The 106,804-nt window shown below is 71.8% G+C and carries 106 protein-coding genes, 5 pseudogenes and 1 riboswitch (1 of these 112 only partly in view); of the genes and pseudogenes, 48 read left to right on the forward strand and 63 right to left on the reverse strand.

Annotation, left to right across the window (positions count from 1 at the left end; all coding sequences use genetic code 11):
- The 4 genes from P3T27_RS16705 to P3T27_RS16720 form a co-directional block, all read left to right on the forward strand.
- On the forward strand, window positions 1–427 hold the 3' portion of the coding sequence (locus P3T27_RS16705; RefSeq protein ID WP_280679099.1) for an acyl-CoA dehydrogenase family protein. It extends 860 nt beyond the left edge of the window; the window shows 427 of its 1,287 coding nt (coding positions 861–1,287); its start codon lies beyond the left edge, outside the window; its stop codon occupies window positions 425–427.
- Window positions 428–499: 72 nt separating this feature from the next.
- A complete protein-coding gene (locus tag P3T27_RS16710) occupies window positions 500–1,720 on the forward strand; it encodes a CoA transferase (protein WP_280679101.1) in 1,221 nt (406 codons plus the stop codon).
- 124 nt (window positions 1,721–1,844) lie between these two features.
- Window positions 1,845–2,630, forward strand: a complete 786-nt coding sequence (locus tag P3T27_RS16715) for a crotonase/enoyl-CoA hydratase family protein (RefSeq protein WP_280679107.1) — start codon at window positions 1,845–1,847, stop codon at window positions 2,628–2,630.
- 146 nt (window positions 2,631–2,776) lie between these two features.
- Window positions 2,777–3,514: an acetoacetate decarboxylase gene (locus P3T27_RS16720; RefSeq protein WP_280679109.1), complete on the forward strand. Its 738-nt coding sequence runs from the start codon at window positions 2,777–2,779 to the stop codon at window positions 3,512–3,514.
- Between the two features lie 179 nt (window positions 3,515–3,693).
- Here the strand turns inward: P3T27_RS16720 and P3T27_RS16725 are convergent, their stop codons facing one another.
- Window positions 3,694–4,683, reverse strand: coding sequence for a helix-turn-helix domain-containing protein (locus P3T27_RS16725; RefSeq protein ID WP_280679111.1), 990 nt, complete (start codon window positions 4,681–4,683; stop codon window positions 3,694–3,696).
- Between the two features lie 195 nt (window positions 4,684–4,878).
- Between P3T27_RS16725 and P3T27_RS16730 the strand changes: the two genes are divergently transcribed.
- The 6 genes from P3T27_RS16730 to P3T27_RS16755 all read left to right on the forward strand — a co-directional run bounded on the left by P3T27_RS16730 (window position 4,879) and on the right by P3T27_RS16755 (window position 9,580).
- Entirely contained in the window at window positions 4,879–5,640 is a 762-nt protein-coding gene (locus P3T27_RS16730) for an SDR family oxidoreductase (RefSeq protein ID WP_280679113.1), read from the forward strand.
- Window positions 5,633–5,926, forward strand: coding sequence for an ester cyclase (locus P3T27_RS16735; RefSeq protein ID WP_280679115.1), 294 nt, complete (start codon window positions 5,633–5,635; stop codon window positions 5,924–5,926). The genes P3T27_RS16730 and P3T27_RS16735 overlap by 8 nt, the downstream gene beginning before the upstream one ends.
- Before the next feature lie 298 nt (window positions 5,927–6,224).
- Complete coding sequence (locus P3T27_RS16740; protein WP_280679117.1) at window positions 6,225–6,683, forward strand: cupin domain-containing protein; 459 nt, start codon at window positions 6,225–6,227, stop codon at window positions 6,681–6,683.
- Between the two features lie 102 nt (window positions 6,684–6,785).
- Entirely contained in the window at window positions 6,786–7,166 is a 381-nt protein-coding gene (locus tag P3T27_RS16745; protein WP_280679119.1) for an antibiotic biosynthesis monooxygenase, read from the forward strand.
- Window positions 7,163–7,984 carry an alpha/beta hydrolase gene (locus P3T27_RS16750; RefSeq protein WP_280679121.1) on the forward strand — a complete coding sequence of 274 codons (822 nt, stop codon included), beginning with the start codon at window positions 7,163–7,165 and terminating at the stop codon, window positions 7,982–7,984. Before P3T27_RS16745 ends, P3T27_RS16750 begins: the two co-directional genes overlap by 4 nt.
- Before the next feature lie 102 nt (window positions 7,985–8,086).
- Window positions 8,087–9,580 carry an MFS transporter gene (locus P3T27_RS16755; protein ID WP_280679122.1) on the forward strand — a complete coding sequence of 498 codons (1,494 nt, stop codon included), beginning with the start codon at window positions 8,087–8,089 and terminating at the stop codon, window positions 9,578–9,580.
- A 7-nt stretch (window positions 9,581–9,587) separates the two neighbouring features.
- Here the strand turns inward: P3T27_RS16755 and P3T27_RS16760 are convergent, their stop codons facing one another.
- Window positions 9,588–10,241 carry a TetR/AcrR family transcriptional regulator gene (locus P3T27_RS16760; RefSeq protein ID WP_280679124.1) on the reverse strand — a complete coding sequence of 218 codons (654 nt, stop codon included), beginning with the start codon at window positions 10,239–10,241 and terminating at the stop codon, window positions 9,588–9,590.
- Window positions 10,242–10,289: 48 nt separating this feature from the next.
- On the opposite strand from P3T27_RS16760, the gene P3T27_RS16765 reads away from it, so the two are divergent.
- The 3 genes and pseudogenes from P3T27_RS16765 to P3T27_RS16775 all read left to right on the forward strand — a co-directional run bounded on the left by P3T27_RS16765 (window position 10,290) and on the right by P3T27_RS16775 (window position 12,241).
- On the forward strand, window positions 10,290–11,015 hold the full coding sequence (locus P3T27_RS16765; protein ID WP_280679126.1) for an FAD-dependent oxidoreductase: 726 nt from the start codon (window positions 10,290–10,292) through the stop codon (window positions 11,013–11,015).
- Between the two features lie 516 nt (window positions 11,016–11,531).
- Window positions 11,532–11,678: pseudogene (locus P3T27_RS16770) on the forward strand (transposase); the annotation flags it as partial.
- A gap of 14 nt (window positions 11,679–11,692) precedes the next feature.
- Window positions 11,693–12,241, forward strand: a complete 549-nt coding sequence (locus tag P3T27_RS16775) for an amino acid permease (protein WP_280679128.1) — start codon at window positions 11,693–11,695, stop codon at window positions 12,239–12,241.
- Window positions 12,242–12,486: 245 nt separating this feature from the next.
- Here P3T27_RS16775 and P3T27_RS16780 read toward each other — a convergent pair whose 3' ends face one another.
- Window positions 12,487–13,044: a TetR/AcrR family transcriptional regulator gene (locus tag P3T27_RS16780; RefSeq protein WP_280679130.1), complete on the reverse strand. Its 558-nt coding sequence runs from the start codon at window positions 13,042–13,044 to the stop codon at window positions 12,487–12,489.
- 312 nt (window positions 13,045–13,356) lie between these two features.
- Between P3T27_RS16780 and P3T27_RS16785 the strand changes: the two genes are divergently transcribed.
- Window positions 13,357–15,093, forward strand: a complete 1,737-nt coding sequence (locus tag P3T27_RS16785) for an amidase (RefSeq protein WP_280679132.1) — start codon at window positions 13,357–13,359, stop codon at window positions 15,091–15,093.
- Window positions 15,094–15,520: 427 nt separating this feature from the next.
- Entirely contained in the window at window positions 15,521–16,597 is a 1,077-nt protein-coding gene (locus P3T27_RS16790) for a PP2C family protein-serine/threonine phosphatase (protein ID WP_280679134.1), read from the forward strand.
- Between the two features lie 113 nt (window positions 16,598–16,710).
- On the opposite strand, the gene P3T27_RS16795 is transcribed toward P3T27_RS16790, so the two are convergent.
- Window positions 16,711–17,844, reverse strand: coding sequence for a peptidoglycan recognition protein (locus tag P3T27_RS16795; RefSeq protein WP_280679137.1), 1,134 nt, complete (start codon window positions 17,842–17,844; stop codon window positions 16,711–16,713).
- A gap of 377 nt (window positions 17,845–18,221) precedes the next feature.
- On the opposite strand from P3T27_RS16795, the gene P3T27_RS16800 reads away from it, so the two are divergent.
- Entirely contained in the window at window positions 18,222–19,577 is a 1,356-nt protein-coding gene (locus P3T27_RS16800) for a hypothetical protein (RefSeq protein WP_280679139.1), read from the forward strand.
- A gap of 496 nt (window positions 19,578–20,073) precedes the next feature.
- Window positions 20,074–20,212: pseudogene (locus tag P3T27_RS16805) on the forward strand (IS5/IS1182 family transposase); the annotation flags it as partial.
- Window positions 20,213–20,398: 186 nt separating this feature from the next.
- On the opposite strand, the pseudogene P3T27_RS16810 reads toward P3T27_RS16805, so the two are convergent.
- The 4 genes and pseudogenes from P3T27_RS16810 to P3T27_RS16825 form a co-directional block, all read right to left on the reverse strand.
- Window positions 20,399–20,533 (reverse strand): annotated as a pseudogene (locus P3T27_RS16810) (SDR family oxidoreductase); the annotation flags it as partial.
- Between the two features lie 21 nt (window positions 20,534–20,554).
- Window positions 20,555–20,914, reverse strand: a pseudogene (locus P3T27_RS16815) (DUF6114 domain-containing protein); the annotation flags it as partial.
- 119 nt (window positions 20,915–21,033) lie between these two features.
- On the reverse strand, window positions 21,034–21,654 hold the full coding sequence (locus P3T27_RS16820; RefSeq protein WP_280679141.1) for a DUF6230 family protein: 621 nt from the start codon (window positions 21,652–21,654) through the stop codon (window positions 21,034–21,036).
- Between the two features lie 698 nt (window positions 21,655–22,352).
- Complete coding sequence (locus P3T27_RS16825; RefSeq protein ID WP_280679142.1) at window positions 22,353–22,730, reverse strand: VOC family protein; 378 nt, start codon at window positions 22,728–22,730, stop codon at window positions 22,353–22,355.
- Between the two features lie 527 nt (window positions 22,731–23,257).
- Between P3T27_RS16825 and P3T27_RS41005 the strand changes: the two genes are divergently transcribed.
- From P3T27_RS41005 to P3T27_RS16840, 3 genes are all read left to right on the forward strand, one after another.
- Window positions 23,258–23,500 carry a hypothetical protein gene (locus tag P3T27_RS41005; RefSeq protein WP_348534106.1) on the forward strand — a complete coding sequence of 81 codons (243 nt, stop codon included), beginning with the start codon at window positions 23,258–23,260 and terminating at the stop codon, window positions 23,498–23,500.
- A gap of 432 nt (window positions 23,501–23,932) precedes the next feature.
- The gene (locus P3T27_RS16835) at window positions 23,933–25,855 is read left to right on the forward strand and encodes a putative Ig domain-containing protein (RefSeq protein ID WP_280679304.1); all 1,923 of its coding nucleotides are present in this window, start codon (window positions 23,933–23,935) and stop codon (window positions 25,853–25,855) included.
- Window positions 25,856–26,154: 299 nt separating this feature from the next.
- On the forward strand, window positions 26,155–27,087 hold the full coding sequence (locus tag P3T27_RS16840; RefSeq protein ID WP_280679144.1) for a hypothetical protein: 933 nt from the start codon (window positions 26,155–26,157) through the stop codon (window positions 27,085–27,087).
- A gap of 253 nt (window positions 27,088–27,340) precedes the next feature.
- Here the strand turns inward: P3T27_RS16840 and P3T27_RS16845 are convergent, their stop codons facing one another.
- From P3T27_RS16845 to P3T27_RS16865, 5 genes are all read right to left on the reverse strand, one after another.
- Complete coding sequence (locus P3T27_RS16845; RefSeq protein WP_280679146.1) at window positions 27,341–27,979, reverse strand: hypothetical protein; 639 nt, start codon at window positions 27,977–27,979, stop codon at window positions 27,341–27,343.
- Window positions 27,980–27,984: 5 nt separating this feature from the next.
- Window positions 27,985–28,554: a hypothetical protein gene (locus P3T27_RS16850; protein ID WP_280679148.1), complete on the reverse strand. Its 570-nt coding sequence runs from the start codon at window positions 28,552–28,554 to the stop codon at window positions 27,985–27,987.
- Between the two features lie 134 nt (window positions 28,555–28,688).
- Window positions 28,689–28,895, reverse strand: a complete 207-nt coding sequence (locus P3T27_RS16855; RefSeq protein ID WP_280679151.1) for a hypothetical protein — start codon at window positions 28,893–28,895, stop codon at window positions 28,689–28,691.
- 156 nt (window positions 28,896–29,051) lie between these two features.
- Entirely contained in the window at window positions 29,052–29,948 is an 897-nt protein-coding gene (locus tag P3T27_RS16860; protein WP_280679153.1) for a SigB/SigF/SigG family RNA polymerase sigma factor, read from the reverse strand.
- A 59-nt stretch (window positions 29,949–30,007) separates the two neighbouring features.
- Window positions 30,008–30,394: a winged helix-turn-helix domain-containing protein gene (locus P3T27_RS16865; protein ID WP_280679154.1), complete on the reverse strand. Its 387-nt coding sequence runs from the start codon at window positions 30,392–30,394 to the stop codon at window positions 30,008–30,010.
- 131 nt (window positions 30,395–30,525) lie between these two features.
- Here P3T27_RS16865 and P3T27_RS16870 point away from each other — a divergent pair, with 131 nt between their 5' ends.
- Together P3T27_RS16870 and P3T27_RS16875 are read left to right on the forward strand one after the other, a co-directional pair.
- On the forward strand, window positions 30,526–30,945 hold the full coding sequence (locus P3T27_RS16870) for an STAS domain-containing protein (protein ID WP_280679156.1): 420 nt from the start codon (window positions 30,526–30,528) through the stop codon (window positions 30,943–30,945).
- 268 nt (window positions 30,946–31,213) lie between these two features.
- Complete coding sequence (locus P3T27_RS16875; RefSeq protein ID WP_280679306.1) at window positions 31,214–32,581, forward strand: SpoIIE family protein phosphatase; 1,368 nt, start codon at window positions 31,214–31,216, stop codon at window positions 32,579–32,581.
- 37 nt (window positions 32,582–32,618) lie between these two features.
- Here P3T27_RS16875 and P3T27_RS16880 read toward each other — a convergent pair whose 3' ends face one another.
- The 3 genes from P3T27_RS16880 to P3T27_RS16890 form a co-directional block, all read right to left on the reverse strand.
- Complete coding sequence (locus P3T27_RS16880) at window positions 32,619–33,119, reverse strand: hemerythrin domain-containing protein (protein WP_280679158.1); 501 nt, start codon at window positions 33,117–33,119, stop codon at window positions 32,619–32,621.
- Window positions 33,120–33,300: 181 nt separating this feature from the next.
- Window positions 33,301–33,624: a plasmid stabilization protein gene (locus P3T27_RS16885; protein ID WP_280679308.1), complete on the reverse strand. Its 324-nt coding sequence runs from the start codon at window positions 33,622–33,624 to the stop codon at window positions 33,301–33,303.
- 111 nt (window positions 33,625–33,735) lie between these two features.
- Window positions 33,736–34,092 (reverse strand): ATP-binding protein, encoded by a 357-nt coding sequence (locus tag P3T27_RS16890; RefSeq protein ID WP_280679160.1) that lies wholly within the window; start codon window positions 34,090–34,092, stop codon window positions 33,736–33,738.
- Window positions 34,093–34,505: 413 nt separating this feature from the next.
- Here P3T27_RS16890 and P3T27_RS16895 point away from each other — a divergent pair, with 413 nt between their 5' ends.
- Window positions 34,506–34,847, forward strand: a complete 342-nt coding sequence (locus tag P3T27_RS16895) for a hypothetical protein (protein WP_280679162.1) — start codon at window positions 34,506–34,508, stop codon at window positions 34,845–34,847.
- Between the two features lie 264 nt (window positions 34,848–35,111).
- Here the strand turns inward: P3T27_RS16895 and P3T27_RS16900 are convergent, their stop codons facing one another.
- The 5 genes from P3T27_RS16900 to P3T27_RS16920 all read right to left on the reverse strand — a co-directional run bounded on the left by P3T27_RS16900 (window position 35,112) and on the right by P3T27_RS16920 (window position 39,243).
- Complete coding sequence (locus P3T27_RS16900; protein WP_280679164.1) at window positions 35,112–35,267, reverse strand: DUF6131 family protein; 156 nt, start codon at window positions 35,265–35,267, stop codon at window positions 35,112–35,114.
- A gap of 312 nt (window positions 35,268–35,579) precedes the next feature.
- Entirely contained in the window at window positions 35,580–36,122 is a 543-nt protein-coding gene (locus tag P3T27_RS16905; RefSeq protein WP_280679166.1) for a DUF5133 domain-containing protein, read from the reverse strand.
- Window positions 36,119–37,150 (reverse strand): zinc-binding alcohol dehydrogenase family protein, encoded by a 1,032-nt coding sequence (locus P3T27_RS16910; RefSeq protein WP_280679168.1) that lies wholly within the window; start codon window positions 37,148–37,150, stop codon window positions 36,119–36,121. Before P3T27_RS16910 ends, P3T27_RS16905 begins: the two co-directional genes overlap by 4 nt.
- A 341-nt stretch (window positions 37,151–37,491) precedes the next feature.
- A complete protein-coding gene (locus P3T27_RS16915; RefSeq protein WP_280679169.1) occupies window positions 37,492–38,166 on the reverse strand; it encodes a pyridoxamine 5'-phosphate oxidase family protein in 675 nt (224 codons plus the stop codon).
- Between the two features lie 33 nt (window positions 38,167–38,199).
- The gene (locus P3T27_RS16920) at window positions 38,200–39,243 is read right to left on the reverse strand and encodes an alcohol dehydrogenase catalytic domain-containing protein (protein ID WP_280679170.1); all 1,044 of its coding nucleotides are present in this window, start codon (window positions 39,241–39,243) and stop codon (window positions 38,200–38,202) included.
- A gap of 194 nt (window positions 39,244–39,437) precedes the next feature.
- On the opposite strand from P3T27_RS16920, the gene P3T27_RS16925 reads away from it, so the two are divergent.
- On the forward strand, window positions 39,438–41,153 hold the full coding sequence (locus P3T27_RS16925; protein WP_280679172.1) for a GAF domain-containing protein: 1,716 nt from the start codon (window positions 39,438–39,440) through the stop codon (window positions 41,151–41,153).
- Here P3T27_RS16925 and P3T27_RS16930 read toward each other — a convergent pair.
- The 5 genes from P3T27_RS16930 to P3T27_RS16950 all read right to left on the reverse strand — a co-directional run bounded on the left by P3T27_RS16930 (window position 41,140) and on the right by P3T27_RS16950 (window position 46,513).
- A complete protein-coding gene (locus tag P3T27_RS16930) occupies window positions 41,140–42,132 on the reverse strand; it encodes a nitroreductase family protein (protein WP_280679174.1) in 993 nt (330 codons plus the stop codon). The two genes, P3T27_RS16925 and P3T27_RS16930, sit on opposite strands and share 14 nt — an antisense overlap.
- A 109-nt stretch (window positions 42,133–42,241) precedes the next feature.
- On the reverse strand, window positions 42,242–42,919 hold the full coding sequence (locus P3T27_RS16935) for a response regulator transcription factor (protein WP_280679176.1): 678 nt from the start codon (window positions 42,917–42,919) through the stop codon (window positions 42,242–42,244).
- A 107-nt stretch (window positions 42,920–43,026) separates the two neighbouring features.
- A complete protein-coding gene (locus P3T27_RS16940; RefSeq protein WP_280679178.1) occupies window positions 43,027–43,428 on the reverse strand; it encodes a CBS domain-containing protein in 402 nt (133 codons plus the stop codon).
- Window positions 43,425–43,772 (reverse strand): hypothetical protein, encoded by a 348-nt coding sequence (locus tag P3T27_RS16945; RefSeq protein ID WP_280679180.1) that lies wholly within the window; start codon window positions 43,770–43,772, stop codon window positions 43,425–43,427. Before P3T27_RS16945 ends, P3T27_RS16940 begins: the two co-directional genes overlap by 4 nt.
- Window positions 43,773–43,777: 5 nt before the next feature.
- A complete protein-coding gene (locus P3T27_RS16950; protein WP_280679182.1) occupies window positions 43,778–46,513 on the reverse strand; it encodes a GNAT family N-acetyltransferase in 2,736 nt (911 codons plus the stop codon).
- A gap of 166 nt (window positions 46,514–46,679) precedes the next feature.
- Here P3T27_RS16950 and P3T27_RS16955 point away from each other — a divergent pair, with 166 nt between their 5' ends.
- From P3T27_RS16955 to P3T27_RS16965, 3 genes are all read left to right on the forward strand, one after another.
- Window positions 46,680–46,925 (forward strand): DUF1918 domain-containing protein, encoded by a 246-nt coding sequence (locus P3T27_RS16955; RefSeq protein ID WP_280679183.1) that lies wholly within the window; start codon window positions 46,680–46,682, stop codon window positions 46,923–46,925.
- 342 nt (window positions 46,926–47,267) lie between these two features.
- The gene (locus P3T27_RS16960) at window positions 47,268–47,801 is read left to right on the forward strand and encodes a flavodoxin domain-containing protein (RefSeq protein WP_280679185.1); all 534 of its coding nucleotides are present in this window, start codon (window positions 47,268–47,270) and stop codon (window positions 47,799–47,801) included.
- A 216-nt stretch (window positions 47,802–48,017) separates the two neighbouring features.
- A complete protein-coding gene (locus tag P3T27_RS16965; protein ID WP_280679186.1) occupies window positions 48,018–48,641 on the forward strand; it encodes a hypothetical protein in 624 nt (207 codons plus the stop codon).
- A 2-nt stretch (window positions 48,642–48,643) separates the two neighbouring features.
- Here the strand turns inward: P3T27_RS16965 and P3T27_RS16970 are convergent, their stop codons facing one another.
- Window positions 48,644–49,798 carry an NAD(P) transhydrogenase subunit alpha gene (locus tag P3T27_RS16970; RefSeq protein WP_280679187.1) on the reverse strand — a complete coding sequence of 385 codons (1,155 nt, stop codon included), beginning with the start codon at window positions 49,796–49,798 and terminating at the stop codon, window positions 48,644–48,646.
- A 128-nt stretch (window positions 49,799–49,926) separates the two neighbouring features.
- Here P3T27_RS16970 and P3T27_RS16975 point away from each other — a divergent pair, with 128 nt between their 5' ends.
- Together P3T27_RS16975 and P3T27_RS16980 are read left to right on the forward strand one after the other, a co-directional pair.
- On the forward strand, window positions 49,927–53,478 hold the full coding sequence (locus tag P3T27_RS16975) for a hydantoinase B/oxoprolinase family protein (protein WP_280679188.1): 3,552 nt from the start codon (window positions 49,927–49,929) through the stop codon (window positions 53,476–53,478).
- A gap of 99 nt (window positions 53,479–53,577) precedes the next feature.
- Window positions 53,578–54,060 carry a nucleoside deaminase gene (locus P3T27_RS16980; protein WP_280679189.1) on the forward strand — a complete coding sequence of 161 codons (483 nt, stop codon included), beginning with the start codon at window positions 53,578–53,580 and terminating at the stop codon, window positions 54,058–54,060.
- A gap of 87 nt (window positions 54,061–54,147) precedes the next feature.
- Here the strand turns inward: P3T27_RS16980 and P3T27_RS16985 are convergent.
- Window positions 54,148–54,291 (reverse strand): annotated as a pseudogene (locus P3T27_RS16985) (amino acid permease); the annotation flags it as partial.
- Between the two features lie 232 nt (window positions 54,292–54,523).
- On the reverse strand, window positions 54,524–54,727 hold the full coding sequence (locus tag P3T27_RS16990) for a cold-shock protein (RefSeq protein ID WP_280679190.1): 204 nt from the start codon (window positions 54,725–54,727) through the stop codon (window positions 54,524–54,526).
- 205 nt (window positions 54,728–54,932) lie between these two features.
- A riboswitch (TPP riboswitch) is annotated at window positions 54,933–55,055 on the reverse strand.
- Between the two features lie 228 nt (window positions 55,056–55,283).
- Here P3T27_RS16990 and P3T27_RS16995 point away from each other — a divergent pair.
- The 6 genes from P3T27_RS16995 (at window position 55,284) to P3T27_RS17020 (ending at window position 58,219) form a co-directional block, all read left to right on the forward strand.
- The gene (locus P3T27_RS16995; RefSeq protein ID WP_280679191.1) at window positions 55,284–55,631 is read left to right on the forward strand and encodes a hypothetical protein; all 348 of its coding nucleotides are present in this window, start codon (window positions 55,284–55,286) and stop codon (window positions 55,629–55,631) included.
- A complete protein-coding gene (locus P3T27_RS17000; protein WP_280679192.1) occupies window positions 55,628–56,128 on the forward strand; it encodes an SPFH domain-containing protein in 501 nt (166 codons plus the stop codon). The genes P3T27_RS16995 and P3T27_RS17000 overlap by 4 nt, the downstream gene beginning before the upstream one ends.
- Entirely contained in the window at window positions 56,125–56,619 is a 495-nt protein-coding gene (locus P3T27_RS17005) for a universal stress protein (RefSeq protein ID WP_280679193.1), read from the forward strand. The genes P3T27_RS17000 and P3T27_RS17005 overlap by 4 nt, the downstream gene beginning before the upstream one ends.
- Before the next feature lie 41 nt (window positions 56,620–56,660).
- A complete protein-coding gene (locus P3T27_RS17010) occupies window positions 56,661–56,957 on the forward strand; it encodes a CBS domain-containing protein (RefSeq protein WP_280679194.1) in 297 nt (98 codons plus the stop codon).
- 150 nt (window positions 56,958–57,107) lie between these two features.
- Window positions 57,108–57,527: a CBS domain-containing protein gene (locus tag P3T27_RS17015; protein ID WP_280679195.1), complete on the forward strand. Its 420-nt coding sequence runs from the start codon at window positions 57,108–57,110 to the stop codon at window positions 57,525–57,527.
- 287 nt (window positions 57,528–57,814) lie between these two features.
- Window positions 57,815–58,219, forward strand: coding sequence for a hypothetical protein (locus tag P3T27_RS17020; protein ID WP_280679196.1), 405 nt, complete (start codon window positions 57,815–57,817; stop codon window positions 58,217–58,219).
- Here P3T27_RS17020 and P3T27_RS17025 read toward each other — a convergent pair.
- A complete protein-coding gene (locus tag P3T27_RS17025) occupies window positions 58,183–58,578 on the reverse strand; it encodes a hypothetical protein (RefSeq protein WP_280679197.1) in 396 nt (131 codons plus the stop codon). The two genes, P3T27_RS17020 and P3T27_RS17025, sit on opposite strands and share 37 nt — an antisense overlap.
- 219 nt (window positions 58,579–58,797) lie before the next feature.
- Between P3T27_RS17025 and P3T27_RS17030 the strand changes: the two genes are divergently transcribed.
- Window positions 58,798–60,510, forward strand: a complete 1,713-nt coding sequence (locus P3T27_RS17030) for an LCP family protein (RefSeq protein ID WP_280679198.1) — start codon at window positions 58,798–58,800, stop codon at window positions 60,508–60,510.
- Between the two features lie 80 nt (window positions 60,511–60,590).
- On the opposite strand, the gene P3T27_RS17035 is transcribed toward P3T27_RS17030, so the two are convergent.
- From P3T27_RS17035 to P3T27_RS17065, 7 genes are all read right to left on the reverse strand, one after another.
- Window positions 60,591–61,250 (reverse strand): zinc ribbon domain-containing protein, encoded by a 660-nt coding sequence (locus tag P3T27_RS17035; protein WP_280679199.1) that lies wholly within the window; start codon window positions 61,248–61,250, stop codon window positions 60,591–60,593.
- Between the two features lie 222 nt (window positions 61,251–61,472).
- Window positions 61,473–61,721, reverse strand: a complete 249-nt coding sequence (locus P3T27_RS17040) for a hypothetical protein (RefSeq protein ID WP_280679200.1) — start codon at window positions 61,719–61,721, stop codon at window positions 61,473–61,475.
- A 139-nt stretch (window positions 61,722–61,860) separates the two neighbouring features.
- Window positions 61,861–62,889 (reverse strand): signal peptidase I, encoded by a 1,029-nt coding sequence (gene lepB / locus P3T27_RS17045; RefSeq protein WP_280679201.1) that lies wholly within the window; start codon window positions 62,887–62,889, stop codon window positions 61,861–61,863.
- Window positions 62,890–62,956: 67 nt separating this feature from the next.
- Window positions 62,957–63,553 carry a helix-turn-helix transcriptional regulator gene (locus P3T27_RS17050; RefSeq protein WP_280679202.1) on the reverse strand — a complete coding sequence of 199 codons (597 nt, stop codon included), beginning with the start codon at window positions 63,551–63,553 and terminating at the stop codon, window positions 62,957–62,959.
- A gap of 210 nt (window positions 63,554–63,763) precedes the next feature.
- Entirely contained in the window at window positions 63,764–65,341 is a 1,578-nt protein-coding gene (locus P3T27_RS17055; RefSeq protein WP_280679203.1) for a hypothetical protein, read from the reverse strand.
- Between the two features lie 400 nt (window positions 65,342–65,741).
- Entirely contained in the window at window positions 65,742–66,563 is an 822-nt protein-coding gene (locus P3T27_RS17060) for an SDR family NAD(P)-dependent oxidoreductase (RefSeq protein WP_280679204.1), read from the reverse strand.
- Window positions 66,564–67,001: 438 nt separating this feature from the next.
- On the reverse strand, window positions 67,002–68,171 hold the full coding sequence (locus tag P3T27_RS17065; RefSeq protein ID WP_280679205.1) for a magnesium and cobalt transport protein CorA: 1,170 nt from the start codon (window positions 68,169–68,171) through the stop codon (window positions 67,002–67,004).
- Window positions 68,172–68,627: 456 nt separating this feature from the next.
- On the opposite strand from P3T27_RS17065, the gene P3T27_RS17070 reads away from it, so the two are divergent.
- The gene (locus tag P3T27_RS17070; protein ID WP_280679206.1) at window positions 68,628–69,965 is read left to right on the forward strand and encodes an FAD-dependent monooxygenase; all 1,338 of its coding nucleotides are present in this window, start codon (window positions 68,628–68,630) and stop codon (window positions 69,963–69,965) included.
- 84 nt (window positions 69,966–70,049) lie between these two features.
- Here the strand turns inward: P3T27_RS17070 and P3T27_RS17075 are convergent, their stop codons facing one another.
- On the reverse strand, window positions 70,050–70,970 hold the full coding sequence (locus P3T27_RS17075) for an alpha-L-glutamate ligase (protein ID WP_280679207.1): 921 nt from the start codon (window positions 70,968–70,970) through the stop codon (window positions 70,050–70,052).
- A 336-nt stretch (window positions 70,971–71,306) separates the two neighbouring features.
- On the opposite strand from P3T27_RS17075, the gene P3T27_RS17080 reads away from it, so the two are divergent.
- Window positions 71,307–72,908 carry an ABC-F family ATP-binding cassette domain-containing protein gene (locus tag P3T27_RS17080; RefSeq protein WP_280679208.1) on the forward strand — a complete coding sequence of 534 codons (1,602 nt, stop codon included), beginning with the start codon at window positions 71,307–71,309 and terminating at the stop codon, window positions 72,906–72,908.
- Window positions 72,909–73,018: 110 nt separating this feature from the next.
- Here P3T27_RS17080 and P3T27_RS17085 read toward each other — a convergent pair whose 3' ends face one another.
- Entirely contained in the window at window positions 73,019–73,501 is a 483-nt protein-coding gene (locus P3T27_RS17085; protein ID WP_280679209.1) for a MarR family transcriptional regulator, read from the reverse strand.
- A 43-nt stretch (window positions 73,502–73,544) separates the two neighbouring features.
- Between P3T27_RS17085 and P3T27_RS17090 the strand changes: the two genes are divergently transcribed.
- The gene (locus tag P3T27_RS17090) at window positions 73,545–74,489 is read left to right on the forward strand and encodes an alpha/beta hydrolase (RefSeq protein ID WP_280679210.1); all 945 of its coding nucleotides are present in this window, start codon (window positions 73,545–73,547) and stop codon (window positions 74,487–74,489) included.
- Between the two features lie 284 nt (window positions 74,490–74,773).
- On the opposite strand, the gene P3T27_RS17095 is transcribed toward P3T27_RS17090, so the two are convergent.
- Window positions 74,774–74,917, reverse strand: coding sequence for an LPXTG cell wall anchor domain-containing protein (locus P3T27_RS17095; protein WP_280679211.1), 144 nt, complete (start codon window positions 74,915–74,917; stop codon window positions 74,774–74,776).
- Window positions 74,918–75,438: 521 nt separating this feature from the next.
- Window positions 75,439–76,032, reverse strand: a complete 594-nt coding sequence (locus P3T27_RS17100) for a DinB family protein (RefSeq protein ID WP_280679212.1) — start codon at window positions 76,030–76,032, stop codon at window positions 75,439–75,441.
- 323 nt (window positions 76,033–76,355) lie between these two features.
- Here P3T27_RS17100 and P3T27_RS17105 point away from each other — a divergent pair, with 323 nt between their 5' ends.
- Entirely contained in the window at window positions 76,356–76,736 is a 381-nt protein-coding gene (locus tag P3T27_RS17105; protein WP_280679313.1) for a DNA cytosine methyltransferase, read from the forward strand.
- A gap of 223 nt (window positions 76,737–76,959) precedes the next feature.
- On the opposite strand, the gene P3T27_RS17110 is transcribed toward P3T27_RS17105, so the two are convergent.
- The 6 genes from P3T27_RS17110 to P3T27_RS17135 form a co-directional block, all read right to left on the reverse strand.
- Window positions 76,960–77,736 carry an aminoglycoside phosphotransferase family protein gene (locus tag P3T27_RS17110; RefSeq protein WP_280679214.1) on the reverse strand — a complete coding sequence of 259 codons (777 nt, stop codon included), beginning with the start codon at window positions 77,734–77,736 and terminating at the stop codon, window positions 76,960–76,962.
- A gap of 42 nt (window positions 77,737–77,778) precedes the next feature.
- A complete protein-coding gene (locus P3T27_RS17115) occupies window positions 77,779–78,792 on the reverse strand; it encodes a hypothetical protein (RefSeq protein WP_280679216.1) in 1,014 nt (337 codons plus the stop codon).
- Window positions 78,793–78,857: 65 nt separating this feature from the next.
- The gene (locus P3T27_RS17120; RefSeq protein ID WP_280679218.1) at window positions 78,858–79,364 is read right to left on the reverse strand and encodes a hypothetical protein; all 507 of its coding nucleotides are present in this window, start codon (window positions 79,362–79,364) and stop codon (window positions 78,858–78,860) included.
- Window positions 79,361–80,080 (reverse strand): site-specific integrase, encoded by a 720-nt coding sequence (locus P3T27_RS17125; protein WP_280679220.1) that lies wholly within the window; start codon window positions 80,078–80,080, stop codon window positions 79,361–79,363. The genes P3T27_RS17120 and P3T27_RS17125 overlap by 4 nt, the downstream gene beginning before the upstream one ends.
- 211 nt (window positions 80,081–80,291) lie before the next feature.
- Window positions 80,292–80,705 carry a hypothetical protein gene (locus P3T27_RS17130; RefSeq protein WP_280679222.1) on the reverse strand — a complete coding sequence of 138 codons (414 nt, stop codon included), beginning with the start codon at window positions 80,703–80,705 and terminating at the stop codon, window positions 80,292–80,294.
- 156 nt (window positions 80,706–80,861) lie between these two features.
- Window positions 80,862–82,022: a transposase gene (locus tag P3T27_RS17135; RefSeq protein WP_280679224.1), complete on the reverse strand. Its 1,161-nt coding sequence runs from the start codon at window positions 82,020–82,022 to the stop codon at window positions 80,862–80,864.
- Window positions 82,023–82,048: 26 nt separating this feature from the next.
- On the opposite strand from P3T27_RS17135, the gene tnpA reads away from it, so the two are divergent.
- Window positions 82,049–82,477 (forward strand): IS200/IS605 family transposase, encoded by a 429-nt coding sequence (tnpA, locus tag P3T27_RS17140; protein WP_280679226.1) that lies wholly within the window; start codon window positions 82,049–82,051, stop codon window positions 82,475–82,477.
- A gap of 223 nt (window positions 82,478–82,700) precedes the next feature.
- On the opposite strand, the gene P3T27_RS17145 is transcribed toward tnpA, so the two are convergent.
- From P3T27_RS17145 to P3T27_RS17215, 15 genes are all read right to left on the reverse strand, one after another.
- Window positions 82,701–83,288 (reverse strand): SRPBCC family protein, encoded by a 588-nt coding sequence (locus tag P3T27_RS17145; protein ID WP_280679228.1) that lies wholly within the window; start codon window positions 83,286–83,288, stop codon window positions 82,701–82,703.
- A gap of 91 nt (window positions 83,289–83,379) precedes the next feature.
- On the reverse strand, window positions 83,380–84,741 hold the full coding sequence (locus P3T27_RS17150; protein WP_280679230.1) for a carotenoid oxygenase family protein: 1,362 nt from the start codon (window positions 84,739–84,741) through the stop codon (window positions 83,380–83,382).
- A 102-nt stretch (window positions 84,742–84,843) separates the two neighbouring features.
- The gene (locus P3T27_RS17155; RefSeq protein ID WP_280679231.1) at window positions 84,844–85,317 is read right to left on the reverse strand and encodes an SRPBCC family protein; all 474 of its coding nucleotides are present in this window, start codon (window positions 85,315–85,317) and stop codon (window positions 84,844–84,846) included.
- Between the two features lie 92 nt (window positions 85,318–85,409).
- Window positions 85,410–86,876: an MFS transporter gene (locus tag P3T27_RS17160; protein WP_280679232.1), complete on the reverse strand. Its 1,467-nt coding sequence runs from the start codon at window positions 86,874–86,876 to the stop codon at window positions 85,410–85,412.
- Between the two features lie 146 nt (window positions 86,877–87,022).
- Window positions 87,023–87,589 (reverse strand): TetR/AcrR family transcriptional regulator, encoded by a 567-nt coding sequence (locus P3T27_RS17165; RefSeq protein ID WP_280679235.1) that lies wholly within the window; start codon window positions 87,587–87,589, stop codon window positions 87,023–87,025.
- Window positions 87,590–87,722: 133 nt separating this feature from the next.
- Window positions 87,723–88,418 (reverse strand): FadR/GntR family transcriptional regulator, encoded by a 696-nt coding sequence (locus P3T27_RS17170; RefSeq protein WP_280679236.1) that lies wholly within the window; start codon window positions 88,416–88,418, stop codon window positions 87,723–87,725.
- Window positions 88,419–88,557: 139 nt separating this feature from the next.
- The gene (locus P3T27_RS17175) at window positions 88,558–89,475 is read right to left on the reverse strand and encodes an amidohydrolase family protein (protein ID WP_280679238.1); all 918 of its coding nucleotides are present in this window, start codon (window positions 89,473–89,475) and stop codon (window positions 88,558–88,560) included.
- The gene (locus tag P3T27_RS17180; protein ID WP_280679240.1) at window positions 89,472–89,783 is read right to left on the reverse strand and encodes an L-rhamnose mutarotase; all 312 of its coding nucleotides are present in this window, start codon (window positions 89,781–89,783) and stop codon (window positions 89,472–89,474) included. Before P3T27_RS17180 ends, P3T27_RS17175 begins: the two co-directional genes overlap by 4 nt.
- Window positions 89,780–90,433 carry an LUD domain-containing protein gene (locus P3T27_RS17185; RefSeq protein ID WP_280679241.1) on the reverse strand — a complete coding sequence of 218 codons (654 nt, stop codon included), beginning with the start codon at window positions 90,431–90,433 and terminating at the stop codon, window positions 89,780–89,782. Before P3T27_RS17185 ends, P3T27_RS17180 begins: the two co-directional genes overlap by 4 nt.
- Complete coding sequence (locus P3T27_RS17190; RefSeq protein WP_280679243.1) at window positions 90,430–91,881, reverse strand: LutB/LldF family L-lactate oxidation iron-sulfur protein; 1,452 nt, start codon at window positions 91,879–91,881, stop codon at window positions 90,430–90,432. Before P3T27_RS17190 ends, P3T27_RS17185 begins: the two co-directional genes overlap by 4 nt.
- Window positions 91,878–92,618: a (Fe-S)-binding protein gene (locus tag P3T27_RS17195; RefSeq protein WP_280679245.1), complete on the reverse strand. Its 741-nt coding sequence runs from the start codon at window positions 92,616–92,618 to the stop codon at window positions 91,878–91,880. Before P3T27_RS17195 ends, P3T27_RS17190 begins: the two co-directional genes overlap by 4 nt.
- Complete coding sequence (locus P3T27_RS17200) at window positions 92,618–93,616, reverse strand: aldo/keto reductase (protein WP_280679247.1); 999 nt, start codon at window positions 93,614–93,616, stop codon at window positions 92,618–92,620. Before P3T27_RS17200 ends, P3T27_RS17195 begins: the two co-directional genes overlap by 1 nt.
- The gene (locus P3T27_RS17205) at window positions 93,613–94,374 is read right to left on the reverse strand and encodes an SDR family oxidoreductase (RefSeq protein WP_280679249.1); all 762 of its coding nucleotides are present in this window, start codon (window positions 94,372–94,374) and stop codon (window positions 93,613–93,615) included. The genes P3T27_RS17200 and P3T27_RS17205 overlap by 4 nt, the downstream gene beginning before the upstream one ends.
- Window positions 94,371–95,711, reverse strand: coding sequence for an L-fuconate dehydratase (locus P3T27_RS17210; RefSeq protein ID WP_280679250.1), 1,341 nt, complete (start codon window positions 95,709–95,711; stop codon window positions 94,371–94,373). Before P3T27_RS17210 ends, P3T27_RS17205 begins: the two co-directional genes overlap by 4 nt.
- Window positions 95,712–95,722: 11 nt before the next feature.
- Entirely contained in the window at window positions 95,723–96,574 is an 852-nt protein-coding gene (locus tag P3T27_RS17215) for a fumarylacetoacetate hydrolase family protein (protein ID WP_280679251.1), read from the reverse strand.
- A gap of 515 nt (window positions 96,575–97,089) precedes the next feature.
- Between P3T27_RS17215 and P3T27_RS17220 the strand changes: the two genes are divergently transcribed.
- From P3T27_RS17220 to P3T27_RS17245, 6 genes are all read left to right on the forward strand, one after another.
- The gene (locus tag P3T27_RS17220; protein WP_280679253.1) at window positions 97,090–98,136 is read left to right on the forward strand and encodes a sugar ABC transporter substrate-binding protein; all 1,047 of its coding nucleotides are present in this window, start codon (window positions 97,090–97,092) and stop codon (window positions 98,134–98,136) included.
- A gap of 83 nt (window positions 98,137–98,219) precedes the next feature.
- Complete coding sequence (locus tag P3T27_RS17225; protein WP_280679255.1) at window positions 98,220–99,776, forward strand: sugar ABC transporter ATP-binding protein; 1,557 nt, start codon at window positions 98,220–98,222, stop codon at window positions 99,774–99,776.
- On the forward strand, window positions 99,760–100,791 hold the full coding sequence (locus P3T27_RS17230) for an ABC transporter permease (protein ID WP_280679277.1): 1,032 nt from the start codon (window positions 99,760–99,762) through the stop codon (window positions 100,789–100,791). Before P3T27_RS17225 ends, P3T27_RS17230 begins: the two co-directional genes overlap by 17 nt.
- A 128-nt stretch (window positions 100,792–100,919) precedes the next feature.
- Window positions 100,920–101,618, forward strand: a complete 699-nt coding sequence (locus P3T27_RS17235) for a FadR/GntR family transcriptional regulator (protein ID WP_280679279.1) — start codon at window positions 100,920–100,922, stop codon at window positions 101,616–101,618.
- A gap of 80 nt (window positions 101,619–101,698) precedes the next feature.
- Window positions 101,699–102,736, forward strand: coding sequence for a sugar ABC transporter substrate-binding protein (locus P3T27_RS17240; protein ID WP_280679281.1), 1,038 nt, complete (start codon window positions 101,699–101,701; stop codon window positions 102,734–102,736).
- 567 nt (window positions 102,737–103,303) lie between these two features.
- Window positions 103,304–104,551: a DUF2254 domain-containing protein gene (locus P3T27_RS17245; RefSeq protein ID WP_280679283.1), complete on the forward strand. Its 1,248-nt coding sequence runs from the start codon at window positions 103,304–103,306 to the stop codon at window positions 104,549–104,551.
- 31 nt (window positions 104,552–104,582) lie between these two features.
- On the opposite strand, the gene P3T27_RS17250 is transcribed toward P3T27_RS17245, so the two are convergent.
- A complete protein-coding gene (locus P3T27_RS17250) occupies window positions 104,583–106,385 on the reverse strand; it encodes an APC family permease (RefSeq protein WP_280679285.1) in 1,803 nt (600 codons plus the stop codon).
- A gap of 200 nt (window positions 106,386–106,585) precedes the next feature.
- Between P3T27_RS17250 and P3T27_RS17255 the strand changes: the two genes are divergently transcribed.
- Window positions 106,586–106,804: hypothetical protein (locus P3T27_RS17255; protein WP_280679287.1), on the forward strand; the 219-nt coding region annotated here is incomplete at its 3' end.

Genomic DNA, 106,804 nt, shown 5'->3' on the forward strand with positions numbered 1-106,804 from the left:
GTCCGTCGGCGCCGCGATCGCCGGCTACGAGACCGCCCTGGCCTACGCGAAGCAGCGGCACCAGTTCGGCCTGCCGCTGGCCGCCTTCCAGCTCATCCAGTACCGGCTGGCGCGGATGCTGGCGGACATCACCGACATGGTGTGCATGCAGTACCGGCTCAGCCAGCTGATGGACGAGGGCAAGTTCTCGATGCCGCAGGTCGCGCTGGCCAAGATGCACTACACGGAACGCGCGCGGGCCATCCTCGCCGACGCCCGGGACATGCTCGGCGGCAACGGCATCCTGCTCGACTACCACGTGGCACGGCATCTGTGCGACATCGAGGCCATCGACACCTACGAGGGCACCGACACCGTGCAGGCACTGATCGTCGGCCGCGACATCACCGGACTCAACGCCTTCGTGCCCACGCTCCCCGGCCACTAGGGCAGCGCCGCAGACCAGGACGCCGACACCCAGCCGGGACACCCGGGACACCCGGCGGAAGAGGAACCAGCCATGGAGAACACGCCCTTGCTGGAGGGACTGCACGTCGTCGATCTCGCCAGCTTCATCGCCGGACCAGCCGCAGCCACGGTGCTCGGTGACTTCGGCGCGGACGTCGTCAAGGTCGAACCACCACACACCGGTGACAGCTACCGTGCCCTCAGCCGAGTCCCCCCCAACCCCCACGTCGAAGGGGTCAACTACCCCTGGCAACTGGACAACCGCAACAAGCGCAGCATCGAGCTCAACCTGAAATCGCCCGGCGCCCGGCCCGTACTCGAGCGGCTGGTGCGGTGGGCCGACGTCCTGATCACCAACTTCCCGCCCCGCACCCGGGCCAAGTTCGGCCTGGAATACGACGATCTGGCCTCCCTCAATCCCCGGCTGATCTACGCCGACGTCACCGGCTTCGGCGAGCAAGGCCCCGACGCACACCTGCCCGGCTTCGACGTCACCGCATTCTGGGCACGCAGCGGCCTGATGGACCTCACCCGCCAACGCGGCGCACCCCCGACCATGAACGCGTTCGGCTCCGGCGACCACCCCACCGCCATCAGTCTGTTCGCCGGAATCATGACCGCCCTGTACCGGCGCGAGAAGACCGGCCAGGGCGCACGGGTCACCGCGTCCCTGATCGCCGAAGGCGCCTGGGCGGCCGGCATGTGGCTGCAGGCCGTCCTGCTCGGCGCGAAAAACCCCCGCCCCGTCGACCGCTGCGACCCACCCAACGCCCTGGCCAACACCTACCGCACCGCGGACGACCGCTGGATCCTGCTCGCCTTCGCCAACGAGGACAAACAAGTCCCCCTCTTCCTCCAGGCCATCGGCCACCCCGAGGCCGCCGAGGACCCCCGCTTCCACGACACCCCCAGCCGCCGTACCCACACCGCCGTGATCGTCGACCTGCTGGACAAGACGTTCGCCACCCGCCCCCTGGCCGAATGGCGCGAGGTACTCGACGCCGCCGGCCTCACCTACGGAGTCGTCCAGACACTCGAGGAGTGCGCCCACGACCCCCAACTCCTGGCCAACCGGGTCCTCGTGCCGATCGACGACGGCAGCAGAGAACCACACCTGACCGTCAACAGCCCCGTGCACCTGGACCAGGAACAGAAGGTCACCCCACGCCCGGCCCCCGACCTGGGGGAACACACCGAAGCGGTCCTCACCGAACTCGGCTTCGACGCCAACGACATCGAAACCCTGCGAACCGCCGAAGCGATCCCGCGCTAGCAGTGAACCGAGACCGACAGCACCCGCCACCACGCGACGAGCACCTCGGCACCGCGGACGAGGCGCCCTTCGCCGTCAGCGGTCAACGTCCCATCCCGCACGAGGAAGACAAGGAACCACCACCATGACACCCACACCCACCTCCGATGCCCCCACGGTGCGTACCGAAGAACACGACGGCGTCCTCGTGATCACCATCGACCGGCCGAAGGTGCGCAATGCCGTCGACGGCGCCACCGCGCGGGCGTTGGCCGACGCGTTCGACCGACTGGACGCCCGCGGCGACCTGGTGGTCGGCGTGCTCACCGGCGCCGGCGGCATCTTCAGCGCGGGGATGGACCTCAAGGCGTACGCAGCCGGAGACACTCCCGTCATACCCGGGCGGGGCTTCGCGGGACTGACCCGCTCCCAGCCCCACACCCCGCTCATCGCGGCTGTCGAGGGCTGGGCCCTGGGCGGCGGCACCGAGATGGCACTCGCCTGCGACCTGATCGTGGCCGCCCAGAACGCCACCTTCGGCCTCACCGAGGTCACCTTCGGCCTCGTCCCCCCTGAAGGGGGCATCGTGCGCCTACCCGAACGCATCCCCCGCAACATCGCCCTGGAAATCCTCCTCACCGGCGACCCCCTGTCCGCCGCACGAGCCGAACAGCTCGGCCTCGTCAACCACCTCACCCTGCCCGGCGAGGCACTGGACAAGGCCCTGGAACTGGCCCACCGCATCGCGCGCAACGCTCCGCTGTCCATCGCCGCCGTCAAACGCGCGGTCAACGAGCGGACCGCGTACGGCGACCAGGACGCCTTCCGTCAACAGGACCAGCTCGTCGCACCGGTCCTCGCCTCCCACGACGCACAGGAAGGAGCGCACGCCTTCGCCGAGAAGCGCCCGCCCCACTGGGAAGGCCGCTGACCGCGGCCCCACGACAGGCCCTCGTGGCGCGCCCACCGCAGCTCGCCCAGCCGGTCCGCCCCACAACCGGTCCGCCCCACGGCCAGGCAGCACCACGGCCAGGCAGCACCACTGATTCGCACACCACGCAGAACCCAGGTCCGACCATGCGTATCCAAGACGTGCGACAACAGCTCACCACCCCGCTGAACGCCCCAGCCTTCCCTCCCGGCCCCTACCGCTTCACCGACCGGGAGTACTTCACCATCACCTACCGCACCGATCCCCAGACACTGGACCGCCTGGTCCCCGAACCCCTTCACGTCGACGAACCGACCGTGCGCTTCGAGGTCATGCGGATGCCCGACACCACCGGGCTGGGCGACTACACCGAGGCCGGACAGGTGCTCTCCGTCGACTACGAAGGCGAGCGCGGCGAGTACAACCTCGCAATGTACGTGGACAACTTCCCCGCCATCGCAAGCGGCCGCGAGATCAGCGCCTTCCCCAAGAAACTCGGCACCCCGAGACTCACCGTCGACTCCGACACCCTGGTCGGCACCCTCGACTACGGCTCACTGCGGGTGGCCACCGCCACCATGGGCTACAAACACGCCACGCAGGACACGAACCAAGCACGCAAGGAGCTCTGTGCCCCGACCTTCATGCTGAAACTCCTGCCCGGATACGACGGCAGACCACGCATCTGCGAACTCGTCCGCACCCAGATCACCGACATCACCGTCAAAGGCGCCTGGACCGGCCCCGCCCGACTCCAACTCTTCCAACACGCCCTGGCCCCCCTGGCCGACCTGCCCGTCCTGGAAATCCTCTCCGCCCACCACGTGCTGACCGACCTCACCCTCGCACCCGCCGAGGTCGTTCACGACTACCTCAGCGACTGAGCCATCCCCGCCACACCGGGGATGACCTCGGCAAGGGAGGGAATCGCGCGGTGAACGACGGCGACGGGGGCGCGGGGCGGACGACCAAGCCCAAGCGGGCGGACGCCCGGCGGGTCAGGGTACGAGGCCCGCCGGGGAGCATGTCCGCAGGCTGCTCGTGCGTCGGTGCGGTGCGCAGCTCAGTTCCCCGTCGGCATGGTCGAGCGGGCGTACTCGGTGGGCGTCCGGCCGTAGTGCTTCTTGAAGGCTCGGATGAAGTGGCTGCTGTCCGCGAACTGCCAGTGGGCGGCGAGTTCCGAGACGCTCAACCGACCAGAAGGTGCGGTGAGAGCGAGTCGGGCTTCCTCCAGCCGCCGCCGGCGGATGTAAGCGGTCACCGACTCTCCCACTGCGGCGAACGCCCGCTGCAGGTTGCGGACGGAGACGTTGAGTTCACGGGCCAGCATCGTCCCGGAGAGCTCGGGGTCGGCAAGGTGGCTGTCCACCAGGTCCTTCGCGGCCTGTGCGAGCGCGGGAGCCAGCTGGGGTTCCGCGTCGTCGACCCGGCGCCTCGCCACCGCCTTCGCCAGTTCGATGAGCGTGCGGTGGGCCGCTTGCACTCCCGCCGGCCCGAGGTCGGCGACCGTTGCGTAGATCATGTTCGAGTGGGCCACCAACAGGCGCACCTCGGCGGAGTCCGCCGGCCCGCTGACGCTCTGCCGTTCCCCGAGCAGTGGTTTGAGCAGGGCGGCGGGCAGGACGACTACTTTCGCCGTCGTGTCCGGCGCCGTCTCGAAGTGCAGCGGTCGTCCGATGTGGCGGATGAGGAACTGCCCGGCCGGTACGGTCTGTTCGCTGCGGGCCAGCGGGGCGCCCAGCGTCCAGGAGCCGCGTTTCACGACGTACAGCCGTACCTGGTCCTCGACGCCGTTGAGGGGGCCCTCGGTCCGGATGGCGGACGCGCCGTGGAGATCGGTGATGGCCACCTCGCCCACCTTGGTGGCGCGGCTCTTGACCCGGAAGTCACGCATCGTCGCCGGGCTGAAGGTCGGCAGCGGGAAGCCGTCGCCGATCTCCTTCTCCCAGCCGCTTCGGAAGGTGTCGAATCCCCGTGGCGCGGGATCCGCGTGTGCGGATTCCCCGGAGGTGGCCCTGCCTGACCCGTCGGCTTCCGCTCCGGCGTTGTTCATCGACGGTCGTCCTCCGCCTTCGTCGCTCCGGCGCTGTCCGCGCCCTCTGGCGCAGATGTTCTGCCGGGATGGCGCTGTGGTTCAAGCCTGCGCTGCGCTGATTTTCCTAGGCTCAAGTGGCAGGGGCAACCCCTCCATCCGACCCCGGTGCACACGCAAGAGGAGAATCTCATGAGCCAACAGAATTCCACCCCCGTGGCCGTCATCACGGGTGCCGGTACCGGCATCGGAGCCGCGACAGCGGCCCGGTTCGCCGCCGACGGGTACACCGTGGTGCTCGTGGGCCGCACGGAGGCGACCCTGCAGCGGACCGCCCAGGAGAGCCCGACGGGTGTGGAGATGCATCCCTGGGTTGCGGACGTCTCGGACCTGGCTGCCGTCGCTGCGGCCATGGACGGGGTGGCCGAGCGGTTCGGACGCCTGGACGTGCTGGTCAACAACGCGGGGGTCGCGATTCCGGGCACCGTCGACCAGCTGGATGTGGACAGCTACCGGACCATGGTGAGTACCAACATCGATGGCGTCTTCTTCGCCTCGCGCGCCGCTCTGCCCCACCTGCGGGCGGCGCATGGATGCATCGTCAACGTCGGGTCCGTGGCCGCACTCCGCGGTGAATGGAACCAGGCCGCCTACAACATGACCAAGGGCGCACTGGTCAACCTGACCAACTCGATGGCACTGGACCACGGCCACCAGATCCGGGTCAATGCCGTCCACCCCGGCGTAACGCTCAGCAAGCAGGTCCTGCGCGATGCGCTCGCCGAGGGAACCTCGCTGTACAAGCGCTTCGTGGAGCGCGTGCCCATGGGCCGGCCGGCCGAGCCTGCCGAGGTCGCCGCCGTCATCGCGTTCCTCGCCGGTCGCGACGCCGGGTATCTCAACGGAGTGCACATACCCGTGGACGGCGGTCTGACCGCCTCGGACGGGCAGGCCGACCTGTACAGAATCAGTGCCTGACGGCGACGACCGAGAGGGGGTGCGCGCGACCACGGCGGCCCTGCACGAGGCCTTCTCCGAGCTGCGGGTCGAGGTCCTGCACTGCCTCCGGGACGGAGATCTCGTGGCCACCCACAAGCTGTTCCGCGGCAGGCACACCGGCGCATGGTTCGGGATCCCGCCGTCGGGCAATCGGGTCGAGTTCAGGGTGATGGACCTGGCCTACTACCGGGACGGACAGCCGTTCGAGCACTGGGCCGTCGCCGACGGCGTGAGCCTGCTACGCCAGACCGGCGCCCTGCCATAGCCCCTTTGCCGCCGCCCACTCCCCGGGCGAATCGGCTCGTCCCGCTTCCCGCCACCCTCCGGGGCCGTGCAGTTCGGCACGCGGGATTCCGAGGCAACACCCAAATGTGGCACAGGAGTTGAGGCAAGGAAGGATGCAGGCCGCGGTCTCCCGCCTGCGGCTCACGCCCCCACTCCGAAGCGGTCAAGGAAAGTCAGCCCTCTTCGCGAGAGCCCACTTGCATAAAGCGAGAGGGTCGCCTACATTCATGAGAGTCAACCCTCATAAAGATTGCAGTCTCCCTTCCTTGGAGGTTCAGATGGCAGACGTCTCAGTGGTCGGCCCGGACGCCGGTGAGTCGATCCAGCTCGGCCCGACCCGGATGCGGATCCTGGAGGACGGCAGCACGACCGGGCACCGCCTGGGCGTCGGGGAGATCACTCTCGCCCCGCACACCGACGGGCCGCCGCAGCACCGGCACGCCCGGCACGACGAGGGCTTCTACGTGGTGTCCGGCGCGGCCCGGTTCACCGTCGGCGAAACCGTGTACGACGCGCCGGCCGGAACGCTGGTCATGATCCCGCCCGGCGCCCCGCACACCTTCGCCAATCCGACCGACGGCATCACGGTCCTGCTCAACACGTTCACCCCGGACCTGTACGTCAACTACTTCCGGGATCTGCGCGACATGATCGCCGACGGCCGGCCGCTCACCCCCGAGTCGACGATCGAGGTGATGGGCCGGTACGCCACCGAACCGGCCACCGACTTCTCCTGAGGCGCGCGCACCTCCAACCCGCCGCACCACGTCCACGCCTGCCGCGCCACGTCCACGCCTGCCGTCCGGCATCCGGGACCAGCAATGATCACGGAGAAAGCCGTGGGCACCACCACGCAGTACACCGTCACCCTCGACGGAGTCGGCCCGGTCGAGGTGCCCGTCGCCGACTACGGGTCCGGGCAGCCGTTCCTGCTCCTGCACGGCGGGGCCGGACCGCACAGGGCGAGGGAGGCCGAGCTGACCCAGACCCGGACGGGAAGCGTCCAGGACCGCCGCGAACCCGGCTGCCTCACCTTCACCGCCTACGAGGCGCGCGATGTCGCCCGACGCTTCTACCGCTACGAGGTCTACACCGACGCCACCGCGTACGACACCCACCTCCAGGATCCGGCCCGAACAACACGGCCCGCCGACGCGGGATTCACAGCCACGCCACGATCCGCTCCGTACCCGAGTACCCGAGGGAACCCATCACCATGACCGTCTCCACTTCCACCAGCACAACCCGCACCATCGACCTTCCGGGCGGCCTCGCCGTCACCATCCAGGAGTTCGGTCAGAACACCGAGGGCACCGGCGTGCTCATGCTGCACGGCGGCGCCGGACCGCGCTCGATGGCCGGGTTCGCCACCGACATGTCGCAGCACGCCTACGTGGTCGTGCCGACCCACCCCGGTTTCGACGGCACGCCCCGCCCGGAATCCACCGACACCGTCGCTGACCTGGCCACCGCCTACCTCGACCTGCTCGACGCGCTCGACCTGCGCGGCATCATGGTGGCCGGAAGCTCGGTCGGCGGCTGGATCGCCGCCGAGATGGCGCTGCGCGACAACGCCGCCCGGATCTCCTGCCTGACCCTGCTCGCCTCCACCGGCATCGCCCCCGAGCCGCCGCTGCAGCTGGCCAACCCCGCCGAGCTCGGCCCGGTCAGGACCGGCGAACTGGCCTTCCACAACCCGCAGCTGCGCCCGGACCCGGCCGTGCTCGGCCCGGAGCAGCTGGCCGTGCTGGCCGCCAACCAGCGCACTCTGGCCGTGTACGCGGGCGACCCGTTCTGCTGCGACCCGAAGCTGCGCGGGCGCCTGCACCGGGTCACCGTCCCGGTGCTGGTGATCGCAGGTGAGCAGGACGGCATCGCCCCGCTGGAGTACGAGCGCGCCCTGGCCGACTCCTTCCCCCACGCCACCTTCCGCGCCGTCCCCAAGGCCGGGCACTTCCCGCACATCGAGCAGCCCGCAGCGGTCTTCGAGGCGATCGGCGACTTCGTCGACACCAAGGTCAATCCCGACGGCCGGTAACGGCCACCAGCACGAAACCGCGCCCGCCGTGCCGCACCCTTCGCGGACCGGCGGGCGCGCCAGGTATCAGGACCGCCCCGCCACTCACCGAGGAGGACGGACATGACAACACCTCATCCCCTGACCGACGGCGGGCGCCGGCGGGGGCAGCTGGTTCTGGCGGTGTGCTGCCTGAGCCTGCCGATCACCGCCTTGGACACCACCGCCGTGAACGTCGCCCTGCCTGCCGTCGGCCACGATCTGCACGCCTCGGTCAGCGGCCTGCAGTGGACCGTCGACGGCTACACCCTGGCGGTCGCCGCCTTCATGATGCTCGCCGGATCCACCGCCGACCGGATCGGCCGGCGCCGGGTGTTCCAGGCCGGACTGGCCCTGTTCACCGCCGGCTCGCTGGCCTGCTCCCTTGCCCCGACCCTGGGGTGGCTGATCGCCTTCCGTGTCGTCCAGGGCCTGGGCGCCAGCATGCTCAACCCGGTTGCCCTGTCGATCATCACCCACGCCTTCCCCGATCCGCGCGAGCGTACCCGCGCGATCGGGCTCTGGGGAACCACGGTCGGTCTGTCCCTGGCCGCCGGCCCGGTGGCCGGCGGCCTGCTGGTCGCCTCGGCCGGGTGGCGATCGATCTTCTGGATCAACATCCCGATCGGTGTGGCCGCCCTGGTGCTCGCCGCGGTGTTCGTGCCCGAATCCAGGGCCGCCACCACACGACGGCCGGACCCGGTCGGCCAGCTGCTCGTCGTCACCATCCTGACCTCGCTGATCTTCGCGATCATCGAAGGCTCACGCCGGGGCTACGGCAGCACCCCCATCATCGGCCTGTTCGCCCTGTCCGCGGTCGCGGTCGCAGCGCTGCCCGGCTACGAACGCCGCCGCGAGCAGCCGCTGGTCGACCCGGTGTTCTTCCGCTCGGTCCCGTTCACCGGCTCCTTCGTCATCGCCGTCACCGCGTTCCTCGTCCTGTCCGGCTTCCTCTTCCTCAACACCCTGTACCTCCAGGAGGTGCGCGGCTTCAGCGCGCTGCACGCCGGCCTGCTGACCGTGCCCATGGCCGCCGGCATCGCGCTCGCCTCACCGCTGTCAGGGCGCCTGACCGCCGCGCGCGGCCCGCGCCCCCCGCTGGTCGCCGCCGGCCTGCTGATCGCCGCCGCGGCGCTGATGCTGACCACGCTCGCCCCGACCACGCCCTGGGCGGTCCTGCTCGCCGCCTACGTGCTGCTGGGCACCGGCTTCGGCCTCGTCAACACCCCGATCACCAGCACCGCCGTGGCCGGCATGCCGCGCTCCCAGGCCGGGGTGTCCGCCGCGATCACCACCACCGGCCGCCAGGTCGGCAACAACCTCGGCGTCGCAGTCCTCGGATCGATCGTCGCCGCGCACACCCGTGCTCCGGACCATGCCGGAATCGCCGCCGCCAGCCACCCGGGATGGTGGGTCCTGGCCGCAGGCGGACTGGTGATCGCGGCGATGGGCCTGGCGATCACCACACGCCGCGCCGTCGCCACCGCCACCGCCACACGGGTCGCCACACGCGTCCCGACCGATCCCTCGACCGCCTTCAGCAGCGCGCCCAGGATGCGCGGAGGCGCGCAGGCATGATCCGTCGTCAGCGCCGTGCGGCGCGGCGGCCGTTCGCAGGTGCGGCGCTGTCCAGCGCGGCCCGGGTGAGGGTGGTCGCGGTGTGCACGACGCTGGCGATCGCCTCCTCCGGGTCCAGCCGCGACAGGTCGGTCAGCGCGAACAGGGCCTCGGCGCTGACGACGACGGCGAGGTCGTTCTTGAGCTGCCTCACCGCGGCCGGGTCCGTGGCCCCGAGAGTGCCGTCAAGCGGGGCGAGCGCGTGGTCGATCAGGCCGAAGCGCATGGCCGGCCGAGCTTCGGCCGCCTCGGGGCGGGTGATCGTGGCCGCGATCATCGCGCGGGTCGCTCCCTGGTAGGTCAGCACCGTCCGCAGCAGGTGCTCGGTCGCGACGGCGACGCGTTCCACCGGGTCACGGGAGTCCGCGACCGACGCGAGCGCCTCGGCCGGGGTGGGCATCTGCCCGGCCAAGGCCTCCTGGAGCAGGCTCGCCAGGTCGGGGAAGTGCCGGTAGGCCGTGGCCTCGGACACCAGAGCCGACTTGGCGATCCCAAGCATCGTCACATCGCGGCCAGTGCGCATCAGTTCGACTGCCGCCTGCACGATCGCCCTGCGCGTGCGCAGCTTCTGGTTCACGCGGCCCGCCGTGGCCTGCGGTGTCATCGGTTCGCCAGTGTGCATGGATCAAGAATAGCAAGTCGACCCTGATGATGAGAGTTGGCTCGCATCATGGGGCGCCGGGGTCGCAAACGGTCGCGCACGGGACGGGCCACCCTCCAGATTGCCGGTCATCGCAAGCGTCACAGTCTGCTCGAAAGGGAGAACCACGTCGGGGGGCGAATGTCCACCCGCGAGGTGCGAGCCGGAGGCTCTCTCTACCGTGTCGACCGTGGCGCGAGTTGGCTCTCACACAACTACGCCCCGATGATCAAACTCTTGGAGGACGCCGGGCTCACCGGGCGGATGCTGCCCTGCTCGGACGAGCTGGGTGTGTTGCGCGACGGTCGCGTCCACCGCCTGTCCCTGGTCCGGAGCTCGGGCCTGCTGCGGACCGGACTGCTCGGGTGGCGTGCCAAGCTCAGGGCCGTCAACCTGCTGCGCGACCTCGCCGCGGCCCGCCGCCGACTGCGCTGGGAGGACCTGTCCCGAGCTGCGGAGCTGGACCGGGAGAACGCCGGGGAGTACGCGCTCCGCCGACTCGACCGCGAACTCCTGGACTACCTGGTGGAGCCGTTGTGCGGCAGCCAGTTCCTCGCGTCGGCCGAGGAGGTCGCCGCCGTCGGGGCCTTCTGCATCATGTGGGGCACGTTCGGAGCGGCGAGCTTCACCTTCGACGGTGGCACGGGGCGCCTCCCCGAATACCTCCTCGACACCCCCGTCATGGGCTCCCCCGGTACCCGGGTCGAACTGGGCGCGCAGGTCACCGAGATCCGCCGGGTGTTTTTACCGGGGTGAAATGGTTCAGGCACGGATTCCGTGAAGGGATCACGAGTCAGTGACGGTCTGTGTTGACTGGGATCTTGCTCCGAAGAGTCCGCCGGACGACCCGCTGTGAGAGATGATGCTCGGCATGACGACTTGAAGAGCACCGGCCGGACGGCAGCATTGGCGGAAGGTCGGGGGCTGGGAGGCGGTGTCCGACGGCGATCGGCGAAAGTGTGCCGACTGTGGAACGCCGGTCCGCTCGTACCAGTACCGTTTCCACCCGCCCGAGTGCTCCATGTTCGAGCGCTGCATCGGATTCTCCTGGTGTTCCGGCTGCAGGATCTACTCCGGCAACATGGTGCACATCCCTCGGAAGCGAGTGCTGGTCGACGCGCTCGCTTCTCTTCCCCAGGAGCAACGGGAACGGCTTCTTCGTTCGGAAACGCGACTGGTCGAGTTCCTGGACCGTCTGGTCCGAGACGGCAGCGGTTAGGACTTGTCCGGTCGATCATGTGACTATCGCCCGCCTTGGTCGTTGGATCGGACATGGGGCGGGGAGATCTCACGGATGCCGAGTGGGAACGGCTTCGGCCGTTCCTGCCGGTCAGCAACAGGCGTTGTGGCCGGTGGCGGGACCACCGGCAGGTGATCGACGGGATTCTGCACCGGGTGCGGACCGGAGTGCACTGGCGTTCACGGCCTGCCTGATGGCCTCCCAGGGCGGCGCGGCGCGCGGGCTCTACTCGCTCGCCCGCGACGACGTCTTCCCCTTCTCCCGGCAGGTGCGCAAGGTCAACCGGCACAAGGCCCCGATCGGCGGCCTGGTCGCGGCGACCGTGGTCAGCTGCGCGGCACTGCCGCTCGGACTGAGCACCTCGGCCATGGGCAGCCTGATCACCTTCGGGAGCGCGGCGACCTTCGTCCCGTTCTTCCTGCTCTGCGCGGTCGCCCTGGTCGCCCGGCTGCGCCGCAGCTGGACGCCCTCCGGCGCGGTCCGCTACAGCCGTCTCGGGACGCCGCTCAACGCGCTGGCGTTGCTGTGGACAGGGCTCGAGGTGGTCAACATATGCTGGCCCCGCAGCATCCTGTCGCCGGCCGGTGCCCCCTGGTACCAGATCTGGGCAGCGTTGCTGGGCGTCGGCACCGTGACCCTGGCCGGCCTCGGCTACCTCCTGGTCCGCCGACCGCACCTGCGGATGAGGACCGCGGACCAGGACCGTCCGATCGGCGACGAGCTCGCGCCTGCCGTCATCTGACGGAGTGCCGCCACCGGCCCGGCCTGCGCACCCTGACGTCGAGCGCCGCCCCGGCGCCACCCCGACGCCCCTTGCCGGGGCTTCGCTTCACGCTGACTGGCAATTCAGCCAGCCCCGGCCCGACCGTCCGCCTCGCCACCGAGCTCGCCACCGGTCCTACCGCGTGGTCCGCCGTAGGCGTCCACCCGGGTGCGGTTGAGGCGGAACACGTGGCCGGTGCCGGCGAACGGCACCGGGGCGCGTCGTCATGCCTGGCCGGTCGGCCGCAGTTCGCGTTCGAGAGCGGTCAGGGCGAACGTGTGCGCGGAGGCGTGCTGCCAACGCGGCCGCCCGAACATCACGTCTCCGGAGAGCCCGTTGAGCATGGCCACAGCCCTGATGACGAACGCGGACGGGTCCACCTCGGCGAACTGTCCCAGGGCTTGCCCCTCGAGCAGGATGGATTCCAGGCGCTCCTCCCAGGCCTCGGACAGCGCGGTGAGGAGTTGGCGGTCGGCGTCGTCGTGGCGCCGGGCCAGCACCTGCGTCCACAGCGCGTAGCGTTCGTCGCCCGGGTGGCCGGGCAGGTAGAAACGGACGAACAGTGCCAGCTTCTCGGCAGGGGACGCGGCCTCCTCCGCGGCCTGCTGGAACCGGGTCCCGAGGTCCGCTTCGCTCCATGCGAGGACCTCGAGCAGCAGGCGGTCCTTCTTTCCGAAGTGGTACAGGATGTGCCCGGTGCTCATGCCCGCCCGCGCGGCGATGTCCGACATCCGCACGGCTGCGACGCCCTTCTCGGCGATGGCGCTGATGGCGGCCCGCATCGCCCGTCCACGCGCCTCGTCGCCGCTGGGCTGACGCTTCCTTCCGGCCGAGGCAGGAGCGGGCAGGGGGGTGGTCCGCGGCTCGGCGCCCGTCGCGGGCCCGATCGGGCCTTCCGGTGAGAGGAGGCGCTTCAGCCGCGCGGGCCCGGTCTCTGGCGTCGACATGGCCTCATCTCGATTCCTGGGAGCTAGATCCATAGTCTAGACTGAAAATCTAGTCAGTGCGACTGGGGGAGTGACGGCCACGCGTGCGCGATCAGCCCGACGCCCAGCGGTTCGCCTGTCCGACCCAACCACTCAGGAGGCACCCGCATGACGCGCGGATTCGACGTTGTGGAGACCGGTATCGCCGCCCTGCGCGCGGCGCTGGAGAAGGGCGAGACCACCGCGGTCGAGCTACTCGACGCCTACCTCGCGCGGATCGACGCGTACGACCGGCCCGGCACCGCCACAGCCCTCAACGCGATGGTCGTGATGAACCCGGACGCCCGCGCCGACGCCGAGGCCTCCGACGCACGCCGCGCGCGCGGCGAGACCCTCGGCCCCCTCGACGGCATCCCCTACACCGCCAAGGACAGCTACCTCGCCAAGGGGCTGACCGCCGCCGCCGGCTCGCCCGCCTTCGAACACCTCGTCGCCCAGCGCGACGCCTTCGCCATCGAGCGGCTGCGCGCCACCGGGGCCGTGCTCATCGGCCTGACCAACATGCCCCCGATGGCGAACGGCGGCATGCAGCGCGGCGTCTACGGCCGCGCCGAAAGCCCGTACAGCGCCGACTGGCTCACCAGCGCCTACGGCTCCGGCTCGTCCAACGGCTCGGGCACCGCCACGGCGGCCTCGTTCGGCGCGTTCGGCCTCGGCGAGGAGACCTGGTCCTCGGGCCGGGCACCCGCCTCCAACAACGCGCTGTGCGCCTACACCCCCAGCCGCGGCGTGATCTCGGTGCGCGGCAACTGGCCGCTCGTCCCGACCATGGACGTCGTCGTCCCCCACACCCGCACCATGGCCGACCTCCTCGAACTGCTCGACGTCATCGTGGCCGACGACCCGGACGCCCGCGGCGACCTGTGGCGCTCCCAGCCCTGGATCGCACTCCCCGCACCGTCGCAGGTGCGCCCCACCTCGTACCCGTCGCTGGCCCCCACGAACGCGGCAGCGGCGCGCGCCACGCTCGCCGGCAAGCGCGTCGGCGTCCCCAGGATGTACATCAACGCCGACCCCGGCTCCGGGACCAACCCCGACGGCGGCATCGGCGGCCAGACCGGCCAGCGGATCGAGACCCGCCCCTCGGTGATCGCCCGGTGGGAAGCGGCCCGCCGCGACCTGGAGGCCGCCGGCGCCGAGGTGGTCGAGGTCGACTTCCCCGTCGTGTCGAACTACGAGTCCGACCGCCCCGGCACTCCCTCGCTGACCACCCGCGGCCTGGTCGGCGCCGACTTCCTCAAGGTCGAGATCGAGGACCTGTCCGCCTGGGCGTGGGACGACTTCCTGCGGGCCAACGGCGACCCCGCGCTCGCCACCCTCGCCGAGGTCGACGGCGCCCGTATCTGGCCCAAGCAGGAGGGTGAACTCCCGGACCGGTACGCCGGTTTCGACGACACGATCACCGACTACCCGCGTTTCGTGCGCGAGCGCCCGTACGCCTCGTTCACCGACATGCCGCACCTCGAACAGGGGCTGCGCGGGCTCGAGGAGACCCGCCGGGTCGACCTGGAGCTGTGGATGGACGAACTGCGCCTGGACGCGGTGGTGTTCCCCACGGTCGCCGACGTGGGCCCCGCGGACATGGACGTGTCCGAGGCCTCCGCCGACCTCGGCTGGCGCAACGGCGTCTGGGTCGCGAACGGCAACCTGGTGCCCCGTCACCTCGGCATCCCGACCGTGACCGTGCCCATGGGCACCATGACGGACACCGGCATGCCCGTCGGGCTGACCTTCGCGGGGCGCGCCTACGACGACAACGCCCTGCTGGCCCTCGCCGCGGCCTTCGAGGCCACCGGCAACCGGCGCACGGAGCCGCCCCGCACACCGCGACTGTCAGCGCAGTGATGCGACGATGCCGCGCCACGTCGGGCGCGTGAGCCGTTTCACCGGTTGGACCGCCCGGCAGAGCCTCGGCGGCCAACTACTCCTCGGAGGTGCCACAGCGGCTCGAACTCACCGACACTGGGCGCGAGTTGTGCGTACGATCGCACCACCGCCGAGACCGCTGCCATCGCCGCCCGCCCGTGCGCCGGCATCCCGGCCGAGGACCTCGCCGCCGCCGACCGCGTGCGGGCCCTGATCATCCAGCGCCCCAGCGCCGAGCTGTCCGGGGCCGGGCCCGGCGGGTCCCGGCCCCGGGCCGCCTTCCGGGCCGCCTCCGGAAGGCGGCCCGGGCATCGTCCGTGCGCCACCGGGGCGATCGGATCCGCAGTTGCGCGGTCGGCGGTTGTGTTGGATCCGCTTCGGAAGGGATTTCCCCTAGGGTCGCGCTATGTCGACTCCGGTTTCCTCCCCACGTGGCCTGGTGCTGACGGTGTCGGCACTCGTGGTGTGTGCAGGAACGGATCTGCTGAGCAGATCATCGCTTTCTGCGACCACGCCGATCATCGCGTCCGTTGTGGCGTCTTCGGCACTGTGGGCCGTACCGTGGGCGGGGATTGCGCTGCGGATGGCGTCGATCGCCGCGCAGCCGGCGATCGAGCCGCGCCGGGACTTCACCGCCGGCCACGCGTGCTTGATCACGAGTATCGCGGTCAGCTCCATGGCGATCGCCGCGTTCCTCAGCTACGTCGCGCGGTTGCGGATGACGCGGGACCGGGCGCTGGAGCGTCGGGGGGTGCTTGAGCCGCCTGGCCGGATGGGGGACCTGGCGATCGCGGTGCGGTACGCATCGGCGGCCGGAGCCGGGCGGGACCGGGGGGTTCTGTACGAGGTGATGGAGACCCCGTTCGGGGCCCGGGTGGTGATGGGGGATGTGCACGCTGGAGGACGGCCCACGGTGATGCAGGTGACTGCCCGAGTGCTCGGGGAGATCAGAGAGGCCTCGCAGTACGAGCCGTCCTTGGACGGGATGGCGGCGAGGGCGGAGGCGTGCGTCTCCCGCTCCGTGGCGGCCGGCGTGTTCATGACGGCGGTGTTCGCCGAGTTCTCCGGGGCGGCGGAGGTGGTGCTGTTGTCGTGCGGACATGCGCTGGTGCCGCTGGTCGCGTCCGACGACGGCGTACGGACGGCGGCATACGGGGCGCGTCCGCCGGTGGGTCTGGCCGAACTCGCCGCGGACGCACCGCTCTTGCGCCAGGAGCTGTTCGCCGCGGGGCAGACCCTGGTGCTGTGCTCCGACGGTGTCGCCGAGGCCCGGGGGCCCGGGGGTGCGTGCTACCCGCTGGAGGAGCGCTTGGCGCGGCTCGCCGTGACCGCTGGATGGCGGATGGGTGGTGTGCAGGAGCGTGCCGAATTGCTGCGTTCGGACCTGCTCGCCTTCGCGGGGGACGGTCTGGGCGATGACGCGGTGTTTCTCCTGGTGGAGCGGGTACCGTCGGCCCGCTCCGCACCCGTGGTGCTCACGTGACGCGCATCGCCCCCGGATCCGTCCAGCCCCCCACGGCCTCCAGTCCGGGCCGGTCGGGGGTGGGGGGCGGAACTCCTGGCGAGGAGACGGCCTGATGCCGGCGGAACTGCGGCTCACGCCCCCTGAAGACGGACCGCCGTGCTGCGGATGGCGGGGAGCTCGGAGTAGAGGGCGTCACCGGGGCATTCGGTGGCGAAGCCGTCGCGGTGGCCGGAGACGGCGTTGAAATCGACGACCGTGCCCTTCGGGTAGAGGCTGCCGTCGGAGCCGGAGGTGAGCTGGGCCTTGCCGCCGGCCGACCGGCCGGTGAGGCCGAGCTTCCACGCGGAGATCTTCGCAAGGCCGTCCTGCAACTCCTGCGGCGGGGCGTCCGAGCTGTAGGTGCCGATGGCTGCGATGCCGGAGGAGTTGGTGTTGAAGCCGAGTGTGTGGGCGCCAAGGACGGGCTGGTCAACGCCGCCGGCGCGACCCTCGTAGATGGTGCCGCAGCGGTCGACCAGGAAGTTGTAGCCGATGTCCCGCCAGCCGTTGCTCTGAACGTGGTACTGGTAGACCGACCTGATCACCCGGGGGGCGTCGCTGCAGGCGTAGTCGGTGGCGGTCGCCGTGTGGTGGACGAAGGCCACCCGGACCGCGCCGGTGTAGACGAAGCCCGGTTCACGGATCGACTCGTCCGCACCCCAGCCTGCCCGGGTGACGACGCCGGGGCGCGGAGCCGCCGCGGCGTCGGGTCGGGCCGGGCGTTCGGGCAGTGTCTGGGCCTCGGTGGAGACGGCTCCCTGGCCGGGGTCGACCAGTTCGACCCGCAGTCCGCGCGGCAGGCCGGCCGGACCGGGGTACACCTCGACCGCAACGCCGTCGCTGCGGCCGGTCCACAGCGGAGCGGTGGCACCGTGCGGCGCGGCGTCGGGGCTGTCCGCGGCATCGGTTTCCAGCTGGTGCCAGTCGCCCCAGCGGCCGGTGGCCGCGTCCCGGGTGCGGACCCGGACGGTACCGCCGGCCATCGCCGCCGGCGGTCCGTCCCAGCCGACGCCGAGCAGTTCGAACGGTCGGGTGGCCCGGGGCGCGACGGCACCGCCGGCGGTGAGGGCGACCGAGGTGACCGAGCCACCTCCGGCGGAGGTACGCGGTGCCGGGGCCGGGGCAGGGGCAGGGGCACCCGAGCCGTCCACAGCGGTGGCCGTGGGCTGGAGGAGCAGGGCGGTGGTGCAGCCGGCAAGGACGGCTGCCGGAATTGAGATCCTCATGAAACGGATGCTCGCCACGATTCGTCACCCCTGCATGTCGCCGACGGTCGGCGGATCGTCACGGAAGGCCGTCGGGACGCGGGGACGGGGGTTCAGGAAACCCTTGGCCGGGTTCGACCGGTCAGGCGATCGGCACCGGCATCCGCGTGACTTTCGGGGGATCCGTCGTGCGGAGAAGTTCATCCGGCGCCGACGGCACGGTCCCGGTTCCGTCGCGGGCGCGACGGCGCAGGGGCAGCGCGGAGCGTGCGGGCGGCGTTCCCCCGGGCACCGTAATTCACTGGGCCGAAGTGGTTAATCCGCGGCGACGCGCGCCACGGCCGGGTGGTAGAGGGGCGTATTCAGAAGATCCGTTTTGCGGATCATCCAGGAGCGTCATGCGAACTCGAATCACCACTCTGGTCCTGTCTGGACTGACATCGGCGGCCCTCGTGTGGGGCGCCGGCGGCACGGCCTTCGCCTCGTCCGTCACCGACTACAGCGCGGCCTCCGACTCGACGGAGGCCCAGGGCGAATGGGTCGACAGCCTTCTGCACCTGGCCGAAGGGAGCAGCACCCCGGCGGAGAACGCCTGGACCTTCACCAGCCTCAGCGATCTCCGGTCGGCACAGACCATCCGCCCCGCCCACCGGGCCGACGGTGACACGGAGCCCGAGGCGGCCCCGGACGACGGCCAGGAACCGGGCTCCGCGCAGCCGGGTGACGCGGTGCAGCCCGGCGAGCAGGGTGCCGAGCGGCAGCGGCCGGCGGAGCAGGCGCCGTCGACGCTTCCCGGGCCCCTGGGGAACCGTGGCAGCGAGAACTTCGGCGGGGCCGGGCACGAGAACCACGGCCACATCGGCGGCTACGGCCCCGGCGAGTGCATCTGCCTGCCCGGCCTGCCCGGCCTCCCCGGCCTCCCCGGCCTCCCCGGCGGACACGGGGAGCACGGCGAGCACGGCGAGCACGGGCAGCACGGGCAGCACTGCGAGCACGGCGAGCACGGCGAGCACGGCGAGCACGGCGAGCACGGGCAGCACGGGCAGCACGGCGAACACGGGCAGCACGGGCAGCACGGCGAACACGGGCAGCACGGGCAGCACGGCGAACACGGCGAGCACGGGCAGCACGGCGAACACGGCGAGCACGGGCAGCACGGCGAACACGGCGAGCACGGCGAACACGGCGAGCACGGCGAGCACGGCGAGCACGGGCAGCACGGGCAGCACGGCGAACACGGCGAACACGGCGAACACGGCGAACACGGCGAACACGGCGAACACGGCGAGCACGGCGAGCACGGGGGCCAGGAGCAGGGCCAAGGCCAGCACGGCGCGCAGAACCAGGGCCAGGACCAGCACGTCGACGTGGCTGTCATCGTGCAGAACACCGTGGCCAACAACCTCAACAACAGCGCCAACAACAGCGCCACCAGCAACTCGACCAACTCCGCGCAAAACCTGAACAAGATCAAGCTCGTCGCGGAGGAGGCGGCAGCACGGCCGCCACACAAGCCGACCCACCACGGCGGGCACGAGGTGACGCCCGGCCACCACGGTGCGGACGAGGAGCACCACGGCGGACACGAGGTGACGCCCGGCCACCACGGTGCGGACGAGGAGCACCACGGCGGACACCACCACGGCGAGCTGGCCCAGACAGGCGCTCCGAAGACACCCGTCCTGGTCGGCCTCTCGGCCGCGTTCCTCGCCGCGGGCGCCGCGGCCATGCGGCTCAGCCGACGCCGCGCCTGACCGGTCCCGACGGCAGGTGAGCGGGTAGCGCTCGAAAGCACTCTCGACAGTGGCCTCCACCAGGCAGTCGTCCTGGTGGAGGCCACTGTCGTGACAAGTCCAGGCCGGGCGGGGCGCTCAACCACAGTGGTTCGCCCAGCAGTTCGCACCGGGCGGCACGGCGTCCTCACCGACGGCAGCCCGCTCGGCATCACCGCCGCCGACGTCTTCACCGTCCGAGACGGCCAGATCGTGCGCATGCGTGCCTACACCGACCCCGCCGAGGTGCAGTCGGGGTCGCCCTACCCCCTTTCACCTGCAGCGGTTCGCGTGGTGTCGACAGCCGAGACCTCAAGGAATCGGCCTCGCCGTTCCTCAACTATCCTGAAGTGAAAGTTAGTTGGATCTAGCCGACGGGAGCGACGCCGCAGTGTGCTGACGGTTCGCCAGTGTTCACTTCGCACACAAGCGCCCGTTCTAGCCCATCGGCGCTCATGGGCGCTCATCGGGCCTGGTCCACTTGATCACCGACGCCGCGGGTGTTCCTCTCGCCGCCACCTCGACCGGCGGCAACCGCGATGACGTCACCCAGCCGATCCCACTACTGGAGGCGACCGCCCGTGCGGGGCAGGCGCGGGCGACCTCGGCGTCGCCCGGACGTCGTCCTCGGCGACCGCGGCTACGGCGGCTACGGCGGCTACGGCGGCTACGGCCACGACAAGTACCGCTCATCGCCGTCGGTGTCAGGCACATGCGCCATGGTGGGGCGGTGTCCGAAGTCTGGCCGGGCCGGGGGTGAGGGCGTTGACGCGGATGCCGCGGCCGGTGAGTTCGGCGGCTCAGGTGCGGGCGAGGCTGCGGATCGCGGCCTTGGTGGCGGCGTAGACGCCCAGGCCCGGGACGCCGCGCAGGGCCGCGCTGGAGGAGAGCAGGATCACCGAGGCGCCGGCCGACAGCAGCGGGAGCGCCTTGGGGACGGGTGGCAGTCAGTCTCCTGGCGGAGCCCAGGCGCAGGCCAGCGAGCCGCCGATGAGGCCGGGCAGCAGGCCCAGGAAGAAGCCGCCGAAGTTGGCGAGCGGCACGGAGACCAGTGAGAGCAGGATCGCCGCGACCCCGGCGAAGATCCGCACCTGCGGCTGGAGCCAGAGCGTGACACCCACCGTGATCAGCAGGCTCCCGATGAGGAGTGAGCCCGCGCCCGCGGCGGTGGAGAGCGCCAGGCCGACACCGCCCAAGCTGAGGTGGGTGTAGGGGAAGGGGAAATAGAGGATCGGCAGGCCGGCGCCGAGCGTCAGCAAGCCGGCCCAGAACGGGCGGGTGCCGCGCCAGACCCGGAACTCCCACCGGGCCGCGGCGATCGCCTCGCGCGGCCCGGACCGCGGGGCCGTGGTTCCGTTCCACACGTGGCAACTCCCTGCGTTGTCTTTCCTTGGGACTGAGGCGGGCCATCGGGCCATCGGGATATCGGGTCAGCGGGTCAGAAGCACTCGGCCCGGCCTCGCACCAGCGACACGTCCAGTCCCGGAACGTCGAAGCTGCCGGCCGCCACCGCGACCGCGGTAATCCGCACGTCCGTCAGGTTGATTGAACTTGCCTGCTGTGCTGGGCTGTTGGGGTTGAAGAAGCGCGAGTCCCGGTCGCCCCGGCTGACTTCGCCAGTAGTGAGCGATCCGGCGGCGACCCCGATGTCGAGGCGTTGGCTGCTCGCCTCGCCGGCCGCCAGGTGCTTCGCGTCGATGAAGAATCCCTTCACGGTGGCCGGTCGCCGGCCACCGGTGAGCCGCAGCGTGAAGGGGCCGAGCACCGGAATCGGGAAGACGGCGGACTGGCAGAGCCCGTGGATCGTGGCGGACTCGAACCCCGTCACCGCGACCGGCACCTGGACGTGCTCGCGGGTGACGTCCACCGTGCCGTACAGGCTGAAGCCGTCACCATGGACCTCGTCGGCGGAGAGCTTGAACTCCTCCCCGGAGATGAGGAACGACGCGGCGAGCGCGTTCTCGGCCACGCCGGCGGCGAGGACCGCGGTGGCCGCGAGACACGGCAGCAGGATGACGGCGAAGCGCTTCCAGCGGGTCCTGCCGAAGCGTTGCGACATGCCGTCTCTCCCTGGCGTGGACCGTGGCTCCCGGGCGCCCGTGCGACCGGCCGGGAGTGGACGCAAGGGACACCGCACCGGCTGCTCGGGATCGAAAGACTGAACATGGCCGATCATGCGGTGTAGGACATGGCTCCGCAAACCATTCGCGACCACATTGCCGCCCATGTTGCCGCACATCACTCCGGCGGCCCATCGGCCACGGCATGGGGGCTCGGTGAACAGCGCGTCGGTGCGGTCAATGGGATCATCCGAAGGGCAGCGCAGTGACCGACTGTCCCGGGACCCCGGCGGCCGGGGATGCTGCTGCCGGCCGACCACGGCTTTCCCGGCGTGGCGCTGCGAAAGAAGGCCCAGGCCACCGGCGCCGACCTGCCGTGGCGGGTCCAGGCCGGCTGGAAACCACCACCCGAACAGGTCCTGGCGTGCGGCTCCCGAGGAAGCCGCACACGCCCGCCCCGGCATCATCCACGCCACTGCCTCGCTCAACGGCCGACAGGGCCCCTGGGCCGGGCGCGTGGGCTTCGACCAGAGCGCCGGAAGCCTGACCGACGCACCACCAGCGGCGGCGACACCCTCACACAGACTCCGCGCAGCTGGGTCGACGAGGACTTCCGGATCGACGCCACAAGGCCGTCACGCTTTCGGGACCGCCCGACCTCATCGGTGCGCCGCTCCGCGCCCCGGACGGTGCCGGGTCAGCTGTAGGGGCGGGTGATGAGCTCCATGACGTGGCCGACCGGATCCAGGAAGTACACGCCGCGGCCGCCGTCGTTGTGGTTGATCTCGCCGGGGCGCTCGCGGTGGGGGTCGGCCCAGAAGCTGAGCCCGCGCTGTTGGATTCGCCCGAACGCGGCGTCGAACTCTTCCTCGGAGATCAGGAAGGCGTAGTGCTGCGCGCTGATCGAATCGGGGTCGCTGGTCGCGAAGTCCAGCGTGACCCCGTTGCCGGTGGAGACGGGGACGAATGGTCCCCAGTCGGGGCCGGCCTCAAGGCCAAGGATGGCGGCCAGGAATTCGGCGGACTCCCGCTTGTCCCGGGCGTGGACGATGGTGTGGTTCAGTTCGACTGCCATGGCGGAGCGCCTCCCGTAGGGCCTCTCTCACGGACACCTCCATGTCTCACCCCGTCGGTGACCGACACGCGATGCCGCCTGTTCGTCGTCAACGGATCTCCGCACGGTTTTCATCCGCCCGACGGGGATCCGTTCAGGGTGCGGCCGGGCCGCGCAGCCCCGCCGGCCCGGCCGTGAGGAGGCCCGCCCTTGCCGAGGGTCTCGTCCGCTCTGGTGGGAGGAACCGTGTGAGGGTGCACAAGTGCCGACCTCGTCGCTCGGGTCGGCGCTCCGGCAGAGCCGACAAGCTCCCCGGCATGATGACCGGCCGCACTGCCGCGAGGTCCGCCGACCCAGGTGCTGCGTCGGACGCGGTTGCCGGTACGACCCGACACCGTGCCGCGTCGGCACCGCGACCTGGTCGCCCGCCGTCACGCCGCCCGGTCTCGGCCGAAGCACGGAGAGCGACCGCGCGCCGTACGCTCCGTCCGCGCCCTCGTCCTGCGCCCGGCCACCACCGAGTCGGCTTGCCCTCGCCATGGGAATCATTGCCGATTCCCGACGGCGCGCGCCGCCACGAGCTCCTCTTCATCGGCGCGGACCTGGACCGGGACCGCCTCCGGGCGCCGCTGGACGCGGCCCTGCTCGACGACGGCGAACTCGCGCTCGGCCCCGAGGCCTGGCGGCGCCTCCCCCGCCCCCCTGCCCCCTGCCAGGCAGCCCCGGCCGAAGGCCGAACGCCCCGGGTCTCCACCGGCCGGCGGGTGCGCGCGGTCGACAGGCGGCGGTGAACTCGCCTCATCCACTGGACAATTGATGGGCAACGCCAGGTAAAGGCTGCGAACGACGCCTTGAGGGCGCCGACGACCCGTCAGTAACGTCGAAGGCCACACCCCGACGGCAGTCGCCGTCCGCGGTGCGGCCTTTGACGCGCGGTCTCATGTCATGGCCCTGCCACTCCAGGTGTGATGGGGGGATGCTCCCGCTTCCCCGCCTTCCGTACAGCGCAAGCACCAAGCCGGCCCACGGCCACCAGCCGGGGCCGGCCAGCACATGCCGCGATCCGTCAGCACGGGCCCGAGCCCGTCCCGGCGAGCACCCCAGTTGCCGGCACCGGCCGCGCCCTCACCCCCACGGAGGGTCGACTCTTGCGCTTCCACTCCCCCAGCAGCCCGCGCCCGCCCCGGGCGCGCAGGCTGCTCGCCACCCTGCCCGCCCTGGCCATGGCCGCCACCGGGCTGCTCGCGACCACCGCCCCGACGGCCACCGCGGCCACCGCCGCCGCGCCGCACTCCACCGTCAGCACCAAGCGCCTGTGCGCGGCCCCGAGCCACCCCGGCCAGATGGCCTGCCTGGCCCTCGCCCGCACCGACCTCCCCCAACAACCCACCCTGGCACCGGACATCACCCCCTCCGGCTACGGGCCGAGCGACCTGGCCTCCGCCTACAACCTCCCCGCCTCGGCTGGCGCCGGCGCCACCGTCGCCATCGTCGACGCCCAGGACGACCCCAACGCCGAGTCCGACCTGGCCGCCTACCGCTCCCAGTACGGGCTGCCCGCCTGCACCACGGCCAACGGCTGCTTCAAGAAGGTCGACCAGCGCGGCGGCACCAGCTACCCGACCGCCGACAGCGGCTGGGCCGGCGAGATCTCGCTGGACGTCGACATGGTCAGCGCGGTCTGCCCCAACTGCCACATCCTGCTCGTCGAGTCCGACGACGCCAACATGTCCAACCTGGGCGCCGCCGTCAACACCGCCGTCTCGCTCGGCGCCAAGTACGTGTCCAACAGCTACGGCGGCGGTGAGGACTCCACCGACCCGAGCTCCGACGCCAGCTACTTCAACCACCCCGGCGTCGCCATCACCGTCTCCTCCGGCGACTCCGGCTACGGCGTCGAGTACCCGGCCGCCTCCCAGTACGTCACCGCGGTCGGCGGCACCAGCCTCAACCACGCCTCCAACACCCGTGGTTGGAACGAGTCGGTGTGGGGCAGCAGCGCGGGCGGCAACGGCGCCGGCTCCGGCTGCTCCGCCTACGACCCCAAGCCGAGCTGGCAGCAGGACACCGGCTGCGCCAAGCGCACCGTCGCCGACGTCTCCGCCGTCGCCGACCCGGCCACCGGCGTCGCCGTCTACCAGACCTACGGCGGCTCCGGCTGGAACGTCTACGGCGGCACCAGCGCCTCCTCCCCCATCATCGCCGCCGTGTACGCGCTCGCCGGCACCCCCGCCGCCGGCACCACCCCGGCCTCCTACCCGTACGCGCACACCGGCTCGCTGTACGACGTGACCAGCGGCGCCAACGGCAGCTGCTCACCCTCCTACCTGTGCACCGCCGCCACCGGCTACGACGGCCCGACCGGCCTCGGCACCCCCAACGGCACCGCCGCCTTCACCTCCGGCAGCACCGGCGGCAACACCGTCACCGTCACCAACCCGGGCAGCCAGTCCACGGCGCAGGGCTCCTCGGTCAGCCTGCAGATCCACGCCACCGACTCGGCCCCCGGCCAGACCCTCACCTACGGCGCCAGCGGCCTGCCCACCGGACTGTCCATCAACACCACCACCGGCCTGATCACCGGCACCGCGACCACCGCCGGCAACTCCACCACCACCGTGACCGCCACCGACGGCACCGGCGCCGGCGGCACCACCACCTTCGGCTGGACCGTCACCGGCACCGGCGGCGGCTGCACCGCCGCCCAGCTGCTCGGCAACCCCGGCTTCGAGACCGGCAGCGCCACCCCCTGGACGGCGAGCTCCGGCGTCATCGACAACTCCACCGGCGAGCCCGCCCACGGCGGCAGCTGGAAGGCCTGGCTCGACGGCTACGGCTCCAGCCACACCGACACCCTCGCCCAGACGGTGACCGTCCCCACCGGCTGCAAGGCCACCCTCAGCTTCTACCTGCACATCGACACCGCCGAATCCGGGTCGACCGCCTACGACACGCTCACCGTCCAGGCCGGCACCACCACCCTGGCCACCTTCAGCAACGTCAACGCCGCCGCCGGCTACACCCTGCACAGCTACGACCTCAGCGCCTTCGCCGGCCAGAGCGTGACCGTCAAGTTCACCGGCACCGAGGACTCCTCCCTCCAGACCAGCTTCGTCATCGACGACACCGCCCTCACCACCTCCTGACACCCTGCCGGGGCGGGCCGCGGCACCCAGCCGCGGCCCGCCCCCGCGCGGAGCTCACCGCGACCACCGAGCAGCACACCGGGGCCGGCGGTCGGCGTGATGTCGCACGGAGTGCGACAGCGGCCCGCGCATCTGTGCCGGGTCGGTCCGGGACGCCGCGTCAACTCGGCGGCCAATGCTGCTTTTTGGCATAGACACCGCAAAATCTTCACCTCCGCGCTGTCCGACACATGGACGTCCACCGCTCCCGGATGCTGGGGTGATTCCCCCCACACACACCCTCGTTCGGGAGGAACCAGATGCGCGTGTCCCCCATCAGGGCGATCGCCCACGCCACCGTCACCCTCGCCCTGGCGGCCCTCGTCACCACCTCGCTCACCACCGGCGCCGAGGCGCACGGAACCACCCACCGCGGCGTCAAGCCGCTGACGCACGCGGGTCAGCTGCAGCCCGCCGCCCGGAGCACCAACACCCTCTCGGTCGGCTCCAGCGCCAGCCAGGGCGTCGTCTCGCCCACCCCGAAGGTCTACCTGGTCTTCTGGGGCTCCCAGTGGTCCTCCGACCCCGCCGGGGTGGCCCCCGACATGCAGAACATGTTCAAGGGCCTCTACGGCAGCAAGGACACCTGGGGCACCATCCTCAACCAGTACTGCGAGGGCGTCCCGAAGGGCACCACCGCCTGCGGCACCAACGGCATCCACGTCAGCCACCCGGCCACCTCCCCGCTGGCCGGCGCATGGTTCGACAACGCCGCCGCCGCTCCGGGCAGCGCCACCGCCGCCCAGCTCGCGGCCGAGGCCGCCAAGGCCGCCGCGCACTTCGGCAACACCACCCAGGCGCCCAACCTCAACGCCCAGTACGTGATCGTCTCCCCCACCGGCACCCACCCGGACGGGTTCCCCAACAGCGGATTCTGCGCCTGGCACGACAAGACCAGCTCCTCGTACGGCACCCTCGCCTACACCAACCTGCCGTACATCCCGGACAGCGGCGCGGGTGCCTGCACCACCCTCACCGACGGGCGACTGCTCTCCGGCATCGAGTCCACCGAGACCCACGAGTACGCAGAGACCGTCACCGACTTCTGGCCCAGCATCGGCTGGAACGGCGGCGGCGGCGAGATCGGCGACGCCTGCGTCCAGCTCGACGCCTACCTCACCCTGAGCACCGGCACCTTCGACGTCCAGGGCCTCTGGTCGAACAGCGCCAACAAGTGCGTCACGCACGGTTGATGACGTAAGCGCGGGCCCGGCCGGTGAGCCGGCCGGGCCCGCGTCCCCGGTTCAGCGCTCCGCCCTGAGCCTTCCGGGTCCATGGCGAGGTTGCGGCCGAGTTGGACCACCCAGTCCGCCGCGGGGTGTGCGGTGACGCCGAGGATCAGGAAGTTGGCTGCGCAGAAAGCGAGTTGGGACATCTTCCTGCTTCCCTACCGCATGAACCGATCCCGGTGTGCGGCTATGTCGAGGTCCGGCGCCCGCCGGCCGCTCAGCTCTGCAGCAGGCGGTTGAAGAAGGTGCGGTACTGCTGCAGCGCGACCCGCAGTTCCTCCGTCTCGACCGTGTCGCCCCGGTTCCACTGGCTCTCGAGGTTGCGCCTGCGGTCCGCGAAGGACTCGGCCAGCCGCTGCATGAGGTCGGCAACGAGGGCGTCCGCAGTGTGGACGGCCGCCCGGGGGTCGTCGACGAAGTCCGTCTGCACCTGCTGCCAGCGCACCCGCAGCTCCTGGGCCTCCGCCGCGGGCAGCAGTGGTTCACGATCATCCCGGCCGTCGTCCTCCCGGTCCGGGTTCCCGTCCTCGTCAGCCCGGCCGTCGTGGCCGCTCTTGTCGCTCGGCCCGGTGCCAGTGCCCGCGTTCGTCGAGCCGGCGCCCTCGTCCGTCCGCCCAGTGCCCTGCTGCGGCTGCGGGCCGCCCGAGGCGGGAACGTCCTCCGGGCCCTCGCCGGACGGACGGCCGGTGGCCTCGCCCGGGAAGACGGCCCGCTGCTCCCCGCGCTCCTGTTCGTCCGTGCCGAACGTCGCGCCGGCCTGCTCCGCCGACCCGGTCTTCTCCTGTCCCTTCTCCTTGGCGGCGGCGATGTCCTCTGTGGTCATCCGTCCTTTGTCGTCGTAGTGCATCTGCGACATCCCTGTCATCCTCCTTCGGTCGCCGTGCCCCGCCCCCGCGGCTCGTTGCCGTCGAGGAGCTCCGAGAACAGCGCGCGGTAGTGCACCATCGCGCCCCGGAGTTCCTCGGTGGTGGCGTTGTCCCGTCGAGCCTCGGCGTTGATCGCGTGGGCGACGCGATAGTGCTCCAGGGTCTGCCCGTGTTCGACGGAAAGATCGCGGAGCCGTTGTTCGTAGTCCTCGGTGGGGTAGCCGCGGTCGTGCATCAGCAGGGTGACCAGCCGATCGGCGCGCTGCACCGCCTCGCCGGGCCGGTCGACGAACTCCTGCTGGACACGCGTCCAGTCCTCGGCGTACTGCTGTCTGGTGTCCGGCGGCAGCGGCTTGATCCTCAGCTGTTCGTGGCGCTGCTCACGCTCCCGCAGCTCCCGCTCGGCGGACAGCCGGTTGCCGGAACGGCGGACGGCCCTGTCGTACTCCGGGCCGAACTGTTGCCGCAGCCGGCGACGGCGGCTCAGGTACCACAGCACCGCGGCGGCCAGGATCAGCACGACCGCGACGGGGACAATGATCGCGATGAGGGTCCCAGTTGACATCAGGTCCTCCCTCGTTCTTCGATGCCGAGCCGCTGCCCGGAATCGGCGGGTCGAAACGTGCTCCCGCCGCCGAACGTCCGTCGGAGCCAGGGGAGGTCCGGTGCCCGAAGCCGAACGGCAACGCGAGGGCCACCTCAGGCCTGCCACTGCTGGTAGCCGCAGCGGTCGGGCAGTTTGGTGCGGTAACCGGCGGCGTCGCGGGCCACCGCCTCCACCTCGGCAAGCACCGCCTCGGGCAGCACGACGTTCTTCGCACCCGTCCCGCTCGGCGCACCGCCCCGCCGACCCGGATCGCCCCGCCGCGACCCGCTCGACCCACGTGGGCGGTCAGCCGCAAGCACGCGGTGGGGCACCTCTGCCCGCTCCGGTTCGGTGCTCGCGGACCAGGTGGGCCGCGAGGCTGCCGCGTTCAGCCCGAATCGGCCAGTTGGCGCAGTCGGTGGGCCAGGGTCCGCCGGTAGTGCGACCAGGACGGTCGGTACTGCGGGTGAGGTGAGTCAGCGGGCGGGACGGATCGATCCCGTTCGTGGCTGTCCGTCCCGGTCGCCCTCGCCGGTGAGGCCGGCCCTCAGCTCATCGAGGCAGTGGGCCAGCAGGCGGGACACGTGCATCTGCGAGACCCCGAGTCGGTGCCCGATCTGAGCCTGGGTGAGGCCCTCGCAGAACCGCAGGGAAAGCAGCCGCCGCTCGCGCTCCGGCAGTGCGGCGATCAGCGGCTTGAGTGACTGCATGTCCTCCACCATGGCGAGCGCCGGGTCGTAGCAACCCAGCCGGCCCTCCAGAGCGGTGTCCGCGCCGCCGTCCTCGATCGGCGCGTCCAGCGACATCGTGGTCCGTGCCCGGGAAGCGACCTTGGCCTCGAGCACCTCGCACTGTGTCAGTACGACGTGGTCGGCCAGTTCCGCCAGGCTGGGTACCCGGCCCAGTTGCTGCTCCAGTTCGTCGGATCCCTTGACGACCGCGATCCGTGCCTCCTGAAGTCGGCGTGGCACGTGGACGCTCCAGGTGGTGTCGCGGAAGAACCGCCGGATCTCACCGACGATGGTCGGCAGGGCGAAGCTGGAAAACTCCACACCCCGCTCGGGGTCGAAGCGGTCGATGGCCTTGATCAGGCCCACCACCCCGGCCTGCACGATGTCGTCCATCGACTCGTGGCTGCCCCGGAACCGACGAGCCGCGAACTTGACCAGTGACACGTTCAGTTCGATGAGCGTGCCACGCACGTAGGAGTAACGCGCGCTGCCCTGCTCCGACTCCCGCAGACGCAGCAGCAGCACCCTGGACAACTCACGTGCCTCGCAGGCGCCGACGGCCAGCGGATCGTCGATCACCGGCAGGTCGTCCAGGTCGGTGGCCGGGGCCGGATCCGCAGTCGTGTCAGCCCTCGCAGTCATCTCACACTCCCTGCTCTCCAGGCTCCTGTCGACGGCGGCCGCGCCCGGCCCGCAGCGGCTCACCGCTGCAGTGCGAACCGGCCGCCCTCGTCCTCGCCGGCCGCTCCGGCCGACGAATCAAGTTGCTCCGGGTCGGCCTCCTCGCTGAGCAGCGCGAGGAGGGCGCCGATGGTGTGTCGTGCCTCGACGGGGTGGCGCAGCCTGGCCTCGGGGGCGATCCGGTAGCGGTTGCGCCGCCCTTCGCGGGAGCGGGTCAGATAGCCCTCGGCCTCAAGATCCGCGACGATGCCCTGGACCGCACGCTCGGTCAGCCCGCAGGCCGCTGCGACGTCGCGCAGCCGGACGCCCGGGTCCCGAGCGAGGAGGGACAGCACGCGCGCGTGGTTGGTGAGGAACGTCCACCTCGTGCGGCCCTCGTTCGTGCTGGTGTCAGACGTCGTTTCCATGCCCCCATCATACGAATGGCAGTTCGCGCTTTGCAACTAGCGCAATACATTTCGCGTATCTATTGACATGTCTCGCGCCCGGGGCGGAGGATCTGGTTGACAGCACCCGTGCCAGCGGGAGGAGCAAGGTCATGTTGTATCGCCGCGCCCCACGGATACGCAGGCCTGCCGACGCTGCGCCGTCGGGTACGGCGTACGCCGCAGCCACGGGCCAAGGCGAGAACCTCGCCATCAGCTCACGGCGCGATCCGGCCGGGACTGTCATCGTGATGGTGGCCGGCGAACTTGACCACGACAATGCGCACCACCTCCGTCGCGCGCTCACCGCCGCGCTCGCCGGCCTTCCCACCCTCGTCGAGGTGGACCTCGGCGCAGTGACCTTCTGCGACTGCGGCGGCCTGAACGCGCTGCTTCAGGGACGTCGACAAGCACTCGCCTTCAACCGTGCGATGCGGGTGCGAGCAGCGAGCCCGCAGGTCTCACGGCTGTTGCTGCTGACCGACACCGCCGGCCTGCTCGACGGGGCGGCCGACGGCGAAATCCCGCGGTAGCGGCACGGCCCCCCAGACGTCGGGCAGCTGCCGAGGCGGCGGTGTCCCCTGGGGGACGTCCCCTCGGCACAGTTTCGGTCCGGGAGGTGGTGCGCGCTCGCGTTCCTGGTCCGCGATCAGCGCGAACCCGGTGTCGTCGATCCAGTCCGCGCCGGCCAGGTGGTCGCGCAGCTCGCCAGGTCGAAGGTGTCGAGGGCGTGGCCGCACCCCCCCACCTCCGTATGTGGATGAAAGGGTTCCGACCCGGGCCGGTCCGTGACCGTGCCGACTGCAGTGGTCCGCGCAGGTGTTCACGATCTTCGACCGGGACCCGGCGCTCGGCCCGATGACCCTCCGCGAACTCTCCCGGCACGTCCTTCCCGATGACATCTCCGCAACGGGCGCGGCGATGCGCCGGCTGCTGGGTGAAGGCCGGCCGATCGACGTGCCGCTGCGAATCCGCACCCGGCACGGCACCAAGCGCCTGCGGATCGTCGCCGAGGCCGTCACCGACGCCGACGGCGCGCCCGTCGAGGTCCACGGCTTCTTCCAGGACCTGACCGAGCAGGCCCTCGCCCAACAGGCCCTGGGCGGGGCCCAACGGGCGGTCAGCGCCCAGCAGCAGACCCTGCACACCGAACACCTCCTGGCCGCACGCCTTCAGGAGGCGCTGCTCCCCGTCCCGACCCAGCCGCTCGACATCGCCGGGCTTCGCTGCGAGGTCTCCTACCTCTCCGCCGAGGCCGGCACCCCGGTGGGCGGCGACTGGTTCACCGTTCTCGAGATGCCGGACGGATCCGCGCTGCTCACCTGGGCGCAGGCCGGCCACCCGCCCCTGCTCCGGCTGCGCGACGGCGCGGCCGACGCCCTGTCCCGCCCCGCCGGTCGCATTCTGGGGGCCGACCCGGGCAGCGAGTACGAGCTCGCGCAGAGCGAACTGCGGCCTGGTGACCGGCTCTTCCTCTTCACCGACGGTCTGGTCGAACGCCACGGCGAAGACCTGCGCATCGGCCTCGACCGCCTCACCAAGACCATCGAAGACCTCGCGGCGGCCAACCCCTGTGCGGCCATCGCCCGTGAACTCACGGACGGTCGGGCCCGCAGATCCACGCGACGACACCTGCCTGCTGTGCGTCCTCGTCCGCTGAGCGGCTCCTTCGCCCGGGGGCGGCAGACTCCTGGACAGCGCGCGCCCCGGCGGTGGCGGCACTTCGCGGGTCGGGTATCCGCGCAGGTCATCGGACCACCCGAACGGGGCCTGCACCCGGCTCCGGAGCCGTTCGGCCAGCGGAGGCGCTGTCGGCGCAGAGCTGCCGGGCGACCCCGCCGGTCCCCCGATCGCGGGCTGCGGACACGCAGTTGTCGTCGGCGTCGTCCCCGCTTTGCTACGTCTATTCTCGAAGACACTCGCCGGGTCTCGCGGTCGGCGCTCACCGATCGGTGCCTGTTCGACCGGCCACCGGCTGTGTGGAACCGTGTGCCACGGGCAGCCGCCGGAGACGGAATTCGGGCCACCGCCTGGCCGGCCTCAGATGACGAGGTGGACCTGATGACTGACAGCACGGACCCGGGGACCGGCGCCGCCGGACGCCCGGCCGGCGGCCACCTGCTGTCTGGACCTCACGGGCGCGGCGCACCCGGTGGCCCAGGCGCGTAGCTTCGCCACGGAAACCCTGGCGGCATCGGCGACCGGCTCAGCCGAAGATCGCGTCGGCGGCCTTCCTGAGCGCGCTCGGCTGTTTGGGACGCCTCGGCGCGGTGGCCCGGACCTCGATCATGCGAGCGCCGATCCCTTGGAGTTCCTTGCGGCCCAGTGTCTCCCGCACCTGGGGGAACCAGTCGTGCTCCTCCTCCTCGATGTGGCGGCTGACCGCCTCGATGAGCACCGTCGTCTTGGCGTCGAACCGCTCGTCGTCGGGGCCCATCGTGTCCAGTTCGGCGCACAGGACATCAGCGACGTGGTGTTCCTCGAAGGACTCCAGGATGTTCCGCTCCAGCTCCGGGACGAGCTCGCGCACCATGGGGTACATGACCTCGTTCTCGATGTAGGTGTGGACGGTGAGGGCTTCGACGATCTTGTCGACCAGGTTGTGCTTGGTGGCTTTGGCGTCCTCGTCGGCGGCTTCGAAGGCCCGGAACAGCCGGCGGATTTCCTTGTGATCCTCCTTCAGGAGGACGATGGCGTCAGTGGACATGGAAAGCTCCTCTCCAGACTGGGTCGCGTGGGACCAGGACCGTCCCTCCGCGGTGCGGAGACCCGCGCGGATATCGCCAGACGCATCCCCCGCCCAGGCGGGCGGGGACGCAGATGCCGTGTGGCGTCGGAGTGATGTCGGGGTCGGGAGGCACCGGAACCGTACCCGTGGTCACCCACTCCTATCGACCGAGGGCGCGTTCGAGTTGCTTCTTGTTCATCTTCGAACGGCCGTGGATGTTGCGCTGCCTGGCCTCGTTGTACAACTGGTCGTACGTGGGGCCCTGGGCGCCGCTGTGCGAGCGCAGCCCGCCGCGCCGGGAGGAGGACATGTCCTTCACCGAGCTGCGGCTGGCGGTCTTCGACTCCCCGTGCCGGGCCCGCTCCTTGTTGACCGTGCGGGCCGCGATCTCCTCGGCGCGCTTCTGACTTTCACCGCGGTCCAAGGCGCTGTCCTTGATGTGCTCGTACTGCCGCTCCCTCTTCGGACTCGATCCGCGAGGCATGGTCACACCCTCCTGTCCTTGGACTGCCGCGTGTACCCCGCATCCGGGAAACGAACCCGGCACCCGGGCCGGGCAGGCCCGCTCGTCGAACCGACCGTGCGGGCTCTCGCGCTAGTCCCGTGCACCGGGGACGGAGAACTCGGCCCAGACAGCCTTCCCTGCCCGTCCGACGTCGGCGCCCCACCGAGTGGACAGTTCCTCGACGACGAACAGGCCGTAACCGCCCGGTCGCCCAGGGCTCGTCGGGCGCTGCACCGGCCGGACGGGGCTGCCGTCGGTGACCTCGATCCGCACGCTGCCGCCGCGCGCCGTCAGGCTGACCCGGCGTGGACCACGGGTGTGCAGGCGGGCGTTGGCGACCAACTCGCTGACCACCAACACGATGTCCTCCCGCACCGCGCCGCCAACGCCCCACGAAGCCAGCACCTCCTCAGCGAAGTGCCGGGCCACGGCGACGGGGTGCTGCACAGCGGACAAGTCAAGGCAGCGACCCCGCCCGCCGAGGCAGCCGTGGCGTGCTGGCCTGTCCATCGGGTTCACCCCCAAGTCGGCAGGTCCCGTGCTACTGGCGCGTGCCCGGCGACCGCCCCTTTCACACCCGCAGAGCGTGAGCCGCCGATCGCGTGCTCCCGGGGCGGATCGCCGAGTGCCTCCGAAGGAAGCCGGTGAGCAGCGAGCGGCTGCTACGACCCCCGACGGGCCCGGACGACGGCGCGCCCGGCCAACGCGCCGCCGTAGACGGCGCAGCCGACGCCGATCAGCCAGGACTGGACGATCAGCAGCGTCCCGACGGTCCCGATTCACCGGGAGCCGAGGTCCCCGCGCCACACCCGGCCGTCGTTCCCGGGGCGAGCGGCGCCGGGCGGACGTAGGTTGCGGACATGACCAGTGACGAGATGATCCCGGCCGTGGGAGTGCGCCCGATGGACGAGGTGTTCGCCGCGATCGACACGGCCAACCGACGCCCCCGGCCCTGGACCGGCTTCGAGCACGGCGTACTGGGCGCCTACCGCTGGGCCGTCGGCGCCCAGATCGCGGCGCCCGTCACCGCCACCGCCGTGCCCGGCACCGCCGGACCGTGCCGCGCCCAGTTACTGGCCGAGTGCCAGGCCGCCGGCGTCGGCCTCCGGCAGGCCCTGACACGAGGGGCGGACCACGTGTACGTCCTCGGCGCCCACCAGGCACTGGCCTGGATCTGCGGGATCCACGAGGACCGCCCCTGACCCGGCCCCGGCCCGTCCGCGATTCCCGGAACCGGCTGCCCGTTCTCGGGCCGTGATCCGACGACCGCACCCGCGACCTGCGAAAAACGGCACAGCGGCCCTCAGCGCGCCGTACTCGGATGAGAATCCGACGTCGCTGAAGGCCGTCTCTCCGGTGGCCGTCGCAGGTTTCCTTGCCCGTCGCTGCAGGGAACTCGCCGTGCGCCCCGAGGCCGCCGACGCTTCACGTGCCCGTCCCGCGCCGATGCGGCGCAGCCGGGCGGTTCAGTAGTAGTGGCGGCGTCCGCCGATGGCATGCCCGAGGGAACCGGCGATCCACAGGACCAGGCCGATGACGAGCAGCACGATGCCGATGGTCCACAGGATCGAGATGCCGGTGACGAAGCCGATGATGAGCAGGATGACGCCGAGGGCGATCACGGAGGCCTCCCGGGTTGATGAGGGAACGGTACGGGTGTCGGGACGGCCCGCACGGCGGTTCACCGGTCAGGGCCTGTCCACAACCCCCGCGTCTACCACCGCACCGGCCGGGCAAACCGGTCTGCCGGCCGCTGTTCGTGCCCGCCCTGCGGATCCGCCGCCACCCCTTACCCACGGTGGCGACCGCCCCGCCGGCTGTCCGGCGGGGCGGCGCGCGGCGCGGACAGGAGGAGCCGGGCCAGCTCCCGGCCGAGGTTCACCCCGATGGCGAGGGCCATCGCCGTGGCGACAGTTGGGGGCCTACTCGCAGCTTCAGTGAGTACCCACGAGGGGCTGTTGCTCTGCCAGCAGTCTGCGAGCCTGTTCCAGGGCCTGCGCCGGATCGCGCAGGCCGATGTAGACGCAGATCGTGTAGTACACGTCGGCGAGCCGCCGCTCGGCCTCGGTCGTCGGGACTCGCGGGTCCCGGGTGAGCACGTCTGCCTCCGCCACCAGCCTGCGCAGAGCGGAAAAGTCGATCAATGACATCCAGACCCTGCCTTCCCGTACCCGCCCCGGCGCCGGCGCGCTCCTCCTGCCATGGTTCCCGCCGGCCGGGCCCGGCGCCACCGGGACCCCGACGTGGATGCGTCGGGCACCGGATGAGCAGCAGCGCCGCAAGGGCGGCGAGGCCGGCTTCGGCGCTGGAGAGATCGCCCTGGCTGACCGTCGTGCCGACCGTTCCTGCGCTCGGCCGCCCAGCGCTTCGACGAGGCGGTCGGCGGCGAACGCACGGCTGACCAGGGGCAGGGTGGAGTCGAGAACGTCCGGTTGGTCGCGGCGCGCGGTGGTCCGGCCACCGTCGGGCGCGTTCATGGAGTGAGGACGGCGACCCCGGTGACGCGGTCGGCGGCCAGATCGGCGAGTGCGTCCGGCGCTCGGTCCAGGGCGTAGCGCTGGACGTGGACGGTGGGGTGGTGCCGGGAGGTTTCGGCGAGGTAGGCGAGGCCGTCGGCGCGGGTGTTGGCGGTGACGCTGCGCAGGGTGCGCTCCTGGAAGAGGTGGCGTTGGTAGTTGAGGGAGGGGATGTCGGTCAGGTGGATCCCGGCCACGGCCAGGGTGCCGCCGCGGTCGAGTGCCGCGAGGGCGACGGGGACGAGGTCGCCGACGGGGGCGAAGAGGATCGCGGCGTCGAGCGGTTCGGGTGGAGCGTCGTAGGCGTCCGCGGCCGAGGCGGCGCCCAGGTCGAGGGCGAGCCGTCGGGCTTCGTCGGAGCGGGTGAGGACGTGGACCACGGCGCCCCGGGCGAGGGCGAGTTGGGCGGTGAGGTGGGCGGAGGCGCCGAAGCCGTAGAGGCCGAGGCGGCCTCCTGGGGGTAGTTCGGCGCGTTCCAGGGCGCGGTAGCCGATGATGCCGGCGCACAGCAGTGGCGCCAGTTCCTCGGCCGGTGGCCCTTCGGGCAGGTGGTAGGCGAAGCGGGCGTCGACCACCGCGTACCGGGCGTATCCGCCGTGGAGGTCCCAGCCGGTGTAGCGCGAGCGGGGGCAGAGGTTCTCCCGTCCGGCCCGGCAGTACCGGCACTGCCCGCAGGTGCCCGCGAGCCAGGCGGCACCGGCTCTGGCGCCGGGGGTGAAGTCCGTGACGTCGGGGCCGGTGCGCAGGACTCGGCCGACGATCTCGTGGCCGGGCGTGCAGCGCGGGACGCGTGGCTCCAGGTCCCCCTCGGCCAGGTGCAGGTCGGTGCGGCAGACTCCACAGGCCTCCACTTCGAGGAGCAGTCCGTTCGGGCCGGTGTCGTCCAGCGGCCGCTCGACCAGACGAAGTGGGTTGTCGCCGATCGGAGAGGTGTGGTCCACGACCCATGCCGTGGTCGAGGTGGGCCAGCTGGGTGATGCGGTGGACATCGTCATCCCTTCGTCGGCGGCCGACCGTACGGTGGCAGGTCCGCCGGCGCCGGAGAACAGGGTGGTGCGGGTCGGCTCCTGCCACGCCCCTTCACTTCCAGCGTCAGGCCGAAGACCGGGCCGCGCCATGGGTCGGACGGCCCGGTGCGACCGCCCCGGAGCCTGTTCCGTTGTCCCCGCCCCGGTGCGCGCCGAGGTCGTCGACATCCTCGCTGCGCCACCCGCACCGGCGAGGCCGGGGTCAGCGGCCCGCCGCCGTCGCCTCGTGTCCCGTACCGCCAGTGGTCGATCTTTGCCCGGACGTCCGCCAACCCCGTGCCGTCCGCGACCTTGCGCTCCGCTCAGCCGGTGTCGATCCGACGGCCGGTGACCTTGTCCGGGCGGATCCGTACCCACAGCGGGCGGGAGCCGCCGGCCCAGGGTGTGGCGCCGGGCAGCGCCGCCAGCCGCTCCTGCTCGGCCGGGTCTCCGACGTGCTGCGCCTCGCCGAGGAGGAGCACGCTCCACCCCCGGCTCAGGTGGTCGTCGATGTGGTCCACCTGGAACGAGACCGGTGTGCCGTTCCCTGCTGCGGCGGCATCGTGAGCGGCCGTGCGGTAGACGATCGTTCCGGCGTCCACCGCGTAGTTGACCGGGAGGACGGCCGGTGCGGACCCGCCGGGCAGGCCGATCCGGCCGACACCGTGGGTGCCGATCAGCTCCCAGCACTGTGGTTCGGTGAGGTGGAGCAGCAGGGGGCGCGGGCCGGGGTCCGGCTGCCCCGGGGGAGCATCGGCGCGCCCCTCCAGCAGCTCGGACCAGGTCATCCGCAGTGCGGCGGCGATCCGGGCGAACCCGCCCGGATCGAAGGCCGGGCCGGCATCCAGCAGATGCCTCAGGTAGCGGGGCGCCATGGCCGCCTGATAGGCCAACATCTTTTCATCCAGGCCGAGTTGGTCGCGGCGTTCGACGATCCGGCGGGCCACCTCGGCAGGAACGGCTCGCCTGACGGCGTCGATATCGGGGCTGGTGTCCACGGTGTGCCTCCTCGGCTTGCCGGTGCCCGCGGGTCAGGTCCGGAAGAGCGCGACCTTGAGTGCTCCGGTGGCGGCCGCGTCGGCGAAGACGTCGTAGGCGTCCTGCATCTCGTCGAGGCCGAAGCGGTGGGTGACCAGCCCGGCGACGTCCAGTCGGCCGGCCGCCAGCAGGCCCAGTAGCAACGGGGTGCTGTTCGTGTCGACCAGACCGGTGGTGATGGTGATGTTCCGGGCCCAGAGGTCCTCCAGGTGGAGCACCGCCGACCTGCCGTGCACGCCCACGTTGGCGACCCGGCCGCCGGGGCGCACCAGGCGGGTGCACAGTTCGAAGGTCTCGGGCACGCCGACCGCCTCGATCGCGACGTCCACGCCGAGGCCGTCCGTACTCAGCGACCGCGCGGATTCCGGGGTGACCTCGGCGGCGGTGAGCACGGCGTCGGCACCGAAGCGCTTGGCGGCGTCGATTCGGCTCCGGGCGAGGTCGACGGCGAGGACGCGGGACGGGCTGTAGAGGCGGGCGGTGAGGATCGCGGCGAGCCCGATCGGCCCGGCGCCGACGATCACCACGGTGTCGCCCGGGCCGACCCTGCCGTTGCGGACGCCGACCTCGTACGAGGTGGGCAGGATGTCGGCGAGCAGCAAGGCGTCCTCGTCGCCGACGCCCTCGGGCAGCCTGTACAGGGAGGTGTCCGCGAAGGGGGTGCGGACGTACTCGGCCTGGCAGCCGTCGATCAGGTGGCCGAGGATCCAGCCGCCACCGCCCGTGCACTGGCCGTAGCTCGCGCCGCGGCAGTAGGCGCAGCGGCCGCAGGCGGAGATGCAGGAGACCAGGACGCGGTCGCCGGCCGTGACCGTGCGTACGCCCGGTCCGATCTCGGTGACGGTGCCGACGGCCTCGTGGCCGAGGATCCGGCCCTGGGTGACCTCGGGGACGTCGCCCTTGAGGATGTGCAGGTCGGTGCCGCAGATGGTGACCGCGTCCACCCGGACAACGGCGTCCTCCGGGTCGCGGACCACCGGGTTCGGGACATCGCCCCAGGTACGGCGGCCGGGTCCGTGGTAGGTGAGCGCTTTCATGCCGCGATCACTCCTCGGGGAGTGGCGGAGCCGGGACGGTTCCGCTCGCCCTTCCAGCCTTGTGCGCGGCCACGCCCGGCGCCAGGGGGCCGGCGGGGTCCTCCGGCTGGGCCGATGGGCCCTCTTGCACCCGGCGCACCGGACCGTACGCACCTAGGCTGGTCAGTGGCGTCGGGCGAGCCGTGGAGGATCCCTTGGTCAGCGCATCGGAGAGCTCCGCCCCCGTGCCGAAGCTGCGGCTGGACGAACTCCTGGAGGAGCTGCAGGCCCGGCTGGACGCGGCCCGGGGCACCCGCGACCGGGTGCACAGCCTGTTGGAGGCGGTGCTGGCGGTCGGGCGCGACCTGGAGCTGGCTCAGGCCCTGCAGCACATCGTGGAGGCCGCGGTCACGCTGGTGGACGCGGAGTACGGCGCCCTGGGTGTGATCGGCGAGGACCAGCGGCTGTCCCGGTTCATCCCGGTGGGTGTCACGGACGGGCAGGTCGAGCTGATCGGCGCGCTGCCGTCCGGGCACGGCATCCTCGGCGAGCTGATCCGCCGCCCCGAGCCGCTGCGGCTCACCCGGCTCTCCGATCACCCGGCCTCCCACGGTTTCCCGGCCAACCACCCGCCGATGCGGTCCTTCCTGGGTGTTCCGATCCGGATCCGGGGCAAGGTGTTCGGCAACCTCTACCTGACCGAGAAACGCGGTGGCGGCGGCTTCGACGCCGAGGACGAGTCGGTGCTCGCCACCCTCGCCGTCGCCGCCGGGGTGGCGATCGACAACGCCCGCCTCTACGCCCGGGCCCGACAACGGCAGCGCTGGCTGGAGGCGAGTGCGGAGGTCACCAGCAGCCTGTTGTCGGGCAGCGGGGAGCAGGAGGTACTGAACCTGCTGCTCGCCCGGGGGAGCGAGATCGCCGGCGCGGACCTCGCCGTCGTCGCCGTGCCGCGGCCGGACACCGGGGAACTGGAGGTGCGGATCGCCGTCGGGCTCGGCGCGGAGGAGCACCGGGCGCTGGTGCTGCCCGTCGAGGGCTCGTTCATGGGCGCGGCCGCCCGTACCGTCGGACTCGTGGTGAGCCCGGACGTCCGGAAGGATCCGCGGATCACGGTCGGCCCGCGGCGCTGGGAAGGCCTGGGGCCGGCGGTCGCGGTGCCCATCGGAACCGCCGAGCGCGGGATCCGCGGCGTCCTGATGCTGGCCCGCGCGGCCGGGGCGCCGCTGTTCGACGAGGGCGAGTCGGGGCCGTTGCTGGGCTTCGCCGGCCAGGCCGCAGTGGCGATGGAACTCGCGGAGCGCCGCCGCGACTCCGAGCAGGTGACGCTGCTGAAGGAGCGCGACCGGATCGCCCGTGACCTGCACGACCTGGCCATCCAGCGCCTCTTCGCCACCGGGATGACCCTCCAGGGCGCGACCCGCTTCATCGAACACCCCGAGGCCACCGAGCGCGTCCTGCGGGCGATCGACGACCTCGACGAGACCGCCAGGACGATCCGCGCCACCATCTTCGGCCTGCGCCTGCGCGAGACCGGACCGGCAGCGAGCGGCCTGCGCGCCCGTCTCGCCGACGTCGTCGAACACGCCGCCCGCGCCCTGGGCTTCACGCCCGCCCTGCGGATGAGCGGCCTGCTCGACGCCACCGTCCCCACCGAGATCGCGGACGCCGCCGTCGCGGTCCTGGAGGAGGCCCTGTCCAACGCCGCCCGCCACGCCAAGGCCGACACCGTCGAGGCCACGGTCACCGCCGGTACCGACCTGACCCTCGCGGTGACCGACAACGGCGTCGGCCTCCCCGAGGGCGGCCGCCGTAGCGGCCTCGCCAACCTCGCCGACCGCGCCACCGTCCTGGGCGGCACCTTCGCCGCCCGCACCCGCTCCGAGGGCGGCACCGAGCTGGTCTGGCGAGTACCTCTCACACCGTCCTGAGCTCCGGATCCAGCACCTCGTCCGCCGCCAGCCTGGGCGTCGGGGCGCCCTCGGGGCCGTAGCCGAGGCGGATCAGGATCTGGACGTAGCCCGGGCGCCGGTGCGGATCGCGAGCCTCCCAGCGCAGGTAGGGCCATTCCAACGCCTGGTGCAGCAGGGACGCGCGGACGCCGTGGACGGTGGCGGCGAGCAGGACGTGTTCCAGGGCGAGACCGGCGCGCAGCCAGTCCTGCGGGGTGTCGTGCTCGGTGATGAGGACGGCGATGCGCGGCTCGCGTTCGAAGAGGACGGGGGCCTGGTGTTCGGCGGCGTGGATGGCGGTGAAGTCACGCATGGGCAGGTGACCGGCCAGGTCCTGGGGGCCGAGTGCGGCGACCGGGATGCCGTAGGGCGGTGCGTCGCCGGTACGGACCCAGCTTCGGCTCTCGGTGCGCTGGGCCGGGTCGGTGGTGTTGCGGCGCTCGGCCTCGGCGGTGAGATCGAGCAGCCGGGCGGTCTCCCCGTGGTCGGGCAGGTCGAGCGTGGCGTCCTCGGCCCGGGCGGCGGCGACCAGTTCACCGAGAACGGTGGGCGGGACCGGCTCGCCGGTGAACGGCGTGCGGATGGAGTGTCGGCGCCAGATCGCCTCGTACAGCTTCTCACTGCCCGGGACGGCCACGGCGGCCCGGGTGTCGAGCCGCACGGTGGCGAACAACTCCGGTTCGACCGGGTCGGGCAGCAGCCGCACCTCCGGGGCCCAGCCGAGGTGGCGAGCGGCGACCCGGAGGTTGAGGACGGCCGCGCCGACCGAGATGTGCAGCGCCCGCCCCTGCGGGTCGGCGGCCGGAACGGCGCGGCTGCGGTCGGCCCGGACCTCCAGGACGGAGGTGGCCGGCTGGAGGCGGAAGCGCCAGGGCTGGCTGTTGTGGATCGAAGGCGCTGCGACCGCCGCGGAGACGAGCTTCTCCAAGGCGGCGGCGTCTAGGGCGGGGGTGGGCATGGCCGCCTCCTGGGGATGAGTGGTGGACTACCTCCACGGTCCGACCAGGCTCCGGCGCGGCGCTTGGGCCGTTCGGGTCATTCTCCGGGTCCACCCGGGCCGCACCGCCTCAGTGCCGGCCCTGGTGGTGCTGCACAGGCGGCTCGGCGTGCGCGGCGAGTACGGCGGCCTGGAGACGGCGCTCGACCCCCAGCTTGGAGAGCAGGCGCGAAACGTGGTTCTTCACGGTCTTCTCGGCGAGGTAGAGCTCCTGGCCGATCTGCCGGTTGGTCTTGCCCTCCCCCACCAGGGCGAGGATCTCCCGCTCACGCGGGGTGAGTCCGGCCAGGGCGGCGCCGGTCCCGCTCTCGTCGTGGTGGCGCAGGCTCTCCATCAGCTTGTGGGTGGTGGCCGGGTCGAGCATGGACTGGCCGGAGGCCACCGTACGGACCGCACTGACCAGTTCGACGCCCTTGACCTGTTTGAGCACGTAGCCGGCCGCTCCGGCCATGATCGCGTCGAGCAGGGCGTCGTCGTCGTCGAACAAGGTCAGCATCAGGCAGACCAGCTCGGGCATCCGATCGCGCAGGTCACGGCAGACGGTCACGCCGTCACCGTCCGGGAGCCGCACGTCGAGCACGGCGACGTCCGGGCGCAGCGCCGGCACCCGGGCCACGGTCTGGGCGCAGTTGCCCGCCTCGCCGACGACCTCGATGTCCGGTTCGGCCTCCAGGAGGTCGCGGACGCCCCGGCGGACCACCTCGTGGTCGTCCAGCAGGAACACCCGTACGGGCTGTGGCGTGTCCATGGCCTGCTCCCGGGGGTGTGCGGACGGTGACACCACCGATTCTGCGCCGCGGCGCTGACCCGCGCACCGGGGCTCGGCATCGGGCGCCCGACCCCGGGCCGTCCCGATCAGGCCGGGGCGGTGAGCCGGAGCTCGACTCCGACCACGCCGGGCACGGAGCGCACCAGGCGTTCCAGGACGGGCGCCGAGACGGCGTCGGGCAGGTCGCCGGACAGGGTGATCCGACCGTTCTCGGAGCGGACGTCGGTGTCCACCGCAGCGGCCGGGCCAAGGGTGGCGACCAGCTCGAAGCGGACCCGGTCGGCCAGTTCGCGGTCGTCCTCCAGGTAGACCTTCAGCAGGTCGCCCCGGGTGACGACGCCGACCACCCGGCCGTCGCCGGTCAGCACGGGGACCGCGCTGACCTGCCAGCGCTGCAGGGTGTCGGCGATCTCCCGGAAGTCCGCGTCGCGGCCGACGGCCACCACCGCACGGCTCATGACGTCGGCGACAGTGCTCGGTGTGGTCACGATGACCTCCTACGACGTCGCGCGGTAGGCGCGGGGGTGTTCGACCCGAGGGCTGGTGTCGTCCTCGGTCCAGTCGAGGCTGGCGTGGACGGCGACCACGCCGTCCACGGCGCGGCAGAGCTGGCGACTACTCCGGTGACCGTGCCGTCCGCCGTCACCACGGGCACGATGCCGCGCCGGGAGGCGCCCAGCACGGCGGCGACGGTGGCGAAGTCGGTGCCGGGGGTGACCGCGATTCCGGGGCGGCTCATGCAGTCGCCGACCCGGGTACGACCGGGCGGGCGCGCGGAGTCGGAGGCCGGGAAGGTGTCGGCCGGTACTCCGTCGAGGATGCTGTGCTTCACGATCGTCACGTCCTCTCGGCGAGAGCCGGGCGCCGCAGCCTTCGCAGGTAGGGGTCGAAGGACGGCCGGGGTTCGAGGCGGACCCGGGCGTCCACGCAGACCGCGCCGTCGGGGCGGGCGATGACGGGGTTGAGGTCGGCCTCGGCGAGTTCCGGGAAGTCGTCGGCGAGCCGGGACAGCCTGGAGAGCACCGACCGTACCGCGGCGAGGTCCACGGGAGGCGCTCCGCCGTTCCCCAACAGCAGTGGTGCGCTGCGGAGTTCGGCGACCATGGCGGCCAGGTCGCGGTCACTCAGCGGGGCGAGCCGGGCCACCCGGTCGGCCAGGACGTCGGCGGCGGTTCCGCCCAGCCCGAGGACGACGAGCGGGCCGAAGACCTGGTCCTGGACCACACCGACGAGCAGTTCCACCCCGGGTGGGGCCATCGGCTGGACCACCGCTCCGGCCAGCTCGGGGTCGAACCTCCTCGTGAACTCCCGGTAGGCGGCGCGGACTTCGGCATCGGTGGCCAGGCCGGTACGGACCGCGCCCGCCGCGCTCTTGTGCACCTGCCCGGGCCAGTAGGCCTTCAGGGCCACCTTCCCCTCGTGCCCGAGCCGACCCAGGCCGTTCGCGGCGACGGACGTCGCACGCTCGTCGCGGGCCCACACCGTGGTGACCAACGGCAGCCCGTAGGCCTCCAGCAGGTCGGTGGTGGTCAGCGGGTCGAGCCAGCCGCCCTCGGGGTGGGCGGTGAGGTAGCCGTCCACCAGGCTGCGGGCGGTGCGCCGGTCGCAGTCCGGACCATCGGCGGGCAGGGCGGCGGGCTCGGGCGGCGGTTCGGCGAGCCAGCGGGCGCGGTCCCGGGCGTGGGCGAGGGCGCGGGCGGCGGCGACGGTGTCGGAGTAGGCCGGGAGACTGCCGCCGTCGGCGCAGGTCCGGTAGCGCACGGGCACCTGCTGGTCGAGCAGCACGGCGGCGATCGGGACGCGGCGCCGGGCCGGGCCCTCCAGCAGGGCATGCACCGGACCGTGGACCGGGGTGTCGCACAGCGCCGTGGGCGCGAGGCAGACGAGGATGGCGTCGATGGCCTCCTCGCGGTCCAACGCGTGCAGGAAGAGCGCGAGTTCGGCCGGCCGGATCGCCGCCGTGGTGTCCACCGGGTTGCGGACGGAAGCACCCGGAGGAAGCAATTCCCCGAGTTCCACGGGGAGTTCCGGCAGCACCAGTCCGGCCTCGGCGCAGGCGTCGGCGGCCAGGATGCCGATGCCGCCGGCGTTGGACACCACGGCGACCGCGCCGCGCGGAGCGGGCAGCGGCTGGGCGTGCAACAGCGCTGCGGCCTCGACGAGTTCCTCGATGCTCCGGGTGGCGGTGATGCCTGCCTGCCGGAACAGCGCCTCCCTGGTCACGGTGGGGGTGGCGGCGGCCGCGGTGTGCGAGGCGGCGCCCCGGCGGCCGGCGATCGAGCGCCCGGCGTCCACGGTCAGCACCGGGATCGTGCGGGTGACGCGCCGGGCGGTGCGGGCGAAGGCGCGCGGGCTGCCGAAGGACTCCAGATGGAGCAGCGCGAGGTCGGTACGGCCGTCCGTCTCCCACCACTGGAGCAGGTCGTTGCCGCTGACGTCGTACTTGTCGCCGAGCGAGACGAAGCTCGACACCCCGATGCCCAGCCAGGCCAGCCGTGACAGCAGCGCGATCCCCACACCGCCGCTCTGGACCGCGACCCCGGCGCTACCCGGCCGGGGGAAGGCACCGCCGAACTCGGCGTCCAACCGGACGGCGGGATCGGTCTGGGCCGTGCCCAGGCTGTTCGGCCCGACCAGGCGCATGCTGTGCCGGCGGCAGGCCCGCATCAGCCGGCGGGCCTCGTCCGCCCCGAGTCCGGAGGTGAGCACCACCAGCGCCCGGACCCCGGCGGCGCCGCACTCCTCCGCCACCCCGGGGACCGCAGCGACGGGCACGGCCAGTACGACCAGGTCGGGGACGGCTGGCAGCGCGCCGACGGACGGGTACGCGGGCTCGCCGTCGATCTCCCCGGCGTGCGGGTTCACCGCCCAGGCTTCACCGGTGAAGCCGCCCTGCCGGATCTTCGCCAGGACCGTCCGCCCGACCGAGCCCTCCCGCCGGGACACCCCCACCACCGCGACCGAGGCCGGGCGCAGTAGCGCCCCCAGGCTCGCGACATCGGCCCGGCGGCCGCGCTCGTCCACCGCCGAGCGGTAGCGCTCGTCCGTCTCGTCCAACGGCACCCGGACCCTGACCTCGCCCTGTGCGAAGCGGCGCTGGAGGGGCAGGCCGAGGTCGGCGAAGACCCGGTGGACGGCCCGGTTGCCGAACAGGGTGTCGGCCTCGAAGAAGCGGACGCCGGCGGCCCGGGCGGCGTGCACGAGGTGTTCGAGGAGGAGCGTGGCGACACCCCGGTGGTGCCAGCGATCGGCCACCGCGAGGGCCAGCTCCGCGGTGTCCGGCGGTTCGTCCAGCAGCTCGCAGTCGGCCTCGCCGACCAGTTCCTCCCCCACCCAGGCGCCGAGGGCGAGCAGGCCGGCCCGAGGCGCGCCGCACAGGCGGTCGGCGGCCTGCCCCGGCGCGTTGCGGCTGACCCCGAAGAACCGCATCCGGCGGCTCTCCTCGGACAACCCGTCGTTGTGCAGGTCCAGGACGGCCTGCCGGTCGTCCGGGCCGATCGGCCGGATCCCGACCGTCGTGCCGTCGGCCAGCAGGGCCTCGGCGGTGGTCTGCGGCGTGTGGACGGTGGACATGGCGCAACTCCTCGGCCGTCGCGTTCTACCCCTCCAGCCTCCTCCCCCGCCCGGGGCCCGAGGCAGGGCCGTCCGGCCCCTGCCCCGACCGGCCTTCGGTGGTCCCATGGAGGTACGGAAGACCGGGCACGGCCCGGCGCCCCCGCACCGCCCCAGGGAGGACGGCATGAAAGCCGCCGTCGGAGACCGCATCATCGTCCAGGGCACCCGACCGGGCGCGGCCCGGAGAGACGGCGAGATCGTCGGCCTGCACCACCCGGACGGCAGCCCGCCGTACGACGTGCACTGGTCGGACGACGACCGGGTGACCGAGTACTTCCCGGGCCCCGACGCCCGGATCCACCACTTCCAGCACGAGCACGGGAACGCGCCCGTGGCCGCACCGCCCCACCCGCACCTCTTCACCGACTGACAGCGGCGGGCTGGACGAATACGGGATCGACCGGTTGGTGCGGTCGGGGGCACCGATCGACGTCCTCGCGGTGGGACCGCCGGGCTCGGGGCCATGGGCCGGTCGGCCCGCGTGGCGAGTGCCGGGCCTGCCTAGCGTGGAGCAGGGGCCGGTCGCCGTCCCCGAGGAGGAGCCATGACGTCCGCGAGTTCCGAAGACCTGCGCCGTTCCGTCGTTCTCGGCCCGGTCGCCATCGTCCCGTAGGACTGATCCGGCCCACCCGGCGACCCGATCCGGGCCGAACGACCCGCGCCCGGACGGTGTCCGCGGAGCGAACCTGAGGGGTGACGAAAGGTGCGGACCATGCACACCGTGATCGTGTACGAGAGCATGTACGGCAACACCCGCGAGATCGCCCAGGCGATCGCCGAGGGCGTCCACCAGGCCGACCCGGAGGCGGCCGTCGATTGCCTCCCGGTGGCCGAGGCCGGGCCCGACCAGACCCGGTCCGCGGACCTGCTGGTGGTGGGCGGCCCGACCCACCTGCACGGCATGTCCTCCGGGCTCAGCCGCCGGATGGCAGCCGCTGCCGAGGACCACCGGGAGGGCCGCGAGGAAGCCGCCGCCGAGGCCCACCGGACCACCCGGGGGCCGGGCCTGCGGTCCTGGTTCCACGACCTGCCCGAGACCGAATCCGGCACCTACGCCGCCGCGTTCGACACCCGCGTCGACACGCCCCGGGCGGGCGGCGCCGCCGAGGGCATCGCCCACCGGCTCTCCGGCCACCACTACGACGTGGTCGCCGAGCCCGAGGGCTTCCTCGTCGAGGGCGCCGACGGCCCGCTGCGCGCCGGCGAGCTCGACCGTGCCCGTGCCTGGGGCGCGGGCCTGGTCTGACCACGGCGGAACGACCACGCGGCACCGCACCGTCTGCGAGGTGACGGCCGCCCCGGTGCCCGTCCGCCTCGGCTCCTCGGAGCCGATCGGCCCCACCGCCGCGCACCACCGCGGGGCCAGGCCGCGGCTGCCGTTGCCGTGAGCGTCCTGGCCGAGGCGGCCCCGCGACGACGGGGCGACACTGGTCGAGGGGGCTGGAGGACGGGAGCGCACGGGATGTCCGGCGGCGCAGACGGCGCGTACCGCGCCCTGATCGGCGAGTTGGCCGCTCTGGTACGGCTCGCGCACACCGCGCTGCGCGGCGCGACGGCCGTACTGACCGATCCGGCGGGCGGCGGCAACGGGATTCCGGCCGCGGAGAAGGCCCTGGCCGAGCTGCGGTCCCGGATCGAGGAGGACGCCGCCGGAGCGCTCGGGGGGCGGGCCGGGGTCGTCGTCGGGGTCCACGTCGGCTGCGAGGTGGAGGCCCTCGGGCAATTGGTGCAGCGGCTGCTGGAGGCGGCCTGGGCGCGCCAGGGGCGGGAGCTGTTCGGTGAGCGCCCGCTGGCCTCGCTGCACGGCATCGCCGACGCTGCGCTGGGCCTGGTCGCACGGGCGGCCGACGCCCTGGAGTCCGGCGCGCCCAAGGGCGTGGCGGACGTGTTGAGCGAGCTGCACGAGGTCGGCCAACGGCAGCGGCTGCTGTACGAGCTGCTCCTCCGCGAAGCGGACGCGGACGCGGACGCGGACCCGGTCGACACCGCCGATCTCGTCCTGCTGTCCTGCTGCTACCAGCAGTGCGCCGAGCACGGGGCCTCGATCGCCCGCCACGCGGTGCTGTTCTCCCCTGCGGCGTCCTGAACCTACGGCAGGCCCGCCACGGCGGTCGCCTCCAGCAACAGCCGCCTGGTGGGTTCGTGCCGCACCGTGCCCCGATCGGTCACCAGCATCGGCCCCAGAACGGGGTCGGCCGTGGGTGCTCCGCCCCGCAGCAGGCGGCCGAGCAGTGCGAGCACGTTGTGGGCGTACGCGCGCGACGCGGTCACGGGCACCTGGGCGGCGAGTTCCCCGGCACCGATCACGGTCACCCCGTCGCCGACCAGTGTCGTGGTGTCCGGGAGAATGCCCTCGATGTTGCCGCCCTCCGGGCCGACCGCCAGGTCCACCAGCACCGAGCCGGGCCGCATCCCTGCCACCACCGCCCTGTGCAGCAGTACCGGAGGTATCCGGTCGGGCAGTCCGAGGGTCGTCACCACGACGTCGTGGCATGCGGCGGCCCCGGCGAGCCCCGCCACCCACGCCGGGTGTTCCTGGTCGAGGGTCTCCCACAGCTCCCGGTCGTCCGCCACCGGGTGGAGGCCGGGAAGATCCAGCAGCCCTGTTCCCAGGGCGGTGACCGCCCCGCGCTCGCGGTGGCGCAGTTCGACCACGCTGACCTGCGCGCCCAGGCGGCGGGCGGTGTCGATCGCCTGCAGGCCCGGGTGGCCGGCACCGACCACCAGCACCCGGACCGGGTCGAACAGGCCGTCCGCCGCGCCCCAGGGCGGCAGGCAGCGGTCCAACCGAGTGGCGGCGAGCAGCACCGCCCGGTAACCGGCCACCCTGCTCTGGGAGGCCTCGGCGTCCAGCGGGTAGGCGGCGGGCAGGTCGGGTGCCAGGTCGAGTCCGATCGCCGTCACCCCGCGGTCGGCCCACTGCCGGACCAGGTACGGGATCCGGTGCGGGCGCAGCATCGCGGCCAGGACCTGTCCGGGGCGCAGCTCGCGTGCCGGGTCCACGGACGGCGGGTGGAGGCCGAGCAGCACGTCCGCGTGGTTCAGCAGTTCGGCGCGCCCCGCCACGGCGGCGCCCGCGGCGCGGTAGTCGGCGTCGTGGTGGCCGGCCGGGGCGCCGGCGCCGGGTTCGATCAGGACCGTCGCCCCGAGGCGTCCGACGGCCGGTACCAGCTCGGGCACGAGCGCCACCCGGCGCTCTCCCGGCACGGTCTCGCGGAGCACTCCCACCGTCGTGGTCGTCATCGCTGCCTCCGAAGTCGGCCCGAACGACCAGTATGTCCCGTTTGCCCGCCGACTTCGCCCGGTCGGATACTCGTGCGCGGGGCCACTCACGCGCGGGGCGCCGCACGGCACGGCGGAGGGAGCCGGTCATGACGTCCAGGGGCTGGAAGTTCTGGGTGGACCGGGGCGGAACCTTCACCGATGTGGCCGCGCTGGCCCCCGACGGCCGTCTGCTGACCCACAAGCTGCTCTCGCACGACCCGGCCCGCTACCGCGACCCCGCCGTGGCGGGGATCCGGGCCCTGCTGCCGCCCGGAGCGCGCATCGAGGCGGTCCGGATGGGCACCACGGTGGCCACCAACGCCCTGTTGGAACGCACCGGCGAGCCGACCGCACTGGTGATCACGCGAGGCTTCGCGGACGCGCTGCGGATCGGCTACCAGGACCGGCCGCAGATCTTCGCCCGCGAGATCGTCCTGCCCGAGCCGCTGTACGCCCGGGTGGTCGAGGTGGACGAGCGGGTCACCGCCGACGGCACGGTGCTACGCCCGCCCGACCTCGACCGGCTCGCCGAGGACCTGCGCGGCTGCCTGCGCGACGGCATCCGGTCCGTCGCCGTGGTCTGCCTGCACAGCTACCTGCACCCCGCGCACGAGCGGGCGATCGGCCGCTTGGCCGCGCAACTCGGCTTCGCCCAGGTGTCGTTGTCCAGTGAGGCCAGCCCGCTGATGAAGCTGGTGCCGCGCGGGGACACCGCCGTGGTGGACGCCTACCTCTCCCCCGGCCTGCGGCGCTACGTCCGGCAGGTGGCCGAAGAACTGGCCGATGTCCGCCTGATGTTCATGCAGTCCAACGGCGGCCTGGCCGAGGCCGGGCACTTCCGGGGCAAGGACGCCATCCTCTCCGGCCCGGCCGGCGGCATCGTCGGCATGGTGCGGATGTCCCGACTGGCGGGCTACGAAAGGGTGATCGGATTCGACATGGGCGGCACGTCGACGGACGTCTCGCACTTCGCGGGCGAGTACGAGCGAGTGGTGACCACCCAGGTCGCCGGGGTGCGACTGCGGGCGCCGATGCTCGCCATCCACACCGTCGCGGCGGGCGGCGGATCGGTGCTGCGCTTCGACGGCGGGCGCCTCCAGGTCGGACCGGACTCGGCCGGGGCCGATCCCGGGCCCGCCTGCTACCGGCGCGGCGGGCCGCTCACCGTCACCGACGCCAACCTGCTGCTCGGCCGGATCCAGGCCGAGCACTTCCCACGCGTCTTCGGCCCGAACGGCGACCAGCCCCTCGACGTCGAACCGGCCGGACGTCAGTTCTCGGAACTGGCCGAGGGCATCGGGGGATTGTCACGGGAGGAGGTCGCCGAGGGCTTCCTGCGGATCGCGGTCGGCAACATCGCCAACGCCATCAAACGGATCTCCGTCCAGCAGGGCCACGACGTCACCCGTTACGCGCTGACCACCTTCGGCGGCGCGGGCGGCCAGCACGCCTGCGCGGTGGCGGAGGCGCTGGGCATCCGCACCGTGCTGGTCCCGCCGATGGCCGGGGTGCTCTCCGCCCTCGGGATCGGCCTGGCCGATACCACCGTCCTGCGTGAGCACGCCGTGGAACGGCCCTTGGCCGCCGAGGAGATGACCGCCCTCCGGGCACGCGCCGACGAGCTTGCGGCGGCCGCCACCGCCGAGCTGCTCGACCAGGGCACCCCGCCGGATCGGATCCGGCTGACATACCGGGCCCGGCTGCGCTACCAGGGCACCGACACCACCCTCACCATCCAGCTGGGCGAAGTCTCCGCGATGGCCGCCGAGTTCGAGGACCGACACCGGGCCACCTACTCCTTCCTCATGGACCGCCCGATCGTCGTCGAGGCCGTCGCCGTCGAAGGCACCGGCCTCTCCGAGCAGCCCGAACTCGACGCCCTCTCCCCCGCGCCCACGTCCACGGCCAAGCCCGTCGCCGTCCGCCTCTACGCCGGCGGGAGGTGGCGCCGCGTCCCGCTGTTGGAGCGCGAGTCGATGCGGCCGGAGTCCGTCGTGACCGGCCCAGCCGTGATCGCCGAGGTCAACGCCACTACCGTGGTGGACGACGGCTGGCGGGCGACCGTGGCGCCGGCCGGGCACCTGCTGGTCGAGCTGGTCGGGGGCCACACCGAGGAGACCCTGCCGACCGCCGCCGACCCCGTCCTGCTGGAGGTCTTCAACAACCTCTTCATGGCCATCGCCCAACAGATGGGCGCCCGACTGGAGTCCACCGCCCAGTCGGTCAACATCAAGGAGCGGCTGGACTTCTCCTGCGCCCTCTTCGACCCGGACGGCAACCTGGTCGCCAACGCCCCGCACATCCCGGTCCACCTCGGTTCGATGGGCACCACCGTCAAGGAGGTGATCCGTCGCCGGGGCCCGCGGCTGCGCCCCGGCGACACCTACGCCGTCAACGATCCGTACCACGGCGGCACCCATCTGCCCGACATCACCGTGGTGACCCCGGTCTTCGACCCGTCCGGCCGCGAGCCGCTGTTCTACGTCGCCTCCCGGGGCCACCATGCCGAGATCGGTGGCATCACCCCGGGCTCGATGCCCGCCACCAGCCGCGAGATCCACGAGGAGGGCGTGCTGTTCGACACCTGGCCGCTGGTGGTGGAAGGACGGCTGCGCGAGGCGGAGACCGTACGGCTGCTCACCGAGGCGCCCCACCCGTCCCGCGACCCGGACACCAACCTCGCCGACCTGCGGGCTCAGATCGCCGCCAACCGCAAGGGCGTGGAGGAGGTGAACGCGATGATCGACCACTTCGGCCTCGACGTCGTCCAGGCCTACATGCGGCACGTCCAGGACAACGCCGAGCAGGCCGTGCGCCGAGCCATCGACGGCCTGACCGACGGCGCCTACCGCTACGAGACCGACTCCGGCGCCGTGATCGCCGTCTCGGTGCGCGTGGACCGCCAGGCCCGCAGCGCGACCATCGACTTCACCGGCACCTCGCCCCAGCTCGACAGCAACCTCAACGCACCGTCCGCCGTCGTCACCGCCGCCGTGCTGTACGTCTTCCGCACCTTGGTCGCCGAGGACATCCCGCTCAACGACGGCTGCCTGCGCCCGCTGCGGATCGTCGTGCCGCCCGGTTCGATGCTCGCCCCTGCCTACCCCGCCGCCGTCGCCGCCGGCAACGTCGAAACCTCCCAGGCCATCACGGGTGCCCTCTACGCCGCGCTCGGCGTCCAGGCCGAAGGGTCCGGCACGATGAACAACCTCAGCTTCGGCAACGCGCACCACCAGTACTACGAGACCATCGCCTCCGGCTCCGGCGCCGGCCCGGGCTTCCACGGCGCCGATGTCGTCCAGACCCACATGACCAACTCCCGCCTCACCGACCCCGAAGTCCTGGAGTGGCGCCTGCCCGTCCTCGTCGAGGAGTTCGCCGTCCGCCCCGGTAGCGGTGGAAAGGGCCGCTGGCACGGCGGCAACGGAGCGGTGCGCCGATTGCGCTTCCGCGAGCCCATGACGGTCAGCATCCTCTCCTGCCACCGCCGCGTGCCCCCGTACGGGCTGGCAGGCGGCTCCCCGGGTTCTCTCGGGGTCAACCGGATCCTGCATGCCGACGGCAGCACCGAGGTCCTGCCCGGCTGCGGCGTCGCCGACCTGACGGCCGGCGACGCGCTGGAAATCCGCACGCCCGGTGGGGGTGGATACGGCAGCTGACGGCCGCAGTGCCCGGTGGCCGGGCCGCGGGTTCCTTCCCACCCCGCCGCCGTTATACGTTTAACCCCGCCAGTTGGCTCACCCCTGAGGAGTTACGTCATGGCCGATGACATCCGCACCCACCTGCTCGGGGCCATCGGGCTCGCGGCCGGCGCGCGCGAGCACGGCAACCACCCCTTCGGCGCGCTGCTGACCGGCCCGGACGGCAGCGTCCTGCTCACGGCCGAGAACACCGTGCTGACGGACCACGACGTCACCGGCCACGCGGAGATCAATCTGGTGCGATTGGCCTCGCGCACCCTGGCCCCGGCCCAACTCGCCGGAGCCACCCTGTACACCAGCACCGAGCCGTGCGCGATGTGCGCCGGGGCGATCTACTGGAGCGGCATCCGGCGGGTCGTCTACGCCCTCGCCGCCACCGAACTGAACGACCTCGCGGGCGCGGACCCGGACGAGCCGCTGCTCGACCTGCCGTGCCGCCAGGTCTTCGCGGCCGGCGGCGGCACCGTCGAGGTGTCGGGCCCGCACCTGTACGACGAGGCAGCCGCCGTGCACGCGGGGTACTGGGAAATCACCGGCTGAAACCGTACGACGGCCTGTGGTCTGGGCGTTCACGGCGCGGACGGGCAGACGGTGCGGGCATCGCGACTATGCGAAGGTGCCCCGGCGCACCGCGGAGGCGACGGCGCCGACCGCCAGGACAGCCCGGTGCGGCACCTGGAACCGGGGGTGAATGGCCGCCGGCGCGTGCGCCAGGTGGCGGTCGCGGGCCATCGCGAGCGTCGTCCGGGAGACGCCGAGGATCAAGGCCACGAACTCGCTCGCGTACTGGACTGCGTGACAAGGCGGCTGGCCATCTACGCGGTCGAAGGAGCCGACACCGCCCGGTGCTCCTGAGGACACCTCAGGCACCGGCTCCTGGTCCGAAAGCGGGTCTTTCGCATGTCCGGGCACCGTCCAGGAAGCGGGCAGCTCTCGTGCCGGAGCAGACGGCAAAGCGCCCCGCACGTGGATCCGTGCAGGGCGCCCGCTCGTTCACTGAAGGTCAGGCGGGGCGGATGTGCTCCGCCTGCGGGCCCTTCTGACCCTGCACGACATCGAAGGTCACCTTCTGACCCTCCTGGAGTTCACGGAAGCCCTGGGCGTCGATGTTCGAGTAGTGGGCGAACACGTCGGCCCCGCCGCCATCCTGCTCGATGAAGCCGAAGCCCTTCTCGGCGTTGAACCACTTCACAGTTCCGGTAGCCATGCGTTTCTCCTTCAAGGGAAACTGATCGGTCCCACAAGTGCGGGCCCGGAGGTGATCGCCCTGGTCCGGAGAGGCGCTGAACAGCAAGAGCGCCCACGGCATGTCACCGCGGGCGAGAACTTCGGAACCACGACTGCTTGATAAGAACGTTACTCCGCAGGGATTCACACGGCCAGCGAAACCGAGAAGGACACGCAGCGGACGAAAACCTGCAAGGTGGGCTCCCTTCGCCGGCATTGTCCGGATCAGGTGTTGGAGGTCGCCTTCCGGTCCCACAGACCTTCCGGCCTCTCAGCCCGACCGTCGACAAACAGCCTCGCGCGGAGCCTCCGCCCATCACCCGAGGCCCATCCGGTCGAACTCCCTCGCTCGCCCTGCAGGCCACTACCCACCATACTCCCGTCACTCCCGTCCCTGCCCGACACCAGGGCCGACCTGATCAGGGCCCATCATCGGCGGCGGTGTGGGCCCATCGGACCACGCCAGGACGACTCCGCACGACCGAGGATGAAAGCACCCCGGCCGACTTCCCGAGCACGACGAGGAGGCGGAGAGCATGCGCACACACTCAGGCTGCGGCAATCCGGTACGCCGGACCTCCGATCGCGTCCAGTGGTGGCTCTCCCACATCCTGCTCGCCATCATGGTCGTCGGCCTCCCTGCCGCCGTCGTCAGCACCGGCCTGTTGACCTACCACGCCCAGCTGAACACCGCGCAGGCGCAACACGCGCCCCGACACCCCGTGACCGCACCCACGGACGACCTCGTCGAAGTCCTGGACCGCGCGACCGCCGAGCCGCCGATCCTCGTGCTGGACGACGGCCGGCTGGTCGGCCTGGTCACCGCCGAGGAGCTCACCAGGATCGCCCGCACCCGACTTCCCGCCGCCACGCACGGAGCGTGAACCTTCGCCTCATCCCGAACGATGGCAGGCCCTGCGGCCGCCCTCCCGGGACGCCGATAACCGACACCGAGACCCTCAACTCGCGGATCAAGGAGATCCTCGACGGCCTCACCCAGCGCTGGGGCGTCTTCGTCCTGGTGGTCGAGCTGAAGGACATCGAGCTACCTCAGAGCATGCAGCGCGCGATGGCCCGGCAGGCGGAGGCCGAACGCGAGAGGCGCGCCGAGATCATCGCCGCCGAGGGCGAGGCGCTGAGCGCCGGGCGCCTCGCCGAGGCCAGCGCTCGGACGACGGGGGCGCCGATGCCGTCGCGGACCGCGGGTCCGCTGATGCCCAGGGTTCGCGGCGGTACGGGCGTGCCACGGCGACCGGGCCGGAGGATCCTGAATAACAGCGGGCCGACCGGCAGCCATGCCTCCCTGGTACCCGCCGGGCCCGCCGGGCCCGCCGCACCGAGCAACCCGCTCACAGGCCGTACGAGGCGGAGGTCCCCATGAACACCAGTCCCGCACAAGGTTCTCCTGGGCCGATCGTGGTCGGCGCGGACGGCTCGGAACCCGCACGCCGAGCCGTGCTCTTCGCCCTGCGCGAGGCACAGCTGCGCGGCGTCGGCGTGCGGGCCGTCTGCGTCTACGGCGGTGGCCGCGCCGGTTCGTCGGGCATGGAGCGGACCACCTGGCCCCGCACGAGCGGCGCGCTGCCGCCGCACCTGCACGACATCGTCGCCCGCGAGGTCACGGACTCCGTCGAGGAACTGCGACAGCAGGTCGGCGAGCCATTCGTCGAGGTCGAGGTCCGATGCGAGCGCGGCCGTCCCGCCCAGGTCCTGCTGGACGCGAGTCAGGACGCGAGCATGCTCGTGGTCGGCACCCGCGGCGCCGGCGTCTGGGGCCGCCTCGCGCTCGGCTCCACCAGCACCGAGGTCGTCCACCACGCCCGCCTCCCCGTCGTCGTCGTACCACCCGCACCCAAGGACGCGCCTGCGTGATCGGCGCGCGACCCTGCGGACCGTCTGGAGGAGACCAGGCCATGCAGCACCGGACCGTCCAGGACGTGATGACTCAGAGGGTCGTCGTCGCCCACCGCGAGACCACGTTCAAGGAGATCGCCGGACTCTTCCACCGCAACGACATCACCGGCGTGCCAGTCGTCGACGACCGCAACCACCCGGTCGGCATCGTGTCCGAGGCCGACCTGATCCGCGAGGAAGCGGGCCTGCTGGAGGAGGGCCACCCGGTCACCCGCCGGCTCCACCCGCACGAGCGCTATCGCGCCGAGGCGGAGATCGCCGTGCCGGCGCCCGCTCAGGATGCGGATGTTCCATGACAGGCAGGAGGCTGGAATAGACGGCTCGTCCAGAGGACTGCGGGCTCGTCCGGGCGGACCGGCACATTCGGCGGTATTCAGTGCTGATCCGCCAGAACCGACCCGACGCCTTTCGAGTCCGTAGTCCACGCCACGAAGGAGGAAAGGGTCATGAGTAACGCACGGGACATCATGCACGCCGGAGTGACCTGCGTGCAGGAGAACGAAACGCTGGAGGCGGCGGCACGGCGGATGCGCGAGCTGGACGTCGGCGCCCTGCCGATCTGCGGCCCCGACAACCGGCTCCACGGAATCATCACCGACCGCGACATCGTGGTGAAGTGTCTCGCCGAGGGCAGGGACCCCAGGACCACGACGGCGGGCCAGCTCGCACAGGGCAAGCCGATCACGGTCGACGCCAATGCCGACGAGGCCGAGGTACTGCGCCTCATGGAGCAGCATCGGATCCGGCGTCTACCGGTCATCGAGGAGCACCGGCTGGTCGGCATGATCAGCGAAGCCGACATCGCGCGGCGCCTGACCAGGCAGGAGGTCGGCGACCTCGTCGAGGCGGTCTGCGCCCCAGCCTGACCCCGGGCCATCGCCAAGCGCCGCAAAGTCACGCAGGGCAACCTGTGTCGTCTTCCGCCGGTGCGGCCGCCACTCAATGAGCGGTGTGCATCGTGAAGTTGCAGGTCACGGGCCTGGTGTGCGTCGGTTTCAGCGTGCTCACGCTGGTCGGCGGCTGGTGTCCACGGTGAAGATCGTCTGACTGGGCGGTCGGTGGGGTTCTCGGACTCTGCTGCGCCTGCCGTGGGGGTCCGCCGACGATCCGTCGCCGTGCGGATACGCCGCCGGGTCGCGGGGAGGGTATGGGGATGTCGGAGCTGGAGCGGATCACGGTGCGCCGGAGCGAGCTGGACGCGCTCGCCGGGGAGTTGGGCAAGCAGCTTCAGGAGGTCCAGGCGGAGCGGGAGGAGTTGGTGATCGCCGAGCGGGTCCTGCAGCGATTGGCCGAGCAGGATCGGGCCGAGGCGGAGGCCGCCGTAGCGGAGGCGCCGGTGAAGGTGCAGGTGGCGGGGCATGCGGCGCTCCCGTGCCTGCTCGGCCCGGTCGATGATCCAGCGGCGGTCGTTCGGGTCGGAGCCGTAGAGCCGCGCCCAGGGCCGATCGCGCCCGGGTGGCCCGCCCCGGCGCCCGCTGCGACGCCGGGGCGGGGCGGGCACGGGGGGCGGGCCACATCGTCCTACTTGCGACGGCCGAAGATCCGCTTCGCGGCGTAGATGATGCCGACGATCAGCAGGACGAAGAACAGAATGATCAGGATGATCACGACGATCAGGAACTTGCCGAGCTTGGCGAAGAAGCCCGACTTCTTCTTCTGTTCCTTGGCCGCGAGGTGGGCCGGCTCGGCCTGATCGCTCCGGGTGCTGGCGGAGACGGCCGGGCCCGCCGCGAGGCCGGCCGGGCCGGAGGCGGTGGTGGCCAGGCCGGTGGCGGTGGTGGCCAGGCCGGTGGCGGCGGCCGCGACGGGCCGGGGTGCGGCCACCGCCGTCGCGCTCGACGCCGCGGCGCTGAGGCCGACGGCGGCCAGCAGTGCCACCAGGGCGCTGGCTATCGAACGTGCGATCCGGTGAGTCATCGTGCTCCTCGTACGGGTTCTGAGCAGCACAGAAGAGCCTGACCGACCGGATCCGTTGGTCTGACCAGGTGGTTTTCTCATCTGCGCCTAGTATGCTCCACTGAAGTTCTACAGCGGTGTAGAAGTTTACCGACGGGCCTGCCCGGATCGGCTCCGGCCCCGGTCACGCGCGCCCGCCGGTCCGACGGGGGTTTCGTGGCAACTGTGGAGGATGACGACGTGTCGGGTCGCAGGGGTTCCCCCAAAGCCGGAAATTCGCCACGCCGGGCGGACGGCCGACAGCCGGGCCAGGCCGACGGCCGAGCAGCGGGCCGGGCCGACGGCCGCCACACCGGCCAATCCGACGGCCACACCGGCCAGGCCGACGGCCGTCACACCGGCCGGGCGAAGCCCAAGCCCAAGCGCAGCACCAAGGAGAAGGTGCTCTGGGTGACGGCCGGCTGCACCGCCCTCCTCGTCCTCGGCGGCTGCGCCGTCTACTACCGCCTGAACAGCAACCTCACCACCTTCGACGGCGACGCCCTCAGCAAGGACCGCCCGGCCGCCGCGGCCCCGGACGCCCAGGGCCGCACCCCGGTCAACGTCCTGCTGATCGGCTCCGACAGCCGCGGCAACGGCAACAGCGACCTGGGCGGCGGCGGGGACGGCGGCGCCCGCTCGGACACCGCGATCCTGCTGCACGTCTACGCCGACCACAAGCACGCGATAGGCATATCCATCCCCCGCGACTCCCTGGTCACCATCCCGCCGTGCAAGCTCCCGAACGGCACGTGGACCAAGCAGCAGAACAACGTGATGTTCAACAGCGCCTTCTCGGTGGGCGACACCGACCAGGGCAACCCGGCCTGCACCCAGAACGCCGTCGAGAAGCTGACCAACCTGCGGGTCGACCACACCATCGTGGTGGACTTCAACGGCTTCGCCTCGATGACCAAGGCGGTCGGCGGCGTCGAGGTCTGCCTGCCGAACAACATCTACGAGGGCGATCTCAACCCGAACCTGGGCAAGAAGGGCAAACTGATCTTCCCCAAGGGCAAGCAGAAGGTGGAGGGCCAGTCCGCGCTCGACTTCGTCCGGGTCCGGCACGGCATCGGCGACGGCTCCGACATCGGCCGCACCAAGCGTCAGCAGGCCTTCCTCTCCTCGCTCATCAAGGAGGTCAAGTCCCGCGGCATGGACCCGACCACCCTGCTTCCGCTCGCCGACGCGGCGACCAAGTCGCTCACCGTCGACCCCGACCTCGGCTCGGCGGCCAAGCTGCTCTCCTTCGCCACCTCGCTCAAGGACGTCGACCTGCACGACGTCAAGTTCGTGACGGCGCCGTGGCGCTACGAGGGCCCGCGGGTCGCCCTGGTCCACCCCGACGTGGACCAGCTCTGGGCCGCGCTCAAGGCCGACCGCACCCTGGACGGCCAGGACGCGAGCGCCACCGCCCCGGCCGCCCCGGGCTCCGCCGCGCCGGGCACCCCCGCCGCCGAGGCCACCCCGTCTCCCACCGCCACCCCCACACCGGACGCCAAGGCGGGCGACGTCAAGCCCGCCGACGTGAAGGTCGCCGTGCTCAACGGCACCGGCGCGAACGGGCTCGGCGGCAAGGCCGCCGAGGCCGTCAAGGGCGCCGGCTACACCGTGACCACCGTCGGCAACGCGACCGGCAAACCGCGCGCCACCACGGTCGTCGAGTACGGGACGGGCGAGCGCGCCGCCGCCGACGCGGTCGCGAAGCTGTTCCCGGGCGCCACCGTGCAGCCCGGCGGCAAGGGCGTCAGCGTGGTGCTCGGCCATGACTTCGCCACCGCCAACCCGGCCGGTGCCGCCACCGGCGCGCCGACCGACGGGGCCCCGGCCGCTCCGGCCCCGGTGCCCAGCAGCGTCGCCGCCGCCGCCCGCTCGGCCGACGACGACCCGTGCGCCAACGTCTCGTACGGCTGATCCGGACCGGACCCCACGACGACGACGGGGCGCCTCCGGACCTGGTCCGGGGGCGCCCCGCCGTCGTGACGCTCGTGGGCTCAGCGCCTGGTGCCGCAGGACGGGCAGAACGCGGCGCCCTCCGGGATGTCCTGGTGGCACTGCCCGCACTGGGTCGGCTGGGCGAGCCGGAAGCCGCAACCCGGGCAGAACGGCGTGCCGTGGGTCTCCGCCGAGCACTGCGGGCAGACCAGTTGGCGCGGCGTCCGCACGTCGAACTCCGCGCCCGACTGCTGGCCCTGCTGGTAGGAGCGGTCGGACACCATGTCGTTGAGGCCGCGGCGCTGCGCCGCCATCGCCTCCGCCGCGGTGTCCGGGGCGCAGTTGTGGCACAGGCCCTGGCCCGGGTCGAAGCAGCGGCCGCAGACGTAGTGGGTGCAGCGCGCGCAGCGGTTGAAGTGCGTCTGGGCGTTGGTGATCGCCCGCTGGAAGGCGGCGTCGCGCGCGTTGCCCCAGGTGTGGCCGGCCAGGCCGTCGGCGGCGTTGCTGATGGTGTTGGCGTTGCCACCGATGAGGTTCCAGGCGGCGCTGACGCCCTTTCCGATCCAGCCCGCCACCTGACCGGTGGTGAACGCCTCGAACGACGAGCGCCAGGTGTCGGAGCAGCGGTAGCAGGAGAACTCGAACTGGAAGCCCGCGCCGGTGCCGTGCTGCTCGCACATGTCGCGGTAGTTGCTGCTGAAGTAGATCTCGGAACTCACGTCGTCCCCGGTCGGTGAAGTGGCATGTCGGCGGTCCCCGGCCCCCCAAGGTGCCGACACGGATGGGGCGGGTCACGGGGCGCTGCACAGAATCGCACATGCCGTCATATCTTGTGAATCTCTCGTGGACAACGCCGCGTGATCGCCGTCCCAGGGGACGTCCGGACCCACCGGCCCGGTTCCGATCAACTCGGTTCAGCCGAGCCGGTTCCGGCTGACGCCTCAGAGCCCCGCGACCGGTAGCAGCAGGATCCGCGCCGGGTCGAACCGCTCCCAGCCGGCCGGTCGCCCGCTGCGGCTCACCCGCAGCCGGCACCACCGCTGCCCGGCGGCGTCCTGCCACCAGCCGCTGATCCGCCCGGACGCCCAGGTGCCGTCACCGAGGTCCACCTCGACCGGCTGGTACACCCACTGGACGTCCGGGCCCGCCGGTTCCCCGACGCCCGCCGGACTGCGCCGACTCTCCACCACGGCTCCCGCCTCCCGACCCGGCCCCGGCGCGCGGCCTCCCCGGGTCGGGCGGCCACGCGACCAGGCGTGCAGCTCACCCCGGAAACTCTACAGGCGTGTAGAGCGCGGCGGGAGGAGTTCCACCGAAGCCCGGCCCGCCTCAGCGGCGCCCCCGGAGCGCACTCCAGCGGCCGCCCCGGGACGGCCCGGCCCCGCGGGCGCTCCGGCGCCGGCCCCACAGGGCGAACGGCACGACGGCCGCCAGCCCGACCGCGTCCGGCACCGACGGCGTCTCCACCGGGGCGGCCGCGCCCGCCGGCACCTTGTCGAAGGTGTCCGGGACGGGCAGGGTGGACCAGTCCGTGAGCGGCCAGGCCACCACGAAGGCCCGGCCCACCACGTTCCCGACCGGCACGAAGCCGTCGCCGGTCTCGTTGTGGTGCGGGCGGGAGTCCCGCGAGTTGTTGCGGTGGTCCCCCATCACCCAGAGCTTGTCCTTGGGGACGGTGACGATGCCGACCGGATCGTTGTCGCAGGGCGTCGAACCGGGGAACAGGTACGGCTCGTCCAGCGCTACGCCGTTCACCTTCACCGGGCCGCCCGCCTTGCACTCGACGGTGTCCCCGCCGACCGCGATCACCCGCTTGATCAGGTCCTTCTCGTCCGCCGAGGGCATCAGGCCGACGGTGCTCAGCGCCTTCTGGACCGAGCTCATCACCGAGTTGTCCGAGTGCGTCGGCGCGCCCTCCAGCCAGCCGCCCGGATCGCGGAAGACCACCACCTCCCCGCGCTCGGGCTTCGCGCCGAACCAGGGCGTCAGCTTGTCGACCAGCACCCGGTCGCCGATCTCCAGGGTCTGCTGCATCGAACCGGAGGGGATCGAGAAGGCCTGGACGAAGAAGGTCTTGATGCCGAGCGACAGCAGCAGGGCGATCACCAGCAGGATCGGGAGTTCCTGCCAGAACGGACGCTTCTTCCGCCCGGCTTTCGCCCCCGGTTCCGCACCGCCCGAGCCGTCGGCTCCCCCGCCCGGACCGGTCCCACCGTCGCCACCACCGCCGGCCCGGCCACCATCGCCGCCGGCCACCTCGAAGGACCCTGCCCCGCCCGGGACTTCGGGCGCGCCGGCCGTGCCGCGCTCCCCGCTTCCACCGCTCTCGCCGGACTCCGTGCTCTGCTGGACACTCATCTTCTCGGCCCCTCCCGACGGCCTGGCGGGAGTCCGGATCGGAAACCCCCGCTGTCAGGGAACGAACCTACCGAACAGAGGTTCCCGGGCGCGCCCTGACGTGGATCCGCTCACCCTGCGGACCGAACAGGCTGAGGAACTCCACCGGTTGCGATCCGGCGTTGCCGAAGGCGTGCGGGGTGCGGGTGTCGAACTCGGCGGCCTCACCGGTCGTCAGCACCAGATCGTGCGAGCCGAGCACCAGCCGCAGCCGGCCGTTCAGGACGTACAGCCACTCGTAGCCCTCGTGCACCTTCAGGTCCAGCTCGGGCTCGGTGCCCCGCCCGGGCGGCATGATGTGCTTGTAGGCGTGCAGGCCACCGAGGTGCCGGGTGAGCGGGAGGATGGTCTGACCGTTCCTGGTCACCGGGCGGGCGTGGATCCGGGGGTCGCCGGTGGCCGGCGCCCCGACCAACTCGTCCAGCGGCACCCGGTACTCCCGGGCCAGTGGCAGCAGCAGCTCCAGGGTCGGCTTGCGCTGCCCGGACTCCAGCCGGGACAGGGTACTGAGCGAGATCCCGGTGGCGGCGGCCAGCTTGGCGAGGGTGGTGCCACGCTCCCGCCGCAGGGCGCGCAGCCGGGGGCCCACCGTGGTGAGGACGTTCTCGAAGTCTTCGTCGGCCATGCCTGCCATGTGCCAGGACGGCAAGGGCGTTTGTCAAACCGGCACACCGGCAGGCCCGCGTACCCACCCGCCGTCCCGGCGATCACGGACAAGCCCGCCCGCCAGGCCGGCGTCACCGCCCCGCCCGCAGGCCCTTCCGGCACCCCTGCCCACGCGCGGCGGGGCTTGGTGGCGGTGTTCCTCGCCACCGGGCCCCGCCGCGCGGCGGTGCTACCGGTACTCGCGCAGGCGCGGCCGCACGCCCAGCGCGGTGAGGGCGAGCGCCGCCGCCAGCGCCCCCGCCGCCAGGGCCTCCGTGGTGGCGTCGAGGTCGCCGTCGGTCGCGGCGAGCGCCGAGTCCATCGCCGTGGCGTTGACCGCGATGGTGTCCCCGATGGCCGTGCTCAGCTGGTCGAAGTCGTAGTTCGACTGCCCCTGGGACAGGCCGGTGTTGAGCGTCACCGCCTCCTTGAGCCGACCGGCGTCGCGCAGCTCGCGGATCTTCCGGTCGTCCTGCTGGTACTGCTGGAAGGCGGTCAGCACCCGATCGGCGGCGTCCTGCTCGCCGGGGAAGGTGATGTTGCGCAGCTCGGTGCCGAGGTAGCCGCCGAAGGGGACGGCCGCGTGGTCGGCGCGGTGCCTTGCCGCAGCGGCCGCCAGCTGGGCGTTGTAGCCGGCGAGGGTGGCGCCGTCGAGGTGGGCGATCGCCTGGGTCTTGTCGAGGAAGCTCTGCTCGTAGGCGACCGCGCGGGACGGGTCCGTGAGGTAGCGGCTCTCGTCGGCGTTCATGTCGAAGGCGACGGCGCGGGCGCGGCTGAGCGCGATCACCGAGTCGTAGGCGTTGCTCTTGGCGGTCACCAGGTGGTCGTCGGCGCGGCTCACCAGGTGCAGGCCGATCGCCAGGGCGACGCCGGTGAGCAGGGTGACACCGGCCAGCGCCGGGTTGACGACCCGGCGGTAGCGCACCGCCAGCGCGCGCTGGAGCCCGAGCAGGGCGGCGAGCGCGACCAGACCGACCGCGAGCAGCCACCACCAGCCGCTGCCGAGGGCGTCGCGGTGCTCGGTGTAGACCTGCTCGACGGTGGCCTCGTTGGCGGCCGTGACCTGGTCGGCGGCCGGCAGCAGCTGCTGGCGCAGCAGATCGGTGGCCTGGCGGTAGGCGTCCAGGGCGGCGGGCGAGGGCTGGCCGGCCGGGGCCTTGGCCTGCTCCTCCAGCAGCTGGGCGCGGGCGACCAGGGCCTCGTAGCTGCCGAGCCGGCCGAGCACCTGCTGCACGGCGCGCTGGCCGGCCGGGTCGGCGGCTGCGGCCTGGGCGGCCTGCTGGAGGTCGTTGTCGGCCTGGGCCCGGCGCTGCTCATAGGTGTCGAGGGTCTGCTTGCGCAGCGTCGTGTAGTCGGGGTCGGCGCCGACCAGCAGCAGGTTGGCGGCCTGGGCGTCCATGTCGCTGAGCGCGAAGTAGAGGTCGGCGGCGCGGGTGGCCTGTGGGGCGGCCTGGTGGCCGATGGTGTCGGTGCCGTCGCGGGCCCCGCCGAGCACGGTGGTGGCGGTCGCGCCGAGGCCGAGCAGGGTGGCCAGGCTGAGCGCGGTGAGGCCGCGGACCAGGCGCGGAGTGGTCCAGTAGGCGCGGCTGCCGACCGCCCGGGCGCCCTGCCCGAGCCGGGCCAGGGCGCCCGGGGGGATGCGGTGGGGGGCGCGCGGCGGCCCGGCCGGGGCCGGGCGCGCTGCTGGGCCCGGCTCTTCCGCCGGGGCTGATTCCGCCGGGGCCGTCTCCCCCGTGGTGGCCGCTCTGCCCGCTGCCGAGGTGGTCATGACCGCACGTCCCTTTCCCCCGTTGCACGGTCTGCTGGGTTTCCTGCCGAAACCGGAGCAGAACCGTTTCTCTCCGCCGGGTGACGCTAGTGCCGTGCCACCTGCGGTGAGCCGCTCCCTGACGGCTCCTTGACACCGCCGGGCACCCTTCTTGACGCTTCCTTAGCGTCCGGCCGGGCACTTCCCCGGCATCCGGCCCCGGCCCCGGCCGCTCCGGCCACCGCCTCCCCCCTGCATCGGGGGGAGGCGGTCGAGGCCTCAGCCCTGACCGAACCGGCGGCCGTGGTTCGCCTTCTTCTTCCGCCGGGCCCTCTTCTTGCGGGCGCGCTTGGACATCGTCTGCTCCCCTGTCGTCGACGTGTGGTCGGAATGCGGTCGGAATGCGGTCGGGGGCCGGAGTTCAGGCGGCCTGGCCGACCAGCTGGTCGGCGAGCTTGGCCAGGCGCTTCAGCGAGCGCTCCTCCTGGGCCGCCGGCGCCACGGGCGCGACCGAACCACCGTCGTAGTAGGCGCCGTTGGTGACCGCGACCTCCGGCAGACAGAGCCGGACGACGGCCGCCGCCCCCTCCGCCGCCGGCGCGCCGACCCGCCCGTACAGCGGCAGCAGCGCCGTGTCGCACAGGCCCGGGTTGAGGCTGACGGCGGTGAGGCCGGAGCCGGCCGGAGCCATGTCGGCGGTCGCCATCGTGAGCGCGAGCTGCGACTGCGCGTACGCGGCGACCCGCGAGTACTTCTTCACCCGGTGCGGGTCCGACCAGTTCATCGACGCCGTCCGGTGCAGCGAGGACGAGACGTTGACGATCCGGGCGTCGCCGGCCGCCGAGAGCGGTGCGCGCAGCAGCTTGGCCAGCAGGTGCGCGGCCAGGAAGTTGACCTGCAGCGAGACCTCGTTGCCGTCGTCGGTCAGCGTGCAGCGCTCGGGCGCCACCGCGGCGGCGTTGTTGACCAGCAGGTCCAGCGCCGGGTAGTGCTTGACGACCGTGCCGGCCAGCACCGCGACCTCCGAGAGGTGGGTGAAGTCGGCGGCGAGCTCGACGAGTTGGTCCCGTCGAGCGCCGGCGTCGACCAGCCGGGCGACGGCCGCCTCGGCCTCGGCGGTGGTCCGGGCGTGCACCAGCACGGTGGCACCCAGCCCGGCGAGCAGCCGGGCGGTCTCCCAGCCGATGCCCGAGGAGGCGCCGGTGACGAGGGCAGTACGGGCGGACAGGACGGATTCGGACATGACCGTTCCCAGGGTGCGGGGCACCGCCGGCCCTGCTCGGGCCGGGGTGCGGGCTCAAAAGACCTGACGAGATGCGGAGTTCGCGCGCCCGCCCCACCCCGCGCCGACCGGCGGCGGGGTGGGGCGCGGCACGTGCCGTGCCCTCCGGCGGGGAGGCGCGGTTCAGCGCACGGCGATGGCGGCCACGGCGACGCGGACCGGCGGCCGCGGATGCGGCGGGCGGTCGTGATGGCGTACCGGGCGGTTCATGCTCCTCATCCAACCCGCGGGCCCTGGCCGGGGCAAGCGCCACGCCGACGCCCTGACGAATCCCTGACGCCCGGCGAACAACCGTACGGGCGGCGGCGGTTGCGGCGGCGGCCGCCGGCGCGCAGGTGCCGCGCCGCCGACCGTGGCGCCGGCCCCAGCCCCGCCACCGGCAGCGCTACCGGCGCCGCGTCAGAGCCAGTTACGGCGCTTGAAGATCAGGTACAGCCCGGTGCAGACCAACGCCATCAGCCCGATCGCGAACGGGTAGCCGAACGCCCACTTGAGCTCCGGCATGATCTCGAAGTTCATCCCGTAGACGGTGCCGATCAGCGTCGGCGCGAAGAGGATCGCCGCCCAGGAGGAGATCTTCTTGATCTCGTCGTTCTGCACGTGCCCGGCCTCGGCGAGTTGCTTCATCTCCTCGTTCTGCCGCTGCGAGACCAGCGTGGCGTTCACGGTCAGGATGTTCTGCAGCATCTGCCGGAAGCCGTCCACCCGCTCGGCGGCGTAGGTGGCGTGGTCGGCGACGTCGCGCAGGTAGCGCTGCAGCTCGTCGTCGGTGCCGTACTTGCCGAAGCCCGCCTCCAGGCTCTTCATGATCTCCAGCAGCGGCCGGGTGGCCCGCTGGAGCTCGATCACCTCGCGGGACAGCTCGTAGATGCGCCGGGACACCTGCGGGTCGCCGCCGAACACCTCGGTCTCGATCTCGTCGATGTCGTGCTGGAGCCCGGCGATCACCGGGGCGTAGCCGTCGACCACGGCGTCCAGCACCGCGTACAGCACCGCCTCCGGGCCGAGCGCGAGCAGCTCCGGGTCCGCCTCCAGGCGGCGGCGCACCGCGGACAGGTCCGGCGCCTGGGAGTGGCGGACGGTCAGCACGAAGTCAGGGCCCACGAAGAGGTGGATCTCGCCGAAGTCGACCTCCTCCGCCTCGTCCAGGTAGCGCGCGCCGCGCAGCACCACGAACAGCGTGTCGCCGTAGCGCTCCAGCTTCGGCCGCTGGTGGGCGACGATGGCGTCCTCGACGGCCAGCTCATGCAGGTTGAACCGGTCCGCGGCCTCCAGCAGCTGTGCCTCGGCGGGGCGGTACAGGCCGATCCAGGCCATCGCGCCGGGCCGGTCGGGCAGTTCGCGGTAGATGTCGGCGAGGCTGGCCGGTGTGTCGATCCGGCGCCCGTCCCGGTAGACCGCCGCGTCCACGACGGAACGTTCCAGCGCGACCGGTTCGGCGAGCTGGTCGGGCCGCGGATCCATCGAGTGCTCGGGCGCCGGCTGCGTGTCGGCGGGACCGGGGCCTGCGGCGGGGCGGGAGAACGGACGCTTGCTCGCGCGCACGGCGCGCACTCGCCAGTCGGACATGGCGGGGTACCTCCACGGTGGGTGCCCGGCCGCCGCTCGGAAACAGCGGGCCGGAGGCGCCCGGCCGGCCTCCACGCGTACGGCGCGACCGGCGGCACCTCGCCGAGGACGAGGTCAGCGCCGCGCGGGAGCCGTACGGGAGGAGGAACGCCGGGTGCCGCGAGTGGTGCGGGACAACCGGGGGCGGGGCCGACTTCGACCCGGACTACTGCACTCCACGGCTCTCACCTCCTCGTCTCCGCGCGCTCGCGCACCGGAAGAGGCGCCTGCACAACCCCGCCGAGTCTAGTACCCGCTCCCGCGTGACTCCCACCACGCGCCTCGGGGTCCCGCGCGGAGACGTTCGGGCGCGGTCGTGCGCCCGGCGCGCTCGGGCGTCAACGACCTCCCACGGCGGCCGCTTCGGTCCTGTCGATGCGATTACCGGACGGCGACCGTCCAACTACGCTACGTGTCATGACTTCTTCGGAGACGACCCCCGGGCGGGGCACGGCGGTGGTGATCGGCGGCGGGCTGGCCGGCGCGATGGCGGCCTGGGCGCTGCGCGGCTTCGCCGAGCGCATCGTGGTGGTGGAGCGGGACCGCTACCCGGCGGAGCCCGCGTTCCGGGCGGGGGTGCCGCAGGGCCGGCACGCCCACCTGGTACTGGAGGCCGGGCACCGGGCGCTGGAGGAGATGATGCCCGGCATCAAACAGGAGCTCCTGGACGCCGGCGCGACCCTGGTCGCCGCTTCGGGTGATCTGAAGTGGCTCAGTTCGGCGGGGTGGATGGCACTGTACCCGGCGCAGCTCGCCTTCCTCTCCTGCACCCGGCCGGTGCTGGACAAGGCGGTGCTGGACCGGGTCCGCACCGAGCCGTCGATCGAGTTCCTGGAGGGCACGGACGTGGTCGGCCTGCTCGGGTCGGCACCCGCGGTGACCGGGGTGAAGGTCCGCGAGCGCGGTACCGAACACGGTGAAGTCAGGGAGATACCGGCCGAATTGGTGGTGGACGCGGCCGGCCGCTCGACGGCGGTGCCGGACTGGCTGGCGGAGCTGGGACACCCGCCGGTGACCGAGGAGCGGGTGGACGCAGGCGTCGCGTACTCCTCCCGGCTGTTCCACCGCCCGGCCGGCGTCGACCTCGGCTGCAAGGCGATCTACCTGCAGACCAAGGCCCCCGACGCGCCCCGGATGGGCGTGCTGCTGCCGGTCGAGGGGGACCGCTGGATCGTCAGCGTCGCCGGCATGCGCGGCGCCGAACCCGAGCCCGGCGAGGCCGGGTTCGCCAAGCACGTGGCCCTGCTGCGCGACCCGGGCATCCGCGAGGCGCTGCAGGAGGCCGAGCCGGCCGGCGAGGTGCGCGGCTTCGTCCCCGGCCCCGGCGTGCGGCGGCACTACGAACGCGGCGCCCCGGAGGGCCTGGTGGTGGTCGGCGACGCCGCGAGCACCTTCAACCCGGTGTACGGGCAGGGCGTCACCGTCGCCCTGCTCTGCGCCCGGTCGCTGCGGCGCACCGTACTGCGCCACGGCGGCATCGGCCACGCCACGGCCCGGGACGCCCGGCGCGAGATCACGGCGGTCTCCAAGAACGCGTGGGTGATGTCCTGCACCGAGGACGTCCGCTTCGCCGCCACCACCGGCGGCCCCTCCGGCGCCCTGCTCAAGTTCCAGCACCGCTTCCTCGACAAGGTGCTGGCCGGCGCCGCCCACGACCCGGCGGTCACCGCCGCCTTCCACGAGGTGATGTCCCTGGTCGCCCCGCCGACGCTGCTCTTCCGGCCGGCCCTCCTCGGCGCCATCCTGCGGAGCTGACCCCCACCCGGGCGCGGCGCCGGAGCAACGGGTGCCCACCTGCCCCGATGCGCGGCCGGGTCCGGCACCGGGTCCGGCGCGCGCCTACCAGCCCAGGTGTGCGGCCACGTACGGCACGGCGACCTGCTCCAGGGCGCCGTGGCCGAACGCCGGGTGGACGTTCACCTCGAAGACCACGCCGCCGCTCTCGGCGGCGAGGTCGACGCCGGCCAGGGGCAGCTTGAGGGAGGCGGCGGCACGGATCGCCAAGTCCGCCAGGCCGTCCGGCAGTTCGGCGTCCGCCAACAGGGTGGAGACGGCGCCCCGGCTCTCGTTGCAGGGGGCGTCCGGGTCCGCCTGCACATGCTCGACGACCCGGACCACGCGACCGTCGAGCACCACCACCCGGTACTGGTGACGGCGGCCGTCCGGAGTGAAGTTGCGGGCGTCCCGGGCGATCAGCCAGTCCGCCCCCTCCTGCTCGTAGTGCCGCGTAGCGGCGGCGAGTTGGGCGTGGTCGGTGACGTGGAAGACGTCGTCGCCGCCCATCCCGACACAGGGCCGGGCCCAGACGTCGCCGCCGAGCCGGTCGAAGGCCTCGGCGGCGGCCCGCGGACTCGGCCGGGAGAGTGCGACGGTCGGCATGTGCGCGACGCGGTCGCGGGTGAAGCAGGCCACCGTGATGTCCTTCTCGGTGGCCGCCCGCCAGGACTGCGGGTCGGTGCCCAGCGAACGGGCGCCGCACGCACGCAGCAGCCGCTGGCAGGACGCGAAGTCGCGGCGCCGGTGCGGCGGGATCTCGTAGACCACGACGGTGTCGGCGGCCACGCTGCGTCCCGCCGCCTCCAGGCGCAGCCCGCCCGCGCCGTCCGCGCCGATCCGGCCGCCCCCGCCGGTCATGAAGTGCCGGGCATCGAGCAGCACGGGCGCCCGGCCGGTGACCGTCCGGACGGCGGTGACGAGGGTGTCCCGGCTGCCTTCGGTCGAACTGTGATCAGTCAGGAGAACGAGCTCACGTCGACCCATGCGGGCCATGGAAGCGGGGTGCCCCCGGCCCCGGCAAGACGGCGCCGCGCGCCAACTCCGGGTCCGCTGGCCGAAACCGCGCGGGTGGGCAGAGCCGGGCGGGTGGGCGGAGCCGGGCAGGGGGTGCGTCGCGCGGGTGGGCGGAGCCGCGCGGGTGTACGGGGCCGCGCAGGTGCACGAGGCCGCACAGGGGTGCGGCGGGCGCCGGTAATTCGGATGCGGACGCTCCGCCCGCCCCGCTAGCCTGGACCGCATGTCTACGCCCCGAATTTCCTAGCCAACGGACCCGCCTCCACGCCACCCGTGTGTCCGTTCGCTGTTTCGGAGCGTTATCCCATGATCACCACCCGTGGTGTCGACCTGCGCGTCGGCGCCCGCCTCCTGCTGTCCGACGTCACCCTGCACATCGCCCCCGGCGACCGAATCGGCCTGGTCGGCCGCAACGGCGCCGGCAAGACCACCCTGCTGGCCACCCTCGCCGGGCAGCTTCCGCCCGCCGCCGGCACGGTCACCCGCACCGGCCCCGCCGGCTACCTCCCGCAGGACTCCCGCGCCGCCGACCCGTCCGCCACCGTCACCGACCGCATTCTGTCCGCCCGCGGCCTGGACACCGCCGTCCGCGCGCTGCGCGCCGCCGGGGAGGCGATGGCACAAGCCTGCGACCCGGGCGCCGAACGCCGGGCGATGGACGCCTACACCCGGGCCGAGGCCGAGTTCCAGTCCCGGGGCGGCTACGGGGCCGAGGCCGAGGCCGCCCGGGTCGCGGCCGGGCTCGGACTTCCCGCCCGGGTCATGGACGCCCCGGTCGGCACCCTCTCCGGCGGCCAGCGCCGCCGGGTCGAGCTGGCCCGGATCCTGTTCGCCGACCACGGCACCCTGCTGCTCGACGAGCCCACCAACCACCTGGACGCCGACTCCGTCACCTGGCTGCGCGGCTTCCTCGCGGCCCACCAGGGCGGGCTGGTCCTGATCAGCCACGACCTCGGCCTGCTCGCCGACACCGTCAACCGGGTCTTCCACCTGGACCCGCAGCGCGCCGCGATCGACGTCCACAACACCGGCTGGCGGGCCTACCTCGCCCAACGCGCGGCCGACGAGCGCCGCCGGACCCGGGAGCGCGCCAACGCCGAACGCAAGGCCGCCGCGCTGCACGCCCAGGCCGACCGGATGCGGGCCAACGTGGCCACCGCCACCACCGCCCGCAGCATGGCCCGCCGCGCCGACCGGCTGCTCTCCGAGCTCGAACCCGTCCGGCAGGCCGAGCGGACGGCCCGGATCCGGCTGCCCGAACCCGCGCCCTGCGGCCGGATGCCGCTCGGCGCGATCAGCCTCGCCAAGGCCTACGCCGACCGCCCGGTGCTCACCGGCCTCGACCTGGCCGTCGACCGGGGCAGCCGACTGGTCGTCCTCGGTCTGAACGGCGCCGGCAAGACCACCCTGCTGCGCATCCTCGCCGGCCACGAGAGCCCCGACTCCGGCCGGGTCGTCCCCGGTCCGGGCCTGCGGCTCGGCTACTTCGCGCAGGAGCACGACACCCTCGACCCGGCGCGCAGCGTCCGCGACAACCTCGCCCAGGCCGCCCCCGGCCTCACCGACGGCGAACTGCGGCACGTCCTCGGCGCGTTCCTGTTCCGCGGCGACGACGTCGACAAGCCGGCCGGGGTGCTCTCGGGCGGCGAGAAGACCCGGCTGGCGCTGGCCGGTCTGGTCCACTCCGGCGCCAACGTGCTGCTGCTCGACGAGCCCACCAACAACCTCGACCCGGCCTCCCGTGCCGAGGTCCTGGCGGCGGTCGGCACCTACCCGGGCGCGATCGTGATGGTCACCCACGATCCGGGCGCCATCGAGGCCCTGCGCCCCGACCGCGTCCTGCTCCTCCCGGACGGCGACGAGGACCTCTGGCACGACTCCTACCTGGAGCTGGTCACCCTGGCGTGAGCGGGGCCGCCTGACACCGCCGCGCCCCGAAGGAGTAGCCCCGGGACGGGCGAAGCGCGGGAAGTCGGCCCGGTCGACTTCCCGCGCTTCGGTGTCGGCCTGTCGACCTGTCAGCCCGCGGGCGTGCCGACCTGGTCGCGTTCGAGCGCGGCCCGCAGGGTCGCGAGGGCCCGGCCGAGGGCGGTCAGCGCGGGCTCGTCGAGGGCGCCCCCGAGCAGTTCGGCGAGGCCGTCCGTGAAGGTCCGTTCCGCCTCCGCGACGAGCCGGGCGCCGTCATCGGTGAGGGCCAGCAGGGAGGAGCGACGGTCGGCCGGGTTCGGCCGGCGGGCGGCCCACCCCTGCTTCTCCAGACGGTCGATGCCCTTGCTGGTCGCGCCGACGCCGATGGCGAACTCGGCGGCGAGGTCGGCCACCCGGCAGCCGGGGTGGTCGCGCAGGTAACTCAGGAACTCGTACTGCGAGGTGACGATCCCGTGCCGCTCGCGGAGCCGCTCGCCGAGGGCGTGGTAGAGGCGCGTCTCGCACCGGACCAGGTCGGCGAAGAGCTCGGAGAAGTCAGCTGCGGCGTGGGCTCCGCTCAATGTATATTCCACAGCATATAGTGTACGGGAAGCTACTTGTGGCGGGAGTGTGCCCATGAGCAGGGAGCAGCGCATCCGGGTCGACGGGATCCTGCGGCAGCCGGGCCCCGACGGACCCCGGTCGGTCGAGGAGATCCGGGCCGGGTTCCGGGAGTTGATGGCCCGGATGATCGTGCCGCACGACCGCATCCGCACCGCGCCGACGACGCTCGGCGGCCGGCCCGCCCTGCGCGTGGAGCCGGCGGCAGGACCGGGCGGCGGCACCGACGACGGCACCGGGACGATCCTGTACTTCCACGGCGGAGGCTGGGTCTTCGGCTCGCCCGAGACCGCGCTCTCGCTGACCGGGCACCTCGTGGCCAGGACCGGTCTGCCGGCCTACTCGCTGGACTACCGGCTCGCCCCCGAACACCCCTTCCCCGCCGCCATCGAGGACACCCTGGCCGCCTACCGCGCCCTCCTCGACCGCGGCGCGGCCCCCTCCGCCATTGCCTTCGCGGGGGACTCCGCCGGCGGCGGACTCACCGTCACCACCTGCCTCGCCGCCCGGGACGCGGGCCTGCCGCTGCCCGCCGCCGTCCTGGCCTTCTCCCCGGGCACCGACGCGACCCGCACCGGCGAGAGCATGGAGACCAAGGAGGGCATCGACCCGATCTTCACCCGCGCCGCCCTCGAACACACCGGCGCCCTGTACCTCGCCGGAGCCGACCCGCGCCACCCGCTGCTCAGCCCGGCCGTCCACGCCGACCTGACCGGCCTGCCGCCGATGCTGATCCAGGTCGGCGCCAACGAGGTGCTGCTGGACGACTCCACCCGGCTGGCCGCACGGGCGAGCGCGGCGGGCGTGGACGTCATCCTCGACGTCACCGCCGACGTGCCGCACGTGTTCCAGTCCTTCGCCGGCGTCCTCGACGAGGCCGACGAGGCCCTGGACCGCGCCGCCCTCTTCCTGCGTCAGCGCGTCCGTGCCACGGGCGCCGTACCGACGCCGGCCGGGTAGGCGCGCCCCCGTACCGCGAACGGCGTCGGGCCGCCCGGCGTGCTGCCGGGCGGCCCCGCCTTCGGTGTGCCGGCGTCAGTTCACGGTGTCGAGCGGGATGTCGATGGAGGACTCGGCGCCCTTCGGGACGCGGCCGGCGGCGCGGAGTTCCTGCAGGTCGGGGATGTGGGTGTAGAGGGTGCCGGGGCTGACGCCGAGGAGCTTGGCGATCGAGGTGATCGATGATGAACGGTGGGGTGGCCGTGGCTGGATGCCACGGCCACCCCACCCTGGGGTCCGTCGGGTCAGCCCTGGTGGCGCCGGCGTCGGCTGAGGGCGACAGTGAAGGCGCCGAGGATCAGCGGGGCGCCGCTGATCCTCGCTGTGGTGAGCACGGTGGTGCCGGTGCTGGCGAGGACGCCCGACGTCTGCCGAGGTGTTGAAGCCACCGGAACCGCCCCAGCAGCCGGGACCTGCGGGCCCATCGGCCCCTGGGCCGACGGGCCGGGGGGCTGGAGTGCCGGGCGTCCGGCCGCCGTCGGTGGGCGTCAGCGTGGGCGACGGGATGCTTCCGGTCGTGACGGTGTGGTCGGTCTCGCAGCCCTTCTCGATGGCGCAGGCGCCGCGCTTGTCGTCCGACGTGGTGACGGCGGCCTCCAACCCAGGGAAGACCGCTCCGCCGCGCTGTTCACCCTCGCCACCGAGCTCCCCGCCACGATCCTCGCCCGAATGCGCGGCATCCACATCCAAGTCCGCCGTCCAGTGGCAGAAAGCATCCGCCGGAGACTGGGCCGCCTACGCTGCCGACGTCGCACGCCGCTCCGATCGACAACAGCCGGGGACTACGCCGTCATGACACAGCTCCTCGCGTCATCAACGTGCGGAACGGACGACACCCTCATGCGATGAGGGCGGGGAGGTAGGCAACAACGCGAGCTACCAAGGCAAGCCCCCACCTCCCCGAACGAACTCAGCTCGGCTTGGCCTGGGCCTCCTTGGCGGACGCCTCCAGCCTGTTCCAGTACTCCTGGTACCAGGCCTCGTCGCCGCCATCCATGTTGCTGTTGGTCTCCCGCATGCCGGCCTTGCCGTCGATCAGCTCGCGGACGATGTCGGCGTGGCCGGCGTGACGGTTCGTCTCGGCCGTCATGTGCAGCATGATCCGCTGAAGCGTCACGTCGCCGTCGTCGCCCCACCACGCGACGTGGCCCATCGCATCGAGCGGCAGCGCCTCGATCGTCGCGTCCGCGTGGGCCCAGGCGCGGTAGTAGAGGCTGAGGATATCCTCGCGCGACTCGTCAGCGGGTGCCCACATGTCCGAGTTGGGCTCGGAGTCCTCCTCGTGCCAGGGGAGGGATTCGTTGTGCGGGCGGCCGAAAGTCGGGCCGAAGTACCCGAGTTCGACGCTGGCGAGGTGCTTGACGAGGCCGAGGAGGTTGGTGCCGGTCGGCGTCAGGGGGCGGCGGCTGTCGTACTCGGACAATCCGTCCAGCTTCCAGATGATGGCTTCGCGGGCCGCCTTGAGGTAGCGATGCAGGTCGTCTTTAGGATCATTGGGCTTCATGGGGCCGAGTCTCGCATCACCTACCGACAGCGGTCGCGTGGGTTTCTCGGTTGCTCAGAAGGCATCAGCGGGCGACTGGGCCGTCTACGCCGCGAACCGGTCGTCCCGGGAGCCCTGATGCGGCAGGCATGCGGACAGTTCCGATATTCGAACACCGCCACCTCGTCTGTTTCAGTTGATCTGAACGGCTCTGCACCAGCCCCGGCTGCACCGGCCGCTCAGGCCGCCCGGAACCGGCGATGATGCCCGCGCTCACGACGGCCGACCGCGGCCCCGTCGCCGGGAGCCTGTGCAGCGGGTACGGAGGTCTCGACCTCGGGGTCATGGCCGCACTCGGCGGCCGGGTCGCCTGGCACGCCGAGGTCGACCCGGGCGCCTCGAAGATCCTGGCCCGGCGCTGGCCGCACGCACCGAATCCGGGCGACATCACCACGGTCAACCGGGCCGGCGTCGAGCGGGTGTGCGTCCTCACGGCAGGTTTCCCCTGTCAAAGACCTCTCGGTTGCCGGCCACCGCGCCAGCCTCAACTCCGAAACCCGATCCGGCCTTTGGCTGCACGTGGCACGTGCGGTCGAAGCCCTCCGCCCGCACCTCCTGGTGGTCGAGAATGTACGAGGACTCCTCACCTCCCCCGCCGTCGCCACCTCCCCTGGCGACGTGGAACGCTGCCCGTGGTGTCTGGGAGACGACCCAACCCAGCCTGATCTGCGGGCACTTGGCGCGGCAATCGGCCCCCTGGCCCAGCTCCGGTACGACGCGAGGTGGCTCGTGCTTCGCCCCTCCGGCGTCGGGGCACCCCACCACCAGGCCCGGGTCTTCCTCACTTATCTGGACACTTTCAAGATCTTCCGATCGAGGTTCATCCCATCGAGTACCACTCGATCGTGGCGTCGGACCGCGCAGGGAGCCCCTACGCATCGTCCCTACTCAGTCCGGCGACTTCAGCGCCCTGGTGAGTTCCTCCGAATGCCGCGCCAGGTGCTCTGCGTCGGCTTGGTAAAGGAAGTGGTGGCCTGCGGCCAGATGCCCGGCGAACGCCTCACTTCCTGCGGCGGCTTGTGCCTTCATGTGTGCAACCAGGTGTTCCAGCCGCGTGATCGCGATTTCGACGAGGGCACCGCGGTCTTTGTCGGCCAACTTGTAGGCATCGGAGAACAGGCGCAGTCGCCGGGCCTGCTCGTCCATCGGCACCGCACCCTCGTCGGGTGCGACGGTCAGCGGGACGAACCGGTAAGCGGCATAGGCGACATCCCAGATTCTCGGGCCGGGATGTGCGGTGTCGAAGTCGATCAGAGCCACCGGCAGCCCCTTGCGGAACACCGTGTTGTAAGGGGCGACGTCGCCGTGGCAGATGACCTCGACTGGGCCGCGGGATGGGAAGTACCAGATCGTATCGGCAGGCGGACAGAAGCCTGCGGTCGTGTCGTGGAAGGCGCGGAGAAGTCGGCCTACGGCGCGAAGCCGCGTATCGCCGTCGTCCCCAAAGATCGAATCGGCACCGACCTGTCCGGGGATGAAGTCCAGTACCTCCCGGCCGCGATCATCCACGCCGTGTGCCTTCGGCGCTCCGGTGAACCCGGCTGCGGCCAGATGGCTCAGGAGAGCGTGGACAGCCGGGGTCCAAGGGCCAGTTGGCCGGCGCACCGTCTCCCCGATGCGCACGACGTTGTTCACCCCTCCACCTGTGAGAATCTCTTCATCCATGTCGAGGAAGCTACCGCACTGTCCCATCGACCAGTCCGTCCTTCATTGATCAAGGGGTTCCCCGAGGTCGTCCAGGAGGCTGGTCAGCCGGTCGGCGGTGCGCTGGTGCCGCTCGACCTCGTGTTCCCAGCCACGGTCCCTGGCGTCGGCGATCAGTTGCTGTTCGACACAGAGGCGTTCGCGCAGGCGGGGAGCGTATTGCGGGGTGGTGCCGAACTTCGCGCAGGTCAGGTAGAGCTCACACTCGCAGGGTCCCTCTTGTGGCAGGCGCAGGCAGCGGCCGAGTTCGAGTTCGGTCTTGTAGAACTTGCCCGCTGCGAGCCGTAGCCGGGGTGTGCCGTCGGGGTAGGAGTCGAGGCAGTCGAGATGGAGCTTGCGGATCTCGGTGCGGCGGGCACCGCTCCACCGGGCGACCAGCAGCGCGCACCGCTGGAGTGGGCAGTCGAGGGCTCGGACGCGGTCCATGAGCGGATCGAGCTGGTCGGCTGGGATGAATCGGGGGACACGTTCGATGACGCGGGGCCTGTCGGCATGCGTGATCAGTGGGCGGGCGGGGACGTCGTCCCATTCGGCGACTGCAGCGTAGCGAAAGAGCACGGCGACGGTGGAGATGATGCCGGCGCGGTAGGCCCGGCTCAGCGGCTGGTCCGGGTGCTTGATCTTGTGCAGTCGGTGGACCGACTCCATGAAGTCGACCAGGTCGGCCCGGTGGAGTTGGTCGAGACTTTCGATGTGCGGGCGTTCGGTGTCCAACCAGAGCCCGAAGCGGCGCAGCCCGCCTCGGGTGCTGGACATGCTCTCCGGCCGCAGGACCAGGGCGCGTTCGACAAGGAACCGTTCGAAGATGGCATCGATGCGGGGTTTGCCGCTGAGCCGCGGCAGCGGAACCCTCTCCTCCCGGTCGGGCGGTCGGGCGGTGATGCCAGCGTGGAACAGCGCGAGGCCGGTGCGGTAGGCATTGGTACTCCACGACGCCTTCAGCGTGGGGCAGCGGTCCTCGCCGACGACGTCGAGCAGGCCGGGAATGCGCTCGCAGTGGCGGATGGCATGCCGCATCCCCTCGATGTCGTCGCAGGCGAGTGTGTGGAGATCTGGGTCGCCGCGGTGCATCACCAGTCGGATCAGGCCCCAGGGGACCGGAAGGCCGCGTCGTCGCGGGCGTGTCCGAGCGCAAGGAGACAGTTGCGAAGGTCCTCGGTCCGGTCGCGCAGCGGCAGTTGGAGCTGGTCGGTGACGAGGAACGGTTTGAGTACGCCGATGCCCAGCAGCCACCCCCAGTCCATGCGCAGACGGCCGGTGAGCGCGAGGTAGGTCAGGTAGTGGCGGGCGTTGAAGTTGATCCATGCCGTGGTCGCGTCAAAGCCGGGCTCCGGGGCGCACCGCTGATTCTGCCCCTCTCCGTTGCGCCAGCCCAGGCGGTCGCGGAGTGGCAGCGCGAACCAGGTGTGCAGGTCCGGATGGGTGCGCACAAACCGCAGGTGGAACTGGGCGTGTTTGCGGCGCCACCGGTCGCTGGTCGGCAGTGCGGCGACGAACGCCGTGTACTCCGCATCCGGGCAGTGCCGGGGGATCCCGGGTGCGAGGGTGAGAGGCGATGAGGCCGCTCGCAACGGGGCGTTCGTGCTCACGTGTCCTGCTCTCCAATTGCCTGGCGATAGTCCTTGACGACCTCGGGATCGCTGCCCCGGGTGTAGACCTTCATCGAGTCCGGCGTCGCGTGCCCGAGCCGCGTCATCAGCGTCAGCTCCCGCATGCCGCCCTCGAACATCCTGGTGGCGTGGGTGTGCCGCAGGCTGTGCGGCGTCAACCGGGCATCTCGCACTCCGGCCCGCTGCGCGGCCCGGGCGAACATCCGCACCAGCGCGTCATAGCTCAGCGGTTCGCCCCGATGCTTGCCCCGGCCCCCGACGAGAAAGGCCCAGGGGCTGTCCGCATCGGACGGCCGTTCACGCATCATGTAGGCGTTGAGAGCTGCCAGGGCCCGTCCTTCGTGAAGGTCGACCACGCGGTCCCGACGGGACTTCTGCTGCACTCCACGTGGGTGATCGAACCGCTTGCGGACGGTCACCCGGCACTGGCCGTAGGAGATGTCCTCCAACCGCAACCCCAGGAACTCCACAGCTCGGGCTGGCGTGAACCCGGCCGCCCCAATCTCGCGATCCTCGCAGAACAGGTAGAGCTTTTGCAGATCGTGAGCGTAGGCCCGGACGGTGTTCGGCGAGTACGCCCGCACCGTCAACAACCGCAAGAACTCCTCGACTTCAACCACCGGCTCGCCGGACGCATCGACAAGCCGTCCCTGGGGCTGGCCCGCTGCCGCATCGGGCACCTTCACCACTCGCACGACTGGAACCCTACGCACGCAATGCGGTACATACAGTCACCTGGAGGGGCGAACTGTCCAGAGAACTTCGTCGCCTGGCCCGCCGGCAACGCTGCTGCTCAAGACCCCGACGAGCGACATCGCGTGTAGGATCTCGCGGCTCGTGTCATAGACAACAGCCCTGACCAGCGGGTTTCTGGGCTGTCTCAGCCCAGGTCCAGGTGCCCGTGTCTCAGTTCCGTGGCATTTCTTCAGGACCGGCATCAGCAGCCGTCCGCTCTGCCCACTCGCGCTGGGTCACGGCTCGCTCGATGCGGCTGACGATGTCCTTCTTGGCCGCCGCGTCCAAGGTCTCCGGGATCTTGTCGAAGGTGCCGGGAAGGACGTCGAGGAGACCCCAGATCTGTTCGCCAGTCCTGACGGTCAGCAGCAGCTGACACCTCCACTGTGGCGACACTTCGGGACGGTGGCTGAGCCGGTGCACGAGTGTGGGGACGAGGTAGTGCGTCGCCTCTGCGGAGAGGTGCTCTTGGAGCCAGTCGACCGGGAGCCGCTGGCTGAAGCCGCATGTGGCGGCCTCCTGTTCCAAGGCGAGGAGCTGGTCGGTGTCGACGGCTCGGACGGTGCGGGGCAGAGCTGGGGCCATGCCGGGATGATGCCAGGAAGCCCCCACCGGGCCGAGAGGTCAGCGGGGCAGGGCTGCGATCTGCCGACGGAGGTAGTCAACTTGACCCGGCCCTGAAGGACCGGGCTTGGAGGTAGGGCGCGGCTGGCTGTCGCGTGGCCTCCTCCGTCTGAGCGCCTATACGGGTGCTGGGACGCGTGACTCACGCCCCGCGGTCCACACGGTCTCGCCCTTGCGGGCGATGTTGTGGGACGCGTTGTCGTCCGCGTTCAGCACGGTCCCGCAGGCCCGGCACGCGAATGTTGCTTGATCGATTCGGTTCTTCCGGTCGATGTGGCCGCACTCGGAGCATTGCCGGCTGGTGTACGCCGGATCGACGTGCACCAGCGGCACTCCGTCCCGCTTCGCCTTGTAGGCGATGAACCGGCCGAGCTGGTGAAAGCTCCACGAGTGCAGTTGTGTCCGCTGGTCCTTGCGGAGCCGTACCCGGTCCCGGATGCCGCCCAGGTCTTCGAGGGCAATGCCGTGGCCGGTGCGTTCAGCGGCGGTGACGATGGTCTTCGAGACGATGTGGTTGACGTTCGCGGCGTGGCGCTGCTCGCGCCGGTTCCGCTTCTTCAGCAGGCGCTTGGCAGACTTGGTGCCCTTGGCCTGCAACTTCTTCCGCAGGTCGAGCTGCCGCTTGCGGTGCCGGTTCAGTCCACGCCCGGCGGCCCGGTAGCCGGTGGACGTGGTGGCGATGTTGACGATCCCCAGGTCCACGCCGACGAACCCGGCAGGGTCCTCGTTGAACGGGGTCTCGGGGATGTCACATACGGCGATCAGATAGAACACGCCGTCACGCCGGATGAGATCGGACTCGCCCTTGCGGTGCTCGCGGAGCATCTTGAGAGCGTCCGACGAGCAGACGAAGCGAACGTTCTTGAGCCGCCCGGCGGTGGTCCAAACCGACACCGTCCCCGCGTCGTACTGCCACGACAGGCACCGGTCGTCATACGGCTGCGCGGCCTCCGGCCGGAAGACGATGGGCTTGGACTCCGCCCTGACCCGTCGCTTCGAACCCGGCTTGCCCAGATTCCCGGCCTTGATGTTCGCCTTCAACGTGGTGTAGGCGTCACGGGTCTTCTTGATCACATGCTGTGCCGCCTGCGCCCCCAGCCCCCACGCCTTCAACTCCGGGTAAGTGTGCTTGCGCAGCTCGTACTCACGCGGCACCCCACGCTCGAACGCCACTGTGGACACCCAGTTGGCCGCCTCGTTGACCGTGCCCAAGGTCGCTGACAACGCGGCGGCCTGGTCGGCCTCCGGCATCAGTTTGACCTGCGTCACGATCTTCATGACGGACAGCGTACTACAGTTGATCTATGTCACCACGATGGGAGTCAAACCCCAATATCCGCAAGGGCCGCACCGTCGCCCACGCCCTCCACGCCCACTTGGTCTTCACGCCCAAATACCGGCGCGGCCCGTTCACCGACGAGATCCTTCGGCGGTGCGAAGAGGTCATGCGCAGCGTCTGCGCCGACTTCGAAACCGAGCTGGTCGAGTTCAACGGAGAACGTGACCACGTGCACCTCCTGGTGCAGTACCCGCCGAAGGTTGCCCTGTCCAAGCTGGTCGGATCACTCAAGGGGGTCTCCGCTCGACGCCTGCGCCAGGAGTTCCCCGACCACATCCGTAAGTACCTGTGGGGCGCGCACTTCTGGTCACCGTCCTACTTCGCCGCATCATGCGGAGGCGCACCGCTCAGCATCGTCAAGGAATACATCGAGAACCAGAAGCGGCCAGACTGACCGTCACGACCGGACGCAGAGGATGCGATTCCTCCCGGGCGTAAACGCCCAGGGTTCCTCGCAAGACGTTGCTGAATCCGTTCGGCTCGGAGTCGTTCCGGGCATGGCCTGCGGCCCGTTCGGCCATGCCCCACCCGGTCGGGGGCACTCCGTCCGGAGACGCGACTGCTTCCGGACCTGATGCCTGGTCCGGAAGCAGTCGCGGGCTATGTGTCGAGGCGGGCTACTGGGCGGCGGCCTGGGCCTCCGCCTCGTGCTTGAGGTTGTCGACCCAGTTGTGGAGGGAGTTGTCGAGGGCGGCTTGCAGGACTGCCTGGTCGGCGTCGACGGGCGCTCCGGTCCAGGACTCCTCGGTGTGGACGAGGACTCCGTCGCGGGTCGGGGTGAAGGTCCACACGTGGATCGCGGTGATGCCCTGGGCCGGGCCGCCCCAGGCCAGACACCTGTCGTGCTCGACCTTCTTGACGGTGGAGGTGATGTTCAGCCCCTGGGTGGTCCAGCGGAACACGGAGCCGGGGCGCAGCGGGCCGGGGGTGTCCTGGACGACCGTGACGACGTCGGGCTGCCAGGTGGGCCACTTCTCGACGTCGGTCTGGATCTTCCAGATGGTGCGCAGGGGCCCGTGGATGAGGATGTTCTCGCGAGTGATGACCGGCGCGGTCGCGTCGATTCGCGCGTCGCCGCAGTGGGCGGCCAGGACGGTGGCGGGGGTGGCGGGCTGGTCGTCGGCGGCGGCGTAGGCGCCGGTGCCGGAGGTCATGAGGACGAGCGCGGTGGTGGCGGCGAGCGTCGCTGCGGCGAGCGTGCGCATGGTGGTGGCCTTTCGGATGGCAGGTGGCGTGGGGTTCGGGCCGGGCCCCCGGGGACGGGCTGCGGGCGTGTCGCCGGGGAGGTGTGCTGGTTCAGCTGCGGGTGTCGTCGAGGTCGGTGTCGGCGATCCAGGAGCCGTGGATGCCGCCGGCGACCCGGCGCGGCAGGTGCACGGTGGCGACCCGGCCGAGGTCGGCGGCGTCCAGGACCAGGAGTTGGGAGGCGTCCTGCTTGAGGTCGGAGACGACGGTGAGCAGGTAGCCGTCGTCCTCCCGGGTGGCGCCGGCGGCGGGGACGAAGACGGCCTCGCTGGGCAGGCGGGCGTCACCGGCCTGGTGGATGCGGCGGGCGCCGGTGGTGCGGTCGTACTTGACGACGCCGTAGCCGCCGAAGCCGTCCTGGTCGGGGAAGGACACGGCGTACTGGTAGCGGTGCTCGGCGCCGAGGAAGTCCTCGTTGAGGGTGGGGAACTCGACCGCGAGGTCGTCGATGATCTGTTCGTCGACGCTCCCCGCGGCCAGGTCGACGACCCAGCGACGGGTGTAGGAGCGAGTGTTGGGCTCGGTTCCGCGCCCGGGGGCACCGATCCACCAGTTCCAGGAGAGCTGGAAGCCCTCGCGGTCCACGGTCGGGCCCTCCAGCACGATGCGGCCCTGGGAGTCCTCGTAGGCGTTGGCGGCGTGCAGCATGTTGCCCGGCTCGATGGCGAACCAGCGGATCTTTCCGGCGCCCTGCGGGCTGCGGGGCATGACGCCGATGCGGGCCGGCTGGGCATCGTTCCAGCCGTAGGGGATGCCGGAGTGCTCGGTCGGGTCGAAGGTGACGGTGCCCTCGACGAAGACGACGTGGTTGCGGGTGATCGCGAAGTCGTGCTTGAGGGAGGCGGTGGCCCCCGGCACCTCGAAGCTGTGGGTGACCTGGCCGGTGGCGTCGGCGACGTAGTACACCAGGTACGGCGGGAACGGCGAGGAGCCGAAGAAGTGCAGCTCGCCGGTGACCGGGTCGGACTTCGGGTGCGCGGTCATCGCGCTGCGCAACTTGCCGTCGAAGTCGTAGGCGCCGACGGTCTCCAGCTCCGGGGTGAGCTCGAAGGGGAAGTTGGCCTCGCACAGGGCCAGCAGGCGTCCGGCGTGCTCGATGACGTGGGTGCCGGCCGTGCTGGCAGTCAGGTCGGGGCCCTGGTCGGTCAGGTAGGGGGCGCCGTCGAGGGCGGGGGTGTGCACCCAGCGGTTGCGGTACCACTCGGCCCGGCCGTCGCGCAGGCGGATGCCGTGGACCATGCCGCTGCCCTTGAACCAGTGCGTGGGGGTGACGCCGGGCTTGGGGTTGTGGCTGTTGCGGATCAGCCGGCCGGTCAGCTCCGGCGGCAGGGTGCCCTCGACGGTGAGGCCGGTGGCGGTGATCTCGTCGACCGCGGGGGTGTAGTGGCCGGTCAGGTAGGGCTTGCTGGTCATGACAGGTGCCTCTCTTGTCGGTTCGGATGGTTCGGATGGTTCGGATGGTTCGTGCGATTCGGATGGTTCGTACGGTGATGTGCCGATCCGGCTTGACGTGCGTCAGCTCTGCTGCTCGGCACGGGACTTGAGGCTCGCCAGCCAGGTGGTCAGCGAGTGCTGCAGGGCCTGGCCGAGTTCCTCGGCAGCGGCGTCGACGGGGGCGCCGCTCCAGGACTCCTCGGTGCGGACGGTGACCTGGCCGCCGGTCTGCTCGAAGGTCCACACGTGGACGCCGTCGATGCCGTTGGCGGGCCCGCCCCACACCAGCCGCTCGCCGGGGACGATCTCGCGGACGGTGGAGGTGATGTCCAGGCCGTGGGTCTTCCAGTGGAAGGAGTTGCCGGGCTGCAGCGGGCCGTCGAGCTGGGCCTGGTCGACGTCGGCGTTCCAGTCGGCCCAGGAATCGATGTCGGTGTGCAGGGCCCACACCGTCTCCAGCGGGGCGTCGATCACGGTGGACAGGCGGACGACGACGGGGGCGGTCTCGTCGATGGTGAACACGGCGGGGTGGGACTGCGGGGTGTTGGCGTTCATGGCGATGTCCTTCGTGGCTCGGGATGGAGGGTCAGGGCTTCGATGGAGGGTCAGGGCTTGGCTGGAAAGTCAGGGCTCGGGGAGCAAGGCCCTCAGCGGGTGCGGCCGGTCGGGCTCCCCGGTGCGGGCAAGCTGGTGCGGGGGCTGGTGCGGGGGGCGATGAGGCCCGCCAGGAGGGCGGCGGCAGCGGCGATGGCCGCCGCGGTGAGGAAGGCTGCCTGGTAGCCGCTGTTGACCGAGGCGAGGGTCGGGCCGGCCGTTGCGGTGCGACTGGTGGCGATGGCGCTCAGCAGGGCGAGCCCGATGGCTCCGCCGACCTGCTGGGTGGTGTTGATCAGCCCCCCGGCCAGGCCGGCGTCACTCGGTGCGACCTTGGCGGCGGCGGTGACGTTGATGCTGACGAAGGACAGGCCCAGTCCCGCTCCGACCAGGAGCGCGGGCCCGAGGACGTCGCCGGCGTAGGTGCCGTGGACGGAGGCGGTGGAGAACCAGCCGAGTCCGGCGGTGAGCAGCAGTGGCCCGGTGACCAGGACGGTCTTGACGCCGGTGCGGGCCGCGAGCCGCGGCGCGAGCCAGGCGGCTGCGGTGATCGTCAGGGCGAGGGGCAGTTGGCTGAGTCCGGCCTTGAGCGGCGTGTAGTGGAGGACCCGCTGCAGGTAGAGGGAGAGGAAGAAGAACAGGCCGACGGTGGTCGCGCCGACCGCCGCCATGACGGCGTTGGCCGAGGTGACGGTGCGCAGCCGGAAGATCCGCAGCGGCACCAGGGGTTGGGCGACCGCCCGCTCTGTCGCGACGAAGGCTGCCAGCAGGACTGCACCGAGACCGAGCGCGGACAGGACCAGGGATGAGCCGAACCCGCTGTCGTGGCTCTGCGAGAGGCCGTAGACGATCAGCCCGAGTCCCGCGGTGAGGGTGGCCGCCCCGGGGAGGTCGACCCGCCCACCGGTCCCGGAGCTCCGGGGCACGTACCGCAGGGCGCCTGCGGCCACGACCGCCGCGACGGGGAGGTTGACGAAGAAGATCGCGGGCCAGCCGAGCGTGCCGGTGAGTACGCCGCCCAGGAGCACGCCCGCCGCGCCGCCGCTGCCGGCGACCGCTCCCCACACCCCGAGCGCCTTGGGCCGCTCGCTGCCGGCGAACAGGGTGGTGACCAGGGAGAGGGCGGCCGGTGACATCAGCGCCGCCGCCGATCCCTGGACGGCACGGGCGGCGATCAGCATGCCTGCCGAGGAGGCGAAGCCGGCGACCGCCGAGGCGGTGGCGAAGCCGACCAGGCCGGTCAGGAAGGTCGAGCGCCGGCCGCGGAGGTCGGCGATCCGGCCGCCGAGCATGAGCAGTCCGCCGAAGGTGAGCACATAGGCGGTGACCACCCAGGAGAGCGAGGGCGCCGACATGTGCAGGCCGGTGCCGATGTCCGGCAGGGCGATGTTCACGATCGACGAGTCGAGCACGACCATGAACTGGGCGACCGCGAGCACGGCCAGGGCGGCCCAGCGGCGCGGATGGGGCGAGGAGTTCTGAGCGGTGGGCGAAGCGGGCGGGGTGAGCAGGGCGTCCATGGCACCTGGCTCCTTCCTTGACTGATGTCGGTTGGCGATCAATATTGAGTGGCTAACCACTCACTCTCTTGAGCGAAAAACATGAGTGGCTGACCACTCATTTTCCTGAACCGAGAAGATGCGGGGCCGTACCCCGCCGCCCCTCCTCAGTAGTGGGTGACGCCCGCCGACAGCGTCCGCATCCAGGGCCCGTCCGATTCGTCCGCGCCCAGCGAGACGATCAGGTGACAGAGCATGCCGACAGCGAAGAACTGCTGGACCTGCTCCTCACTGCCACCGGAAGCACCGCGCACATACTCCACCAGGCGGGCATAACCCCGGCGGACCACCTCGCGCACGGCAGGCTCGGAGACGGCCGCCGCCTGGGCGTGCAATTGGATCAGCATGAGGTCGTTGTTGCTGATCAGCCGGGCATACCCATCACCCATGGCCCCCAGCACCACCTCCGGCGAGCTGCCCGGGGCCTCGGCCACGGCACTCTCCAGACTGGCTCGCACCTGGACGAAGCAGTGCTCGACCACGGCCGCGAACAGCAACTCCTTGCTGGGGAAGAGCCGGTAGACGTACGCCTGGGAGATGCCGGCCGCCTTGGCCACTTCGGTGGTGGTGGTGCCCCAGTAGCCACGCGCCGCGAAGGCGCCGATGGCGGTGCGCAGCACCGTCTCGCGGCGCTCCTCCGCGGTGGACAACTGGCGGGTTCGTTCCTTGCTCATATGAGTATTCAACCACTCACACTTTTGGCCGTCAACACCTCTTCGCGGTCGACTTTGCCGACTGCGTCGAATGCATCCCGTACATCCGCCCCGCCTACGCGGAGGTCGCGCCCCTTGAAGCCCTCGCCCCGGTTCAGCCGAGCGAGGATCCGGCTGCGCCGAGGGTGTCCCGCAGCCACTGCTCGACGCCTGCCACGTGCACCGTCGCCCAGGCGTGCGCGACATCGGGGCGGCGGTGGGCGATGGCGTCGAGGATGGCGCGGTGCTGCTGGCGGGTCCGGTCGACCGCGCCTTCCTCGGTCAGCCCGCGCCAGATCCTCGCCCGGGCGGTCGGGCCGGACAGGCCGTCGACGAACGAGCACAGGACGGTGTTGCCCGAACCAACCGCGATCCTGTGGTGGAACTCGAGGTCGTTGTCGATCAGCTCTTGCAGGGAGGCGTCGTCACTCAGGCTCTCCAGGACCTCTCCGAGCGCGGCGATGTCCTCGTCCGGCATCACTCGGGCGGCCATGGCTGCGGCGGCGGGCTCCAGAATGCGGCGGACCTCCAGGAACTCCAGCACCGAGTCGTCCTGGTGGAAGTCGACGACGAAGCCCAGCGCGTCCAGCAGCAGGTTGGGCTCCAGACTCGTCACGTACGTGCCGTCTCCCTGACGTACGTCGAGCACCCGGATGAGCGAGAGGGCCTTCACCGCCTCACGCAGGGAGTTGCGCGACAGACCGAGCCGCTCGGCCAGGTCGGCCTCCTTGGGGAGTCGCGAACCAGGGCGCAGCTCACCACTGACGATCATGGCTTTGATCTTCTCGATCGCCGAGTCGGTGACTGGCACGCCGCTGCCTCCCTGGTCCTGATCCCTGCAGCATAGTCTCCCCGGCACCCACCCGGAGCTGGCCTTGATCGCGACAGGTCAAGGCCAGCCGGCACGATCCACAGGAGGCCGTCCATGCGACGGCCGCCCCGGGCAGGCCCTACGTCGTCCGGGTCGGTTGCGGTCCCGGCGGGCCGGCACGTCCCTGCGCAGGCCGGCGCGGGGCGCCGAGCCCGTACACACGGACCGCGTTGTGCCGGAACACCGCGTCCTTCTCCCCCGCGCTGAGCCCGTCCACGAGGTACCGGGTGATCCGGGTGACCTCGGCGTAGCCGGCCTCCAGGGTGCACACCGGCCAGTCGGAACCGAAGAGGAGCCGTTGCGGGCCGAAGGCCTCCAGGGCGGTGTCGGCGGAGGGCCTGAGGTCCGCCGTCCGCCACCGGCCGGGGGCGGCCTCGGTCACCAGGCCGGAAAGCTTTCCCACGGTGTTGGGCAGCGCGGCCAGGCGGCGCAGGTCCGCTGCCCAGGGGGCGAGCGTGCCGTCGGCGATCGGGGGCTTGCCGAGGTGGTCGAGGACGAACGTCAGGCCGGTGAGCCGGGCGGCCGCGAGGGCGGCGGCGGGCAGCTGGTGCGGCTTGACGACGAGGTCGTAGGCGAGACCGGCCTCGGCGACGGCGAGCAGGCCGCGCTGGACGTCGGGGCGCAGCAGCCACTCGGGGTCGGGTTCCTCCTGGACCTGGTGCCTGATGCCCACCAGCCGTTCCCCGCCGGGGAGTTCACGCAGGGCGGCGATCGCGTCGGCAACGCCGGGGGCGGTGAGGTCGGTCCAGCCGACGACGCCCGCGATCAGGTCGCTGCCGTCGGCCAGCGCCAGCAGTTCGGGGGTCTCCTCGGGGACGCAGACGGTCTGCACGACGACCGTGGCGACCACTCCGGCCTCCGCCGCTTCGGGGGCGAGGTCGACGGCGGTGAAGGAGCGGGCCAGTGGAGCGAGGGCCTCGCCGCTGATCCAGGGCTGCGGCCGCGTGTCGAGGTCCCAGACGTGGTGGTGCGCGTCGACGATCTGACGTCCGGTCACAGTTCCCACACGGTCGGGAGCCCGGCCCCGGCGCCGGCGTTCGAGTAGTCGTGGCTGATGTTGAGCAGTTCGCCCATCCTCTCCTGCCAGGCGATGTTGGCCGGGAGGTGCTCCAGTTCGGCGAGGAGCCGGGCGTAGTCCTCGCACTCCAGCAGGTGGAACAGCTCGCAACCGCTGCGCCAGATCGTCCACGAGGTGGCGCCGGCAGCCCGGATGGCTGCGACGAGTTCGGCGGGCACGTCCCGGTGGGCGGCCTCGTACTCGGCGATCCGGTCCGGGCGGAGGCGGGTGTGCAGGGCGACTCTCATGGCTGCTCCGGGTGGGTGGGGTGGTCGACGATGACGACATGCAGGGTGCGGGGGCCGTGCACGCCCTCGACGCGGTCGAGTTCGATGTCGCTGGTGGCAGAGGGTCCCGAGATGAAGGTCAGCGGCAGCATGGGGTCGAGGCGGGCGAGGGCGTCGGGGACGTCGGCGGCGATCTGTCCGGCGCGGATGACGCACAGATGGTAGTCGGGTACGAGGGTGAGGGCGCGGCGGCCCTGGCCCGGGCCGGCGTCGAGGACGATGGTCCCGGTGACGGCGATGCCGGCGGCGGCGAGGGTGCAGGCGCCGTCCAAGGCGTTCAGGGCCTGGACGTCCAGCGGTTCCGGGTGCCACTGCCAGTCGCCGGGCGGCAGCAGCTCGACGGGAAAGCCGCTGGGCAGTGCCAGGTTGCTCGCCCCGGATGCGGTGAGCGCGGCGGCGATGGCGGCCGGCAGGCCCGCCTGGTCGGTGCGGGTGACGTTCGCGCGGTAGTCGGCGACCCGCTCGGCGAACAGGGCGACGATGTCCTCGCCCGGCTCGGTGTGGCTGCGGCGGTAGGTCCGGGGTACGGGGACGTCGTCGGGCCGTTCGTCGGCGGGGACGTCGGCGAGCGCCGCCCGGATGCGGCCGAGAACCGCCTCACGGCTGCTCATCGTTCACCTTCCCTGTTCTTGCGCCACCAGCTGCGGAAGGACTCTGCCGGAGGTGCGGGGGTGTCGCGGGTGTCGGACCATCCGTGCAGCGGGCCCGGCAGCCGGCCGATCCGCCCCTCCCTGGCGAGGGCCCTGCCGCCGAGCGCGGCGGCCTTCTGGGCCGCGGAGAGCAGGCGCGGGGAGTCGAGGACGGTGGCAGCGGCCTTCATGGCCAGCGCCTCAGCTCCCCTCGGCTTGCGCTCGACGGCCTTGGCCCGCAGGTGGGCCAGCACCTCCGGGATGTCGATCTTCACCGGGCAGGCGTCGTAGCAGGCGCCGCACAGAGTGGAGGCGAACGGCAGGGACGCCGCGTTCTCCACGCCGACCAGTTGCGGGGTGAGGACGGCGCCGATCGGTCCGGGGTAGACCGAGCCGTAGGCGTGGCCGCCGGTGCGCTCGAAGACGGGGCAGACGTTGAGGCAGGCCGAGCAGCGGATGCAGCCGAGTACCTGCCGTCCGACCTCGTCGGCGAGGGTGTCGGTGCGGCCGTTGTCGAGCAGCACCAGGTGGAACTCCCTGGGGCCGTCGCCGTCGGTGGTGCCGGTCCAGGTGGAGGTGTAGGGGTTCATCCGCTCACCGGTGGAGGAGCGGGGCAGCAGCTGGAGGAAGACCTCCAGGTCCGACCAGGAGGGGACGGTCTTCTCGATGCCCATGACGGTGATCAGCGTCTCGGGCAGCGTGAGGCACATCCGGCCGTTGCCCTCGGACTCCACGACGACGACCGTGCCGGTGTCGGCGACGGCGAAGTTGGCGCCCGAGACGGCCACCTTGGCGGTGAGGAACTTCTCCCTCAGGTGCAGGCGGGCTGCTTCGGCGAGTTCACGCGGGTCGTCGCCGAGGTTCTCCGGTGCGGGCTGCCCCCAGTGGGCCATTTCGGCGGTGAAGAGGTCGCGGATCTCGGTCCGGTTGCGGTGGATCGCGGGGACGAGGATGTGGGAGGGGCGGTCGTCGCCGAGCTGGACGATGAGTTCGGCGAGGTCCGTCTCGTAGGCGGTGATGCCGGCTTCGGCGAGGGCCTCGTTGAGGCCGATCTCCTGAGTCGCCATGGACTTGATCTTCACGACCTCGCGTTCGCCGGTGGCCTGCACGAGTTCGGTGACGATGCGGTTGGCCTCGGCGGCGTCCGAGGCCCAGTGCACGGTGCCGCCCGCGGCGGTGACGGCGGCCTCCAGCTGGACGAGGTAGCGGTCGAGGTGGCGTGCGGTGCGGTTCTTGATCGCGGTGGCGGCGTCGCGCAGTTGCTCCCAGTCGTCCAACTCGGAGGCGACGGCGAGCCGCTTGTCGCGGATGGTGGTGGTGGCGCGTTTCAGATTGGCGCGCAGCCGGGTGTTGCCGAGCGCCTCGCGGGCGGCGTCGGGAAAGGACGGGGAGCCGAGCCAGACGACGCCACGGCTGCCGGGCTTGCTCATCGTGCGGTTCCTTCGGTGGCGGCGAGGATCTCGGCCAGGTGCAGGGTCCGCACTGTCGCGCCCTGACGGGACAGTCCGCCGCCGATGTGCATCAGGCAGGAGTTGTCGGCGGCGCACAGGACCTCGGCTCCGCTGTCCAGCACGGCGGCGTTCTTGTCGGCGAGCATCGCGGCGGAGGTGTCGGCGTTCTTCACGGCGAAGGTGCCGCCGAAGCCGCAGCAGGAGTCGGCCGCGGGCAGGTCGACCAGGTCGATGTCCTCGACGGCGCGCAGCAGCCGGTCCGGGCGATCGCCGAGACGCAGGCCGCGCAGGGAGTGGCAGGTCGGGTGGTAGACGACGCGGTGCGGGAAGCGGGCACCGACGTCCGTGACGCCGAGAACGTCGGTCAGGAACTCGGTGAACTCGTACACCCGGGGCACCAGTTCGGTGACCTGTTGGAGGAGCGAGGCGGTGCCGTGCCGTTCGGCGAGCAGGGGGTGGTTGTCACGGACCATCCCGGCGCAGGAGGCGGACGGCGTGACCACGGCGTCGTAGTCGGCGAAGGCCCGGGCGAAGCGGGTCACCAGCGGGACGGCGTCGGGGCGGTAGCCGGTGTTGAAGTGCATCTGACCGCAGCAGGTCTGTTCCTGGGGGAACTCGACCCGGTGGCCGAGCCGCTCCAGCACGGTCACCACCGCGCGGCCGGTGTCAGGGAAGAGGGTGTCGTTGAAGCAGGTGATGAACAGGGCGATGCGCATCAGCTCACCTCCCCGGGGGTCGGGACGTCCGCGGGCAGCAGTCCGCGGTGCTTGAGCTCGGCCCAGAGCGCCGCCGGAACGGGGTGGTCGAGCATGGTGGCGGCGTCCCGGACCTCGCCGGCGCTGCGGGTGCCGACCAGCACGCTCGCCACCGCCGGGTGCCCGAACGGGAACCTCAGGGCGGCGGCGCGCAGCGGGACGCCGTGCCGCTCGCAGACGGCCTTGAGGTCGGTGGCCCTGGTGAGCAGGTCTGCGGGGGCCGCGGTGTAGTCGAAGGTGGCGCCGGGCCGCGGGTCGGCGAGCAGGCCGGAGTTGAAGACGCCGCCGATCACGACGCCGACGCCGCGCCGGTGGGCCAGGGGCAGCAGTTCCGCAAGGCCCCGCTGGTCGAGGAGGCTGTAGCGGCCGGCCAGCAGGACGGCGTCGAGGTCGGTCTCGCGGATGAACCGGGCGGGCAGCCCGGCCTGGTTCATGCCGACGCCGATCGCTCCCAGGACGCCTTCGGCGCGCAGGCGTTCGAGTTCCGGGTAGGCCTCGGTGAGCGCCTGTTCGGCGTGGTCGTCGGGGTCGTGCAGGTAGGCGATGTCGATCCGGTCGAGGCCGAGCCGGTCCAGGCTGTCCTCGATGGAGCGGCGCACCCCCTGGGCGCTGAAGTCCCAGACGCGGTGGTGGGTGGCGGGCACGGCGAAGCCGTTGGCCAGGTCGTCGCCGTCGCTGGAGGGGGCCGGCTCCAGCAGGCGTCCGACCTTTGTGGAGATCGTGTACTGGTCCCGGGGGAACGCGCGCAGGGCGGCGCCGAGTCGCCGCTCGGACAGGCCCAGGCCGTAGTGCGGGGCGGTGTCGAAGTACCGTACGCCGGACTCCCAGGCGGCGGCGACGGCCTGTTCGGCCTGTTCGTCGGTGACCGGGGTGAACAGGTTGCCGATGCCGGCGGCGCCGAAGGCGAGTTCGGTCACCTGGGCCCTGCTGCGGCCGAGGGGGTTGTGGCGCGGTTTCACGGGCGTGGCTCCGGTCGCAGGCGCAGGCCGGCCATGCCGCCGTCGACGGCGAGCGCGGTGCCCGTGACGCTGGCGGCGGCCGGGGAGGCGAGGTAGGCGATGGCGGCGGCGACCTCCTCGGCGGTGACCAGCCGGCCGGTGGGCTGGCGGGCGTTCAGTGCGGAGCGCTCGGCGGCCGGGTCGTCGGCCGCGTCGAGCAGCCGGCCGACCCACGGGGTGTCGACGGTGCCCGGGTTGACGCAGTTGACCCGGATGCCTTCGCGGACGTGGTCGGCGGCCATGGCCAGGGTGAGCGAGTAGACGGCGCCCTTGCTCGCCGAGTACAGCGCGCGCTGGGGCAGTCCGGCCGTGGCGGCGATGGAGCAGGTGTTGACCACCGAGGCGGAGGCGGAGCGGCGCAGGTGGGGCAGGGCGGCGCGGGTGGTGCGGACGATGCCGAGCACGTTGACGTCCAGGACGTGGTGCCACTGCTCGTCCGCGTTGTCCTCCACGGTTCCGGCGGCGCCGATGCCGGCGTTGTTGACCAGGATGTCGATCCCGCCGAGCGCCTCGGCCGCCGCCTGGACGGCCTCGCGGACGGAGCGGTCGTCGGCGACGTCGGCGGTGAAGCCGCGCAGCGGGGCGCGGACGCTGCTCGGGTCGAGGTCGAGGACGGCGACGTCCGCTCCGCGTTCGCCGAGCAACCGGGCGGTGGCCAGTCCGATGCCGGAGGCACCGCCGGTGACCAGGGCGGTGAGCCCGTCGAGGTCGGTCGTCATGAGCGCTCCTCCTTGTCGCCGCCGGCCAGGTCGGCTGCCCAGAACGCGCCGTCGGGGTAGGTGTAGGTGTCGATGGCGGCCTGGTGCATGGTGGCGGAGAACCCGGGCACGGTGGGTGCCCGGTAGCGGCCGCCGTCGATGACCACGGGGTCGAGGAAGTGCTGGTGGAGGTGGTCGACGTACTCGATGACGCGGTCCTCGGTGGTGCCGGAGAGCGCGACGTAGTCGAACATCGACAGGTGCTGGACGAGTTCGCACAGGCCCACGCCGCCGGCGTGCGGGCACACGGGGACGCCGAACCTGGCGGCGAGCAGCAGGATGGCGAGGTTCTCGTTCACGCCGGCCACCCGGGCCGAGTCCAGTTGGAGGACGTCGATGGCGCCGGCCTGGAGCAGCTGTTTGAAGACGATGCGGTTCTGCACGTGCTCGCCGGTGGCGACCTTGACCGGGTGGACACCGCGCCGGACGGCGGCGTGGCCGAGCACGTCGTCCGGGCTGGTCGGCTCCTCGATCCAGTAGGGGTCGAACTCGGCGAGCGCGTTCGTCCACTCGATCGCCTCGGCGACGTTCCAGCGCTGGTTGGCGTCGATCGCCATCCGGATGTCCGGACCGACGGCCTCGCGGGCGGCGCGGCAGCGGCGGACGTCGTCCGCCAGGTCGGCGCCGACCTTCAGCTTGATCTGGGTGAAGCCGTCGGCCACCGCCTCCTTGGCGAGGCGGGTGAGCTTCTCGTCGCTGTAGCCGAGCCAGCCGGGCGAGGTGGTGTAGGCGGGGTAGCCGCGGCGCAGGAGTTCGGCGGCCCGCCCGGGTGCGCCCTGTCTGCCCTTGCGCAGCAGGTCGAGGGCCTCATCAGGCGTCAGCGCGTCGGCGATGTAGCGGAAGTCGACCTGGGACACCAGCCATTCGGGGTCGGCGTCGGCCAGCAGCTGCCACAGCGGCTTGCCCGCACGCTTGGCGGCGAGGTCCCAGACGGCGTTGACGACGGCTCCGATCGCCATGTGCATCACGCCCTTCTCGGGGCCGAGCCAGCGCAGCTGGCTGTCACCGATCAGGTCGTGGTACAGGGAACCGGGGTCGGCACACAGCTCGGCGACCGGACGTCCGATGACGTGCTCGCTCAGCGCGTCGATGGCGGCGACCTGGACGTCGTTGCCACGGCCGATGGTGAAGGTGAACCCGTGGCCCTCGTGGCCGCCCGCGGAGGCGCGCAGGACGACGTAGGCGGCGGAGTAGTCGGGGTCGGGATTCATGGCGTCGGACCCGTCCAGCTCCCGCGAGGTGGGGAAGCGGATGTCGTAGGTGTCGACGGCCGTGATCCGCGCTGTGGTTGCGGACAACGTGGTGCCTTTCAGGCGTTGGAGAAGGTCTGGCGCTGGATACCGAGGCCGTCGATGGTCAGTTCGACGGTGTCGCCCGCGCGCAGGTAGGGGGTGCCGGGCAGACCCAGGGCCACGCCGGCCGGGGTGCCGGTGTTGATGACGTCTCCGGGCCGCAGCACCATGTACTGGCTGAGGTACCAGATCAGGTACGGGACGTCGAAGATCATGTTCTTGGTGCTGCCGCTCTGCCGCTGCTCGCCGTTGACGGCCAGACGAAGGCCGAGGGCCTGCACGTCGCCGGCCTCGTCCGGGGTGACCAGCCAGGGGCCGAGCGGGTTGAAGGTCTCACAGGACTTGCCGAGGTCCCACTGCCCGGAGTACTCGAGCTGGAACTCCCGCTCGGACACGTCGTTGCTGATCGCGTAACCCGCGACATGGGCGAGGGCCTGTTGGGGCGAGTCCAGGTAGCGGGCCTCGCGGCCGATCACGACCGCGAGTTCGACCTCCCAGTCGGTCTTGGCCGAGCCGCGCGGGATCAGCACCTGGTCATAGGGGCCGACCACGGCGGACGGGTCCTTCATGAAGACCACCGGCCGGGCGGGGACGGCCGCGCCGGTCTCATCGGCGTGGTCGCGGTAGTTGAGGCCGATGCAGACGACCTTGCCCGGGCGGGTGATGGGTGCACCGATCCGCTGGCCGACCGGGTCGATCGGAGGGAGCTCTCCGGCGGCCAGGGCGGCGCGAACGCGGTCGATCCCGTCCGAGGCGAGGAACGCCCCGTCGATGTCATCGGTCAGGCCCGAGAGTGCAAAGACCCGGCCGTCGTCGCCGAGGGCTGCCGGAGCCTCTTCTCCCGCCGGTCCGATCCGCACGAGCTTCATGGCCTGACTCCTGTCATAGGTCTGCGGGCCGGGGCTCTTCACCGGGCCGACACATCGGATGAATCCTCGACGACCTGACCATACGAGTGTCGGCCACCCACCGCAAGAAGTCCTCCGATGTCTGTCGGCGTCCGTCGGGTGCCAGGAGCCAAACATCTCCTAACTGTTCATCAAATATCAAGCTCAGACAGTAGATAACAGCTCACTGCGATGCGGAATGGAGGCCCGGACGTTACGGTTGAGATTCGCCCGAGGTTTCCCTATTGTCAGTCATGCGCCAAGCTCGTATGGTCCTCGTGATCGCAAGCCCTCCGATGATTACGGGGAGCACGATCCGGCGCGCCTGCCACGACCCGCCGCATCCATGGCCTCCCTCCTGGATGACGGCCGGGAAGGGAGATCCGGCTCAACCACCCCCGCTTCACCTCCCGGGGACAGGCCGCTCCGCCTCCCGCCACACCGGATCCCCACCCTCGCAGGGGAGCCCGGACATCCCAGCCAAGGAGATCAGCACCATGAAGCCTCGCTCCTCCAGAATCGCGGCCACGGCCGCCGCCGTAGTCGTCCTGGCGGGGGCCGCCACGGCCTGCAACCGCGGCAGCACGACGGACTCCGCCGCCGGCGGCAAGCCGGCGCTCGGCATCGACCTGCCGCGTGCGGACTCCGACTTCTGGAACTCCTACGCGCAGTACATCAAGCAGGACGCCTCCGCCCAGGGCCTCAACACCCTGCCGGTGAGCAACTCGCAGAACGACGTCACCAAGCTGGTCGCCAACGTCCAGGTCTTCCAGAACACCGGCGCCAAGGCCGTCGTCATGGCCCCGCAGGACACCGGCGCGATCGCCTCCACCCTCGACCAGCTGACCGCCAAGAAGATCCCCGTGGTCAGCATCGACACCCGCCCCGACAAGGGGAACGTCTACATGGTGGTGCGCGCCGACAACAAGGCGTACGGCACCAAGGCCTGTGAGTTCCTCGGCCAGCAGCTCGGCGGCAAGGGCAAGGTCGCCGAACTCCAGGGCGCGCTGAGCTCCGTCAACGGCCGCGACCGATCCGAGGCCTTCGCCGCCTGCATGAAGGAGAAGTTCCCCGACATCCAGGTGACCGAGCTGGCCACCGACTGGAAGGGCGACGTCGCCTCCGCCAAGCTCCAGTCCACCCTGGCCGCCAACCCGGACCTGGGCGGCGTCTACCTGCAGGCCGGCGGTGTCTTCCTGCAGCCCACCATCGCCCTGCTCCAGCAGAAGGGCCTGCTCAAGCCCGCCGGCCAGCCCGGCCACATCGCCATCGTCTCCAACGACGGCATCCCGCAGGAGTTCGACGCGATCCGCAAGGGCGACATCGACGCGACCGTCTCCCAGCCCGCCGACCTCTACGCCAAGTACGCGCTGTTCTACGCGCAGGCCGCGGCCGAGGGCAAGACCTTCCAACCCGGTGCCACCGACCACCAGTCGACCATCATCCAGCTGCCCAACGGACTGGAGGACCAGCTTCCCGCGCCGCTGGTCACCAAGGAGAACGTCGACGACAAGTCCCTCTGGGGCAACGGCGTAGGCAAGTAGCCCACCGACCCCTCGTGCGTGGCGGCCAGGCCCCCCCTTCCCGGGCCGCCACGCACGGATCCTGCGGAAAGGACATCCCCGCCATGGCGGACCCCAGCCCCGTCCGGGGCCCCGTCGTCGAGGCCGACGGGATCAGCAAGCGCTTCGGCGCCACGGTCGCGCTCAGCGACGCCCGCATCTCGGTCGCGCCCGGCGAGTCGCACGCCCTGGTCGGCCGCAACGGCGCGGGCAAGTCCACGCTCGTGTCGATCCTCACCGGCCTGCAGAACCCCGACACCGGCACCCTGCGCTTCAACGGCGAGCAGGCCCCGGCCCCCGGTGACACCGACGCCTGGCGGTCCAGGGTTGCCTGCGTCTACCAGCGCTCCACCATCATCCCCGCGCTGACCGTCGCCGAGAACCTCTTCCTGGACAGGCAGAGCAAGGGCGTCCTGCGCCCGATCAGCTGGAAGCAGCTGCGCGGCCGCGCCACCGAGCTGCTCGCCGAGTACGGCGTGGACGTCGCCCCGACCGCGCGCGCCGAGGACCTGAGTGTCGAGCAGCGCCAGTTCGTCGAGATCGCCCGGGCGCTGTCCTTCGGGGCCCGCTTCATCATCCTGGACGAGCCCACCGCCAAGCTCGACGCGCGCGGCATCGAGCGGCTCTTCGACAAGCTGCGCTCACTGCAGGAACAGGGCGTCGCCTTCCTGTTCATCTCCCATCACCTGCAGGAGGTCTACGACCTCTGCACCACCGTCACGGTCTACCGCGACGCCCGGCACATCATCACCGCACCGGTCGCCGAACTCGACCAGCAGGCCCTGGTGGAAGCGATGACCGGCGAGAGCTCCCGGGGCAGCGAGCCCGCCTGGTCGGTGACCGGCCGGACGCGCCCCGACGGTGCCCCGCTGCTGGACGTCTCGGGCCTGAGCCTGGCCGGCGCCTACCAGGACTTCTCCCTGACCGCGCACGCCGGCGAGGTCGTGGGCCTGGCCGGCGCGGCCGCCAGCGGCAACGTCCGGCTCGGCGAGACCATCGCCGGTCTGCACCGCCCGCAGGCCGGCACGATCACCGTCGCGGGCCGCCCGGTGCGCACCGGTCGCGTTCCCGCCGCTCTCGCGGCCGGCATCGGGTTCGTGCCCGAGGACCGGCACATCCAGGGCCTCATCCCGCAGCGCAGTGTCGCCGAGAACGCCACCCTGACCGTCACCGGCCAGCTCGGGCCCTTCGGCACGGTGCTGCCCTCCCGTACCCGGGCCTTCGCCGAGCGGATGATCGGCGACCTCGACATCAAGACACCCGGCCCCTCGGCCCCGGTGTCCGCACTGTCCGGCGGCAACCAGCAGAAGGTGGTCATCGCGCGGGCCCTGGCCACCGAGCCGCACGTCCTGGTGGCCATCCGGCCCACCAACGGCGTCGACGTCAAATCCAAGGAGTCCCTGCTCGGCACCGTCCGCGAGGTCGCCGACGCCGGGAAGAGCGCTCTGATCGTGTCCGACGAACTCGACGACCTGCGGGTCTGCGACCGCGTCGTGGCCATGTTCCACGGCCGCGTCGTCGCCGAGTTCGAGCACGGCTGGAGCGACGAACAGCTGGTCGCAGCCATGGAGGGCATGTCCGGCCCGACCGACACGAAGGAACGCGATGTCTCCCACCACTGAGGTCCGCCCGCGCGCGGCCACCGCCGGCACCGCACCGGCCGGCCGGCGCTTCGACCTCGCCCGCTACCGTGACCTGTCGCTCGTACCGGTCCTGCTCGTCCTCGGCGTCATCGGCTTCGCCGTCTCACCCGCCTTCCTCACCTCCGACAACCTCCTGGGCGTCGGCCAGCAGGCCACCGAACTGAGCCTGCTGGTGCTGGCCGAGGCGCTGATCCTGATCGTCGGCCGGATGGACCTGTCCCTGGAATCCACGATCGGCGTGGCCCCTGTCATCGCCGTCTGGCTGGTCCTCCCCGACCACGGCGCGCGCTTCAACGGCCTCGGGCTCCTTCCCTCCTGGACGGCCATCCCGCTGTGCCTGGCCGTCGGCGCGCTCATCGGGGCGATCAACGGGTTCCTGATCCTCAAGCTGCGCCTCAACGGCTTCATCGTCACCCTCGGCGCGCTCACCCTGCTCCGCGGCCTCCAGGTCGCGATCTCCCAGGGCCAGTCGATCGTCACCCTGCCCGGCTCCTTCACCTACCTCGGCAGCACCAGCTGGCTCGGCGTCCCCGCGGCGATCTGGATCTGCGCCCTGCTCTTCCTGGCCGGCGGCTGCGCCCTCGCCTGGCTGCGCCACGGCCGCGCCCTGTACGCGATCGGCGGCAACTCCGAGGCCGCCCGCGCCGCCGGCATCCGGGTCGACCGGATCACCTGGATCGTGCTGATCCTCGGCAGCCTGCTGGCCGCCTTCGCCGGCGTCCTCTACACCGGCCACTACGGCTCCATCTCCGCCGACCAGGGCAACGGGTGGATCTTCCAGGTCTTCGCCGCCACCGTCATCGGCGGCGTCAGCCTCAACGGCGGCCGCGGCACCCTCTTCGGCGCCCTGACCGGTGTGCTGACCCTCCAGCTCGTGGTCAACGTCATGACCCTCGCGGGCGTGCCGCCGCTGTGGAACCAGTTCCTCAACGGCGCGATCATCATCGTCGCGCTGATCATCTCCCGCTTCGCCTCGGGCGAGAAACAGGAGTGACGGGTCCCCCGGCCTGAGAGCCGCCGAAGCGGCGCGACCAGCTCCGCGGGAACCGGTCGCGCCGCTTCGGCCTCCCCGCCCCCTCGACCGACCATCACTCCCATGCCCGCACGCAGGAGGCGAACACCATGGCGGTGACCGACCATGCCATCGAGAAGATCAAGGAAATGATCGTCTCCGGCGCCCTGCTGCCCGGCGCGAGACTCCCCAACGAGGCCGATCTCGCCGACCAGCTCGGGCTGTCCCGCAACTCGCTGCGCGAGGCCGTCCGGGCGCTCACCGCGATGCGGATCCTCGTCCCCAGGCAGGGCGACGGCACCTACGTCTCCGGCCTGGAGCCACACCTCCTGCTGGAAGCCATGGCCTTCGCCGCCGACGTCTCCCACGGGCACACGGCCCGGCAACTCCTCCAGGTACGGCGCCTGCTGGAGCCACAGGTCACCGCCCTCGCCGCCGGCCTGCTCACCGACGACCACCTGCGAACGCTGCGGGCCGTCCTCGACCAGAGCGCTGCGGCCGCCGACATCGAGGAGTTCATCGAGCTCGACATCGAGTTCCACCGCACCATTGCCGATGCCGTCGGCAACCCCGTGCTGTCCACCCTGCTCGGCATCCTCTCCACCCACACCCAGCGGCTGCGCATCGTGCGCGGTACGCACAACACCCCTGCCCGCGAGCAGGCCCACCGCGAACACGAGGCCATCTGGCGGGCCCTGGTCGACCACGATGCCGTCCTGGCCGCCAGTGCCAGCACCGTGCACGTCGCCGCCGTCGAGGACTGGCTGGCCGCCGGCACCGACCCCCCGGACCTCGACGCCATCGCCTGACGGCGACGTGCCGCATCCCGCGAATCAGTTCCCCTCCCCCTCAGCGCGCAAAACCCCCACGACCCAGGACGGTCTGACACATGAAGAGCCGAACCATCCGGACCACCTGCACGGGCTGCATCGCCGTGTTGCTCGCCGGCTGCCTCACCGCCTGCGGTGGCAGTGATGACCCCGGCAACTCCCGCCCCCAGATCGGCATCGACATCCCCCGCGCCGACTCCGACTTCTGGAAGGCGTACGCGAAGTACATCCAGCAGGAGATCAACGACCAGCAGCTGAGTGTCCTGCCCCCGACCCGTTCGAACGGCGACGACGCGACGTTCACCGCCAACGTCCACTCGCTGGCCACCCGGCATCCCAAATCCATCGTCATGGCGCCGCAGAACACCATGACCACCGATTCGACACTCTCCGAGTTGTTCCGTGCCAACATCCACACGATCAGCGTGGACACCGAACCGGAGCACGGCAGCGTCTACATGGTGGTCCGCACCGACAACAAGGCGTACGGCGCCAAGGCCTGCGAGTTCCTCGGCAAGCAGCTCGGTGGCAAGGGCAAGGTCGCCGAACTCCAGGGCGCACTGAGCTCCATCAACGGATACGAACGCTCCGAGGGATTCGCCGCCTGCATGAAACGCAACTTCCCCGGTATCCAGGTGATCGCGCTGCCCACCGACTGGAAGGGCGACGTCGCCTCCGCCAAGCTCCAGTCCACCCTCGCCGCCAACCGGGACCTGAACGGCATCTACCTGCAGGCCGGCGGCGTCTTCCTCCAGCCCACCCTCGACCTCCTACGCCAGAAGGGCCTGCTCAAGCCCGCCGGCCAGCCCGGCCACATCGCCATCGTCTCCAACGACGGCATCCCGCAGGAGTTCGACGCGATCCGCAAGGGCGACATCGACGCGACCGTCTCCCAGCCCGCCGACCTCTACGCCAAGTACGCCCTGTACTATGCCAAGGCCGCGGCCGAGGGCAGGAACTTCCAACCCGGGCCCACCGACCACCAGTCGACCATCATCCAGCTGCCCAACGGCCTGGAGGACCAGCTCCCCGCTCCCCTGGTCACCAAGGAGAACGTCGACGACCCGTCGCTCTGGGCCAACCACGCCGCGGGCTGACCGAGGCGGGCCGCAGAACCAGGCCGGCCTCCACCGCACCAACGGGACGACGGGACTCCGGTCTGTGCACCACCACTGATTGCTCCCCCACCCACCCCCGCTGAGGGGCCGCACCATGCGAAGTGCACCGGTGGCCAGGGCGATCGTCGCCCTGGCCCTGGGTACCGCCGCCGCCTGGTCACCCGCCACGGCGACCGCCTCCTCCTCGACCACGACCACCACTCGTCCGGCATCGACGACCCGAAACCAACCCAGACCGTCCTCGCCAAGGCCGCCACCGAACTGGCCGCCGTCGAGAACGTCGAACTCGGCGACCTCACCGGCCGCGCCGGGCACGCCGTCCTCCTCAGCCGCGAGGACTCCTCCCCCCGTCCGGGTTCCCGCCGACCGCCTCCTGCAGCGGGACGGCCCCGTGCGAGAGACCGCCACGAAGCCGGCCGACGGCCGCTGGCAGCGTCCGGCTTCCGTAACCGTGGCAGCGGTGGCGCACCAGTCAGCTCGGGAGTCCCTCGGCGCCCTGGGCCGGGCAGGACGGCGGGTGCGGCGAGAAGTCGGGCGGGTCGGCTGATGCGCGGCGGGGCGTTTCTGGAGGCCGACTGGCAGCGCGAGACCCTGCGCACCAACCTGTGGCTGGTCCCGGCGGTCGAGGCGGCGGTCGCGGCCGCCCTGTTCGCCTGCACCGTGCTGTTGGACCGGTACGCCTACAACGGCCGCTTCTCCCTGCCGACGTGGGTGCTGAGCGGAGCCGCCGACGGTGCCCGGCAGATCCTGACCACGATCGCCGCGGCGATCATCACCGTGGTCGGCCTGGTCTTCTCGATCACGATCGTCGCCCTGACCCTGGCATCGACCCAGTTCGGGCCCCGGATGCTGCGCAACTTCATCCGGGACCGCGGTACGCAACTGACCCTGGGCACCTTCGTGGCCACCTTCTTCTACACCGTGCTGGTCCTGGTCGCGATCAGCCCCGGACCGCACGGGGACTTCGTCCCGCACCTGTCGATCACCGTGTCCCTCGCACTGACCGTCGTCGATCTGGCCGTGCTGATCTACTTCATCCACCACATCGCGACGATGATCCAGCTGCCCCAGGTCATCGCGAGCATCGCCGACGACCTCGGCCGCGCCATCGAGACCCAGGGCGGCACGGACACCGACGTACCCGGGACCCTGCGCGCCGGTCCCACCGAGGACGAGCTGATCCGGCGGATCGAGTCCTCCGGGGCCACGATCCCGACCACGGCCAGCGGCTATCTGCAGTACATCCGACACGAACGGCTGGTCCTGATCGCCACGGAGTCGGGTGCCGTGCTCCACCTTCCGTACCGGACGCTGACCCAAGACGTGTCCTTCGGCGTCGACCAGTTGGTGGAGATCGCGATCCGCGCCCTCTCGTCCGCCGTGAACGACACGTTCACCGCGCTGACCTGCATCGACTGGCTGAGCGAGTGCCTGTGCCGGATCACCACCGGATGGCATCCGCAGCGCGTGCACCAGGACGTGAGCGGCCACATCCGTGTCATCGCCTACCAGGCCGACTACGACCGGCTGGTCCAGCGCGCCTTCGAGAAGATCCGCCAGTCGGCGCCCGGCATGCCCGCGGTGATGATCCGCCAGCTGGACGGCCTTCACAAGATCATGGAACAGACCTCGGCGCCGGCCAGGCGCCAGGTCCTGCTGGAGCAGGCGACCATGATCCAGCGGTCGTGCGACGCCTCGGTCCCCGAGGAGGCCGACCGCCTGGACGTGCGCCGCAGGTACCGCGCACTGCTCGCCCTCCGGGACGACGTGGAACCGGCGCCCGCCGAGTCGTAGGCGACGCTGCCCGGCCGCCGTCGGCCGGGCCTCACAGCGAGAGCCGGTGCGGCAGGACGCAGACGACGACGTCGGTGCGGGCCCGCAGGACGGCCGCGAGCAGGATGCCGCGCTGGTTCTGCAGAATCTGGTAGCGGCGGTGCCGGGGCTCGACCTCGGGGATGAGGACCGCGATCTGGCGGCCGCCCAGTGCCTCGTTCCGGACGTACCGGACGATGGGCTCGACCAGCGAGCGCTGCGGGCTGTCGATCACCTGCAGGCGCACACCGGGGTTCCACTCGTCCCACCGCCTGACCAGGGCGGCGGCCGTCCCGGGGTCGGACTGGACGGTGACGGCGACCACCTCGTCGCCGAGCGCGAGTGCGGCGCTGAGCGCGTGCTCGGCCAGCTTGCTGACCTCGCCGATCGGCACGATCACCAGACTGGAGTTGCGGGTCGGCCGCGCGGGGACCCGGCCGAGCCCAAGCTCGACCTCGACGGCCGTGTAGTAGCCCTGGATCCGCGCGAAGAGCAGCATCATCAGCGGTACCGCGACCACGACGAGCCAGGCGCCCTCCAGGAACTTCGAGAGCAGGAACACCAGCGTCGCCACCGCCGTCATCACGGCCCCGGTGCCGTTGATCACCGCCCGGCGCCGCCAGCCCGGTGGGCGCTGTCGGCGCCAGTGCCGGACCAGACCGGTCTGGCTGATGGTGAAGCCGGTGAAGACCCCGATGGCGAAGAGCGGGATCAGCCGCTGGGTGTCGGCGTCGACGGCGAGCAGGAGCAGCGCGGAGAGCAGGGCGAGCGCGAGCACGCCGTAGCGGTACACGGGGCGTTCCCTGCGCAGCCCGAACAGGTGGGGCAGCCGGTGGTCCCGGGCCAGCAGGCTCATCAGGACCGGCAGCCCGCCGAAGCTGGTGTTGGCGGCCAGCGCCAGGATGACGGCGACGAGCACATTGGTCGCGTAGTACGCCCACCCGTCGCCGTAGGCTCCGGCAGCCAGTTGGGCCAGCACCGTCACCCCGTAGCGCGGGGCGACGTGGTCGCGGCGGATCAGCACCGCCAGGCCCAGCAGCATCACCCCGAGCAGTGCGCCGAGCATCAGCTCGGTGCGCTGGGCGCGCTTCGCGCGCGGCTCGCGGAAGGCCGGCACGCCGTTGGCGATCGCCTCCACCCCGGTCAGGGCGGAGCAGCCGGCGGCGAACGCCTTGAGTACGAGCAGCAGGCCGAGGGTGGCGGTCACCGGTACGGTCCGGGCGGTACCGACCACGGCGGCGGGGTGGGTCCTGGCCAGTCCCAGCACGATGATGCCGAGGATGGTCCCGATGAACAGCACCGTGGGGAGCATCATCACCCGGGCGCTCTCCGCGATGCCGCGCAGGTTCACCAGGGTGAGCAGGGCCAGCAGCCCGAGGCAGACCTCCACCAGGTGCCCGTTCAGCGTGGGGAAGGCGGAGGCGAGACTGGCGGCTCCGGCCGCGAGGCTGACGGCGACGGTGAGCACGTAGTCCACCACCAGGCTCGCCGCCGCCAGCAGGCTGACCGGTGCGCCGAGGTCCTTCTTGGCGACCGCGTAGGCACCGCCGCCGTCCGGGTGGACGGCGATCACCTGCCGGTAGGAGACCACCAGGACGGCGAGCAGCACGGTGATGGCCACGGTGATCGGCAGCGCGGCGGTGAGGGCGCCCGTGCCCGCCGCGATCAGCACGAGGACGATCGCCTCGGGCCCGTACGCGACGGAGCTCAGTGCGTCGAGTGACAGCGCGGCGAGCCCCTCCAGGCTGGTCAGGTGGTCCCGGCCGCCCTCTCCCGGCAACAGCCGTACCTTCGGGCGGAGCTCACGACGGGACATGCCGTATGCCAAGGAGACCTCACCGCCGACGGAGGGTTGACGCCGTCGCCCAGTCTGCCGGGCCGCGTGACGGCACGGCGCGCCCGGCAGCCGTCGCCGGGAGGCCGGTCACACTGACGGGTCAATCGACCGACGGACGGTCATCCCCTCGTCGGAGAATCGCAGGACGCCGCCGCGCTCGCCCGCTCCGGGTACGCGCCGTGCTGATCTGCGCCGACGACGACGCGATCCTGCACGGCCGGCGGGCCCACGCCGACCACCGCGATCTACACGTCGCCTGGAGCCCGGACGGCCGGCCCACACTCGTCCTGCCCTGGGACGAATCCCACGACGACCACGCGGCCGTCTCCATGGAAAACCGGCCTTCCCGGTCCCCCACCATGGAGGGATGGACAGACACCCGATCGACGTTCCGGGCG

Source organism: Kitasatospora sp. MAA19 (assembly GCF_029894125.1).
GTDB lineage: Bacteria > Actinomycetota > Actinomycetes > Streptomycetales > Streptomycetaceae > Kitasatospora.

Excerpts from the sequence above, each read along its gene's own strand:
- P3T27_RS16710 (WP_280679101.1), top strand. The coding sequence starts at position 500 with ATGGAGAACACGCCCTTGCTGGAGGGACTGCACGTCGTCGATCTCGCC.
- P3T27_RS16715 (WP_280679107.1), top strand. The coding sequence starts at position 1,845 with ATGACACCCACACCCACCTCCGATGCCCCCACGGTGCGTACCGAAGAA.
- P3T27_RS16720 (WP_280679109.1), top strand. The coding sequence starts at position 2,777 with ATGCGTATCCAAGACGTGCGACAACAGCTCACCACCCCGCTGAACGCC.
- P3T27_RS16725 (WP_280679111.1), bottom strand. The coding sequence starts at position 4,683 with ATGAACAACGCCGGAGCGGAAGCCGACGGGTCAGGCAGGGCCACCTCC.
- P3T27_RS16740 (WP_280679117.1), top strand. The coding sequence starts at position 6,225 with ATGGCAGACGTCTCAGTGGTCGGCCCGGACGCCGGTGAGTCGATCCAG.
- P3T27_RS16750 (WP_280679121.1), top strand. The coding sequence starts at position 7,163 with ATGACCGTCTCCACTTCCACCAGCACAACCCGCACCATCGACCTTCCG.
- P3T27_RS16755 (WP_280679122.1), top strand. The coding sequence starts at position 8,087 with ATGACAACACCTCATCCCCTGACCGACGGCGGGCGCCGGCGGGGGCAG.
- P3T27_RS16760 (WP_280679124.1), bottom strand. The coding sequence starts at position 10,241 with ATGCACACTGGCGAACCGATGACACCGCAGGCCACGGCGGGCCGCGTG.
- P3T27_RS16765 (WP_280679126.1), top strand. The coding sequence starts at position 10,290 with ATGGGGCGCCGGGGTCGCAAACGGTCGCGCACGGGACGGGCCACCCTC.
- P3T27_RS16775 (WP_280679128.1), top strand. The coding sequence starts at position 11,693 with ATGGCCTCCCAGGGCGGCGCGGCGCGCGGGCTCTACTCGCTCGCCCGC.
- P3T27_RS16780 (WP_280679130.1), bottom strand. The coding sequence starts at position 13,044 with ATGCGGGCCGCCATCAGCGCCATCGCCGAGAAGGGCGTCGCAGCCGTG.
- P3T27_RS16785 (WP_280679132.1), top strand. The coding sequence starts at position 13,357 with ATGACGCGCGGATTCGACGTTGTGGAGACCGGTATCGCCGCCCTGCGC.
- P3T27_RS16790 (WP_280679134.1), top strand. The coding sequence starts at position 15,521 with ATGTCGACTCCGGTTTCCTCCCCACGTGGCCTGGTGCTGACGGTGTCG.
- P3T27_RS16795 (WP_280679137.1), bottom strand. The coding sequence starts at position 17,844 with ATGAGGATCTCAATTCCGGCAGCCGTCCTTGCCGGCTGCACCACCGCC.
- P3T27_RS16800 (WP_280679139.1), top strand. The coding sequence starts at position 18,222 with ATGCGAACTCGAATCACCACTCTGGTCCTGTCTGGACTGACATCGGCG.
- P3T27_RS16820 (WP_280679141.1), bottom strand. The coding sequence starts at position 21,654 with ATGTCGCAACGCTTCGGCAGGACCCGCTGGAAGCGCTTCGCCGTCATC.
- P3T27_RS16825 (WP_280679142.1), bottom strand. The coding sequence starts at position 22,730 with ATGGCAGTCGAACTGAACCACACCATCGTCCACGCCCGGGACAAGCGG.
- P3T27_RS16835 (WP_280679304.1), top strand. The coding sequence starts at position 23,933 with ATGGCCGCCACCGGGCTGCTCGCGACCACCGCCCCGACGGCCACCGCG.
- P3T27_RS16840 (WP_280679144.1), top strand. The coding sequence starts at position 26,155 with ATGCGCGTGTCCCCCATCAGGGCGATCGCCCACGCCACCGTCACCCTC.
- P3T27_RS16845 (WP_280679146.1), bottom strand. The coding sequence starts at position 27,979 with ATGTCGCAGATGCACTACGACGACAAAGGACGGATGACCACAGAGGAC.
- P3T27_RS16850 (WP_280679148.1), bottom strand. The coding sequence starts at position 28,554 with ATGTCAACTGGGACCCTCATCGCGATCATTGTCCCCGTCGCGGTCGTG.
- P3T27_RS16860 (WP_280679153.1), bottom strand. The coding sequence starts at position 29,948 with ATGACTGCGAGGGCTGACACGACTGCGGATCCGGCCCCGGCCACCGAC.
- P3T27_RS16865 (WP_280679154.1), bottom strand. The coding sequence starts at position 30,394 with ATGGAAACGACGTCTGACACCAGCACGAACGAGGGCCGCACGAGGTGG.
- P3T27_RS16870 (WP_280679156.1), top strand. The coding sequence starts at position 30,526 with ATGTTGTATCGCCGCGCCCCACGGATACGCAGGCCTGCCGACGCTGCG.
- P3T27_RS16880 (WP_280679158.1), bottom strand. The coding sequence starts at position 33,119 with ATGTCCACTGACGCCATCGTCCTCCTGAAGGAGGATCACAAGGAAATC.
- P3T27_RS16885 (WP_280679308.1), bottom strand. The coding sequence starts at position 33,624 with ATGCCTCGCGGATCGAGTCCGAAGAGGGAGCGGCAGTACGAGCACATC.
- P3T27_RS16895 (WP_280679162.1), top strand. The coding sequence starts at position 34,506 with ATGACCAGTGACGAGATGATCCCGGCCGTGGGAGTGCGCCCGATGGAC.
- P3T27_RS16905 (WP_280679166.1), bottom strand. The coding sequence starts at position 36,122 with ATGAACGCGCCCGACGGTGGCCGGACCACCGCGCGCCGCGACCAACCG.
- P3T27_RS16910 (WP_280679168.1), bottom strand. The coding sequence starts at position 37,150 with ATGTCCACCGCATCACCCAGCTGGCCCACCTCGACCACGGCATGGGTC.
- P3T27_RS16920 (WP_280679170.1), bottom strand. The coding sequence starts at position 39,243 with ATGAAAGCGCTCACCTACCACGGACCCGGCCGCCGTACCTGGGGCGAT.
- P3T27_RS16930 (WP_280679174.1), bottom strand. The coding sequence starts at position 42,132 with ATGCCCACCCCCGCCCTAGACGCCGCCGCCTTGGAGAAGCTCGTCTCC.
- P3T27_RS16935 (WP_280679176.1), bottom strand. The coding sequence starts at position 42,919 with ATGGACACGCCACAGCCCGTACGGGTGTTCCTGCTGGACGACCACGAG.
- P3T27_RS16950 (WP_280679182.1), bottom strand. The coding sequence starts at position 46,513 with ATGTCCACCGTCCACACGCCGCAGACCACCGCCGAGGCCCTGCTGGCC.
- P3T27_RS16955 (WP_280679183.1), top strand. The coding sequence starts at position 46,680 with ATGAAAGCCGCCGTCGGAGACCGCATCATCGTCCAGGGCACCCGACCG.
- P3T27_RS16960 (WP_280679185.1), top strand. The coding sequence starts at position 47,268 with ATGCACACCGTGATCGTGTACGAGAGCATGTACGGCAACACCCGCGAG.
- P3T27_RS16965 (WP_280679186.1), top strand. The coding sequence starts at position 48,018 with ATGTCCGGCGGCGCAGACGGCGCGTACCGCGCCCTGATCGGCGAGTTG.
- P3T27_RS16970 (WP_280679187.1), bottom strand. The coding sequence starts at position 49,798 with ATGACGACCACGACGGTGGGAGTGCTCCGCGAGACCGTGCCGGGAGAG.
- P3T27_RS16975 (WP_280679188.1), top strand. The coding sequence starts at position 49,927 with ATGACGTCCAGGGGCTGGAAGTTCTGGGTGGACCGGGGCGGAACCTTC.
- P3T27_RS16980 (WP_280679189.1), top strand. The coding sequence starts at position 53,578 with ATGGCCGATGACATCCGCACCCACCTGCTCGGGGCCATCGGGCTCGCG.
- P3T27_RS16990 (WP_280679190.1), bottom strand. The coding sequence starts at position 54,727 with ATGGCTACCGGAACTGTGAAGTGGTTCAACGCCGAGAAGGGCTTCGGC.
- P3T27_RS16995 (WP_280679191.1), top strand. The coding sequence starts at position 55,284 with ATGCGCACACACTCAGGCTGCGGCAATCCGGTACGCCGGACCTCCGAT.
- P3T27_RS17005 (WP_280679193.1), top strand. The coding sequence starts at position 56,125 with ATGAACACCAGTCCCGCACAAGGTTCTCCTGGGCCGATCGTGGTCGGC.
- P3T27_RS17010 (WP_280679194.1), top strand. The coding sequence starts at position 56,661 with ATGCAGCACCGGACCGTCCAGGACGTGATGACTCAGAGGGTCGTCGTC.
- P3T27_RS17015 (WP_280679195.1), top strand. The coding sequence starts at position 57,108 with ATGAGTAACGCACGGGACATCATGCACGCCGGAGTGACCTGCGTGCAG.
- P3T27_RS17020 (WP_280679196.1), top strand. The coding sequence starts at position 57,815 with ATGTCGGAGCTGGAGCGGATCACGGTGCGCCGGAGCGAGCTGGACGCG.
- P3T27_RS17025 (WP_280679197.1), bottom strand. The coding sequence starts at position 58,578 with ATGACTCACCGGATCGCACGTTCGATAGCCAGCGCCCTGGTGGCACTG.
- lepB (WP_280679201.1), bottom strand. The coding sequence starts at position 62,889 with ATGAGTGTCCAGCAGAGCACGGAGTCCGGCGAGAGCGGTGGAAGCGGG.
- P3T27_RS17050 (WP_280679202.1), bottom strand. The coding sequence starts at position 63,553 with ATGGCCGACGAAGACTTCGAGAACGTCCTCACCACGGTGGGCCCCCGG.
- P3T27_RS17055 (WP_280679203.1), bottom strand. The coding sequence starts at position 65,341 with ATGACCACCTCGGCAGCGGGCAGAGCGGCCACCACGGGGGAGACGGCC.
- P3T27_RS17060 (WP_280679204.1), bottom strand. The coding sequence starts at position 66,563 with ATGTCCGAATCCGTCCTGTCCGCCCGTACTGCCCTCGTCACCGGCGCC.
- P3T27_RS17065 (WP_280679205.1), bottom strand. The coding sequence starts at position 68,171 with ATGTCCGACTGGCGAGTGCGCGCCGTGCGCGCGAGCAAGCGTCCGTTC.
- P3T27_RS17070 (WP_280679206.1), top strand. The coding sequence starts at position 68,628 with ATGACTTCTTCGGAGACGACCCCCGGGCGGGGCACGGCGGTGGTGATC.
- P3T27_RS17075 (WP_280679207.1), bottom strand. The coding sequence starts at position 70,970 with ATGGGTCGACGTGAGCTCGTTCTCCTGACTGATCACAGTTCGACCGAA.
- P3T27_RS17080 (WP_280679208.1), top strand. The coding sequence starts at position 71,307 with ATGATCACCACCCGTGGTGTCGACCTGCGCGTCGGCGCCCGCCTCCTG.
- P3T27_RS17090 (WP_280679210.1), top strand. The coding sequence starts at position 73,545 with ATGAGCAGGGAGCAGCGCATCCGGGTCGACGGGATCCTGCGGCAGCCG.
- P3T27_RS17100 (WP_280679212.1), bottom strand. The coding sequence starts at position 76,032 with ATGAAGCCCAATGATCCTAAAGACGACCTGCATCGCTACCTCAAGGCG.
- P3T27_RS17105 (WP_280679313.1), top strand. The coding sequence starts at position 76,356 with ATGGCCGCACTCGGCGGCCGGGTCGCCTGGCACGCCGAGGTCGACCCG.
- P3T27_RS17110 (WP_280679214.1), bottom strand. The coding sequence starts at position 77,736 with ATGGATGAAGAGATTCTCACAGGTGGAGGGGTGAACAACGTCGTGCGC.
- P3T27_RS17115 (WP_280679216.1), bottom strand. The coding sequence starts at position 78,792 with ATGCGGCATGCCATCCGCCACTGCGAGCGCATTCCCGGCCTGCTCGAC.
- P3T27_RS17130 (WP_280679222.1), bottom strand. The coding sequence starts at position 80,705 with ATGGCCCCAGCTCTGCCCCGCACCGTCCGAGCCGTCGACACCGACCAG.
- P3T27_RS17135 (WP_280679224.1), bottom strand. The coding sequence starts at position 82,022 with ATGAAGATCGTGACGCAGGTCAAACTGATGCCGGAGGCCGACCAGGCC.
- tnpA (WP_280679226.1), top strand. The coding sequence starts at position 82,049 with ATGTCACCACGATGGGAGTCAAACCCCAATATCCGCAAGGGCCGCACC.
- P3T27_RS17145 (WP_280679228.1), bottom strand. The coding sequence starts at position 83,288 with ATGCGCACGCTCGCCGCAGCGACGCTCGCCGCCACCACCGCGCTCGTC.
- P3T27_RS17150 (WP_280679230.1), bottom strand. The coding sequence starts at position 84,741 with ATGACCAGCAAGCCCTACCTGACCGGCCACTACACCCCCGCGGTCGAC.
- P3T27_RS17155 (WP_280679231.1), bottom strand. The coding sequence starts at position 85,317 with ATGAACGCCAACACCCCGCAGTCCCACCCCGCCGTGTTCACCATCGAC.
- P3T27_RS17160 (WP_280679232.1), bottom strand. The coding sequence starts at position 86,876 with ATGGACGCCCTGCTCACCCCGCCCGCTTCGCCCACCGCTCAGAACTCC.
- P3T27_RS17165 (WP_280679235.1), bottom strand. The coding sequence starts at position 87,589 with ATGAGCAAGGAACGAACCCGCCAGTTGTCCACCGCGGAGGAGCGCCGC.
- P3T27_RS17180 (WP_280679240.1), bottom strand. The coding sequence starts at position 89,783 with ATGAGAGTCGCCCTGCACACCCGCCTCCGCCCGGACCGGATCGCCGAG.
- P3T27_RS17185 (WP_280679241.1), bottom strand. The coding sequence starts at position 90,433 with ATGAGCAGCCGTGAGGCGGTTCTCGGCCGCATCCGGGCGGCGCTCGCC.
- P3T27_RS17190 (WP_280679243.1), bottom strand. The coding sequence starts at position 91,881 with ATGAGCAAGCCCGGCAGCCGTGGCGTCGTCTGGCTCGGCTCCCCGTCC.
- P3T27_RS17195 (WP_280679245.1), bottom strand. The coding sequence starts at position 92,618 with ATGCGCATCGCCCTGTTCATCACCTGCTTCAACGACACCCTCTTCCCT.
- P3T27_RS17205 (WP_280679249.1), bottom strand. The coding sequence starts at position 94,374 with ATGACGACCGACCTCGACGGGCTCACCGCCCTGGTCACCGGCGGTGCC.
- P3T27_RS17215 (WP_280679251.1), bottom strand. The coding sequence starts at position 96,574 with ATGAAGCTCGTGCGGATCGGACCGGCGGGAGAAGAGGCTCCGGCAGCC.
- P3T27_RS17220 (WP_280679253.1), top strand. The coding sequence starts at position 97,090 with ATGAAGCCTCGCTCCTCCAGAATCGCGGCCACGGCCGCCGCCGTAGTC.
- P3T27_RS17225 (WP_280679255.1), top strand. The coding sequence starts at position 98,220 with ATGGCGGACCCCAGCCCCGTCCGGGGCCCCGTCGTCGAGGCCGACGGG.
- P3T27_RS17230 (WP_280679277.1), top strand. The coding sequence starts at position 99,760 with ATGTCTCCCACCACTGAGGTCCGCCCGCGCGCGGCCACCGCCGGCACC.
- P3T27_RS17235 (WP_280679279.1), top strand. The coding sequence starts at position 100,920 with ATGGCGGTGACCGACCATGCCATCGAGAAGATCAAGGAAATGATCGTC.
- P3T27_RS17240 (WP_280679281.1), top strand. The coding sequence starts at position 101,699 with ATGAAGAGCCGAACCATCCGGACCACCTGCACGGGCTGCATCGCCGTG.
- P3T27_RS17245 (WP_280679283.1), top strand. The coding sequence starts at position 103,304 with ATGCGCGGCGGGGCGTTTCTGGAGGCCGACTGGCAGCGCGAGACCCTG.
- P3T27_RS17250 (WP_280679285.1), bottom strand. The coding sequence starts at position 106,385 with ATGTCCCGTCGTGAGCTCCGCCCGAAGGTACGGCTGTTGCCGGGAGAG.